Consider the following 112,457-nt stretch of genomic DNA (forward strand, 5'->3'; position numbering starts at 1 on the left):
AGAATGTGACCCTCTGTCCAATCTTTACCACATGGTTATATCTATTTCTTGATAACCATAAAAACGTTTCTAAAATGGGTCTATCCATCCCTTCCCTGACGGAAGGGAACTTTCATCCCCTTAACCCCCATTAGAGTTAAAATTGTGCAATCTTAGGGTTAGGGGAATACCAGTTTAGATATTGCACTGACAGAAGTTGTGTTTATCCGGGTGAACCGGTTATACAAGAGTTTGCACCCGTAGGGGCACACACCAAGTATAGTTTTAGGCGAACCAACCGGCAAACCAGGAGGCCGGTCCTTGGCACTGGCCTCCCGCCTGTCCAAGGGGATGAAGAGGAAACTCTCGGTGGCGATTGCGATGTCACAGGACCCGGACATCATGGTACTTGACGAGACTTTCGACGGCGTGGATCAGACATCGAGCGAGGAGATCGTCTCCATGATAAGATCCATTAAGGAACAGGGCAAATCCGTAATACTCTCATCGCACAGCATCTCTTACATATACGAGGTGGCGGATGAGGTCATTGTGATGGACAGCGGGCGGATAGTGAGGAGGATCCACCTGCCGCTAAAATATGTCAGTGTGGTGAGGTTCGCACAGGGATACGGAGAGGTGGAGCAAAAGCTCAAATCCCTTGGGCTGGACTACGATATGTCCCGTTTTCCACTTGTCAGGATCAGCCACGGGAATGAAGGGGAAGACGTGAACTCTTTACTCGTTAATAATGGCCTCACCGTTCTTGAGTTCAGGAAGGTGACTGTAGCGGAGCTCTACGGAGATGTGTTGAATGAGCTTGGAGTCGCAGTTCAGGGCTGAGATCAGGAAGCAGTTCATCCTGATGAAGCAATCCACAGCAGCACCACTGGTGGCCCTAGCCACATTCCTGCTCGCAATGGTCTCGGCCGCCGAACTCGCATGGAATACTTCCAAATACAGGAGCATGCCCCTGCAGTTCTCACTGGCTACCTTTTCCGGTTCGTTCGCTACGTTCTTCGTCCTCTTCATGATATACCCGTCCCTGAGCATAGCGGAGGAGAAAGAAAACGGCACTTACGACGTGATAGGGTCCAGCGCACGCGACACAGTGGCCATAAGTACTGCCCGCCTCCTCTTTCATGTTATATTTGCCGGCATACTGACCCTCAGTGCCGTTGCTGGCTTCATGTTCACGCTCCTAATCCGTTACGGCACGCTGTCGAACCATGTGGTAATAATTGTCGACCACCTTACATACACTTACCTCTATGGGTATTCAGGTACGCCGACTGTATTACCGAAGTACACGAAGGCCTATCTCAATAAGTGGTTCAGCCCAAGCCTATTCCTGACTGACATTGCCATCCTCTTTGCCTCAATGATCCCCCTGTCCTGCTGGGGCTCCTCTTCTCCAGGATATCTAGGAAAAGGGCCACATCAGTGATAGTGAGTATCATCTCCTTCCTGGTGATATTCAACGTATATCCCTATCTCGTATCCATCAAAGGCTCGGTGGTATTGAGGTACCTCTGCGCCGACATCGCCACGCTGTTTCCCAGGGTTTCTGTTGGCCTGTCCAGCGGGTACATCGGTTTCAGTTCTGTAATTACAAAGGGAGGGTACTTCTTTTCAGTCCCGGCCCCTTACTTCTCGATCTGGGTCACAGGCGCCCTCCTGTCCTATGTGATCATAATCCTCCTCTTACTGTATTTCATGCCAGAAAATGGGGGTGTTAGGAATTGGATAAGACGGTAAAAGCCCTTCTTGCTGTACTGCTGGTCCTCGTCATCATTGTGGTCATTGTGCAGGATGTCGATGCGAATGGGAACCACCAGGCCAGTGGCGGTGGGAAGGGGCCAGGTCTCACCATAAACACAGGCTCCGCCGGTGGCGATGTTGTGTTCAACGGCACACTGCCGCTAACCGCTGACCAGGTATACAGGTACAATTTCACTCTCAACCCTTCCTCAGACAAGATCGTTATGGCCCTTGAGGACAACTCCACAGCAAGCGTCTACTGCAGACTGTTCTATCCTAACAACACAGTGCGTGATTCGTTCACCGTGAGTCCAGGCATAAGCATAGACAGTGTATTTCCTTATGGCCAGTCGTTCACATCAGGAGTGTGGTACATCAAGCTGATAACCAACCAGGGCCTGGAGCTGAGGTTCAAATTGACAGTTTTCTATAGCTGATAACCTCTTTCAGCAGAACCTTCCATCAGGGCCATTCTGCTCGGGTTCCTTCGATTACCCGAATGGGATCAACCTCGAGGAGCTCTCTAGGGGGCCCAACTTATCATATCCGGCCCTGGCCTATATACTCCGGAGAGCCGAGAAAGCATATAATATCCTCATACTTCAGGCGCCAGGAACGACGGTTCGGGGGCGTCTGCTAGGCACTCCCGCGGTATGCAGTTCTGGTGGAAATGCCCGTCTCGACACTTACTAATACAGTCCAGCGATCATAATGGGGATGGAAGGGGATGCCATTCTGGTCGGTGTGGACATAGGTGGGACATTCACCGATATCGTCGCCTTCGACCTCAGGGACAGATCAATACGGTTTCTGAAGGTACCGAGCACTCCCTCGGGCCCGGAGGTGGCCGTGATAGACGGCCTGAGGTCAATGGACCTGGATAGGGCAAGGGTGAGGATGGTCAACCATGCAAGCACGGTAGCAACCAACGCCCTGCTCACCAGGACCGGCCTGACACCTTCTGCCCTGATAACCAACAGGGGCTTCATAGACATTCTCGAGATCGGGAGGCAGAGGAGGGCCGAGCTCTATGACCTTGACTTCCAGAGACCGGAGCCCCTGATACCCAGGGAACGCAGGTTCGGGATCTCGGGCCGCATTGACGCCTCCGGGACGGTAATCGAGGATCTCGATGATGAGGAGATAAGGAGGGTGAGGAGAAAGATCGAGAGGATGAAGGTCAGGGGTGTGGCAATATCGCTGCTCAACTCCTACGTTAACCCGGAGCACGAGAGGAGGGTCAAGGAGGCCTTCGAAGGCTTTGACGGCTTCGTCTTCGCCTCCCATGAGGTCGACCCGCAGTACAGGGAGTACGAGAGAACGAGCACAACTGTGGTCAACACAGTCCTGTCAGGCCTGGTGACATTATACCTGAGGAGGTTGAGGGAGGGCATCAGGAACTCCGGGCTGTCTGCACCTGTATACATAATGGGTTCCCACGGAGGTCTCGGCACGATAGAATATGCGGAGAGGATGCCGATCTCTGTCATAGAATCCGGCCCCTCGGCAGGCGTCATTGCTTCAGCGAACTTCAGCCGCCTGATGGGCGATGAGAGGGTCATAACGTTCGATATGGGCGGGACAACCGCAAAGGCAGGTGTCGTGGTCTCCGGCACCCCGGATCTGGCATACGAGTTCGAGGCGGCCGGGAGAACACACAGCGGGAGGTCAATTAAGGGGAGCGGCTATGCTGTGCGCTTTCCCTTCATAGACCTCGCAGAGGTGAGTGCAGGGGGCGGCACAATTGCCTGGGTGGATGAAGCAGGGTCACTCAGGCTGGGTCCGAAGAGTGCCGGATCCGAACCCGGGCCAGCCGCATACGGCCGGGGCGGCACAGATCCCACAGTGACGGACGCCAACATAGTGCTCGGGAGGCTTAACCCCGACTTCCTTCTTGACGGTGACATGCGCATCTTCAGGCACCTTTCAGAGAGTGCCATAAGGGAGAAGCTGTGCAGGCCCCTCGGTATCGGCACTGTTGAGGCTGCCCAGGGTATTGTCAGGCTGATCAACAGCGCCATGTCAAGGGCCATATCCATCGTGAGCTTGGAGCGCGGCCGTGATCCCAGGGATTTTGTGATGTATGCCTACGGTGGGGCTGGCCCTGTGCACGCCGCTGAACTCGCCTCAGAGCTCGGCATCAAAGCGGTCTTCGTGCCTGCACACCCGGGCCTCTTCTCAGCCTACGGCCTCCTCTCAGTGGACATGGTGCGCGACAGGACCGCCGGAGCAGTGGGTGTGTCTGATGTAAAGGACATCTTGACCAGGCTGGAGGCCCAGGCAAGGGCGGAGAGCGAGGCTGAGGGCTTCACCGACCCTGAGGTGGCATATTTCCTCGACATGAGGTATGTTGGGCAGTCTTACGAGATAACGGTGCCCTACAGCGACAGGTACGAGGAGGCCTTCAGGGAGGAGTACAGGAGGAGGTACGGCTATGCCTCGAACGATCCTGTGGAAATCGTTAACGCAAGGGTGAGGCTCACCTTCAGGATGCCCAAGATAGGCCTGATCGAAGAGCGGAAAGGCGGGCACATGGAGGCCTCTGAGAGGCCGGTATACTTTTCCGGGTCTTTCATAGATACCCCGGTGATCAGGTGGGCCTCCGCTCCGGATGGTTTTGGTGGCGAGGGGCCATGCATTGTTGAGGGCTACGATTCTACAGTCGTCATTCCTCCGGGCTGGAGGTTCAGGTTCGATAGGTACCTCAACGTGAGGATGGTGAGGCCATGACGGACAGGTTCACCAAGCAGGTCATAGCCAGTTCCCTCTACTACGCCAGCGAGGAGATGGGGATCGCACTGAGGAACTCCGCTTACTCGCCAAACATAAAGGAGAGGATGGACCACTCAGCGGCCATCTTCGACGCTAATGGGATCCTCCTGGCCCAGGCGGAGCACATTCCGGTCCACCTAGGCTCACTCCCCTGGGGCCTGAGGAACACTCTTGACTACCTCTCGAAGGAGGGTATAGAGCTCCGGAGGGGTGACGAGATCGTTGTAAACAACCCATACATATCAGGCACGCACCTGAACGATGTTACGGTCATCAGGCCCATTTTCCACAATGACAGAATAGTGGCCTATGCTGCCAACAAGGCCCACCACTCGGATGTTGGCGGCAAGGTGCCGGGCAGCATAAACTCAGACGGGAAAACGATATACGAGGAGGGCCTGATTTTGGACCCCGTTTTCCTCATGAGGGGCGACGAGTTCAACAGTGACTTCCTCTCGGTATTCTCTTCAAATTCCAGGAACCCCTACGAGAGGATCGGCGATATCAGGGCCCAGGTGGCCGCAAACTACACGGGCGAGCGGAGGGTGCTGGACATCATTGAGAAGCACGGCCTGGATGCCTTCACAGAGTCCCGGGACTACTACGTTTCCTATGCAGAAGAGATGGCGAGGAACAGGATATCCAGGATACCTCACGGGACTTATGGCTGGGTGGACTACCTCGAGGGCCCGGATGGGCGTGACATAAGGCTTCAGGTGGCCCTGAGGGTATCAGAGGATGGAGTGCATGTGGATTACACGGGCACAGAGAGGCAGGTCGATGTGCCGCTCAACGCAGTGCTGGGCGTGACGCTCTCTGGGGTCTACTACGTGTTCCGGACCGTGATGGGCGCTGATGTACCTGTGAACGGCGGCACCTTCAGGTTCCTGCACGTGAGTGTGCCGGAGGGCACTGTGCTGAACCCCACCTTCCCTGCCCCGGTCTCCGGCGGGAACGTTGAAACGAGCCAAAGGAACGCTGACCTCATCTTCGGCGCGCTGAGCCAGGCCATCCCTGAAGCTGTCCCGGCCGCCTCAGGTGGGTCGATGAACAACATAATGATGGGCGGGCTCCACAGGGGCCGCTCGTGGGCGTTCTACGAGACCATAGGCGTGGGGCTGGGGGGCAAGCTGGGTAAAGACGGTACAGACGGCATACAGGCTAACATGACGAACACAATGAACACGCCCATAGAGGAGATAGAGAGGACCTTGCCTGTACTGGTGAAGAGGTACGAGTTCAGGCCCAACAGCGCGGGCCTCGGGAAGTACAGGGGCGGGAGCGGCATAGTCAGGGCCTTCATGGTAAGGGAGGGGACAGTCACGCTGACAGTCCTTGCGGAGAGGGAGAGGCACAGGCCATGGGGGCTCATGGGTGGCCTTCCCGGTGCGCCGACAGAGGTGCGGTTGGTGCAGGACGGGAGGCAGAGGAAAGGCCACACGAAGGCAACCTATGTCCTGCACGAGGGCGACATATTCGAGATACGCACAGCAGGGGGAGGGGGCTACGGAAGGTTTGAGGACAGGGAGCCGGAGAAAGTCGAGAGAGACACGAGGTCTGGCCTGATAACGAGGGGTTACGCGAGGGCTGGAAGAGGCGAGAGAGCTGGAGAATAGGGGCCCTCCTCATGGACTGGGCGAATGTGGCCACAGGTGCATCCAGGCGCAGTGAAAGGGTGCATACTCTGGTGGGTTCCCGGTAAAATACTTTTACCCACACCTCATGTTCATTGCGTGGAAGCCGCAAGAGAGAGAAGGACAAACAACAGGCGCGAAATCCTAGCAGCCTCCATGGTGGGAACCATCATCGAATGGTACGGCATCTTCATCTTCTCAAGCGGTGCCATATACATAGCCTCTGCCTTTTACCCCACCGTGTCCAGGGCGGAGTCCCTCCTCCTGACCCTCCTGACCTTTGCCCTCGGATTCGTCACAAGGCCAGTGGGTGCCTTCGTGTTCGGCCACTTCGGGGACAGGATGGGCAGGAAGAACGTCCTATTGATCACCCTCCTGCTCTCGGGCATCTCAACGGGCCTCACGGGAGTGGTGCCAGGGTATGCAAGCATAGGCATATGGGCCGTGGTGCTCCTCGTCATACTGAGGCTGATACTGGGCTTCGGGCTCGGAGGTGAGTGGGGAGGGGCCATGCTCCTCACCCTAGAGAACTTCAGGGAGAGGAGGGGCTTCTGGTCATCGTTCGTGCAGTCCACGGTGGGCATAGGGCTCATCATTGGCACTGCCATCTTCCTGTTACTGGAATTTGTCCTGCCCAGCAAGGCCATGTATGCGTACGGATGGCGCATACCGTTCCTGCTCGCCTTCGCCATACTCGCCATAGGCTTCCTGATCAGGTACAGGCTGGCAGAGACCCCGATCTTTGAGGCAGCAAAGGCGGAGAAAAAGATACTGGGCCTGCCCGCAGGGCAGCTGTTCAGGCACCACTGGCATGAGGTACTGGCAGGTACACTGCTGGCTGGCTCCAGCGGCAACTTCTTCTATTTTGCCATATCCCTCCTACCTGCAGTGTTCGAGGTCAGGGGCATAATATCTGTGACCACTGGCCTCATAGCCGTTACGGTCTTTGCCATAATGGACATAGTCTTCGTGTTCATAGGCGGAATACTCTCGGACAGGCATGGGAGGCGCATTCTCCTCTTCTCAGCCAACCTCATTGCCCTGGTTATACTCTACCCCTCCATATATTACTACAACCCGTACGCCTTCACGGCCTTCCTCGCGGTCTTCGGGATCGCTCACGGGTTGAGTTACTCCCCACTGGGCGCACTCATCTCTGAGGTGTTCCCGGCCAACGTAAGGTACTCGGGGAACTCGTTCAGCTACCAGTTCGGCAACTCCTTCATAGGTGGCCCGGCGCCCTACGCTTCCGATGCACTTGGGCTCATCTCCTACCCACTCTACCCTGTGTTCACCCTCGTGTTCATCCTGGTGGCCTTCGTGACCATAGCCAGGATAAGGGAGTCCAGGGGAAGTGACCTCGGCGTCCTGGGTGAGGCAGGTTCCTAGCCACCCGGCCTTACCGGGTGGTGTTGACATCCTGCAGGCACACCAGGCCATCACCTGTTTCGTACCGTCTCCCTCTTTTTGCCTTCGAGGGTACCGCGACTCGAACTTCTTCGCTACCGGGTGCAACTGAGGAAAATGGAAGGGCCGCCAGGGGGTATCACGCAGCCTGGAAAGAGGGCCCAGCTGCAAGACCTAAGACATAAATAGCTTTCAAATATCTGAACTGTGTGAGAAACTGGAGTGGTCACATCTACTTCAAGGAGCGCTTTGAATGGAAGTCACTGGAAAAGTCGTTCCCGGAGATATGGGAGAGGGTCGCCAGCGAGACGAAGCAGAACCAGGAGGAAGCACAGTATGATCAGGTGGCCCTGGAACTCAACATGAACGAGATCAGGAAGAACAAGAAACCCATAGGCTACTTCAAGGAGGGAGCGAAGTACAGGATGGTCTTCCCCTCTGGAAGGAAGGAGCTCATAATATACAGGGGCATGGTATCGGAGGAGATAAAGGACATAACCGAGGATGTGGCCAAGATACTGAAGTCCCACAAGGTCCAGTTTTCCGTGGATTATGACAAGATGCTCCTCTACGAGATCAAAAAGAGGAAGAAGTGAAGTACTGGCAGGGCCCCCTCCGTTCATGTATGTATAGTATGTTAATATAAAAATCTAAACTCAAAAACCGTTATATTTTTTTAAGGCATCACGGTTCATAATGATCAGCAGGATTAAGGTCGTGAACGACGTTGGTGAACTCGTGTCCATATTCCATGCTGCGGACACCGATGTTAAGAGGAGGCTCCTGCTCGACCTATCGACCAGCTGGATAACGATGCCTATGATCGAGGAGAAGTACGGGCAGGAGGGCAAGAGGGCGCTCCTCTACCTCGACAAGATCAAACTCATTGAGAGCCAGTGGATAACCGGGCAGAACGGACCGGAGAAGGCATACCACACATACTACACCAGTGTGCAGATCAACCTCCTGGGCAACCTCAGCGACCTTGCCGACATAATATATGCGACCACAATGCCGGAGGAGGAGCTGGCCAAGTTCGAGAAGAAGGTGGAGAGCATGATAGGCAACAGTGATGGCGTCTTCATCGGCGATGCTGCGGAGGCCCTCTCCATGTCACAGACACTCATACGTGGCCTTGTCAGGAGGTCAAGCGTGCTCCAGATCAAGGGCTACAAGATAACCACGATCAATGGCGCATGAACGTAACAGTGCTCAGGATAAACCACAGGCCCACCAGGGACAAGAGGATAACCACACACGTGGCCCTGACAGCAAGGGCGTTCGGCGCCTCCACCATACTTGTTGACCAGAGGGACGAGGAGCTGGAGGACACCATCAGGGACACTGTTTACAGGTTCGGTGGCGATTTCAGGATCGAGAGCGGCGTCGACCCGCACAGGGTCATGAGGGAGTTTTCCGGCGTCAAGGTGCACCTGACAATGTACGGTATACCTGTTGACCAGGCTGTGGGCAGGATAAGGGAGGCAGCGGGGGACCGTGGAGTGCTGGTCGTGGTGGGGGCATCCAAGGTACCGAGGGAATACTATGAGGCCTCTGACTTCAACGTCGCGGTGACTAACCAGCCCATAAGCGAGGTCTCGGCCCTGGCCATATTCCTTGACAGGCTCTTTGAGGGAAGGGAGATGAATGCGGAGTTCGAGGCCAGGATGAGGGTGATACCGTCGGAGAGGGGGAAGCGCGTTGTGATGCTGCCGGATGAGGCTGACTGCATGAACATTCTGCGTGACGAGGGCGCGGATGAGCGCATAATCAGGCACGTGAGGAAGGTCCGCGACCTTGCGGTGGCCATAGGCAGGGCCGCAGGGGCCAACCTGCGCCTCGTGGAGGCTGGTGCACTACTCCACGACATAGGGCGCACGAAGACCAACGGCATTGACCACGCCTACGCTGGTGCCCAGATACTGCGCCGGAGGAACATAGACGAGAGGGTAGTGAGGATAGTGGAGAGGCACACAGGTGCCGGGATACTGCCGGAGGAGGCGAGGAAACTCGGCCTGCCTGAGGGCAACTACGTGCCTGAAACACTGGAGGAGAAGATCGTGGCCCAGGCGGACAACCTGGTCTCAGGAGACCGTTACATAGGCCTGTCCACCGTGCTTGAGATGTACAGGAAGAAGGGCCTCCAGGAGCCTGCAGAGAGGATCGAGCGCCTCCACAGGGAGCTGTCTGAGAAGGCTGGCACCGATCTGGAGGCATTCTTCCAGGAGGACCAGTGAGCCATCGTATGCTATAAATACAACGGAACACTTACAGAATCCTGTGCCGCTGTAGCTTAGCTGGTAGAGCACTCGGCTGTTAACCGAGCGGTCGTCGGTTCGAATCCGACCGGCGGCGTCACAACAATGAAAAGGATCCGGAGGCGGCGTTTACCTTTTAGTCATTGATTTGCATGACCAGTCATGCACCCCAGCCTGAGGAGGTACATCTGGGTGTTGGGCATAGTCGTGCTTTTAATAGGCCTGTTCCTCCTGTCCTACTCTCTCACAGTGGTTAGGGGGCAGAGCTATGTGACGATAGAGAGGCCCACGTTCACCAGAGAGGGTGGGCTTTACGAGTACCCGATACCAGGGGGCCTCACGGGAACCATGAGCACGGACATATCGCTCAACATCAGCAACAGCCTGCGGCCCTACTTCGCCATAGTGCCCGCTTCGAGCCTTGGCAACGTATCCGCATCTGACTACATGAACTTCTCCGCCGTGAGGGCCAACACGAGCCTATCCGGGTACCTCATCTACGACCTCGTGCCCCCGGGCCAGTACTGCCTGGTGGCCAGCATCCCTGTGGGAAACTTCACCCCACCTGCCTACATAACGGTCTCCTACCCCGTGGTGGCTAACTACGAGGACAGCCTGATGCTGGATGGCCTTTACGTAGGCGTCTTCGGTGCAATAGTGGTGGCCATCGGCATGGGCCTCAGGGGGAGCAGGGGCAGGGGTGAGTGAGACAAAATAATATACCCTTGTTGTATCACACACACGAAGCCCCGTGGTGTAGCGGCCAAGCATTACTGGCTCTGGACCAGTCGACGGCAGTTCGAATCTGCCCGGGGCTATTTATTTATCTTTGTTGGGAATTGTAAATTATGGATGAGATCAACCCTGGCTTCGGGTACTGCGAACTGATCGATAAGAGCCTGCCCTTTGACCACCCCTTCTTCCTCTTCACCTTCGAGATGCGCCAGGCCATGGCAGACCTGGCCCAGGCAGTGTCCACAGGCATCTCCAGCCAGCAGGTGAGGGAGATAGTGGAGATGCTCGACACCCTGTGGGAGGGTCTCAAGGACCCGGACGTGAGGCTCCCGGATGCGCAGAGGAAGTCTCTGAACCATGAGAAGGAGGTATGGCTGGACGTTAAGGAGAAGGTAATGGAGGGCAACACAAGGGCATCCTCGCTCCTCTCAGCGTCGACCCACATGATGAGGGCCGTGATGTATCTGAAGAGGCTGAGGGAGGACGAAGAGTTCAGAGACGTCGTGAGCGATTACACTGTAAGGTACCTGCACCAGCTCTCATTGAGGACGTACAGGGAAGCCATGGGCCACGTCCTCCTCTAGCCCTTCAGGGTCTGTGAAAGGTAGTCCAGGTATCCCGTGTACTTATCAAGGTACCTGGTCAGGTACGTGTTCTCCCTCTGGAAGTCCATCGTCAGGTACTCTGCCATCTCCTCGGTGACCAGGCCGTTCTCCACCATTGTGCGCTTCAGTTTGGCAACGGCCCTCGGACTGTCCTTTCCCTTGGCTGGCTTCAGGCCCCTGATCTCCCTGTACTTGTTGACCGCGTCCAGTAGCGATACCTTCTGCGTGGAGGATACGTCGACGGCACCCCTGAGGTCTGACGCCCTGGTTATCACCTGGGCCAGGTCGCCTATGAACACGGGCGCCAGGTTACCCACGCCCGGGAGCTTGGTCATGCCAGACTCCGCGATCTTCTTTATTATTTCAGTGAACCAGTCCCCATCCCCGAATATGAAAGAACTCCTCACTATCAGGTGGTTCTTCACTAGGGACGCGTTGTCCTCGCCTGTCCTCCTGGTCCTGAGGAATTCGGTGGTGCCATAGGTCACGTTTATGCTCGACATGAAGATGAGCCTCTGGTCCCTGTCGTACTTCCTGACCGCTGCAACGACGTTCTTGACGCCTGTTATGTTGGCGTCGAAGTTGGACATCTGGTTGGTGTTCTTTGTCCTCACGGCATAGAGGAGCGTGTCGAAGTCACGGCACGCCTCCATGACCTTCCCCGCATCCATGACGCTGCCCTCTATCCACGATGCACCCAGGCTGTCCAGCGTTTCATCCTTCCTTGGTGAGAAGTAAGCTGCAGCCTCCGGCTTCATGTACTTGACCATGCCCCTTGCGACGTAGCCTGAGCCAAAGACAAGGAGTTTCATGCGGAGTCCCAATGCTCATGCGTATTAAAATCTCTCTCGGCTGCCACAGGGACGCTGTGCGGTGGTGTCACGGAATCTAATTATTAGGAGAGCAGATCTTCAGCCATGGCCCGGGATGTATACATGGTCACAGGAGGCGTCTCTAAGTTCGCCAAGGCCCACACATCCAGGGATTCCAGGTACCTGGTGAAGGAGGCCCTGGACTATGCTCTCAGCGATGTGGGCATGGACGTATCGGACATAGACGGCTCCGTGGGCGCTTACTTCTCAGAGCACTTCCAGAGGCAGCTCCTCGGTACTGCCATGGTGCACGACTACCTTGGTCTTAACCCGAAGCCGCACAAGAGGGTGGAGGGTGGCGGTGCAACGGGGGGCCTGGCCTTCCAGGCAGCTTACGAGGAGGTGGCCTCTGGCAGGATGGACGTCTGCCTGGTCTTCGGCTTCGAGAACATGTCCCACGTGAGCACATGGAAGGGAAACGAGTTCATAGCCATGGCAAGCGACATGAACTTTGACTATCCTGTGGGAGGTTTCTACACCGCCTACTACGCCATGATGGCGGTGAGGCACATGCACCAGTTCGGCACAACGGTTGAGCAGATGGCGAAGGTCTCTGTAAAGAACCACGGGAACGCGAGGTACAACAGGTACGCCCAGAGCCCCATGGAGATCACTGTGGAGGACGTGAGGAGGGCGCCAATGATATCCTATCCTTTCACGAGGCTCGATGTGTGCACGATGTCGGACGGTGCTGCAGTTGCCATCCTGGCCTCGGAGGACAGGGCCTTCCAGTACACGGACAGGCCAACAAGGATAGAGGCCATAGGTTCAGGCAGCGATACAATGAGGCTCTCTGACAGGCCGAGGGGAAAGGTTCCCCTGCTCCCACACGAGGAGGCTGAATGGTACAGGGACCTGGACTACCCAGGACTGCACAACTTCAGGGCCGCAAGGGTGGCGGCCATAGAGGCCTACAAAAAGGCTGGCATAGAGGATCCAGCGGAACAGGTCGACTTCATGGAGGTACACGATGCCTACACGTCTCTGGAACTGCAGCTATACGAGGACCTGGGCCTGGCAAGGATAGGCCACGGGGGAGAGCTCCTGGATTCCGGCTTCACGGAGATGGGCGGAAAGGTCCCGGTGAACCCATCCGGCGGCCTCCTGGGCTGCGGCCATGCCATAGGTGCAACGGGCATAATGCTCTCTGTCTTCACACACTGGCAGCTGCAGCACAGCGTGGAGAAGCACCTCGGGTCCGGGAGGCTGCAGGTCCCAAATGCAAAGAGGGGGCTCGTCCTTGACCTGGCCGGGACTGGCACACTTATAACTGTTACAGTCATGGGGGCGTCCAGATGATCGACAGGAACGCGAAGCTGCCCGAGGACGACAGGGGTGCCACGGTGTTCTCCGTCGACCCCCTGATAGTGAAGGAGCACTACGAAGCCGATTACTACCACAGCTACGCCCAGGACTCAGAGTTCTTCAGGGCCCTTGGCAGGGGAGTCCTCCTGGGCTCCGAGTGCAAGAGGTGCCGGGTGAGGTACGCCACGCCCAGGGCCCACTGCATGCGCTGCGGTGGAAGGACCGAGTGGTTCCAGCTGCCACCGAGAGGGAGGGTACACACCTTCACGACATGCTACTTCGGCAGCGAGGAGTTCCTCAACGAGACGCCCTACAACCTCGTCATGGTCGAGTTCGATGGCGTCGATACCCTGTTCCTCGGCAGGCTCGTGGGCGCCTCCACGGAGGACATTTATGTCGGCATGCCTGTCAGGGCCAGGTTCAGGAGGCTGCAGAGGTTCAGGGTCACGGACGTTTACTTTGTTCCGGAATAGTGGGCGCAATGGGCGATCCTTTCTCCAACACTGACAGGGACGTGTTCCTCATAAAGGTTGAGAGGCAGATTGACAGGGGTGCCCTGCTCTCCCGGTACAGCAGGGCGTCCGCCCTTGACATAAGGGAGGTCTACAGGAAGGAGTTCGAGAACGACCCGGAGAGGGGCCCAGACTTCTACAGGCGGGTCTTCATGGAATATGGGGACGAGTCCGTGTCAGAGCTGGTCACAGTCCAGATGGCAGTGCAGAATGTGAGCAACGTGGTATCGAAGTTCATCGAGGAGCAGAGGATCGGCCTCTCGTACCTGGAGAAGTCCACGAGGTATGTCAGGTACAGCGTGAAGAGGGACGGGAGGTACCTTTATGCCGATCCGGACAGGGCTGGCATACAGCAGTCACTCTCCGGGGACTACGAGCAGGCCTGCGACCTCCTCTTCGAGACTTATTCCGACCTTGAGGAGCCCCTTTACAGGCTGGCCGGGGCCAGGTACCCGCTGGAGGAACAGGTATTCCAGGTGGGCACAGAGACAATGAATGTGGATGCCATGTCCGAGGGGGAGAGGAAGGCCGCGAGGAGGGCCTACGAGCGCGCCCTCAGGGCCAGGGTGCTGGACGACATAAGGTTCCTGCTGCCAGCGTCAACGCTTACCAACGTGGGGATAAGTGGGAACGGGAGGGCACTGACCTACCTGATACAGAGGCTGAGGTCTTCGGCCCTCAGGGAAGCTCGGGAACTGGCGTCCTCAATATACGGGGAACTTAAGGGCGAGCTCCCCAACCTGATCGATGCCGCCGTCAACAGGCACGGGGAGAGGCTGACGAAATACATATCAGGCATATCCTCAATGATGGAGCCCGTGGCCCCCGGGGCCGGGGAAGATGTGAGGCTCCTATCATGCCCGGACGAGGCCGCGTTCGGCAGGCACCTGTTCAGTGCGATGAAGTCGGCAGGCCTTGTCCCCAGGGGCGCCCGTGACCTGCCGGAGCTGGCTGAAAGGATCTCATCAATGCGCATGGACCGGAGGGACAAGCTCCCGAGGCCCTTCGAGCTGGCCAGGTACGATTTCACGATGAACATCAGCTTCGGGGCGTTCAGGGACGTCCAGAGGCACAGGTTCCTGACGCTCCTGAGGGGATACCTGAACACAGATTGCGGTTACGTCGTGCCTGAACTAATAGCATCGGATGAGCAGGCCCGCCTGAGGTTCGTGGAGGCAATGGAAACAGCTGCATCTGTGCACAGGAAGATACGGGATGTCCAGGGCCCGCAGGTGGCCCAGTACTGTGTGCCATTCGCCTTCAGGTACCCGGTCTTCATATCCACAAACCTCAGGGAGCTTTGCTTCTTCATGGAGCTCAGGACATCCGAGCAGACGCATTATGAGATAAGGAGGGCCCTGAGGGAACTCTACAGGCAGGTGAGTGAAAGAACGCCAATCCTTGCTTCCATGATGAAGTTCGTCGACACCCGGGAGCATGGCCTCGGAAGGCTCAGGGCGGAGATGAGGAAGGAGGCCAACTCCGGTAACTAGTGGCCCACTCGCAAACTTTATATTGAAGAACATATTTATCCGACCATCAGAGGTGTAACGGATGCTATCTGGACAGATGCCGATTCTGATACTTAAGGAAGGCACGCAGAGGGAACAGGGGAAGAGCGCCCAGAAGGCTAACATTGAGGCTGCGAAGGCCATTGCTGACGCTGTCAGGACAACGCTGGGCCCAAAGGGAATGGACAAGATGCTCGTGGACTCGATTGGCGACATCATAATATCGAACGACGGTGCCACCATACTCAAGGAGATGGACGTTGAGCACCCCACCGCGAAGATGATAGTGGAGGTCGCCAAGTCGCAGGACACGGCTGTTGGAGATGGCACAACCACGGCAGTCATACTCTCAGGGGAGCTGCTGAAGCAGGCCGAGGAGCTCCTCGACCAGGGTGTGCACCCGACCGTGATAACGAACGGCTTCAGGATAGCGGTCAACGAGGCGAAGAAGCTCCTTGAGAGCATAGCCATGGACGCCAAGGACGACGCCACCCTCAAGAGGATCGCGATGACGGCTCTGTCCGGGAAGAACACTGGCCTCTCAAAGGAGTTCCTCGCGGACCTTGTGGTGAAGGCTGTCAACGCGGTGGCAGAGGAGAGGAACGGGAGGATCGTTGTGGACCCGGCCAACATCAAGGTGGACAAGAAGGCCGGCGGCAGCATAACGGACACGCAGTACATCAACGGCATCGTCATCGACAAGGAGAAGGTGCACGCGAAGATGCCGTCTGTGGTCAAGGACGCCAGGATAGCGCTCATCGATTCGGCGCTGGAGATAAAGAAGACTGAGATAGAGGCAAAGGTGCAGATCACAGACCCCTCGAAGATACAGGACTTCCTGGCCCAGGAATCTGACACTTTCAAGCAGATGGTTGAGAAGATAAAGAAGAGCGGAGCGAACGTTGTCTTCTGCCAGAAGGGCATAGACGACATTGCGCAGCACTACCTGGCAAAGGAGGGCATATACGCTGTCAGGAGGGTCAAGAAGAGCGACATGGAGAAGCTGGCCAAGGCCACTGGCGGCAGGATAGTGACGAACCTGGACGACCTCACGCCGGACGTGCTCGGCAAGGCAGAGAAGGTCGAGGAGCAGAAGATCAGCGATGACAGGATGACCTTCGTCACCGGCTGTGCCAACCCGAAGGCGGTCAGCATACTCATAAGGGGAGGCACTGAGCACGTGGTGGCGGAAATAGAGAGGGCCCTGAACGACGCCATAAGGGTTGTCTCGATAACAAAGGAGGACGGGAGATTCGTCCCCGGCGGCGGAGCAGTGGAGGCCGAGATATCCACGAAGCTCAGGCACTTCGCCACAAGCGTGGGCGGCAGGGAGCAGCTTGCCGTTGAGGCCTTTGCCAGGGCAATGGAAGTGATACCGAGGACACTGGCCGAGAACGCTGGCCTTGACCCGATAAACACGCTCATACAGCTCAGGGCAGAGCACGAGAAGGGGCACACCACATACGGCATAGACTTCACGCAGAACAAGGTCGGTGACATGACGAAGGTCGGCGTCTTTGACCCACTCAGGGTGAAGAAGCACGCCCTGGAGAGCGCAGTGGAAGTTGCGACTATGATACTGAGGATCGATGACGTGATAGCCAGCAAGAAGACGAGCTCCTCCGAGTCGCCCAAGTCAGAGAACAACCCATCCGGGATGGGCAGTGGGGCTCCGTCCTTCTGAAAGACCACCAAACCTTTTTTAGGCCATTATCAGGTAGAGGTATCTCACTTTTTTAAGGGTTAATGCATTCACAATCCATGGAGTTCAACCTTTCCCTGGGGAGCGCAGAGGAGGAGAAGAGGGACTACGACGTTGTCATAATAGGTTCTGGGGCTGCCGGCCTCTCCGCAGCAATATACTGCGCCAGGAGCGGGCTCTCCGCGGTTGTCCTAGACAAGACCACCCCTGGAGGCCTCACGGCCGAGGCACCCTGGGTTGAGAACTACCTGGGGTACAAGGCAATCTCTGGCGTAGATCTGGCCAAGAAGTTCGTGGAGCACGCCAGTGACTACGTTACCATAAGGCAGGACAGGGAAGTAACGGGCATCACAAGGAACAAGGACGGCTATGAGGTCCAGACCAGGGAGGGCGTCTCCTACAGCTGCAAGGGTATCATAGTTGCAACTGGCACGACACACAGGCACCTCAACGTACCTGGTGAGGACAAGTACTACGGCAAGGGAGTCTCTTACTGCTCGACCTGCGATGGCTACCTCTTCAGGAACAAGAGGGTCACCGTTATAGGTGGTGGCAACTCTGGCGCCATTGCCGCAATAACCATGAGCGAGTACACATCATCCACTGAGGTCATAGAGTTCATGCCCAGGTACATGTGCGAGGACGCCTATGTGAGGGCCATAGAGAGGAGAAAGATACCTTACTTGAAGAACAAGCAGGTCACTGAGATAAAGGGTGATGGCAAGAAGGTCACCGGTCTCGTCATGAAGGACAGGCAGACAGGAGAGGTCAGTGAGGTGGAGACAGACGGCGTCTTCATCTACGTGGGCCTGATACCGCAGACCTCCTTCCTCAGGGAGGCAGGCGTGAAGCTGGACGAGAGGGGTTACATCATAACTAACGCCAAGGGAAAGACGAACCTGGACATGGTCTACGCTGCCGGTGACTGCGTTGCTGGAAACGAGGCACAGATAGCCACTGCAGTGGGTGACGGCTGCAGGGCTGCCATAAACCTGTACAGGGACATGGTGAACAGCGGGAGATGATGCAACACTGATATTGAAAACACTGCCTTTCGGACCCGGTAGCACCTCTTCCTGACACGCCGGGGAGGTGCCAGTTACCATGTGGGGTTGTGGCTCTCCATGGGGCCACACAAGACCACTCCAGCACTGCCGGCCAGGAAAAGCACACCATGGAGCGCCATTTGCTTCCTGCGGAAACTTATTTAGCTTTATGGCAATTTAAGGCCGGTGGTCATTTGAACCTCTACGAATACATGGGCAAGGCCATCTTCAGGTCTTACGGCATACCGGTGCCAGACGGGTATGTGGTTGAAAAGGAATCCGATATCAGGCCTTTCACAAAGCCTGTCGCTGTGAAGTCACAGATCCTCCTTGGGGGAAGGGGGAAGAGCGGCGGCATAAAGTTCGCGAAGAATGAGAATGAACTGAGGGAGGCCGTGAAGGCCCTGCTGAACTCGAAGGTAAGGGGCCTCACAGTGACCAAAGTCCTGGTCGAAGACATGATCAACATAGACAGGGAACTCTACGTGAGCATAGCTCTTGACAGGTCACAGAGGGCCCCTGTGCTCATAGCGAGCGCGGAGGGCGGCGTAGAGATAGAGAGCGTACCCAAGGAGAAGATATTCACCAGGCGTATCGATCCCCTGATAGGTTATTCAGACTACATAGGCAGGGAGGCCACGGCCTTCATGGGCCTGCAGGGCGACGTCGCGTCTCAGTTCAGGGATATCCTCTCGAAACTGTACAGGGTCTTCAACGGCGAGGACTGTGAGCTGGTGGAGATAAACCCCCTCGTCGTGACAAAGGAGGGGAAACTTGTGGCAGCAGACTCAAAGGTCGTTGTGGACAGCGATGCCGTGTACAGGCACAAGGAGCTCAGCGTTACGGACCCGGAAAAGACCCCGCTGGAGCTCGAGGCCCAGTCCAAGGGGTACGCCTTTGTCGAGTTAGATGGGGATATAGGCGTTATAGCAAACGGCGCTGGCCTCACGATGGCCACTCTGGACGCGCTCACGCTTCATAAGGGGAAGCCGAGGAACTTCCTCGACCTGGGCGGCACTGACAACGTGGACATAGTGGTGAACGCCTTTGACCTCGTGCTCAAGGCGAAGCCCAAGGCCATACTCGTGAACATTTTCGGGGGCGTGACGAAATGCGACACCGTTGCCAACGGCATAGTGGCAGCGAAGCAGAAGTATGGCATAAAGCAGCCCATAGTCGTGAGGCTGAGCGGTGTCCACGAGGACGAGGGAAGGGAGATACTGAGGAAGAACGGCATAGATTCGTATCCAACGATGATGGAGGCAATAGAGAGGGTAGTGAAGCTCGCTGGAGGTGCGTGAGATGTCGGTCATAGTTGATGAGAACACAAGGGTGATCGTGCAGGGCATTACCGGCCACCAGGGTTCTTTCCACACGGGCGAGATGCTCAAGTTCGGCACGAAGGTTGTTGCCGGCGTGGCCCCCGGGAAGGGTGGCCAGAAGTTCATGGACAGGGTGCCCATAGTGAACAGCGTCCAGGACTCGCTCCAGTACGAGCCCAACGCCACTATGATAGCCGTGCCAGCACCATATGTCAGGGACGCCGCAATGGAGGCCATAGACGCAGGCCTCAGGGTCATATACATCCTCACAGAGCACGTGCCTTTCCATGACACAATGGAGATAGTTCACCAGGCCAAGCTCAGGGGAGCAACAGTCCTGGGCCCAAACGGGCCAGGGATAACCGCGGTCGGGAAGTGCAAGATAGGCATAATGCCTAACCAGATATTCAGGAAGGGCAACGTTGCTGTTGCATCCAGGAGCGGGACGCTCACATACGAGATCGTGGACGCAATAACAAGGAGCGGCATGGGAGAGAGCACGGTCATAGGGCTTGGAGGCGACCCGGTTGTGGGCCTCACTTTCATAGACGTGCTGGAGATGTTCAACAGGGATCCGGAGACGGAGAAGATAGTACTGGTAGGCGAGATAGGGGGCAGCAACGAGGAGAGGGCAGCGGAGTACATAAAGAAAAATGTGAAGAAGCAGGTCGTGGCGTACATCGCGGGGAGGAGCGCACCTCCGGGAAAGAGGATGGGCCACGCCGGGGCCATCATAGAGAAGGGCGTGGGGACCGCTGAATCAAAGATAAGGGCCTTCAACGAGGCTGGCGTCAAGGTGGCAGAATACCCTGTGGACGTCCCAAAGCTGCTGAGGTGATGCATTGGTAAAGAGGGACATACTGTCCGTTCTGGACATGCGGAACGACCTGGAGAGGATCGTTGACCTCGGCCTACAGTTCAAGAGGTCCAGATACTCAGAGATCCCCTCCATGAAGAACAGGGTGCTCGGCATGATATTTGAAAAGCCTAGCACCAGGACCAGGATATCTCTGGAGACCGCCATGGTGCAGATGGGCGGTCACGCCATATACCTGAACCCAAACGACATGCAGATGGGCAGGGGAGAGACCATCGAGGACACCGCCAGGGTCCTTTCCGGCTTCCTGGACGCCATATCTTACAGGGCCTTCAGCCACCAGAACGTCGCAAGGCTAGCCAGGTATGCGAAGGTCCCAGTGATCAATGCGCTTGACGACGAGGAGCACCCGCTGCAGATAGTGGCTGACCTCATGACAATCAAGGAGCACTTCGGCTATCTCAGGGGCCTGAACTTCACATATGTGGGCGATGGCAACAACATGGCGAACTCCCTCCTCCTGGGCATGGCCATAACGGGCGTGAACATCACCGTAGCAACGCCCAAGGGTTATGAGCCAGGGGAGTTCTATGTGAAGAAGGCAACAGAGATCTCCCACGAAACCGGCTCCAGGGTCTCCATAACCAACGACCCTGTCTCGGCAGTGAAGGACGCCGATGTGGTGTACACAGACGTGTGGGTATCCATGGGCCAGGAAAAGGAGAGGGAGGAGAAGGAGGCCAAGTTCAGGGAATTCCAGGTCAACGAGAAGCTTGTGTCCAACGCCAGGAGGGACTTCATATTCATGCACTGCCTGCCCGCCCACAGGGGGCTTGAGGTCACCGACGGCGTCGCAGACAGCATCAACAGCGTGATCTTCCAGCAGGCAGAGAACAGGCTTCACAGTGCGAAGGCCGTCCTTTACACGCTGATTGGGTTCTGAAAGGAACAGGCGGTAAGGTCTACGGATACCAGACCTTCCACATTTATGGATTGTTGCAAGTATGTGACACAATGTACCGCAACCTTAATTACTTGAGAGGCAATCCATCGATCGTTCCCTATGGTCAGGAGAGACGACATCAACAGCATTATAGAGAGGCGCAGGGAAAAGGAGAACCTCAGGGAAATACCGAGCGTTCTTGTGCCGGTCTGGCAGATAAAGATCATGGAGAGGTTCGGGATAAACGTGGACAGGGAGGTCGCAGAGTACATAGTCCTGGCAGCACACGAGAAGGGGACATGGAAGAGGCAGAGGGCCATAAGGAAGCTCGAGAGGATCTTCCAGGCAAGGGGAGACAGCAGGGAAGAATCAGCGAGGAAGGCCGAGGAGGTCATAAGGCTTGCAGTGGGGGACATGAACAAGGAGTAGATGGCAAGGTCCCTGAAGTCCATAGAGATAGAGCTGCAGAACAGGCTGCCCAGGATTGGCCTTGATGTCTCGCTGGAGCAGTACATCACCGATCCTGGCCTCGTGTCCAGGATAGTCTTTCTGGCATACTCTAACGGTCACATTGAGGGGAAGAGCGTTGTCGACCTCGGTTCCGGTTACGGGCACTTCGCCTATGCTTCCAGGCTCATGGGTTCTGCAAGGACCACTGCTGTCGAGATAGACAGCAGGTTGATCCGTGCCACCGAGAGGACACTCAGGGAGGCGGGAATCGAGGTCCTCAACATGGATGTCAGGGACCTTCAGGGCCACTGGGACACCGCCATAATGAACCCTCCCTTCGGTTCCGTGAACCCAGGCGCCGACAGGCCATTCATGCAGAAGGCCGTGGAGGTGGCCGATTACATATATGCGGTGCACAACTCCAAGTCTGCTGAGTTCACGGACAGGTTCTACTCCTCTCACGGGACGGTCATCTCCAGGCACCTGTTGCAGATAACCGTGCCCAGGATGTACAGGCACCACAGGGAGGAAAAGGCATACGTCCGATCTATCCTCTACTGCGTCCGGGTCTCCAGGTAGGCCCACAAAAGCATTTTTAAGTGCAGTACGTTATCCAGAGGTCTTGTGTTGGCCGGGGTGGGGTAGTGGCAATCCTCGGGGACTGTGGATCCCTGGACCCGGGTTCAATTCCCGGACCCGGCCTATCCTCACAATGTTTCTCATGCAGTGCTGGAACCTGCCCGGGCCGTGAGATTGCCTGTTGGTACGGCCTGGAACGGTTGCCATTTACAGGTCCCCGGGCATGCACCCGCAGTTCATAACAGTTACAGGCATGCCGCTCATGTGGGGTCCATCCTCTCCCTGTTCCACGTGCCGTTCCACCGTCCATGGGGCTTAGACCACTGGACATGTTTAAGCCGCCCCGATCCATGGGGCCATCCATGGAGTACAGGGATATTCAGGTCGAAGTCGAAGGCCGGGCCATGACCATCCGCCTGAACAGGCCGGACAGGCTCAACGCCCTCGGCTCAAGGATGAGGCAGGAACTCATTGATGCTCTTGGCCAGAGGGCACCAGGGGATGGGATCAGGGCCGTGATACTGACAGGGTCGGGAAACGCATTCTCCAGCGGTGCAGACATAAGGGAGAACACGGGAAAGCCAACAAGGGACATCATCGTGAAAGACCTCAGGGATTCATTCCACGTGATAGCGAAACTGATAAGGGACAGCGACAGGATATTCATAAGCGCAGTCAACGGTGTTGCAGCTGGGGCAGGCATAAGCATAGCTCTACTGTGCGACATGGTATTCGCCTCTCCCTCGGCAAGGTTTGTGACCGCCTTCCAGGACATAGGCCTGGCACCAGATACAGGCCTGAGCTACATACTGTCCAGGGCCTCAGGCAGGAGGTTCGCAGGCCAGCTGATAATCGGCGGGGAGTTCTCCGCAGCAGAGGCGCAGGAAGCAGGCCTGCTCAGGGTAGTGAACGACCCTGTGGCTGCTGCCAGGGAGGCGGCCAGGAAGGTATCTGAGGGGCCCTTCCTTGCATATGTAAAGGCGAAGAGGCTAGTCAACAGATCGCTCTTCTGGGACTTCGAGGAATTCCTGACGTACGAGGCCCAGCAACAGGCAGACCTGGCTGAAACCCATGACTTCCTGGAGGGCGTGACTGCTTTCAGGGAAAAAAGGAAGGCTGTGTTCAGTGGGACCTGAATCCACAGTCACTACTTTGGCACGATCCTTACCACGTTGCTTCCCCTGATGACAACGGTGCCTAGCTTCCTCGTGACGTTCTCACCGCTCTCCTCCACGTCCTCGAGCACCATGTTCATGTGCTCGTCATAACCAGTCAGCGTGCCCTCAAGCACCCTGTTGTCCTTCAGGAGCAGTGAAACCTGCCTGTTGAGGCTCTCCTCAAGCATCTTCATCGGCATTATCATTGCGATCCCTCAGTTATACTCATCATCATCTAAATTTTCCTCACGGCTCATGATCACCTGTATGAGTCCCCTCAGGACCTCCTTCACATCATCCAGCTCCTTCCTCATGCTGGAGAGCTCGTTGGACAGCCTCTCCATCTCCTTCTCCCTCTGAGAGGTGTTTCCCTTCATCACACATCACCAAACTTAAGGACGTTTCCATAGTCGTCCGCCACTTTCCTCATCTCCACCCTCTCACAGTTCTCACAGTAGAGCACTGAATTCTTCATTACCAGGGGATTCCTGCACCTGCTGCAAAGAGACCTTATCACTCCATATCTCTTCCCGTATATTGATATTTCGATTTCATGGTTGCTCCTTATCACCTTCCCCCTGACCAGGTCGCCTATGAGGAAGGGTGCGCCCGTGGTGTCCGGCTGCCTTCCATGTGGCTGGAGTATCCTGATGACCCCCTCCGCCGATACAGGCACGAGGCCAAGGTCGTTCCTGTAGACACCCACTATCCTGACATCCGCGAACCTCTGCTCCACCTTGACTATCTGTCCGTAGACTACGTCACCGTTCCTGATCTTTACGTTCACCTTCTTCGGTATCACGCTGACTGTCAGTGACTTCTCGTCCCTGTGCACCGTACCGCTCACAAGGGCAGTGATCAACCCGTTGTTCTCCACAGTGTTCTCACCCGGCAGGTACTCCTCCGCAGTGCATATCACATCGCCGGGCAGAACAACGGTGCCCTCAGCATCACTCTTAACGCTCTCCATCAGCACTCTTTCTCCGATACCTGCAGGTGATCTCAATTCAAATTTATTAAATTTTGAGTCGGCCTGCACGGGCAAATGGCAAAGTAAGTATCCAGCCTCGCGTTGCACCAGCGTGGGCTGATGTTCCAGGACGACGCATTCTTCGGGTACGCCAGGGCAGGCAGCATAGACGGGCACACACAGTACCCTGTGGTCCTCGATACAGAGAGAGATGTGAAGGTCACCGGCGATACCATCGAAGTCTTAGGGGAGAGGTTCAGGGTAAGCTTCAACGCACCGCTCGCATCCACGCTGTCTGCAGGCTACCAGGTCTCAGGCGACATAGTCCTCCTATACTCTGGTTACGAGGGCCTCCAGAGGCCCGGCAGGCTCATGAGGGTCCTCAGGGAAATAAGGTCGAAATACGGCTTTTCCAAGCTCGTGTACCTGCAGGGCCCGGTAGACCCCTACACCGCCCCGGTGCTCACATACCTCGGCATATCGATATTCGACGACTTCAACGCAAGGCTGGAGGGCATGAATGGAGTGAGGTACACGCAGCTGGGCAGGCTCGAGGTGGGTGAGGATGTGTCGGAGTGGAACTCAAAGTACCTTAAGGAGACAGTTGGCCTGCTCAGGGGTGCAATAATAAGGGGCACACTGAGGGAGGCCGTGGAGAAGGTGGCAGCATCCTCAAGGGGACTAGAACTCCTCAGGCGCTCTGACGCAGCCTACGGTGAATTCGAGCAGGTCTTTCCCAGGAGGACTAAATACATCCTGTCCAACTCACTGGAAGCACTCTACAGGCCTGACCTAGTTCGCTACAGGGAATACATCAGGTCCTCTTACGTGAGGCCACAGGGATGGGACGTGGCGCTCCTCATACCATGCTCTGCTAGGAAGCCGTACTCTTCGTCGTCCACCCACCGTAGGATAGAGGAGTTCATAGGTGATATAGACCGCGGTCTGCACAGGGTCGTCATAACTTCTCCGGTCGGTGTGGTGCCCATAGAGCTGGAGGAAACATACCCTCCGAGGTTCTATGACATCCCGGTCATCGGCCACTGGTATGAGGACGAGAAGATGATGATAAGGGACACCCTGGTGGACTTCCTCTCACGCAACCAGTACAGGGCGGTTGTGGTGTTCGTGGATGAGGACCTGGCCTTCCTCTCAGACTACGTGCCCAGGGGCTCAGAGATCATAATAGGGGACATCAGGGACGAGAGGAACCTCAGGGCGCTGAGGGAGAGGCTCCTTTCCCTGCTTCCAGGCAAGGGAGAGAGCATTGAGAGGGAGACCAGGGAAAAGTACCAGTCCATCATGCGGTACCAGTTCGGCGACTGGATCCTGCCATACCTCAGGGAAGCAAGGGTCGTGAGGCAGTTCAACCAGGACATGCTCGTGGTGAACGGGAAGCCCTACCTGGTCTACAACAAGGATATGGGCAAATTCACGGTACACAGGAATGCGGCCAGCATCTTCGTGGAGAACTCAAAATTCCTGGTCGGCATAGATGATTTCAAGCCCACCGCCAACGTGTACGCCGTCGGTGTAAGGTCTGCAACCGAGGACATCAGGCAGGAGGACGAGGTCGTCATACACCATGAGGGTGAGGTCAGGGGAGTGGGCATAGCCAAGATGCCGTACCAGGCCATGGTGCAGCTGAAGAAGGGGATCGCTGTCAAGGTGCGCAACTGATCGAGAGGAGGGAGCGCAATAAAAAATTTATATAGATGCCTGTTAGCTTCGCCACGTTCACCAAGAAAGCCATGGCAATGTTTGCTGTTGGCCTGGTCCTAGCTGCAGGTGCGGTCATTCTGGCGCACATAGAGTATCCCGAAAGGACAAACCTCCCCCTGATAAACGGCCAGCCACCGCAGCTCAGGCGGTACTTTGAAAACCAGACGCTTGATGCCGGGGGCCTGGGCCAGGATTCCACATCGTTCAACGTTGCCAGCAATGGCACTGTTTACATCCAGGGGTACATCACCAACTCGTCCGACGGTGCGCCGATCACCGACACTGTGGTCTACGCCGCTATCTTCCCCTACCTCGGGTCTTCGCCCGTCAATTCCCACGGTTTCTACAGGATCGTGATGACAGTCATCGGCTCCGGCAAGATAGCCTTCAAGGTGCCGTTCTTCCAGCCTAGGTACGAGATCGTATCCTCTGTTATGGACAGCACGGTGTGGCTCAACATGTCCATGGAGCCGGAGCCCAGGTACCCTATAACCGGGACCACGGTGAACTCCCAGGGCCAGTATGTGCCCAATGTGACCATAGACTTCGTGAACCAGTACCAGCAGGTGAACACGCAGAGCAATCCAGCGGGGGCTTTTTCAGTGGGCGTACCGGTGGGGAACTACACGATCATAGTGCTCAAGAGGGGGTTCTCAACGGTGCCCAGCCCGGAGTACCTGAACGTTTCAAGCTCGGCCATGAGGGTCACGATCAGGATGTCAGCTGACAGGGCCCCGGTGTTCAACGTGACCGGTTTCGTGCTGAGCCAGAACGGGACACCATTACAGGGTGCAACCGTCCTCGATACAGTTACCGGCTCATCCTCTTACAGTTCTGTGAATGGCTATTACAGCGTTGGGGCTTCATACGGGGAAAATTCAATAGTGGCCTATAAGCCAGGTTATGGTGAGGGAGCTGCACCTCCGCTATTCGTCACATCCAACATGACGGATGTGAACATAACCCTGTACCCGGGGAACCCGTTCTACGGAAGCGCCACCGGGTCTGGAAGCGGCTGGGCAGCCTTCTCCGGCTCCAACGCCTCCCAGGCGGGAAACGTCTCCTCATACCTCTCGGGCCACCAGTCGGATGTCTCTGCCGGGGACTTCATAAACGCCACGCTCTATGGGTACATAAAGGACACCAACAACTCCATGCCCGTGGGCTACACGAACCTCTCCTTCGTGGCCGAAATAGCGGGAAAGACATACTTCGAGGATGTGGAGACGAACAGCACCGGCTTCTATGCCATAGGGATATCTGAGATGGGCAACTACACCATTGCTGTGGTGAACCGCTCATACGCCCAGGAGTTTGTCAATGTGGATATGAGGGGAAACCTTGAGCTGAACCTCTCCCTGACTCCCTACAACCAGTTCGTCCAGAGTTTCACCGTGAAGGTCTACAACGGGGTGGACAGGCTCCCAGTGTCGCCGGTAAACGCATCGTTCTCGTACGAGCCTTACAGCCCCTTCAAGTCTGTCCCTGTGAATTATACCTCCCCGTCCTTCAGGTTCTACGCTGTTCCGGGCCAGTACACCGTCAGGGTGTGGTCACCGGGCTACCAGGCAGATTACGTGAACGTGACAACGGGCCACTCGTACACGGTCTACCTGGAGCCTGCATCCTCCATAGCAGCGTCGTCGTTCATCTGGAACGGGAGCTATACAGGCGTGCCGGGCATATACCCGGTCCAGGTCAGTGACAATGCATCCAGCCAGTCTCCGGCCTCCTCCCCGGGGAACTCGACGGTATACATCCGCCTATACAACGCTTCCAGCGGGCAGGCGCTTGCTAACACGCCCTTCATCCTTTTCCTGGGCACTTCCGGGGAGATATACCAGCTGAACGGCAACACAAACTCCTCGGGTGAGTTCCCGATACACTTCTACTACTCTGGCACCTTCAGGGCCTACGCACTTTCCCTGGATTACGTATCGGCGGGGTTCAGCATAAGCTCGCCTTCCGGCGTAGTGCAGGTACCTATGTACCCGAGGACCCTGCACACACTGTATGTGGACGTGTACAACAACTACCCTGTGAAGTACAGTGGTGACGGGATCCCGGTCGATTACCTGAACGAGACCTACTACAGCTACCTACACATCACCTGGTCGGGTGCTTCCATGGATGGCAACAGCACCCTCTTCGATTTCACCCTCCCGTCTGGGAACTACTCCTTCGAATACAGCAACATCAACTTCACAACAGGATACCTGAATATCTCGCTTTCAGGCAGCACTGAGGGAAAGATCGGTGTCTCACCTTACCTGATCGTTGTGAACTACTCCTCCATGTACTCGTGGCATATGTACTATGGTCTGCACTCAGAATCCTTTGCTGGGGGCAACGGCACCGCCTATGAGGAGACACAGGCAGGCGTGGAGTACGTGAGCATTTACAGCAACTCTACTGAGGTTTTTGGCCACTACTTCGACCTCACTCCCTCGGCGAGTATCCTGGGCCTGCACTTCACCCTAGTTAACAGCACCCTCGAACTGGGCATGAACAGGACCTTCAGCCTGAACGGGACTTACTATGAATCCGTGTTCAATTTCGCACTGAACCAAACGCAGGTCCGTTATATAACGTCAATATGGTTCCCATCTGATAGCGTGACAAGTATATACGTGGGGAATTCCAGCGTGGGCTTCGCAAAGGTCAGGACGGTGCAGCCGTACGACATGACACTCTACAGCCTCTATAACGCTGCAAGGGTGAGCGGGGGCGACACGATGAGGGTGGTGAGCACATACCCTGAATACCCGGAGATGGAAGCCGGAGTATTCCAGGTGAACGTTTCGTACAGCCTTCAGGTGGTGAGCTAATGGCTCCGTTCTTCAGGAGGAATAGGGAAGAGAAGGAGCGCAGCGTGGAGAGGGTTGTCGAGGTCAAAACTGTCGGCGACATCCCTCCGGTTGTGGAGACCAGGAAATTGACGGGCGACGGGGAGCTAAAAGAGGCCTCCGTGAAGGCATACAAGTATGCCAGGGACGATTTCTGCAGGTACTTCGGTGTATCAATGCAGAGGGGCGAGGGCAACAGGCACTTCTTCATTCGCCTCCTCAGGGATATCGGGGTGGATGTGCCGGAGGAGGCACTTGTAGACTCGAAGGCACTCACCACTGCCATAGCCGAATCGCAGGACAGGGTGGACGAGAAGTCAAGGCCCAGGTACAACGCCGTGAGGAAACTCGTCTCCATATACCTGGACTTCTACGAAACATCCAGGTTCTCCAGCGGGGAGCAGATCAGCGGGGAGCAGCTGGTCGAGAGGCTCATGGACTTCTACAACTACCTCGATATCATGAAACTGTACTTCCCGGACACCGGGACGGGGAGGGGTGGCGGATGAGCAGTATCCTGGCCTCTGCATGGGCTACGTTCCTGAACAACATGCGCGTTGATCCGTACATTTCACTCCGCTTCCTTTTACCTGTAGCCCTGGTCACCATTGTTGTTGTTGCCCTCAGGCTCAGGGGTGCGGTTACCAGGCCAGATGCCTCCCCGGGCACCGGCCAGAGGGAGGAGGTATTCGCCGTGCCGGGGGACTACCTTACAGTGAACCTGAAGCAAGCGGTTTCTGGCAACTACGAGTTCTTTATCAGGAGGATGTCCGGAGACATAGAGGCCGTGAGGTCACTGGTGGCCCAGTTCCAGGAGTGTGCCAGGAACTACAGCAGGTTCAAGGCCATGTCGTCTTCTCCCTTCAGGAGGAGGCGGGAGAGGGGCAAGGAGGGGATGGCCAGGGAGTTTGAGAGGATGATGGATACGTACAGGGCCATCATGGGCAGGAGGTTCACAGTTATAGAGGTGGGGCACGGGGCTGGTGATGAACGTGTCGGTTGAGAGTGAGGAGATAAGACCTGAGAGACTGAGGGACACTGTGCATGAAACGATAGAGGGCATATCGAAGAAGGTCATAGGTTCACGCAGGGTGGCAAGGTTCATGTTCATAGCACTGCTAAGCGGCAACCACATCCTCCTCGAGGGTGTGCCTGGCCTTGCGAAGACCATGCTGGCCAGCGAGTTCGCGCGCAGGCTGTGCATGGACTTCAAGAGGATCCAGTTCACCCCCGACATGCTCCCGTCGGACATAACGGGCTCGCTGGTCTTCAACCTTGAGGCCAGGCAGATGGAGTTCAGGAAGGGACCCGTGTTTGCAAACGTGCTCCTTGCAGACGAGATCAACAGGACACCCCCTAAGGTGCAGTCTGCCCTGCTGGAGGCTATGGAGGAGAAGCATGTGTCCGTTGGTGGCCAGATACACCCTGTGCCGGAACCGTTCTTCGTGATAGCGACACAGAACCCCATAGAGCAGGAGGGCACTTTCCCGCTTGCGGAGGCGCTCCTTGACCGTTTCCTCTTCCGGTATATCCTTACCTACCCGTCAAGGGAGGAGGAGGTCCAGATACTGAGGAGTCTGACCCTGCAGGAGGAGGACGAGGCAGGCCTGGACGCACAGAAGATACTGGCAATAAGGTCCATGGTGAAGGGAGTTTATGCCTCAGAGGAGATCATGAACTACATAGTGGACATAATTAGGGCGACGAGGAGCCATGAAATGGTCTTTGTGGGTGCATCACCCAGGACCACTGCAAAGTACCTGATGGCTGCCAAGGCAAACGCCATGCTCAGCGGCAGGGAATACGTTATACCCGAAGACGTCAGGTTCATGGCGAAGGAGATGCTCAACCACAGGATAGTGCTGAAGCCAGAGGTCCTGGTGGACAGCGATAGCGACCCTTATGCGCCTGTAATGAGGACTATTGAAAGCATAATATCGGGAGTAGAATCGCCAGTATGATCAGGAAGTCAGGCCTGGTCCTTCTGTCAGCGCTAGCCTTCGAGCTCCTCGAATCCCTCTTCCTCGGGTACGGGTACTACATAATAGTTGCCGCGGTGCTCTTCTTCGTCGTATCATCGGAGGTCCTCATATACAACGTGTCCTACTCCAGGGACCTCTGGAGGCTCAACGTCACCAGGACCGTGTCGGGCAGGCTCAGGAAGAACAGGAGCTGCAGCGTGACGCTCTCTTTCACAAACCCTACCACCAGGCACCTGCGCTTCTCCTTCTCGGAGTCTCTGCCGGACGTGTTTTATGTTGAGGGTGACAGCAGCGGTTCCTACACGATCCCTCCCGGAGGGCATGTGGAGTTCACTTACAGGCTGAGGCCGATGGCCATAGGCCTCTACTCCATTGGCCCAACCGTTGTCCAGACCCAGGACGCCTTCGGCCTGTGCCTGGACGTGAGGGATATCCGGAACACGCAGGAGGTCAAGGTGGCCCCCTCCATTGCAGACGTCCACTCGCAGAGGAGCGAGCTGATGAGCAACATAGTCTTCACCATGGGGGTCCACTACTCAAGGAAGGTTGGCCAGGGCTACGACTTTTACGGGATAAGGGAGTACCAGGAGACGGACGACTACAGGTACGTGGCGTGGTCGAGGTTCGGGATGGTTAACGGTGAAGACATATACATAAAGCAGATGGAGGAAGAGAGGCAGCTGGACGTTGTCTTTGTCCTTGACTATTCGGATGCTGCCAACATAGGTGCAAGGGACAGGAAGGTATTTGACAGGATGGTGTCCTCGGTGATAAACTGTGCTTACTCCATTGTCAGGAACAGGGATGGTGTCGGCTTCCTGCTGTTCCATGGGGGCAGGAAGGTGCTAATAGAGCCGAGGCGCTCCAGGGAGCCCATTGAGGAGCTGGAAAGGCTAGTGTCCGGGATCAGGCCGGCAGGCTCCTTTAATTTAGAACAGGCAATAGAGGAGGCGCAGGACATGGTGAAGAAGGACGCACTCCTCTTCCTCATTAGCCCGCTGGCACACGCTGAATCGCTTAACTTCAAGCAGAGGATAAAGCACAGGAGCGGGAAGAGGGTCTTCGTGTTCATCATCGACCCATCTGCGTCCGTTGAGATCCCGGGTTCAGGGCCAGAGAGGAGGCTTGCGCTCGGCGTGCTTATGAAGCACAGGAAGGATCTCGAGGCCATCAGGCAGTTCCTGGCCGGCAATGGGGTCAGGGCCAGGGTGGTGGACATGAACCACCTTCTCCTGGCGATGTCATCGGAGTACAGGTACGGGAAGATATCCGTGCCGGGGTGATGGATATGGACAGAGTGCGCCTTGTGAACTTCCTGGTCTTCATGCCCGCCTATGTGATGATCGTTTACGTGTGGCGCTATGCCTTTTCCTCATCCCAGGAAATAATGACCGCTTCCATCATGGCACTTCCATTCCTCTCGTACATTTCAGGCAGCAGGTACAGGGGCCGGGTTTACCTGGCCTACGCGCTTGCACTCTCGCTCCTGGTACTCAACACAGTGGTCATGGAGGTGAGCCCTTACAGCGTGAAACCGTTTTCCAGCCTTGTGATACCCCTGGACACACAGGATCTGGTGAGCATCTCCCTGGGCGCCTCCTGGGTATTCGTTGTTGAGGGCGTCCTTTCAGTCCGCCTGGCCAGGACGGTAACGCTGTTCACGCTGGCCGTTGGAGACCTGCTGGAACAGAGCGTGGCCGTTGCACTGATGGCCTCGATGGGCTCCAGCTACCTCTACGCTTACGCAACAGCGTCTGTGGAGGAGGCCCTCTCTATATATTCGCTCATAGTGCAGGGGGGACAGCAGCTTCTCCCGCTTGCCAACGTGCACCTGCCGGTGACGGGGTACCTCCTCCCCGCATTCATAGTCTCAATAGGTGCGCTGGCGTTCCTCTTCTACTCGCACTCAGACAGGAGCGAGAGGTCCGCCCTGATGACAGGCAAGGCCTTCCTCTACGGCTCTGCGGTAGCAGTCATCACGTTCCTGGCTTACGATTACATGGAGAGGTACGGCTACCAGTTCATGGCACTTGGCACGGCAGTCCTTATCATTTTTGTCCTCCTCACCGTGACCTCCAGGAGAAAGGCAGAGTTCAATTAGTGCAAAACGTTGCACCAGGTATGTCCATAGCCATCAGAGACGCCATCATAGTCACACAGAACCGGGACAGGGAAGTCCTCAGGGGAGACATACTTGTGGAGGGCGACAGGATAGCGCAGGTTGGGGGTAGGGTTAGGGACAGCGTGGACATGGAGGTCAGGGTGGACGGGGCCATTGCCATGCCCGGCCTCATAAACACGCACACACATGTGGCCATGGCACACCTGCGTGGCATGCTTGACGACATACCACTTGACACATTCCTTGAGAGGACATTCAGGCTGGACGCTGAGAGGACGGAGCGGGGCCTCTACAACTCGGCCATGCTTGGCATCTACGAGATGCTGTCTTCAGGAACGACCACCTTTGTGGACCTTTACTATTCCGAGGATGTGATAGAGAGGGCTGTGGAGAAGTCAGGTATCAGGGCAGTCCTCTCCTGGGTGACCCTTGACCCGGACAAGACGACGCAGAGGGGTGACCCGGTGAAGAATGCCGAGCGCTTCCTCTCCGCAGTGCACGGGGATAGGGTGAAGGCCTCGGTGGGTGTGCAGGGCATATATGTCGCGTCCGACGAGGTCTATATGAAGTCCAGGGAACTTGCGGAGAGGTTCGGCACGGTTGTGCACACTCACCTGGCGGAGACCAGGAAGGAGGTCTACGACTTCGTGAAGAAGACAAACGGGGAGAGGCCAATAGAGCACCTGCACAGGATAGGATTTCTGAGCAACCGCACACTGGCGGCGCACTGTGTATGGGCCACGCTCAGGGAGGTGAAGATGCTGGCCAGTGCGGGCGTCACTGTCTCCTGGAACTCCGTGAGCAACTTCAAGCTCGGCGTCGGTGGAGTGCCCCCTGTGCCCGAGATGCTGCAGAACGGCGCAAGGGTCACCATAGGCACAGACAGTAACGGCAGCAACAACTCACTTGACATGTTCGCTGCAATGAAGCACTCCTCTCTTGCGGTGAAGAACGAGAGGTGGGACCCCTCTCTCCTTACGGCACAGCAGATACTGGACATGGCCACTGTGGTGGCCGCGGAGTCCCTGGGCCTCAGTGAAGTGGGGAGCATTTCAGTTGGGAAGAAGGCCGACATAGTGGTACTGAGGGGCAGAGACCCGAACCTCTTCCCCACCGTGACGGAGAATGCAGTGAGCAACATCGTCTACTCCGCCAACCCCGGCAACGTGGACACTGTTATGGTGGGCGGGCAGCTGCTGAAGTCCGGTGGCAGGCTCCTCAGGGTCGACGAGGAAGTCTTCAGTGGCCCCTTTGTGTGAGTATCTGTATCCTGAGGCGCCAGTGTGGAAAGTATTTTAACACTATATCAATAGGGTGCAGGAAAAGTTATGAGCTGGCAGGAAGCTGAGGTAAGGGAACTCAAGGTCGGAAAGTACATGTTAATTGATGACGCTCCATGCAGGATAGTGGAGATCACGATGTCCAAGCCAGGGAAGCACGGGGAGGCCAAGGGAAGGATCGTTGCCATAGGCGTCTTTGACAACCAGAAGAGGAGCGTCGTTTACCCGGTGAAACACAAGGTAAAGGTGCCGATAATAGAGAAGAAGACGGCACAGGTGCTCTCTGTGGCAAACAACGAGGCACAGCTCATGGACACAGAGACCTTTGAGACGTTCGTTCTGCCCATAGAGCCGGAGGATGCCGACAAGATCAAGCCTGGCATGGAGGTGCCCTATTGGGAAGCAATGGGCAAAAGGAAGATCATGCTTCAGAGCTAGCCGGCCTCTTCTCGCTCAGGAAACTCCCGGATGCCCAGTCGGACTATGCATCAGCCAGGTACGTTGTGCTGGGCGTCCCATTCGACAACACATCCAGTTACAGGAGGGGCTCCAGGTTCGCTCCTGACGCCATAAGGAACGCGTACTGGAACCTGGAGTCCTTCGAGTTCCACTACGGCGTGAACATACCTGACGCCATGATATACGATGCGGGAAACCTGTTCGAGAGCGAGGACGTCGAGGAAGTGATCGATTCTGTGGAGACCGCTGTCCGCTATGTATCTGCGGACGGCAAGGTGCCGATCCTCCTGGGTGGGGAGCACTCCATTACTGTGGGTGCACTGCGCAACTTCAGGGACTGCGGCATGATAATAGTGGACGCACACTCCGACTTCAGGGACAGCTATATGGGTTCCAGGTTCAACCACGCGTGCGTTACCAGGAGGGCCCTGGAGCTCCTCGGGCCTGGGAGGATAGTGTCAGTTGGCACCAGGTCCGTCTCAAGGGAGGAGTTCGAGAGCGAAGAGTGGAAGGACGTCAGGTTCATCACGGCTGACGAGGTCAGGGAGAGGGGCATAAGGGACGTCATAGGGGAAATAAGGTCCATGGGCTTCAGGAGGGTCTACTTCTCCATAGACATGGACGGCATCGATCCCGCATACGCACCTGGCGTAGGAACGCCTGAACCGTTCGGCCTCACTGACCGCGATGTCAGGGAGCTAATAGGCGCGTTCGCAGGTATAACGGTGGCGTTCGACATAGTCGAGATAACGCCGGTCTACGACAACGGCAACACTTCGGTCCTTGCTGCAAAGTTCATCCAGGAGTTCATAGGGCAGAGGGAAAGGAAGGCCAGCAAAAAACCATGATTTTAGAGGCCCAGCCTGCCCGCGAGATCCCTTCCCTTTGTTATCTCGATCCTGCACGGCGTTGGCAGTTTTATGGATGCCTTGTGGAGTGCCTCCTTCAGGGCCTTTGCCTGTGCCGCGTTTGTCCTAGCCACCATGATGACCTGGTTCGCGTGGACCCTGGCTGCCGTGCCCACGGGCCTGCCAAAGGCCGCTCTCATTCCGCTCGATATACGGTCAGCACCGGCCCCGGTGGCCATCTTGTGCTCCCTCAGCACGTGGTGCGGGTAAGGCTTGATCTGCAGGTAGTAGTTGTCGTTGCCCGCGGCCTCGAGCATCCTCCTGTTGACGCTGATCCTTGCCGCCTCCAGGGCCGTGTGCCTGATCTGGCATGATTCCTTTGCGATCAGTACCATCTCGATATCGAAGTCCTTCTTCTGGTTTCCCTGTATGAAAGTTGTTATCTTCGGGTAAGGCACGCCGCCCATGAACTCCTTCCTCGTGTAGGCGGGCCCGGTGATCTTTGTGTACATTCTCGCTGGCTTTGTTACCATCGGTATCATCTGGGGAATACCAGAGACTATAAAAATTGAACGGAGGCAGTGCATTATAATATGCCCTATCTATCTGCTGGCTGCAGCGGTGGTAACCTGTCACGCTTGGCACCCACGGGCAGCTCTGTCAGGCTTGTCCTCTCAAGCCTTTTCTTCGGGATAGGCTGGTTCGCACTCAGCTTTACCTTCCCACTTCAGGCCGTCAGGTTCGGGTTCAACTATTCGTTCACAGGCCTCGTGGGGCTGATAGGCTCGCTGCCCTTCGTAATAGCAGCCACCATTTACCTCAGGTCCACTGACCGCATGATCGCCACAGGCATAAGGGCTCCACCCTTGATACTCTTCACCCTTTCGATAGTTTTCCAGTTCCTGGACAGGGCAAACTTCATACCTCTCGTGGTCGTTTCAAGCGTTGCGCAGGCTTTCTGGTGGGTATCTATCGAGGTCTCCCTCGGTAGCATGGAGGCCTCAGGGTCTGCAGAGAAGTACTCGGCAGCCTGGGGTGTGCCCAACGCTGCCGTGCCGCTGGTGGCCGGCTACATCATACAGTACACGGGCTTCAGGTACATGTACCTGGCGGGCACAGCCGCATTCCTCGTGTCATTCCTGACACTGCCCAGGCCCGCACATGTACCTCCAGGGCGCTCGAAATCGAACCCAAAGGCCAGGTACATAGTGCCACTGGCCTTCGCAGGCCTGGCCTCTGGCTTCCTGTACTATGTCTTCGTGCCCTACCTCAGGCTATCGCACTTCTCATACGGCACGATAGGGCTCCTGGTAGGCATCTACGGCATCTCCTCTGCTACCGGCTACGTCGCCCTGGTCTTCGTCAGGGGGAGCAGCGAGAGGGCCTACGCCGCATTATCCTCGGCCCTCGTGAGCTCTGTATCTGTCCTCTTTGCCACCAGGGACGTATTTGCCATCTTGCTTGCTCTTATAATTACCGGCTTCGGTGCCTCGTTTGCCATGTCAAAGATACTGGCATACATCTCGGAGAGGACAACACCGAGGCTCGGTGTATTCTACTACGAGACCTTCTTCGGGATAGGCTTCGTCACGGGAGCATTCGGCATGGGCTCCATGCTCCAGTTCGCTGGAATACTCCCCGTGGTCCTTTCGCTGCTCTCTCCATTAATTTACGTGGTGCTGTTATTCGCACTCTCGTGACTCAGGGGCGGCGCTGCCTCTCTATGAAGAACTGGTCAACGTTCGGGACCACCATCTCACTGCCGTCCACCACGTTACCGCATGACACGCAGACCAGGTTCATTTCCTGGTCCACATGGTATTCGAAGCTTCCGCACTGCGGGCAAGAGCTCCTCACCCAGGCCATCTCCACAGGGTTGCCCTGTGCTGCCCTGGGCCTCTCAGCCATCCTGGCCTCACTGGCCTTCTCTTCCTTCACCTGCGCCCTGGCGTGGCCACGGCTGGCAAGTGAAAAGAGGGCGAAGAGCCCGATGAAGGCCCAGAGGAGAATGAAGAAGCTGGAGAGGAATGCGAAAACAGGCGACCTCTCGATGAAGATGTCAAAGGTGTTTATGGCTGTTATTGTGAAGTTAACGGCGAAGGACCTGATCATCCCGTACCTCAGGTATATGTAGTCGAGTATCAGGAACGTTATGAACCCCAGGAGTGCCGAGTACACCCCCGGGTACGAAAAGTATGCCGGTACCAGTGCTGCTATGGAGGAGAGGGCGATGGCGCCCCAGAAGCTCAGCCTTGGGTTTAGGAGGGCCTCTGAGACCTTCTCCCTCCTCGCAAGGGCATAGACAACCATGATCACTGTTACCGGGACCGCCTGCAGGAGCAGGGTCTCCACCAGTGTGGTGGAAGCGTCATAGAATACCTGCGCCGGGGTTATGAAGCCGTCTATTGGTGAATACCCCAGGGAGGGGTCATCGAACCTTATGATGACGCTCACAACCAGCTGCAGGAGGACGAAGGCCGCAAAGACAGAATAGAAGCTGCTCTGTGCCGGGCCGTCAAAAGACCTCACCTTCATCCTTCCAGGCATGAAGTTTGACAGGAGGAACAGGAGCAGGAGCGCAACGCAAAGTGCCACCACAAGCGAGACAGTGAAGGGGTCTGTGGGGAATGGTATTATTATGTACAGTGACGGGTCTGTGCTCGCTATGTACTGCCACGAATATACGGCAGCGGGTGCCTCGGCCAGGAAGAAGAGGAGCGCTATGAAGAAGGCCAGGAGCCCGAAGGCCTCCGAGACCCTCTCCATCAGCGGTACGCCCTCAGCCAGATCGCTCCCTCCTACTCCACATATAGTGTCAGTCTCTTGTTAAGCTTCCCCTTCACCAGGGAGGTCTTGAACCTGATGCTCTTAAGCTCGTCGGTTGACCTCACCACTGTCCCGTATTCAACCTGTTCCGGTAGGTCACCGATCCTCACAAGCCTGATCTTTTCTCCCTCTGGCGGCCTGTTCCTCACCTGTGACATCAGCTCCTGATCTGCTATGAACTCCTCCCTGCTCTTCCATACGTACTCTGTTTTGAGCCCCTTTGATATGATCTCGTTGCACTCTGCCTCAAGTGCCTTCACGAAGCTGTCGTCAAGGGCGTCGCTCTCAATGTCTATCCAGGCCTCGGTGTCGTAGGTCTGGTTGATCCTCGTCGTGGCCCTCAGGTCCCTGAATGCTATGGCGCTCACGATCCTCAGCGCGGTCCTGAACTTCATGTGGCCGTACCTCACATCCCAGTCAATCTCCTGGTAAACGGGCTTTCCCTTAATGTTGTCTGGGAACGTGTCATGGGACATCAGGTGCACATTTGTCCCATCGAACCATGCATCCACTATACCGTACTCCTTTCCGTCGATCACAACCTTGCCCCTGTCATTGGGCTGCCCGTGGCCGGTGGGGAAGAAGACCGTCTGGTCAACGACGAGGTCAGTGAACTCGTTGAATATGACCTTTCCCTCACACTTGGTTGAGTAAGCATCGTCCAGGTACAGTAGTTTTGTCTCCTGCATACTGTAACGTAAAGGCAAAGGAGGTAAAAATAGATAGGGTAGAAAAATTAATCATAGCCAAGGGCATCGGCCAGGCGCTTGAGGGACGAAAACCTGGAGTTTCTGTACGGCCTAACAAGGGAAGGCGTGAAACTTGACCTTGAGGTGATGCGGGCATTCGACGACATGCTGGGCAACCCTCACAGGGCATACAGGACGATCCACATAACCGGGAGCAACGGCAAGGGATCCGTATCCGCGCTCCTCTACAACATAATGATGCAGAGGTTTCCTTCAGGCCTCTACACCTCCCCGCACCTGATCGAGTTCAACGAGAGGATACTCTTCAACGACCGCTTCATACCTGATGAATACATAGTTTCCTTCATAGGGAAGTACAGGCCAGTGATTGAGGAACTGGCGAGGGAGAAGCGGAACCCTACCTTCTTCGAGACGACCACCGGGATGGCATTCAAGTACTTCAGCGACGCTGGCGCCAGGTTCGCGTCCATTGAGGTGGGCCTCGGCGGCAGGCTCGACTCAACAAACATAATAGAACCGGAGGTGAGCGTGATAACGAGTGTTGGTTACGAGCACGCGGACAAGCTCGGCTGCTCACTCACCTCTATATCCTATGAGAAGGGTGGGATAATAAAGCCTGGCAGGCCCGTTGTCCTGGGGGACAGGAAGGCTGAGGTCGTCGACACTGTCAGGCGCATATCGCAGGTGAGGAAGTCCAGGCTCTACCTGACGTGGAGGGATGTGAAGGTGAGCGATGTGCACCTCTCCCTGCAGGGCACAAGCTTCAGGGCCGAGACTGAGGGCGAGACCTACGATGTTGAGTCCCCGCTTGTCGGCACATTCCAGGTAACCAACATAGGCACAGCGATACTGGCAGCGGAAGCGTCAGGGCAGTTCGACAGGCGCCAGATAGAGCAGGGCATCAGGGAGACCTTGTGGCCAGCGAGGCTGCAGAGGGTAAGGGACGAGCCCCCGGTGGTTGTCGACTGCGCACACAACCCTCCTGCGGCCAACGCCCTGGTGCAGGCTTTCAGGCAGGTATCGCCCGATACCAGGCCAGTGCTGGTTGTGGGCATGCTGAAGGACAAGGACCACTTCTCATACATATCATCGCTCCGCTCCCTGTCAGACAGGATAATAGTGACTACTCCCTACGAGGAGAACAGGGCGGAGGACCCAGAGCACATAGCTTCCCTGGCAAGGCGGATTTACAGGGAAGTGAGGGTCATAAGGGACGCCCGGGAGGCATACGATTATGCACTTTCCCTGGGCACCCCAGTGCTTGTGACGGGCTCCATATACCTGGTTGGGCACGTGATGGCCTGGGAGGGCGTGGACGTCAGACCATTCACCAGGAAAAAGGTGAAGCTGCTGGAATGAGACGGAAAAAAAGTATTTTGTACTGAACTGACGATTTCAACAATTACTTATGTCTCCCAATCCATTCCTTAAATACTCTGCCGAGAACTCCATAGTCCTGGGCGACCTCGGCTCACTGTCCAGCTCCTTTGTCCCGGAGAGCTTCCCGCATAGGGAAGGCCAGATTGATGCGATAGTGAAGGTGCTGAGCAGCATAATGAGGAACACCAGGCCCTCAAACATAATATTATACGGCAAGACTGGCACAGGCAAGACATCAGCTGCAAACCATGTGACAAGGATGCTGAAGGAGGCCGCAGGGGACAGGGTGGAGACGCTCTACTTCAACTGCCAGATATACGATTCGCCCTATTCCATCCTGGTCGCACTGGCCAACTCAATACAGGACAGCACATCGGGCTCCGTGCCCCAGCTGGGCTGGCCCCTGGACAGGATCTTTCAGGAGACCATGGCGAGGCTGAACAGGGCAAGGAGGTTCTTCGTTCTTGTGCTTGACGAGATCGATAAGATAGTGACAAAGAACGGTGGCGATTCCCTGTACGTCCTCCTGAAGCTCATAGACGAATCAGGTGAATCGAAGCTGTCGCTGATAGGCATAACGAACGACACGGGCTTCCTGGAGTTCCTCGATTCCAGGGTGCGCAGCAGGCTGAACCAGGAGAGCATATTTTTCCCTCCATACAACGCCACGGAACTCATAGACATAATATCGTTCAGGATTAAGGGAGTGGTGAGGCCGGGTAGCGTTGAGGACAGCGCAATAAACCTGTGCGCGGCCATTGGGGCACAGGAGCACGGTGACGCCAGGAAGGCCCTGGACCTCATGAGGATAGCCATAGACATAGCGGTCAGGGAGGGCAAGCAGAAGGTAACTGAGAAGGAGGTCTACAAGGCCAGGGACAAGCTCGAGATGGACGTCATAAAGGAGGCCATATACACGCTGCCGTTACAGAGCAAGATCGTCATGCTGAGTGCTGTGGTGACACAGGAACAGGACACTGCCATGATGACGACCGGCCAGATATACGAGAACTACAGGAACATATGCGAGGAGATAGGGTACCCTGCGCTCACATCGAGGAGGGTGAGCGACCTCATTTCGGAGCTGGAGGACTTCGGTCTCCTCAGCGCGATGACGAAGAGCATGGGCAGGTACGGCCGGACGAGGCTCATCAGGGTTGTGGGCGACCACACTGTCATAAAGAACCACCTCCTTGAGGACGAGAACCTGGCCCATTTCAAGGGGTCAAAGATACCGAAGCAGTCAAAGTTCGAGAACCTGGTGGAAGAAAATAGGAAGATATCGAGCCTGGACGACCTCTTCGGCGCCGAGCCCGATAAAAACTGATTCTCACGTCAATTCTGCCCTGCTGAACTCCCTCGTCTCCTCAACACCCATTATCACGACCCTTGTGCCGTTCTTCTCGGCCTCCACCTTGAACTTCTGCGGGTCCTGCTTGATCGCATCGAAGGTGTTGTAATGCATGGGTATGGTTACCTTGCTTCTGAGCATCTTCACTGCGTAGGCGGCCTCCCTGGGCGACATGGTGTAGAAGCCCCCTATGGGTAGCATGGATATCTGCGGCCTGTATAGCTCGCCTATGAGTTCCATGTCCTTGAAAACCCCGGTGTCTCCGGCGTGGTAGAGCGTGAAGCCGTTGTGTTCTATCACGAAGCCAGAGGCGGCACCGCCGTACTTCCCGTTGTAGCCTGTTGAGTGGTAAGCGGGCACTGCTGTGAACCTGATCCCGTTCACCTCCGTGGATCCGCTCAGGTTTATCCCTATCACCTGGACGTCCTTGTTCTCCTCGCCAAGTATCCATGCCAGCTCCACCATGGTCACTATGGGCGCTTTGTTCTTCCTTGCTATGTACACAGCGTCCCCAACGTGGTCAAAGTGTCCGTGTGAAATCACCACGGCGTCCGCCTTTATGTCGTCCTTCTTTACCTTCGCCACGGGGTTACCCTCTATGAAGGGGTCCACAACTACCTTCTTGCCAGTATCTATGGTAAAGCATGCGTGTCCGTGCCATGTCAGCCTCAGCTTGTCATCCATGTTCTTCAACATGTGCCTGAGCTTTAAAGGGTTTTTGCTGGGCCGCAGAGCGGTGGAATCAGTGTCCTGACCGCATTAGTCACTCCTGAAATGCGGGGAGAAATGATCACCCTTTCATCACTTTCGTGATACCGATTCAAAAACCTAATTATGCGGGGCAGCTGATAAGGTGCCATTGATAACTCCGTACCTTGTGCTCTTCGGTGTGGTGCTCGGGGTGTCCCTCGCCGCGCCTCCGGGCCCTATAAACGCCATGATAATATCTGAGGCCAGGCGCAGCGTCCTCAGGGCTGTACTGATAGGCTTCGGTGCCATGACAGCGGACCTAATATTCCTGATCATCGTCTTCCTCTTCGGCTCTGCCCTGGACCTGTCAAGGTACGATCCGTATATCTACACAATAGGTGGGTCGGCGTTCATAGTGCTGGCCTACCTCACACTCAGGAGCGGGGAGACCGAAAGTGGGGTTAGGGGCATCGGATACCTGAAGGGCCTGGGCGTCGGCATCGGCAACCCTGCCCAGATAGGCTGGTGGCTCAGCGCTGGCCTTAGCACTCTTGAAAGGTTCGGGATATTCCCATTCTATTTCCTCTTTGTCGGCACGACGGTCTGGGTCGTCTCCCTCAGCTACCTGATAAGGCTGGGAGAGCTGAGGTACGGTTCAAGGATGCAGATAGCGGTCAAGGTCTTCAGCACGGCCGTTTTCGCCATATTTGGGGCTGTATTCCTCTATCTCGGTGTCTCCTTACTTCTCTCCGGTATGAGGTAGGAGTGAGCTCCGTGCAGAGCGACGGTAAATGGCCACGGACCTAAAGGCCTCTTGAAAAATGCATTGGCGGCACACGGTGTATTCAGGAGACTAGAAGGCTTGGCGCACCATCTTTACCTCGGGTCTCCATGACTTCGTTGGGGTCTCACTCATACTCCGGGAGGTCGCTGAAGGCCTTGTCCCCATGTTCCCTAACCCATTCGTCCCTGCTGTACTTTCCCAGAGGTCTTACAGGGTCAAAGGCCTTGCTCCCGCATAGGGGGCACTGGAACAGGAGCTCGTTGAACACATGCGGTCTCAGGATATCCGATGCCCTGAAGACGTGCTCGAACTTCCCATGGCAGTGGTTGCACTCCACCTCCCAGACATGTACGTATTTCGCCATCCCAGACCATACCTGTGCCACACATAAAACATTTCCGACTTGTGTTCCTTGGTGGACAGGCCCTTGAATGCCCCCGCGTATCGGTCTGACAGTTGAGGACAAGTCCGCATGGCCAGAAATGGCCGGAAACAAGGAGAGGGAAGAAAATGGGGGACAGAAAAGTTAGAGGCCGGTGGCCCGGTCAGTGTGCTATGATCTTGTCCGCAAAGGTCAGGTCCGGGTCAACCGGGGTGTAGCCCTCTGCGTCGAGTATCCTCTGCTTTGCGGGAGGTACCTCAAGGTAGTTCGGCACGAACTCGTTGAGCCTCTTCGTGAAAGGCGGTATGGTCCTGTTATCGTAGAATATGCCCGTCGGTATCCTGTCTCCCCACTCGAGGCTCTTCCTGTAAGCCCTCTCGAACTTCGCCTGTGCCTCCGGGTCGTCGGGCGACGCTATCACCGGGTCCCAGCTCTTGTCGTCCTCCAGCTTGTAAACCCTCTTCCTGTACCACTCCATGGTGTTGATGTTGTTGTATGTGGGGCATGGCTGCAGGACATCAATGAGTGCGGAGCCCTCGTGATTTATTGCAGTCTTTATTATTTCCTTGAGCTGCTTCATGTCAAACGAGAATCCCCTGGCAACGAAGGAGTACCCTGCGCTCAGGGCCAGAGTAAGCGGGTTGATCTTGCCGAATATGTTCGCCCTCGTGAGCGACTTTGTCTTCTCACCCATCTCCATCGTCGGTGCTGCCTGGCCCTTTGTGAGGCCGTAGACGGCATTGTCGAAGAGTATCACGGTGAGGCCCGTGTTTCTCCTACCTTCCGCCACGAAGTGGCCGGCGCCGATGCCCAGGAGGTCACCGTCGCCACCCATGACCAGGACCTTGAGGTCAGGGTTCGCGAGCTTGACGCCCGTGGCATAGGGTATGGCCCTCCCGTGGAGGGTGTGGACGCCTGCTATGTTCAGGTAGTGTGGCGTCTTTCCGGAGCACCCTATTCCTGAGACAGAGACCACACTCTTAGGGTCCATGTCCAGTTCCGTCAGTGCCTGGATGACAGAGGTCAGGATACCAAAGTCCCCGCACCCAGGGCACCAGTCAACCGTTATGTCATTCTTGAAGTTATGCACCATTCACAAGCACCTCCTCAACCTTCTCCTCCTTACCAAATATGATCTCCTTCGCCGCCCTGTATATTTCGTCCTCCGTCATGTGCCTTCCGTTGTACTTCAGTATATGCTTCTTTATCTCTATGCCGGTGTTCATCCTTATTACCCTTGCCGCCTGTGCCAGCATGTTGCTCTCCACGTTTATTACGAGCTTTGCCTTTTTGAGCACGCTGGAGACGAACTCGGACGGGAACGGGGAGAACATCTTCAGGTAAAGCAGGTTTGCGGTCACACCGTCATTCTTAAGGTCTTCGATCACATCGAGTATCGGGCCCTTCTGGCTGCCCCATGTGACGAAGGTCACATCCGCACTGGATGGGCCCATGAGCTGGGCCTTGTCCTCCAGGGGTATCTCCCTGTCAGCAGTGACGAGCTTCTGGAACCTCTTCCTCATCATGGCGTCCCTGATCACCGGGTCCTCCGTCACGTGCCCGAGCTCGTCATGTTCGTCCCCGGTCATCCAGAAGATGTCGCGGCCGAATATGCCGAAACCTGAAATGCCTGTGTCCGTGTCCAGGTCGTACCTCTTGAACGGTTCCTTTTCAACCCTCACCGGGGGCACTATCTTGACCCTCTTCCTGTCTATTTCAGGTATGAGGTCCATGGTGTTTGCCAGGTTCTTGTCGATCATGTGTATCACGGGCATCTGGTACCTCTGCGCATAGTTCAGTGCCTTCATGGCGTCGTATATGCACTCCTCCACATCACCGGAGGAGAAGACGATCCTCGGGAACTCACCGTGGCCAGTGTTAAGCGCGAACAGGAGGTCTGACTGGCCATTCCTCGTCGGCAGACCAGTGCTAGGGCCCCCCCTCTGGTAGAGTGTGACCACAAGGGGCACCTCATCCATGCCAGCGAAGCCAATGCCCTCGGCCATAAGTGAAAAGCCAGGGCCGCTGGTTGCGGTTGCGGACCTCACGCCTGTGAGCGCCGCACCTGACGCCATTGTGACAGCAGATATCTCGTCCTCCGTCTGCACAACGACTACTCCCGCTTCCTTGAGCTTCTCCGTCTCCTTCTGTATCCATTTCAGCGCCTCGTGCTCCTCGAGTATGGTGCTCTCATCGCTTGCTGGAGTTATCGGGTAATATGTCTGGAACCTGAGGCCACCCAGAACCTTGCCTATTGCTGAACCATCGTTGCCTGTGAGCAGGAACCTCTTCCCCACCTTCAGTTCCGGAAGCTCCTTCCCTGCAAGCCCCTTATTCATGCAGAACTCGTAGGCGGCCTGCACTACCGCCACGTTCAGCTTCACGACCTGCTCCTTGTTCGCGAAGACTGCCTTGACACCCTCTATGGTGTGCTCCACCTTCAGGCCCGCAATACCGAGGGTTATGGCGGCACCGAGCGTGTTGAAGTACCTCGATGCAGGGCCCTCCTTAACAGCGGAGTTCACAAGGTCGTCAAAGGGCACACCGATGAGCCTCGCCCCCCTGTCCTCCATGAGCTTCAGGGCGCCCTTGACGTTCCTCTCGTATCCCCCCTCCTCCAGGGTCTTCCTTATCCTCTCCGCCGTGTCCCTCATTATCATTCTTGCAGAGGCCAGGTCGCTCCTCTCGAAGGAGAGGTCATAGATCACCTTTGTTCCCTGGGAGACGTCCTCTAAGTGCTCGAATATGGTGTCCGCGTCCAGTGCCACCAGGTAGTCCACCGGGTACCTCAGGGACCTGGGCTGTTTCTCCTTGATCCTGAGGTGTATGTAGCTGTGCCTCCCCTTGATGTTGGAGTGATACTCTCTCACCCCAAAGACCCCGTAGCCAGAAGATGCAAAAGCCCTGCTTATCATGTTGGCAGAAGTGTCTATTCCTCCCCCCTGAGGGCCTCCTACAGCGAGACTTATGTCAAGTTCAGACATTGTTCTCATGATTTCAATGGAATTAAAATAGTTTGTTAAAAATCTAAGAGGGACACAGAAATATTGCTATCCAGCGTGTATCTTTGGGGGTCAGAAGTAGTCTATGGTATTGTATACCGGTATATCACATAGATGCCTGACATGTGAGGGCGAACGGTGTACGCCCCAGGAGACACCCCTTCGGGCTACAAAACAATAATACCATACAAAAAATAGGGGCACTATGTACAGGGTACTGAAACTGTCAGGCGAAAACAGGAAACTGAAGGACGCAATAGTTTCTGATGACATCGTCGGGAGGCAGACGTTGGTGCTGAAGGCAGGGGAGAGCGTTGGGGAAGAGCCCGGATCAGTTATAATCATCGTGGAAGGTGGCAGCGAGGCCCTTGCTGCAGTGGACAGGTTCGTATCCTCCGGCGCTGAGGAGCTGAGGGACGAGGCTGCCCAGAGGGTGTACTCGAAGGTGAAGGAAGAGGAAGACTCCGCAGAAGGTGGCATGGGCTTCATTTTCGGGTGAAATCTCTTGATAGTCGTAACCGGCATGCCCGGGGCCGGAAAGGATGAGTTCATAGCGGTTGCCAGGTCCGTGGGCTTCATGGACGTGCACATGGGGGAGAGTGTCAGGCACTACGCCAGGCTGCGCGGGATACCCTTCACTGACGGCGATATAGGCAGGTTCGCAGCATCGGAGAGAGAGAAGTACGGCATGGACATCTGGGCCAGGCGGACAGCGGAGATGATAAGGGATCCAGAAAGGACGGTGGTGGACGGCGTCAGGAACATGGAAGAGGTCGATGCATTCCGGGAAAGGGACAGGAACCTGATAGTTATAGCGATTTTTGCCAACAGGGAGGAGCGCTTCAGGCGCATACTGGGCAGGCAGAGGCCAGACGATGTCAGGAGCATGGCGGAACTCGTTCTGAGGGACAAGAGGGAACTGAGCTTCGGCATAGGCTCTGTGATAGCTCTGGCCGACGTAATGATAGTGAACGATGGCACGCTGGAGGAGTTCAGGGAGAAGAGCCGGAAGGTCCTCCAGTCCCTCCCAAGGCCGTGACGCCCACACTACTTCCTTATGGCGTACCTTACAATGGCGTCAAAGAATGTTTTTCCAGGGCCATATATTGAGGCCCTCTCCGCCCCGGCCATCTGGAAGCCGTAGTAAGCCCTCTCCGGGTGTGGCATTAGGCCTATCACATTACCTTCCCTGTTTGATATCCCAGCGATGTTCATTGCTGACCCATTGGGGTTCCAGGGATACCCGGCATCGGTCCCGCCCGGGCTGCAGTATGTGAAGAGCACCTGGCCCCCTTCCTGGAGGCGCTCCAGGACCTGTTCCCGAGATGCTGTGAACCTGCCCTCCGCGTGGGCAACTGGTACCTGGAACACCGTGCCCGCTGGCATAAGGTCCCCGATCACCCTGTTCCTTGACATAACTTTGACGTAAGTGTGCCTGCACTCGAACCTGTTCGACCTGTTGAACGACAGTGAAATGACCCTCTCCTCATATCCAAGATCCGGGAGGAGGTTGGCCTCTGCCAGTACCTGGTAGCCGTTGCACACACCGATCACGGGCCTGCCTTCATCCACAAATCTCTTTACTTGGTTCCCGGCAGCCGCCATAAGCCTGCTTGCGAATATGACGCCTGCCCTTATGTAGTCGCCTGCTGAGAAACCCCCGGGTATGAAGAGGATGTCGAAATCTCCTATCCTGACCTTGCCAGTTTCCACCTGTTTCACGTGCACGTACTGCGGAGATGCGCCGCTCCTCAGGAATGAAAGGTACGCCTCCTCCTCGCAGTTAGTACCCTCCATCCTCAGGACTGCGACCTTCGGGCCATCAGGCATTTAAGTTACTGTCCTCCCCTTCTCTCTTTCGCCTTGGGCCTAAGGCCCTTGTAACCGCACTTGCGGCACCTCTCTGCCTTCGGTGGGTTCCTTGCGTTACACCTCATGCATATCATTTTGTTGAGCCTTCTCTCAACGGCTTCAGGAAATGCCATTGCATTCACCCTTGTGAGATTGACCTCACCGGTTCCCGGGTTAATGGCATCTCTTGTTTTAAACCCTTCTCTAGGCCTATATTATGTGCGGTACTATGATCTCCCAGAGGAGCAGGAATAGCACCAGAACGCCGAGGGCATTGGTGACGTTGCCAGCGACCTTCGGCCTCTTGAATGCCCCAAGCATCCTGTGCCTCCCCGCTATCACTATTGTATCTTTCAGGAACTGGGCACCGTCAAGGATGGACAGTGGCAGCGCGTTTGTAATGCCGAGGAGGAAGTTGATCCAGAACATCCAGTAGAGGACGTTCAGGGCCCCCCAGAAGAACGTTGGGTTCACGGGCACCGAAAACATGGATGCAAGGTAGGAGGGCACCGGGGAGAGGCCGGAGAACGGGAGCCCTATGAACTCTATGAACCCGTCCCAGGGGGAGGAGAGCATTGCTGTGCCGAACACCTCGGTCTTCATGTCTGCCAGGGGCACGTACCCTATACCTGCATAATCTATCTCCACCCCAATGAAGCTCTCGTTCTTATAGGCGGGTTTATTGGCCAGTGGATCGTACTTCTCGTAGTAGGAATAGACAGAGACCGTCTTTACATCGTAGTACTTTAGCCCGGGGCTGTTGCCGTACGGAACGAAAACGGTTAGGTTCACAGTACTGCCGGGTGGGATTGCATCCAGAACCTGTGCTAGCCCGGTCTCGTTGTATATGACAGCACTGTTGATCTTGACTATTATGGAGTTAGCCGGTACACCGGCACTGGCTGCAGGGAAGCCATCTATGGTGTCGACAATTGCCACCCCCGCGTAACCCTTCACAGTGTGCACCTCGCCCTTGTAGTAGACCGAGGCGTTGTACTCCCTGCCTGGCATCAAGGTACTGTTGTAAACAAGGTTGCTGAGGGTGCTCCCAGAGTACGGGCCGAACGATATCAGCTCAGAACCAGAAGGCACTGACGGTGCCAGGGCGCCGTCAGAACTTTCCACAACAACGCCAGGGTGGTGCGGTACCGCCGCTGGAGCGAACGCAAAGAGGATCAGGAGGAGGCAGACTATCGCTATGATTATGTTGGTGCCGGGCCCGCTGGCGTAGATCCTCCTCCTAACGACAGGCTCAGCGTTCTGTAGTTCCTCTTCCTTTGGTTCCACAAACGCCCCTACGGGCACTATGAAGAAGAGACCGCCCACCGATTTGACCTCAAGCTTGTGGCCCTCAGACACGATGCCGTGCATTATTTCATGTACAAATACTCCAACCATGAGTGCAACGATCCCGTAAGAAATGGGTATGACGGGGTTTATGCCAGGGAGTGCCAGTATGAGGCTCAGTGACGGTGCCTGGGAAGGCCTTATGAAAGAGGCAAGGTATGCCCCGTACGCGAGGAAGCCTATGGCGAAGAAGAACGAGAGCAGGACAATCACCACAGAGACCTTCGAATAGGTCCTCCACGGAAAATGGTTGCTGATCGCCTTCAGGATGCCCCTCCTCTTTATTGCCTTAACCATGAGTGCTGGGCCCAAGAGGTCTAGGTGCTTGCTCTCCCTTATCCTGGGGGCCAGGTAGAGGATCAGCATGATCCAGAACATTATGACTATCAGTGCTATTTCGAGTCCGCTGATCATTACGTACCACAAAAGAGAAAAGGCATTTATAACATTTGAGCAGTTGCCCATTCTCATCTTTTTCGACAGATAACGGAACTGAGTCTTAACGAAAGACAGAATTTGCATACACCTGTGCGTAAATGACGTATTGAGGAATTAAAATAATAAGCTATGTGACGTATAGAACGTTGAATCATGTCAACATTTTTATACTATATGATTGATATGTAATGTATGAAGGTAACAATTTCGCACATAAAAGCGGATATAGGGAGCCTGCCCGGTCACTCAACGGTATTCAAGCCTGTCGTGGACGAAGTCGAGGGCTATGTGAAGGAGCACGGGAGCAGCTTGTTGAAGTCCTACTATATCTCTCACGTCGGTGATGACATTCAAATAACTATGATTCACACACGGGGGACGGATGACGAGGAGGTCCACAGGCTAGCCTGGGAAGCCTTCAAGGCGGGCACCGTTGTTGCCAAGAAGTATGGCCTGTACGGGGCGGGCCAGGACCTGCTGAAGGACTCTTTCTCAGGGAACGTGAAGGGCATGGGCCCTGGAGTTGCGGAGATGGAGATAAATGCGAGACCCTCAGAGCCTTTCATTGTCTTCATGATGGATAAGACCGAGCCCGGTGCCTTCAACCTGCCCATCTTCAGGATGTTTGGAGACCCGTTCAACACACCTGGCCTTGTGATCGACCCGAACATGCACGAGGGTTTCATTTTCGAGATATGGGACATAATAGAGGGAAAGAAGATCAAGCTGGCTACGCCGGAGAACACCTATGACATCCTGGGGCTGATAGGTTCGAAGAGCAGGTATGTGATAAAGAGGGTATACACCAAGAAGACCCATGAGAAGCTGCCGGACGAGAACGTTGCTGTCATTTCCACAGACAAACTCTCCCTCATAGCCGGGGAATATGTTGGTAAGGACGACCCTGCTGGCGTCGTGAGGATACAGTCCGGTCTACCGGCTGCCGGCGAGGTTCTCGAGGCCTTTGCGCACCCCTACCTTGTATCAGGGTGGATGCGCGGCTCATTCAACGGCCCACTGATGCCTGTGGGCATGAAGGATGCGAAGATGACCAGATTTGACGGCCCGCCGAGGGTTGTGGCCCTGGGTTTTGTCTACAAGGACGGTGCACTAAGTGGGCCCGTGGATATGTTCGATGACCCCGCATTCGATGGTGCAAGGAGGACCGCAGTCGAGATTGCTGACTACCTGCGGAGGATGGGCCCATTCGAGCCACACAGGCTGCCTGAGGATGACATGGAGTATACATCGCTTCCGAGGGTGCTCGAAAGGCATAAGTCCAAGTTCGAGCCAATAGAAGATACGCCCAAGGGCAAGAAGGTGAAGGTAGCCACCACAGACGTGGACTGAAGTTCAGGTCCACACCAACATTTTCCATATCCTGAACCTGAATATATTTGATCGTTCACAGATAGGAAGTTCCGGGGACGGTGGTGCGATATATTTAAATACAATTTGTTAAGAAAGGAACGGCCATGTTCTATGGAATCAACAAAATAGGCTTCCGCCTGCGTCTCGCTAAAAAATTTTAAATACAGTCTTTCAATACTAACCCTATGACACACGGTGCCAGAATGGTCACCATGTTTCTCATTATTTCAGTGGTCATAGGGATTGCAGCCACATTCATTCTGTACCACCTCTTCGGTATATTCTTTGGAGGTGATCCGGGACAGCAGGTAGCAGTATTCGCTGCACCCTTCATGGGCACTGGCATCGCCTGTGGTGCTGTTACTCTGATGCTCCTGTACTATCCAGTGGTCAAGAAGGGGGTCAAGGTCACTGACGTGGGGGAGGATTTCAGATGAACGATAAACTGAAAAAGGAACTGATGTGGGCCATTGCGGTTGTTGTGGTTCTTGTCGGCTCCGCTACTGTTAACTACGTCTACGTAGTTGGCCACGAGTATGATATCGCGAGGCCGGCGAATAGCCCAATACCGCCTAACTCAACGGTTATCCAGGTCATAGGGGCACAGTGGTCATGGACATTTGTCTATCCAAATGGCACAAAGAGTGTTGATGCACTGACACTGCAGGTCAATCACACCTACACCCTGATGGTAAGTTCTCAAGACGTCATACACGACCTACTGATCCCGCAGATGGGAGTACAGGTTTACGCGGTACCCGGCCACAACAACACGGTATCCTTTGAACCAACGAAGGTCGGTACGTACTACTTCGAGTGTGTTGAATACTGTGGGGAGGATCACTATTTGATGCGTGGATTCCTGACGGTGGTGAGCTGATGGGTCAACTCGTAACTCTGCTCAGTGCGGTAATATCTCTATCCGTGGTTGGGGTTCTCCTCTTCTACCTCTACTACTACGTTAACACAAAGAAAATCGCGCTCGAAGAGGAAGCCACTAGGGCGGGATATGAAGATATAGGTACTTATGGAAGGGATAAGAACCTTGGAAAACTGAGGGCACTCGATGGATCCATATTCTTCTTTGACGACTCAAAGAGCATAGGCCTTAGGTTCCTGATAACAAGCCTCCTGTTCATGTTCATAGCAGGGGCCTTCGGAGTTATAATGAGGGTCTCACTTGTCTACTACAACCCGATTATAACGCCGCCGATAATATACAACATACTGACAACAGAGCACGCAACCCTCATGATCTACATGTTCGCGCTTGGTTCAGCAACCGGTCTCTCCTTTTACCTCGTTCCAACCATGCTCAAAATCAAGAGAGACAACATGGGCCCATGGTCTTCAGCTGCTTACTGGATCTGGCTGCTTGGCGGCGTCTTCATACTTATCTCGAGAACTTCCACCAGGTGGTACTTCTATCCGCCGCTCGCCTTGCAGCTGGCTCCGTACGGTGCAGGGCCCGATAACTGGCTGGCTGTCATAGGCCTAGAGCTTATATTCGTGGGCATATCCATAGCATCCGCAGTACTACTCAAGATAATATTCCTAGACAGGTCGGAGAGTGTGCCCCTGAGCAGGATGCCTGTATTTGTCTGGGGAGTGGTGTTCACCGTCATAATGATTCTCTCCTCTGCGCCCCCGCTAATGGTGGGTCTGGGCATGCTTTTCTACGATTTCTTCAACCCAATATTCTTCACCGCTTCCACGCACTCAGTCCTGCTCTTCGCAGTGCTCTTCTGGTTCTGGGGGCACCCGATAGTTTACATCGCTGTGATTCCCTTCTTCGGCCTCTTCTATGAGGTCATTTCCAGATTCACAGATGCCAAGGTTTACAGCTACACTTCAGCAGTTTTCGCCCTTGGGCTCCTCATGGTTCTGAGCGAGCTAGTCTGGGGCCACCACCTCTTTAACTCAGGCCTTGGCATAACGTGGGACCTCTTCTTCAGCACCACATCTTTCCTTGTGGTTATTCCTTCGGCGCTCACGGTCTTCAACTGGATCGCAACACTCTGGACTGCTAATCGCATAAGGCTCACGACACCTATGCTCTTCGTCATAAACGGAATAATGGACTTCGTCATCGGCGGCATAACAGGCGTGATGCAGTCTAACGTAGGAGTTAACGAGATAGTGCACGGCACCTACTGGGTCACAGGCCACTTCCACTTCATATTCATCGGTGTCACGATGGGTGGCACCTTTGCGGCTTTCTACATCCTCTTCCCGACACTCTCGGCCGGGAGGGTGTACGATGAGAGGCTCGCCAGGTGGCACTTCTACCTCACCGCAATAGGCTCTTTCCTGATGTCCATATCATGGACAATCGGTGGCTTCCTGGGTATGCCGAGGTACGTTGCGGGTTACTTCCCGTTCTTCATGCCATTCCAGGACGGTGCAGTTACAGGCGGAGTAATCATTGGCATCGGCCAGCTGATCTTCCTCTACAACATAGCGAAGAGCTGGGTCAAGCAGCCCACGACAGATATTTCAAATGCCTTGGAATCTAGAATTGAGTTGCCGAGCCCAGAGGCAGGAGGAGGTGAGTGATTTGGCAAAGCCAGGTTTGGTGTTTGCAGTAACCGTTGTGGTTGTTGTAGCCCTGGCCATATCGTTCATAGCCACAGCCCCTCAGGCCGGCGGCAGGCCTTTCAATCCAAACGACTACAAGTACACGGTGGACGTTACGATCTGGGCAGACGCTGCGGGTTGGAACTACAACCACGGTGTGGTAAACCCCACACTGTACTTTAAGCCAGGCACAAAGGTTGTGTTCACTGTGATCGAGGAGGACGGCCTTCCGCACACACTGACAATTAACCCTGGCAAGACAGAGAACAGGGGTAATGCCTACACCGTGCTTTCAATAGCACAGATCACACAGACAATAGGCCATAAGTCAACGGGTATATACGTGTTTGACAAGACGGGTTACTACACCTACTGGTGCACAGTGCACCCGACAACCATGGTGGCACTGATAGTGATAACGGACAACCCACCATACATAGGCCTCCCACCAAGCAACAACACAACGAGCTCAAGTGTGGTGACGGACTATTCAATAGTGAACTCTTCCAATTCAATTAACTGTGGGTGCTCCTACACACAGGACATGATTACCTCAGACATTGTCCACCTCGTATCCAGGACATAGACCGGTGATTTCATTTGAAGGCTAGGGAATTCCTCGGTATTTTTAAGGTTGAGATAACAGTCCTTATAGATATTGTTGCGGTCTCGGCCTTCCTTAGCGTCCCTGGCAGCACACTTAGGCTTGCCCTCCTCGCACCGCTCCTAGTTTCAGGGTCCCTGGCCTCATTCTCTTCTGCCCTCTTCAACAATATCTACGACCAGGATATCGACGGGAGGATGAAGAGGACAGAGTACAGGACTAAACTGATCAACTGGAAAACAAGGAACCTCTACATCGCTGTGGCAACCCTTATGATTGCCCTCTCCATGGCTATCTCACAGATATACCTGAATACTCTGACATCGCTCTTCATATTCGGTGGGTTCCTGAGCTACTTTGTGCTCTATACCGTGATCCTGAAGAGGCGGACAATATGGAATATAGTAATAGGTGGCATTGCAGGCAGCTTCCCGGCTCTTGCAGGCTGGTCCTCCTTAACCGGGTCAGTGTCCTCAACAAGTCTGTTCCTGGCCTTCCTGGTCTTCCTCTGGACACCATCGCACTTCTGGTCCCTGGCATCGAGCAGGGTTGAGGACTACATCCAAGCGGATGTACCTATGCTGCCGGTGGTCAAGGGGGTTAAGGCAAGCACTAGGTGGATATTCACCAACACGGTCGTCCTGGTTGCATACACACTCATCCCGTTCTTCGTGCATATGGACCTGGGCCGGGCCTATTTCCCAATAGCAATAGCCTCTGATGTGGCGTTCCTCTACCTAACGGGCAGGTTGCTTGTTTCCAGCGATACGCCGTCCCTGAAGAGGGCATTCCACTTTTCCAACCTGTACCTACTGCTGATCCTCGTTTCGGTGTGGCTGGTGGCTGTCGGGTGGTAGATTGAGGACACACACCCTGACAGACCTCCTAATATCCTATGCTTCCCTGGCGGCCTTTCTTGCCTTCGGTACACTGGAGAGGATCGTGATAATATATCCTGACGTAACACTGCAGTTCTACATATCGCTGGCAGTCGCCATCACTCTTCTCTCCTGGCCAGCCTGGAAGCGGTACAGCAGGATCTCTTCCTATTTCGCAGGACTGTCAATGTCCATGTTCATACTTCTGGCCTCGGCCTCTGTGCTCTATCCCCAGCTCATGGTCTTCCCAGTGGTGGGCTTTGCAATCAACGTGAGGGAGTACCTGAAGGACGTACACGGCGTTTACGAGAGGGCCAGGCCGTTTGCCTTCATGGCCATTTACTCCTTCATGTACCTGATAGGTGGTGTAGTCCGCCTGACATACAGCCCTGCAGATATTGGTGTCTCCCTGGCATCCATATACGACGATGTATCTCCTAAAGGTGTCACCGCCTTCTACCAGTGGGGAGTTGTCCTGTTCACCAGGCGGTACACACTCACATCCAGCTTGCAGACCTTCATTCTGTTCACCTTCCTCTCCGCTGTGCTCACGGACAACTACCTCTCGATAATATCGTACCTGAGGGGCTCCAGGCTCTACGGCATAGGTGGGACTTTCTCCAGTTTCGCATCTGCACTGAGCTGCCAGTGTGAGAGCATAGTGGCCTCCTTTCCCAGCCTGGTCGTCCTGCTTATAAGCGTATTCGTGTTCCCACTGATCATTGAAAGCGCGGCCTTCGTGTCAGCCACGAACTACCTCATCACCTCCAGGTACTCCATGGGTATCGATGTCTTCTCCGGCAGGCTCAGGTTCACGGGCATGAGGAGGTATACGCTGGTCTCAGGGATCCTCCTTGTCCTCTGCATGGCCGCCATTTCCATCGGGGTATCACTTGGTCTCCAGAGAAGCGTCTATTTCTTCTTCGGTTCGGACATGTCACTGTTTGCGCTCTCCCTCCTGTTCTTTGTGAACGGCATGAAGGGCTTCAGGGTGCGGATGGGCAGGGGAACAACATACACGCTTGCGGTCGCTGCCGCCATCTTGATGATCCTGTGGTTTGTTCCACCATTCACTTACAATGCGTACACGTCGCCCGTGTACTTCAGCCTCATGGGTATCAGTGCCTTCCTCTCAGCATTTCTGACCTCCCTGAGTTACCTCTCGCTGGATGAGCAGGCAAGGCACGTATACATGGAGTTTGTCGCCATGATGTTCAGCATGGTCGCACTGGTCGTATTTTACGTGACAGTTGTAGGAGGTAGGGTCGTGTGGGGGGTGTTCCCGGACGTCCAGCAGGTCGAGTTCTCACTGTACCTGTGGGCACTGACGATTCCCGTAATGTGGCTTGCCACAAACTTCGTCCTGTCCAGGTATTCAAGGGGTCCTGGAGTTGCCAGGCAGCAGGTTGCGTGATCCGCTCATCTTCGCCTCCACAGAGGCTGTGCAGGTCTCGCTCTTCTACCTGCTACTCGGCAGGCCCAGCGAGCTAACGTACCTACTTTACCTGCTCATAACGCCGCTCTTCTTCGTCCTGTGCTTCATCTACGTGAGGGATGTGAGGGAAAACCTCAGGGGAGCCTTCCTGAACAACTGGATATGGTTGCTCGTGGCTGTCATAATCGTGTTCGTATTTGCCTACATAGCGGACAGGCAGCCGGTCTCCTTCATCTTCTCCACCGCATACTATCCGGTGCTGATAGAGGACCTGAACTTCCGTTACATCTTTCCTGTGTACCTAGGCAGGAGGGTGGGCATGGGCAGGGCAATCGTGATACAGTCCATAGTGTACACAGTCTTCTACCTCAGCGCTGTGGTGATGCAGCCAGGGGCCTATCCGGGTGCCTATTCAGTGCTCTTCGTCCTCGACATGTTCGCGACCGGCATCTTCTACGGAGGCCTCTACTACCTGAAGAGGAACCCGTACCCCGCAATATGCGCGCACCTGGCCCTGTACCTTATGATACCATTTGTGCCTGCCTCGGGTGGCTGGTTCCCCTATGTGGTCGTGCCGATGTGACCTTCACGCAGCAGGGCCCTGAGTGCGTCCGGAACCCTGGCCTTCTGGCCATTCTCCCTGTAAACCAGGACTGCCCTGGCCCTTGCACACACCTCCGTTCCGTCCCTGTAAAGCGTGTGGCGGAAGGTGAGACTCGTGTTCCCGATGGTTTCCAGCTCTGTCTCCAGTGTTATCCTGTCCCCGAGGTGCACCGGCCTGATATAGTCAACCTCCATGTGCGCCACCACGAAGCTGTGCCTATCGCTCTCATGGGGAAAACCCGCACTTTCCAGGAACATGATCCTCCCCATTTCGAAGTAGTTCTGGTAGACGGAGTTGTTCACGTGGCCCAGGGTATCGAGGTCAGAGTACCTGACCTGTATCTCCATGACCGACTTCCTCGAGGACACGGGTCAGGAAATTGTTCACGTGAGTAAAAATCTGCTCCATGGCCTTTCCCGAGAGTCCATTCGTGTATGCTATCTCTGACCCCTCTATGAGGTCGTGGAACCTCTGGCACTTCACAGTCTCGCTCACTGTACTATGCCTACCGCACAGGATCAGTGCCGGCGACCTGACCAGGTAGAGCCTCCTGAAAAGTGGCTCAGGTCCCCTGGGCTCCAGCATAATGAGGATCGAGCCGTCGGAAATCGCCCTCTCCACCTCGGACTGGCACTGCTCACCCTGGCACATGCGCACTTTACCTGTGAGCTTTGGGTGCTGCTCAACAGCCCTCATGACGCTCCTCATGGCCTCTTCGCCGGACTGCTCCACACAAACCAGAATGGTCTGCTGCTCTTAACGTTAGCTCATCCTAGTGCAAAAACATATATGAATTAGGGATAGAGGTGGGTGGTGCTCGGTTTGGAAGGTCTTGAGAGCAACTGCGGATGGTCAACCGATTCGCTCTTCCCACAGGCATACTTCACACCTCTGGTGAGGCTGCAGGATGGCCTTCATGTGAAGATGGAGAACTGCCTGCCAGGCAACAACGCCGTGTCGAGGGCGCTGCAGGCCATATACGAGAAAAGGGAAAGGAGGGGTGAGGCCAGGAGCGGAATGAGTGTCAGGGCCGATATACATGAGGATGAGGTACTCTCATTCCTCTCCTTCTGCTTCTGGCACGGCTTAAGGCCGGTCATCGCACCGGAAATGCATGTGCCAGGGGGCCTGGAGGGCGCGGTGATGCGTGGCAGGGATGCGGAACTGTTCCTTGACCTCAACGGAGATGAGGAGGGTGCAAGGGCTTATTACAGGTACACCGGCGTGGAGCTGTGGTCCCAGGCTGGTGGGGAAATAACGGACATCGTTGTGCCCGTGAGGGATGGCAGGATCATATCTGGCCTCGGGGCCTTCTTCCGGGAGAGGAACGAGAACATAAGGATCGTTGCGGTCCTCCAGGGGGAGAGGACGGAGGAGCGCTTCGGTGGCATAAGGAGGCATGTGGAGAGCCTCCCTCCGGCTCTGAACCCGTCCGTGATTGACAGGTCATTCACCGTGTCTCCGCAGGATGCGGAGAGAAGCAGGGTGGACCTGTTCAAGTCAAGGGGCCTGATTTCAGGCCCCAGGGGGGCAGCTGCGGTGCACGTGGCGAAGATGATACTCAGGGAGGACCCATCTGCATCAGTAATTGCTGTCGTGCCTGACTACCTGTGCCCGGTGTAGGGGAGTGGAAATGAAGGACAAGGCCTCCTCGCTTGACTTCTATGCTTTCCTGCACGCCAACAGGGAAGCCCTGGCCGGCTCGTTCATCAAGAAGGTCTACCAGGTATCCCCGGACAGCTTCCTGTTCCAGCTCCATTCCCCGGTCTCCTCCAGGCTCATGCTCTTCATAGCGCTTAGAAAGGGGATATTCCTGAAGGATGTGGAGAGGCCGGAAGAGCCAACATCACTGGCGATGATGCTGCGCAAGATGCTCGGTGACAGGAAGATACTGGAGGTGCAGCAGGTTAACTTCGACAGGGTCATGCGCTTCTCCCTGTCGGGAAACGGTGAGGTGGTATTCGAGATGTTCAGGGAGGGGAACCTCATCGTGGTACAGGACGGCAGGATAGAGTATGCCCTCAACCCCAGGGAGTGGAGGAACAGGAAGATACTCCGCGGTGAGCCATATGTGCCACCTTCGCTATCGGACCCATCTGCCTTTGGCGCACAGGAGATTTCTTCCATGCTTGCATCCAGCAGTGCAAGCCTCGTGCAGACCGTAGCCACCAGGATGAACCTCGGTGGAGAGTTCGCAGAGGAGCTGATACACAGGATAGGCGCTGACAAGTCGGCGCCTGCGGCCCAGAGCCTTGGCCTTTCGGAATCCATTCTAAGGGGCTTCAGGGACCTACTCGATGAAGCATCGAGGGGCAGGGCATACCTCTACTCCGGCGAGGGCATACTATCCCCTGTCCTCCTGAGCCACCTGGGAAGGGAGCCAGACCGGGTATATGAGGACCTGAACCTGGCATACTCCGAGTTCCTTGACACCACATCCGTAGCGGATGAGGAATCGCCCCTCAGGAGGCGTATCGAGTCCCAGAGAAGGAGCATAGAGGAGTTCAGGAAGAGGGAAGAGGAGTTCAGGAGACTTGGCTCCGTGGCCATGTCCCACCTGAAGGATCTCGATGCGATAATCAGGCACCTGAGGGAAGGCGATCTCGTCGAAGCGGGGCAGTGCAGGGCGGTATCCCTTGACAAGGCCAGCAGGACTGCTGTTGTCTCCTGCGAGGGAATGGAATTCAGTGTGGATATCCGGAAGAGCGCAGGTGAGAACGCAAGCGCGCTCTTCGGCCAGGCCAAGGAGATGAAGCAGAAGGCAGAGGGGGCAGCAAAGGCGCTTGAGGAGACGCTGAGGCTCGAGGAGGCATCGAGGAAGCGCGAGAACCGGCCCAGGAGGCAGCAGAAGTACTGGTTCGAGGCATACAGGTGGTTCTTCACCTCTGAGGGCTTCCTTGTTGTGGCGGGCAGGGATGCCAGGAGCAATGAGAAACTGGTGAAGAAACACATGACCGACAGGGACCTCTACGTGCATGCGGACCTGTACGGCGCGCCTAGCACCCTGATAAAGGTTGAGGGTGACAAGCAGCCGGGCGAGGCGACAATAAGGGAGGCCTGCGCCTTTGCTGTCTCGTTCTCCAGGGCCTGGCCAGCGGGCGTAAGCTCAGGTTCTGCATACTGGGTTTACCCGCAGCAGGTCAGCAAGACCCCCGAATCCGGTGAGTATGTGGCGACAGGCTCATGGATAGTGAGGGGTAAGCGTAACTACCTCTTCGACCTGCCGCTGGACCTGGACATAGGGATGTACAGTTACCGCGGCGAGGAACTGGTGATGGCATTCCCTCACAGGGAGAAGTGGGAAGGGAAGAGGGTCAGAATCGTGCCCGGCGATGTGAGGAGAAAGGAGGTGGTCGCAAGGGTATCGGAGTTCCTCGGGGTGGACAGAGACGAGGTCGAGAGGGTACTCCCACCGGGGAGCTCGAGGATCCTCTCCATGGAGGGGGCTGCAAAGGAATCAGAGGAGCCTGCCCTTTAGTTCCTCTATTACGGACACGTCTCTCGGGTCCACCTTCCTCTCATGTGCAACCCTGAGGCTTAGGAGGTCACCGTAGTAGATGAGCTCGAATAGCCTGGAGACCCTGTCCACTGAGATTGCCTCTATCCTCTGGAACCTCGATCCTGTTACCTGTTCAGTGACTTCTATCCTCTTCCCTATCCTCGGGTCCTCGGGGGGCCAGAAAACGAGGAACTTGAACTCTTCCTTCCTGTAAGTGCCCTTCAGCGGGACAGTGTCATTGTGGTTCAGCTCCGGGAAGTAGTTGCTGTAGGCCATTATCTTGGCATTCTCGTTGAACTGAGTCTTCCACCTGTACGCCACGGCCCTGAATGGGGAGAAGCCGTATATGACCGGGATCAGCCTTCCAGACACGATCTCTTTGGCCAGGCCACCGATCTCTTCCTGCCTGCCCTCCACGGACCTCATGGCCTCGACCACACGCTCCTTCCTGAACTCCCTGCCGATGAATGTCTCCAGTACTGGTGTGAGCATGTAGCCCAGGGCTGCCCTAGGTTGCAGGCCACCAGGCACCTTCACCACCTTCCTCACCATACTGGACAGCCTGCCCCCGGAGGTTATAGCCACGACATCCATCCCACGCTCCAGGGCCATCTGGGTGACGCTTATGGTCTCCTCCGTGTTTCCCGAGTAGCTTATGGATATCAGGAGGTCTTCCTTGCCAACGTACTCCGGCAGGCTGTAGTCGTCCACCAGCACCACTGGCACGCTCAGGAACTCAGAGGCTATCCTGCCGACCACTCCGGAGCCACCCATGCCAGAGAATACAATGTGCCTGTATCCGCGTTCCAGCTCAAACGGTGCTGAGGAGAGCACCTGCGCGGGCAGGCTCATGACCTCGTCCGTGTAGTCCATGGCTGGGTAATGACAGATACCTAATTTTAGTTCCGCTCCACAGGGGAGGAGAAAGACACAGGCGAGAAAAAAAATCAGAAGGGCCTAATCACAACAGCAAAACCAAAGGCGGCGGTAACAACGGACGCAACTATTATGGCCAGTTCTATTTTCCTCTCAGTGCTCATCGCCACGATATTTCCTGGATGAATATATTTTTTCTACCGGCAAAAGTGAACTAAATGACACACGGAAACGCAAAACGTCCTGCAGAGTGGAACGGTGCGGATCTATGCTTCTCCCCTCACTGTTCAACTGCAGTGGAGGCAAGCATCATGCCGAAGTAGTGGGCCACGTACCCGTAGATGTAGTGGATGCGAAGCCCCAGTTCCTTGAGGAGGCCATGGAGCACAAGGAGCTCCCAGTAGCTGTCGGGCTTTGCCCCCTGCACGGTCTCCTCATCTATGTCAAGGAGATGGGCCAGGTCCCCTGAAATGAAGGCCCTCCTGACAGCCTCCTCATAAATGCTGGCCTCCGGTGAGTATCCATAGGGACCATCTGCCGCATGGGTGTGGGCCTGGTCGGCAGAGAAGATAACAGAGTACGCGCCGTCAGCCCCATCAAGCAACCTCCCCATGTTCTGCCCGAACATGACCAGGCTCTCCCTCGGAAGGTCCCTGGCCTGGGTCAGCACGACTATTTTCCTTGCAGGCATGAAACGTAGGGGTATCATAGAGCCGAAGTCGAGCGGGAATATGCTCTTCTCCCCCCTCTCGGTCATGAATGTGATGGAGCATGCGTCCGGCAGGCCAGATATGGAACGGGCGAGTCCAGTGTCTATCCGCCGGGACATCCGGATCCTCCTCCTGCCCGTTGAATAGGACCCTGTGGCCCTCTCGTTGAGGGATACACCTATCCGTCCTGAGAGGCGGAAGGAGTGGGGTGACATCACCAGGGCGGTACCTGCGCTGTCCCTGGCGAGAACCCTAGCCACATGTGAGCTCATGGCCCTGGCGTTCGCGTCAGGGAGGTCGATGAGCTCGTCGCCATGCGGTACGACATGAACGGCGCTTATCACGGCACCTGCAGGCTGGGCTGGCATAAATTGTTTTTGCATACCCATCAGGATACGGCAGGTTGGGGATCGCAGTGCTTATAAGCTGAGCGGCGTTACCCATTCCGGGGTTTTCGATAAAGAAAATCCTTATATGCGAAAGAAATGTAGAAAAGGACATCAGGTGAAAGTTTATGGCACAGCAGAAACCACACATAAATCTGGTCACGATAGGGCACGTGGACCACGGCAAGTCGACACTGGTAGGTCGCCTGCTCTACGAGCACGGAGAGATACCGGCGCACATAATTGAGGAGTACAGGAAGCAGGCAGAGGAGAAGGGTAAGGCGACGTTCGAGTTCGCGTGGGTCATGGACAGGTACAAGGAGGAGAGGGAGAGAGGCGTTACCATTGACCTGGCGCACAGGAAGTTCGAGACAGACAAGTACTACTTCACAATCATCGATGCCCCTGGCCACAGGGACTTCGTCAAGAACATGATCACAGGTGCAAGCCAGGCAGACGCTGCAGTCCTGGTTGTGTCCGCAAGGGACGGCGAGGGAGTGATGGCACAGACCAGGGAGCACGCATTCCTTGCCAAGACACTTGGCGTGCAGCAGCTCATTGCCGTGGTCAATAAGATGGACGCCACGCAGCCGCCGTACAGCCAGAAGAGGTTCGAGGAGGTAAAGCAGCAGATCGAGAAGCTGCTCACACCCATCGGGTACAGGAATGTGCCCATCATCCCGATAAGCGGTTACAAGGGAGACAACATAACGAAGCCCTCGGAGAACCTGAAGTGGTGGAACGGGCCAACGCTCCTCCAGGCCCTGGACAACCTGAAGGTGCCGGAGAAGCCCATAGACAAGCCGCTCAGGCTTCCGGTCCAGGACGTCTACTCGATCACCGGCATAGGCACTGTGCCAGTGGGCAGGGTGGAGACCGGCGTGCTCAAGGTGGGCGACAAGGTCGTTTTCCAGCCTGCGGACAAGCAGGGCGAGGTCAAGTCCATTGAGATGCACCACGAGCCTCTGCAGCAGGCCGAGCCAGGTGACAACGTCGGTTTCAACGTCAGGGGCATAGCCAAGAACGACATAAAGAGGGGCGATGTCTGCGGCCACGTCACATCGCCGCCCACAGTAGTGAGGGCGTTCACGGCCCAGATAGTGGTGCTCAACCACCCGAGCGCGATAGCAGTTGGCTACAAGCCGGTGTTCCACGTGCACACAGCGCAGGTGGCCTGCAGGTTCGAGCAGATAATTAAGACAGTGAACCCCAAGGACGGCACCACGCTGAAGGAGAACCCGGACTACATAAAGACCGGGGACATAGCCGTGGTCAAGATCGTCCCGGACAGGCCCTTCGTCATAGAGAAGGTGTCGGACATCCCGCAGCTCGGGAGGTTCGCCATCAGGGACATGGGCCAGACGGTTGCCGCTGGCCAGTGCATAGACGTAGAAGCCAAGTAAGGGTGATCCTGTGGTCTCATACAAGGCAAGGATATCACTGAGCGGCACCGAACACAAGGTAGTGGACATGGTCTGCAACGAGATAAAGGGCATAGCCAACAGGACCGGTGTGGAGATACACGGTCCTGTCCCACTCCCCACAAAGCGCCTTGTGGTGCCGGTGAGGAAGAGCCCGGACGGCGAGGGCTCCGGCACCTGGGACAGGTGGGAGATGAGGATACACAAGAGGCTCATCGACGTCGATGCAGACGAGAGGACACTGAGGCAGCTCATGAGGGTGCCCATCCCTGACGGCGTCCAGATCGAGATCCAGATAAGGAGCTGAATTTTTTCAAAAACACCCCAATGGAATTTTCAATTCTGCCGGGCTGAAACGGATACACTTCTCACCCTTCATCGTTTTCCTGAGGGACACATACCCGGCGCATTCCATCCTCAAGCTTTGGCACAGAGCTTCTCTGTGATCCTTTCCCCTGAATTCATGGCCATTGATCCAACCGTGCCAAGGCTTTCACCTGGCCATGGGTGGGACTCCTCCGTGCGGGCAGCCGGATCGTGGCTCCAAGGGTTGAACCGTTCTCCCAGGTGTGAGTGTGAGGGCCACTGTGGTATGCAGTACCTGTCCAGCGGAACATCCAGTTCAGGCCGCCAATCTCATTGGGGACGGTTGTGTGCCTGGTCATGCTCGGGCGGATCTGGGGGGCAGGAGGCGCCACTGGGCCGGTGCCATGGGAAAGGGCATTAGCCCCAATCGCCCCTCCACGGGGCATTCACATTATTGTGTATGTGTGCGGAATCCAATGCACTTTCAGAGACTGAGGGCAACTCTGCACTATTAATATAAGGGTAACAGATATGGGTCTGTAACCTTCAAGGGTGTACTTATGGGTAGAAAGGAGGACAACATCCAGAAAGCGCAGTCACTGATTGAAAACCCTGAGAGGATCAGGAACATGGGCATTGCTGCCCACATTGACCATGGCAAGACCACGTTAAGTGACAACCTTATTGCCGGGGCAGGCATGATGAGTGAGGACCTGGCCGGAAAGCAGCTGATGCTTGACTATGATGAGCAGGAACAGGCCAGGGGCATCACGATCAATGCGGCCGTGGCATCCATGGTCCATGAGTTTGAGGGCAACTCATACCTGATTAACCTGATCGACACGCCCGGGCATGTGGACTTCGGCGGCGACGTGACCAGGGCCATGAGGGCCGTGGACGGGGTCATAATCGTTGTGGACTCTGTGGAGGGCGTTATGCCACAGACAGAGACCGTGATAAGGCAGGCTCTCAAGGAGAAGGTCAAGCCGGTACTGTTCATAAACAAGGTGGACAGGCTCATCAACGAGCTGAAGCTCAACGCCGACGAGATGCAGAGGCGCTTCGCGAAGATCATCACTGACGTGAACAGGCTACTTGCCAAGTACTCCCCACCGGAGTTCAAGCAGGCATGGCAGGTCAACGTGCAAGAGGGAAAGGTGGCATTCGGCTCTGCCTTCAACAACTGGGCAACATCCGTTCCTGCCATGAACAGGACGAAGATAACGTTCAAGGAGATATATGAGTACGTGAGGGACGGGAGGCAGAAGGAACTGGCCAAGAAGACACCACTGCACCAGACAGTCCTCAACATGGTCATAAGGCACCTGCCGAACCCAAGGGAGGCACAGAAGTACAGGATACCGCAGATCTGGAAGGGGGACATTGATTCGGAGATAGGCAAGGCAATGCTGAACTGCGACCACGATGGCCCTGTCAGCATGATGATAACGAAGATGATCATCGACCCACACGCGGGCGAGATCGCTGTGGGACGGGTCTTCAGCGGCAGGCTGCGCAAGGGGAGCGAGCTCTACGTATCCACGGCTGGGTCACAGAAGAGCAAGGTCCAGGTGCTCTCAATGATGGTGGGGCCGGACAGGATACCGGTGGAGGAGATCGCTGCTGGAAACATAGCCGCAATAGTCGGCCTGAAGAATGCACAGGCAGGTGCCACGGTATCGTCAGTGCAGATGGAGCCGTTCGAGCCCATGGTGCACTACAGCGAGCCCGTCGTCACGCTCGCCATAGAGGCAAAGCACACAGCGGACCTGCCGAAGCTTATCGATGTGCTGAGGAACATATCCAAGGCTGACCCATCAATACAGGTGGATATCAACCAGGAGACGGGCGAGCACCTCATTTCGGGAATGGGTGAGCTTCACCTGGAGGTCACGCTGTACAGGATAAGGAACGACTACAAGGTGGACGTCCAGACCTCCGAGCCGATAGTCGTGTACAGGGAAACAGTGGACCACAGGGGCGGCCCGTTCGAGGGGAAGTCCCCGAACAAGCACAATAGGTTCTACTTCGTGGTTGAGCCCCTCGAACAGGGTGTCATAGACCTCATAAAGGACAACAAGATACCACAGGGTTCGAAGTTCAAGGACAAGAAGAGCATAGTGGACTTGCTGCAGCAGGCGGGCATGGACAGGGAGCAGGCCAGGGGCCTGGTTGCGGTTGAGGGCATGAACGTCCTGGTCGATGTTACGAAGGGTATTCAGTACCTTGACGAGACCATGGAGCTGCTCATCGAGGCCTTCACGGAGGTCATGAGGAGGGGGCCGCTGGCCAACGAGAGGGTGTACGGTGTGAAGTGCTTGCTCGTTGATGCGAAGCTGCACGAGGACAGCATACACAGGGGCCCGGCACAGGTGATCCCTGCAGGCAGGAACTCCATATACGGTGCAATGTGCCAGGCGAAGAGGGTGCTCCTGGAGCCCATACAGAAGGTCTTCATCAACTGCCCCATGGAAGTCATGGGGGCGGTCACCAACGAGATACAGCAGAGGAGGGGCGTGGTGGAAGAAATGAACCAGGAGGGAGATGAGATGGTCATAGTGGCCAGGGTGCCTGTCGCAGGGATGTTCGGCTTCGCCTCCGCCATCAGGGGTGCCACCGGAGGCAAAGTGCTGTGGAGCTCCGAGAACTACGGGTACCAGAGGGTGCCGCCCGAGCTTCAGGACGAGGTGGTAGCCAAGATAAGGACCAGGAAGGGCCTGAAGCCGGAACCATACGATGAAGAGTATTACGCACAGCTCTGACCACACCCATTTTTATTTTTCTTAACCATTGTGGTGCATGGAGTGCAGGGTCTTTTGCCTGGGCTGCGGCAGGGAGAGGCACGGGTTGGAGGCAAGGTGCAGCCACTGCGGCTCGCCATTCGATATTGAGGTCAGTGGCAAGTACTCGGACAGGCTGCAGGACAACTTTCCATACGTCTCAAGGTGGATAAGCCTAGGTGAGGTGCAGACACCCATCGTCAGTGCCGGCGGGGCAGACTTCAAGCTCGATTATCTCTCGCCAACATTCTCCTACAAGGACAGGGGAGCAAGGGCCCTCGTCTCATTCCTCAGGGGCAGGATGGACCACGGCACAATAAATGAGGACTCCAGCGGGAACGCCGGTGCAGCCATTGCAGCCTACGGTTCGGCCGCAGGGTTTAGGGTCAGGATATTCACGGGCTCCAGGGCAAGGGAGGAGAAGATCAGGCAGATAGAGAGCTACGGGGCCGAGGTGGTGAGGGTGGAGGGCTCAAGGGAAGACGTCCAGAGGGCTGCCATGGGGGCGGATGGGGTCTATGCAAGCCATGTCCTCATGCCGGAGTTCAGGGATGGCATAAGGACGCTGGCTTATGAGGTATTCCAGCAGTACAGTGGCTCCATGCCTGACCGCATATTTGTGCCTGTATCCGCAGGCACGCTCCTGCTGGGCCTGCACAGGGGCCTCAGGCACCTCCTGGAGAGCGGAGAGATCGGCAGCATGCCGGAGATCGTGGGCGTGCAGCCGGAAAAGGTGTCGCCGATATGCCACATCCTTGAGGGCAGGCCGTACGAACCGCCTGTTGATGGCCAGTCCGTCGCAGACGCACTTGTCACGCAGAAACCGGTACTCGGGGTGCAGGTGGCTGAGGCAGTGAGGCAGACCGGCGGGACATGCGTGATGGTCTCCGATGAGGAGATAATGTCGGCCCATGCCGAACTCTCAAGGGCTGGCCTATTCTGCGAGGTGAGCAGTGCCACCGTTTACGCTGCATATAAAAAGAGGAAATGGCAGGGGAGGTCGCTCCTCGTGCTCACAGGGGCTGGCCTAAAGACCGTTATGGGTTACTGACCTCGGGGCTTATGCTCCCTTCCAGGGGCGCCTTCTCCCTCTCTGCAATTACCTTGCCGTTGACGGTGAGGGAGTATGTGACCCTTGTACCTCCCCTCTTCGCGAGTATGGATACGCTGCAGTACTTGGATAGAGATAGGTTGATCGCCCTCAGTGCCTTCTCCGGTTCAACTTCCCCTTCGATGATGTAGTGTATGTTAGCGCTCTTCAGTACCTTTGGGATGGATTCCTCCCTCTCCCCGTCAACAACGCACCTGTAGGTCCTGACATTCTGCCTCATCTTGCCCAGCATGCTAAGGACATCGTCGCTGGTGCAGCCTCCCATGGCCAGCATGAGCAGCTCCGTGGGGGAATGGTCCTGCAGGTTGTTTGAAACCGAGTTCTTGATGTGTATCTGCTCCTTCCCTTCTGTTGTGGTCAGGAACCCCCTCTCTGTCGCTGTGAAAGAGACCCTCATTCTGGCTCCTGCGGCACCTTCCTCAGAGCCGCCCCTATCTCCCTAAGGGCCGCGATAACAGCGGTGAAGCCGGCAGCCACATCGGGATCCCTGAGTATGGCCATCAGCCTCAGCATGCCTATATTGATCGGGTTCTTGGCCCCGGAGACCATGGCATCCCATATGTTCTCGGAGTTGTAAGCTATCGTCTTTATTGAATCTCCCACGGTCTCGTTGGAAAGGGCGTGCAGGAGGCTCATCAGGACATTTGCACCCTTGATCAGTGCGGTTGAGAACTCCTTGGAGCTGAAGAACCTCACTATGAACTCTATGTCGGTGGGCAGGTAGTCTTCGGAGAGGCCCTCCATCATGTCCAGAACCCCAGCCTTCTTCAGCTTTGCAAAGAAGTTCAGCATGGACTCGATCGCGTCCCTGTTTTCAATGAGCCCCCTTATCAGCGGCTCAATGTCGTCGTTCGCTTCGGTGTTTTGAACCATCTCTTCCTCACTCATTCGAACCACCTCATATGAGACCTCTCACCACACTGGAGAAGTAGGTGCTGGAGTAGGTCCACTTGATCAGGAAGTCAGACATGCTCTCGAAGGTGGCCTTCGGGGAGCTGCTGTAGGATGAGTAGAAGGTCATGCCCCTCCCCACCGAGGTTGCGGCGTTGAATGCGTTCTCGCCCATGTAGGTAGACGGAGTGTAGTTGCCGCCAACCTCCATTGCTATGCGGTTCGCGATGTAGGTTGCCTGGAAGTGCGCAGCACTGCCCGTCTTGTCGATGGGCAGCTTAGCAGCGTCCCCGGCAACGAACACCTCCGGGTGCTCCTTCAGGTTGAGTGTGTTCCTGTCAACCTCTATGAAGCCCATGTCGTCCCCGAGGGACGAATCCTTGACGAACCTCTGGCCCCTGTGCGGTGGGACTGCAACGAGGAGGCTGTAGTTTAGCTTCTCCCCCTTGACTGAGATGACCTCCTTGTTCTTCGGGTTAACCGTATTGACCTCGAACTCCTTGTGAACCTCTATGCCCTTGGAGCCGAGCAGTGAGGCGATCTTGCCTGCAGTCGAGCTGTCAGAATAGATGCCTAAGCTGGGCATCAGGAAGTGTATCTTGGACTTCTGGAGCAGCCCCTTGGATTCCAGGTAGTCCCTGGCCATGAGGGCGAACTCGAAGGTTGAGGATGGATAGGATATGGGGCCTGCGCACTGCCCGATGACGAGGTTGCCGCCCTGGAAGCTGTCCATGTACTCCTGCAGTTCCATGGCCCTCTGCAGCGTGTAGAAGTGTCTCGCCTCGCCCTCAAAGCCCGGGACCTCCTCAGGTGCCAGCCTGGCGCCACTGGCTATTACGAGATAATCGTAGGACAGTGTCCTCCCGGACCTCAGGGTGACGAGCCTCTGGTCCACGTTAACCCTCACCACCTCCTCTTTCACGTAATCGATCCCGGCGTTGAAGAGGAACTCAGGAGGCTTGTAGCACTCCTTGTAGTCCTTGAGCTTCAATGGGATGAACATGAAGTCTCCCTTGTAGTAGTGCCTCTGTGAGTTGCCAACCACCCTGACCTCAGCCCTCTTGCCAGCTAAGAACTTTAGTTTGTTTGCCACAACGGTTCCAGCAGTCCCATCACCTATTATGAGAACACTAGCCAGGCTTGCCATAGACTTAACACCTACCTCACTTTTTCCACTATGATCTCCCTGTATCCATCGCCATGTGCCACCCCAAGAACCCTGTTACCCGTCTTGATGCTCCAAGACCTTATATCGATCTCGGCACCCGGGTCCGTCACGAGTGCGCTTACCACAGTACCTGCAGGCAAAGGTGTGACCCTCCTCACAAATTCCCTGAGGGGGGCAGGACATTCCATACCTCGGAGGTCCAGCACATGGGACACAGACGGGTACTCCATTGAACAGAGATTACATACATGTTATTAAGAAGTTCCCATCAGGTGCATTCCCCCAGAGGGCGCAAGGGCAGCCACTGCCCCGGCCACTTCAAAGTGGCGCTCACCTTACCGTGCTCACCCAGCCGGGATCCGGGTGGTCTTGTGGGTGCCATTACGGGGTGGGGAGACCAGTGCGTACATACGACGTTTATCCACTCCTTCCAGCCGGGCGCACGGTTATGCAAGATCAAGATTGGGTCTCCGGAGGTGCTGTGACCACCACAAGGCAAGGCTGTGCCGGGAGCAACCCGCACTGGTGGGATGACGGGTGGCAGATTCAAGCTCATGGCCCTGGCAGAGGTTCCGGAAATGACGTTGTACCGCTGGTGGAAACACTGTGGGTCCATGCTGGTTAAAGGCGGCGGCCCAGCCCATATGGCCAGGTCAAAGTTCTGCCGCGGCCGGGGAAGTGAATATTATTTATATCCGGAACAAATCAGCGCCTATGGAAGCCAGGTTCACGGTTGTGTCCAAGGAGAAGGACACAATTGTGCTTGAGATGGTCAATTACGATAACACCCTCCTGAGGCCACTCATGGAGGAGCTCCTTCACGACGAGAACGTCGAGGAATCGAGATACTACATCAAGCACCCCCTCATCGATAACCCACAGATAACCGTGAAGGTGAAGAGCGGCAAGCCACAGGCCGCAGTGAAGAGGTCCATAAGGCGGCTCATAAAGGTATACGAGGGCATGCACCAGGACCTCCAGAAGGAGCTGAAAAGGCTCTCGGCAGAGCCGCAGAAGGGGGAAGCCATAGAGAGCAGGAGCCAGTGAAAATCATCTGATGGACACCTTTATCGTGGAGTTTTCCGGAGAGCTGAACGGTGCCCCTGGGGCCGAGCTCAGGGCCCTGCAGGACACATCCGGTGAGTTTAAGGTGGAGAGGGAGGGTGAGAGGTTCGCCCTCATAAGTGGCTTCTCGGACTACCTGAGGGACGCTGCCTTCATCAACCACGTGAGCAGGCTCATGGTGACGGCTGATGACTACACTGCCCTGAAGGGGGCCAGCATCCCGGAAGGGCGCTTCTACGTCAGGGTCTCAGACATGAGGGGCTGCCATGACAGCTCCTTTGAGAGGGTTATAGGAGATGTGCTTGGTGCAAGGGGCAGGGTGTCATTCGAGCACCCGGACTTTGTGCTGAGGGCCATACACTCGGACCGTTGGTACCTGGGCCTGGCAGTACACTCCAGGGACCCGAAGCAGTTCGAGGGCAGGAGGGCCCCGCTGAGGCCATTCTTCTCGCCTGTATCGCTCCACCCCAGGTACGCCAGGCTACTCGTCCACATGTCAAGGTGCAGGAAGGGTGAGACGCTCCTTGACCCCTTCTGCGGCACGGGAGGGATCCTCATAGAGGCAGGCCTCACGGGGCGCAGGGTCATTGGCAACGATGTATCCCTCAACATGGCCTACGGTGCCAGGCTCAACCTCAAGTACTTCAGGATCGACGGGACGATCCTGAACACCGACATTTCAAAGCTTGATGTTGACGGCGTTGACGCGATTGCCACCGACATGCCATACGGTAGGAACGCGTCCATAAGAGGGCACAGCAGGGGTGACTTCTACAAGGTGTCGTTTGAGAGGATGCGCTCCCTCCTGAGGAACGGCAGGTACGCATCTGTGATAGTGTCAGACTTGAGCGTCCTGGAAATGGCGGATGGCTTCCGGCTCGTCGACTGCGTGGCCGTGAGGCAGCACAGATCGCTGACCAGGTACTTCTGCTCCCTCCGTGCGGAATAGTTAAGTTAATATAGAAGTGTAAAAATACGTGAGAGGTGCGGATGAATTCGGCCTCACGCAGGATAGCCTCACCCATAGAGACAGAGATGCGCAACTCCCAGCTCAGGAACATGGAGAGGAACAGCAACTCAGTCAGGCAGATGAATGAGGAGATCTCAAGGCTAAGGCAGAGGGAGAGCGAACTGGTTCAGTACGTGGCGAGGCAGAGAGCAGACTTGGAGAACTTCATCAAGGCCAAGGAGAGAGAGGTCAGCATGCAGGTCAGGAACGCCGGCCGGGAGGTCATAAAGGCGCTCCTCCCTTTCCTCGACAGCCTGGAGGCGGCACAGCGCTCCGACCAGACCGGACAGATGAAGGCACTTTACGACCAGGTGATCAACATATTATCTTCGTTTGGATTCAGGGTCATAGAGGCTAAGGGGAAGAAGTTCAACCCGTACGTGCATGAGGCCATCGCTGTTACCTCGTCCGATGAGGACGGCAACGTGCTTGAAGAGGTACAGAGGGGTTACATGCTCAACGACGAAGTCCTCAGGACCTCAAAGGTAGTGGTTGGGAAGAGGTGATGTGAGATGGGAAAGATAATCGGTATTGACCTGGGCACGAGCAACTCGGCTGCCGCCGTTGTTATCTCTGGCAAGCCTGTTGTTATACCAAGCGCAGAGGGTGTCTCCATAGGTGGAAAGTCGTTCCCGAGCTATGTGGCCTTCACCAAGGAGGGGGACCTGCTGGTTGGCGAGCCTGCTAGGAGGCAGGCACTCCTGAACCCTGAGGGTACCGTGTTCGGTGCCAAGAGGAAGATGGGCACAGACTACAAGTACAAGATATTCGGGAAGGAGTACACCCCGCAGCAGATATCAGCCTTCATACTCCAGAAGATCAAGAGGGATGCCGAGGCCTTCCTCGGAGAGCCCGTGACTGAGGCCGTCATAACAGTCCCTGCCTACTTCAACGACAACCAGAGGCAGGCCACAAAGGACGCGGGCGAGATAGCCGGCCTAACTGTCAGGAGGATAATCAACGAGCCCACGGCTGCGTCCCTGGCCTACGGCATTGACAAGCTGAACGAGAACCTCAAGATCCTCGTGTACGACCTGGGTGGAGGTACGCTGGATGTGACCATAATGGACTTCGGCGACGGCGTCTTCCAGGTTCTCTCCACTTCGGGTGATACTCAGCTGGGTGGCCAGGACATGGACGAGGCCATCATAAGGTTCCTCGCTGAGGACTTCAAGAAGAAGGAGGGCATAGACCTCCTGCAGGACAGGAACGCATATATCAGGCTCAAGGACGCAGCAGAGAAGGCGAAGATAGAGCTGTCGTCCACACTGCAGGCGGAGATCGACCTGCCATACATAACCGCCACTCCGCAGGGGCCCAAGCACCTTAGGTACACGCTCACAAGGGCGAAGCTGGAGGAGCTTGTTAGGCCCATAATAGAGAGGTCAAAGGGCCCGCTGGACAAGGCGCTGGAGGCGGCCAAGCTCACGAAGAACGACATCAACAAGATAATCCTCGTCGGGGGTCCAACCAGGATGCCCATAGTCAGGAAGTACGTGGAGGACTACTTCGGAAGGAAAGCCGAGGGTGGCGTGGATCCCATGGAGTGCGTGGCCATAGGGGCTGCCATACAGGGCGCGGTGCTGGCCGGGGAGATAAAGGACATAGTCCTACTGGACGTCACGCCCCTGACCCTGGGCATAGAGACCCTGGGCGGTGTAATGACGCCCATAATACCGGCAAACACCACAATACCCACGAGGAGGTCGCAGATCTTCACCACCGCTGCGGACAACCAGACGGCAGTGACCATCCACGTGCTCCAGGGAGAGAGGCCGATGGCTGCCGACAACGTATCACTGGGCATGTTCAACCTCGTCGGCATACCCCCAGCCCCGAGGGGAATACCGCAGATAGAGGTCACATTTGACATAGACGCCAACGGCATCCTGCACGTCTCAGCTGTGGACAAGGGATCGGGCAAGCAGCAGAGCATAGTGATAAACGCAAAGAACAAGCTCACGAAGGAAGAGATAGAGAGGATGAAGAGGGAGGCAGAGCAGTTCGCGGAGCAGGACAGGAAGAAGAAGGAGCTCGTGGAACTGATAAACAACGCGGAGAGCCTCATATACACATCGGAGAAGACGCTGGACGAGCTGGGCAGCAAGGTTGACGATGAGACGAAGAACAAGGTCAGGAACACCATAAAGGAGCTGAGGGAGGCTATTGAAAGCAAGGACGAGGCCAAGATCAGGCCCATCTACGACAGGCTGAGCAAGGAGATACAGGAGGTCGGCATGAAGGTATACCAGCAGGCCTCCGCAGGCCAGGCTGGCCAGCAGGAGCAGCAGTCGGGGCAGTCCAGCCAGGGCGGGCAGGGTACCAGCGGCGAAAAGGTCGTCGACGCCGACTACAAGGAGAAGTGAAGGAATAGCAGATGGCAAAGGACTACTACAAGATACTGGGTGTAGACAGGAACGCAACGAAGGAAGAGATCCAGAGGGCGTTCAGGCAGCTTGCCAAGAAGTACCACCCTGACGCCAACCCGGACAACCGGAAGGAGGCGGAGGAAAAGTTCAAGGAGATCAGCGAGGCCTACGAGGTGCTCTCCGATGACAACAAGAGGCGCATGTACGACCAGACAGGCACAGTGGACTTCGGTGGCGGCAGGCAGGACTTCACCTGGCAGGACTTCACGCACTTCGATGACTTCTCCGACCTCCGTGACATATTCGAGAACATATTCGGCTCATTCGGCTCCAGCACATTCTTCGGGGGCTTCAGGAACACAGGCCCAAACTTGGACATGGCCATAGAGGTGCCGGTTACCCTCAGGGACGTATACACCGGTTCGAAGAAGGAGGTCAGGTACAGGAGGAACGCCACCTGTGAAGCCTGCCACGGCACGGGCTCCGCCACAGGGCGTCTCGTGACCTGCAGCAGGTGCAACGGTACGGGCCAGGAGAGGATAGTGCAGGGGCAGGGCTTCTTCAGGATGGTCTCAGTTACCGTGTGCAGGGACTGCGGCGGTAGGGGCCAGGTGCCCGAGAAGGTCTGCACCAGGTGCGGTGGCTCCGGGGCAGTGCCCCAGACCGAGACGCTGGAGGTCTCCATACCGAGGGGTGCGCCCGATGGGCTGAGGCTCAGGGTAAGGTCAAAGGGCCAGTCATACCAGGGGAGGACGGGCGACCTCTACATAGTCCTCAGGGTATCGGAGGATGGCTCTGTGAAGCGCGTTGGGGACGACCTTTACGTGGACCTGGAGGTATCGTTCCCAGAGGCGGCCCTCGGCGCGGAGAAGGAGGTCGACGTCTTCGGCCAGAAGGTGCAGGTGAAGATCCCTCCGGGGACGCAGCCCAACGAGAACATTAGGCTGAAGGGCCTCGGCATGCCACACCTGAACTCAAGGGGCTCTGGGGACCTCTATGTAACCGTGAGGCTAACCGTGCCCAAACACCTGACCCAGAGGCAGAGGGAGCTGCTGGAGGAGTTCATGGGGGAGCAACCCCACAAGAAGCACTCCTGGATAAGGGGCTGAAACTTACAAAGAAAAATATAAATTTTACCTCAAGCATGGGAAAGACGGATGAAGATACTGATAGCGTTCGACAACTCCAGCGCCTCTAGGCAGGCACTGCTTTTTTCACTTAAGTTCAGGCCTGTGGTCGAGGAGTACATCGTGGCCTACGTGATGCCCCAGATCGTCGGGGCGGCACCGACCTTCGATGCGTACGTCCCGGCAACGGTCTACGAGAGGCAGGAGCAGAACGCAGAGACGATCCTGGATTCAGCCCGGGAACTCGTGAAGGACAGCGGCATAAACCTCACACTTGTGAAGATCGATGCGGCTGGTGACCAGGTCGCAAGGGCACTTTACAGGAATGCGCTTGAGAGGGGCGCGGACCTGATAATAACAGGTACAAGGAAGCTCACGGGCCTGAGCAGGGTCCTACTGGGCTCTGTGAGCTCTGAGCTGATAAAGGTGAGCAGGATACCTGTGCTTGTTGTACCTCCGCCGCCGGAATAGGTCCCATCCATCATGTGGGGCACTGGCAGGGAAGTTGTTTTATGCACAAACTCAATACCCCTATGGATCAAGGGTAAAGAGTGAAGGGGATCACAGGCGCATGGCCCCGGCAGCCTTCCCGCTGCAGAGGCCTCAGGGAGGGCATTCCCAGGGGCCAGTCCAAGGATCACCTGGCAAACGGAGGATGTGTATGGGAAGCATCAGGCCATCAAACATAAAGAGGATCGCTGAGGATCTGGTGGAGAAGAACCCCGGTTACTTCACCGAGGACTTCTATAAGAACAGAGAGATGCTTAAGGGAGTGATAACGGGGGTCAGCAAGAGGACCGAGAACCTCATAGCGGGCTACGTGACCCGCTACGTCCTGAAGAAGAAGGCCAGGCAGAAGAAGGAAGAGGAGGAGGGCCTGGCCTCCTGACCTGGCACTTTGTTCCAAAACGGTTCTATATTGGTCTCCAGATCTGGCACTGATGGCTCTATACATCAGTGCGGCCTTGGGGACACTACTCATCCTAGTAGTTGACCTCGTGCTCGAATCTCTCTGCATATACGCGGCAGCAAGGATAGTGGCTGGGGAAAGGGCCACATTTGGCAGGTCTGTGGTGGCAGCCATTGTGGCGCCTGCCGTCCTACTCTTCCTCCTGGGAGCGTTAGGCCTCGCTTCCGCTGTGGTGCCATTCTTCGTCATAGTCCTGCCCATAGCCCTGATTGTCCTGATAGTTGTGCTGAGCTGGGTCTACGCGGAGATATTCCGTACTGGCCTTGTGGGCGGATTCGTCATAGGCCTGCTCGCAACGGTGTTCACTTTCCTCACGGTTTTCATAGTCTCTGCGTTCCTGGTGTCTGTGCCATATGTCCACATACCGGTGGTGCACCCGAGGCCAATGGGAGATATTATGTATACAATATTATCTTTTTAACATAACAAATATTAATATACCGTCATTGGGATCTCAGGTTATGGAAAAACAGGTCTCCGGTTTCTACGGCGAGATGTACTCGTTTGTCAAGAAGCACGCTGCAACCGATAACGACTTCATCAACAGGTTCGCAGAGGGAAGGGTATCGGAGAGCGAGTTCCTGAGGTTCGCTGTTGAGTTCTACCATTTCACGAGGGAGTGGCCGGCAATATTATCCACCCTCCTTGTGAACACGCCTGATGAGAACGATGCTGCGTCCCTCACAACGATACTCGTCTCCGAACTCGGTGACACAGACCCGTGGAAGAGGCATGAGCTCCTGTACAGGAAGTTCCTGAGGAGCATAGGCCTCGAGCCCAGGGAGCTGGTTGGCCAGCGCAAGCTGCCCACCACCCAGGCATGGCTGGACGGCATGAGGAACTACTTCTCTGGCGACCACTTTGAGGCGCTGGGAGCGGAGTTCGGCCTTGAGAACATGGCGATTCCGATGTGGGACAAGCTCCTCCCCGGCCTGAGGAAGTGGAAGGAGAGGGGAGGCAGGTACGCGAACATGGACATAGAGTACTTCACGTTCCACAGGGAGCTGGAGGAGCACCACGAGGAGGCAATGGAGAACGTGCTGGGCCAGCATGTGAACGATCCAGTGGCCAGGGCAAAGTTCAGGGCCGGTGCGGACGGCATCCTGAAGCTAGAGGAGGCATTCTGGCTGGGCCTTGCGGACAGGAAGTAACTGTTTTTAAGAATCCTTTATTCAAGTGTCCGTGAAGCTGATACTCCTGAGGCACGGCCAGACGGACCAGAACAGGAGTGACAGGTGGCAGGGTGTCCAGGATCCCGATCTGAATGAGGTGGGCCTCAGGCAAGCGGAGCTGGCCTCAGCTGCACTGAGGAAGTACGGCATCTCCAGGATATTATCGAGCCCTCTCAAGAGGGCGAAGCAGACAGCGGCAATAGTGGCCAGGGAAGCGGGGCTCACTGTCCGGGAAGACCCAAGGCTGGTTGAGAGGAACCTGGGGCCCTTTGAGGGCCTGACAACGCATGAGATCCTGAGAATCACGGGCCTCAGGAGCTTCTCGATAACCTCAAGGGAGATCGACGCCTACGCTGGGGTTGAGAAGTGGTCCCAGGTCGTCGAGAGGTCGCGCTCCTTCATAGGATCTGTCTCGGTCCTCGATGGCGTTACCCTAGCTGTTACCCATGGTGGCTTCATGCAGGCTGCCGTGGACATACTCCTGGGCGATGGCCACTCCCCTGTCAGGTTCGGGAACTGCGGGTACCTTTACGTGCACACTGTGGACAGCCTGGTCCTTGAGCATGAGGTGGTGAGGCTTGAGGAATACGTGCACTGACAGTGCTGGCTGGAAGAGCATTGACGAGATGAACTCCGAGCTAATTGAGTGCGTGGCCTGCCCCAGGCTGGTGAAGTTCAGGGAAGAGGTAGCGCAGAGGTACAAGAGGTACAGGGAGAGGTTCTGGTCAAGGCCAGTGCCCGGTTTCGGCGACATCTCAGGGCGTATCCTCATACTCGGCCTGGCCCCGGCGCCTGCCGGGGGCAACAGGACAGGCAGGGTATTCACAGGCGACAGGAGTTCCGACTTCCTTGTCTCGTGCCTCCATGAGGTCGGCATTACAAACAAGCCGACATCGGAGAGCAGGGATGACGGCCTACAGTACAGGGACGCATACATAACCGCGGCAGTGAAGTGCGTCCCTCCGGACAACAGGCCAGAGAGGGAGGAGATGGAGAGGTGCTCAAGGTACCTTGACTACGAGATCTGCAGCATGGGGAACCTGAAGGCTGTAGTTGCTCTCGGCTCCATAGCGTTCAGCGCTTTCAAGTCGTACGCGAAGAGGAGGGGTGCCGATACCAGGGGAATGAGGTTTGAGCACGGCAAGTCATACAGTGTGCTGGGGGTTAGGCTCTTCTGCCTGTACCACCCCAGCCCGAGGAACGTCAACACGGGAAAACTCACCAGGGACGCATTCATAAGGGGCCTCAAGGAGGTGCTTCAGTACGTCTCAGCCCAGGACAAGTGACGCAGCCTCCTCCGCCAGTTGCCTGATTGACCTGTAACTGAGGGGAGACCCCATGGGCACGCTTACTGTGAAGGTGAAGCCGCCGTGGTCGAACCTGTACAGCACGGGGGTCATCTCTCCGGAGAGCAGGGCCATACCATCTCTCACTCCCAACCGGAGGAAGTTACCGTCCCTGAAGGCATACAGGGAATGGCTGATGGCAGTGCTGTCTGTGAAGTCTATCCAGCCCTCCGCGCTGCCCTGCCTGTAAACTGCTATGCAGTGGGAGGCCTGGCCCTCCCTGTACACGCCGAAGGAATCGAGCACCAGGGCACCATCACCCAGCTCGATCTCCCTCCCTATGGGCCTCCAGAGCATCCTCGATACCCTCTCCTCCTCGAACCATCCGGTGCCCGCATGCCTGGCCAGAAAGGACCTCTCCACAAAAGTCTCCGGGACCGGGTTCCCTATACCGTAGAGGCCCTGGACTATGGCTCGGAGAACGCCGGTGCCACCCCTGTACCTTATCTCTGCATGGGTGTAGCCTGCCTGCAGGGACGCTGCCTGCTCACCCCTGTAGTCCCTGCCTGTGTGCACAGTAATCGTTCCGACTGAAAATGCCACGACATTGCTGTAAGAGTCAACGAACGATGACATGAGGTTCTTAGGAAAACCCGGGTAGAACCAGTCCAGGTAGAACTCCTTGACCGTGAAGGGGTGGCCAAGGGCAACGCCCTCGATCCTTAGAGATGCCCACCTCTCGCCCTCCGGCCTTAAGGTCAACTCACCTGCAGAGGCATGTCCCAGTGCCGGGAAAGGCAGCCTCATCCTCCTTATGGAGGATTCATCCACCTGCTTTACCTGCATCAGTGCTGTATCTCTTCCACCTCATTTGTCCCTTTCTTCCTCTTTGTGCCGGCCTTCTTCTGCGTGGCGGGCTGGGCCATGCTCATGACCTTCTCGCTTATCTCGCTGAACATGCCCCTGACCTCAACAAGGGTCCTGGCCATCTCCTCCCTGACCTCCTCAACCTCATGGCTGAAGTCCGGGAGTTCCTGCTTCTGGCTGAGCGCACTCTGGATCTGGCCCCTGAGGCCCTCTATCTCCTCCCTCTCCTTTGCAAGCATCTCCATTATACGATCCAGCTTAGCGGTCACATCCGCCTTGAAGGACATGCAATGTAACAACAACAGGATAAATATAAATGTATGCTAATTGTCCGACGCCACCCTGGATGGGATTGCGTTGCTGAAAGTTTTTAATTGCCGGTGGCTTATGAAAACGATGCTCTTCTCCGAAGCTACAGAGGTCTTTGAGAAAATGTCCAGGACCACGAAGAGGCTCGAGCTCACCTCACTCCTCTCCGAGCTTTTGAAGCGGGCAGGAGACGACCTTGAATACCTTGTATACCTGGTGCAGGGAAAGCTCCTTCCTGACTACAGGGGCGTTGAGCTGGGCATGGCGGAGCAGCTCATCCTCCGTGCACTGTCGGAGGTCTCCTCGCTGGACGGCGAGGAAATAGAGGAGATGTACAGGAAGACAGGTGACCTTGGCGAGCTCGCAGGCCAGGTTGTCTCCTCAAGGGCCCAGGGCACCCTTTTCAGGCAGGAGCTCACCGTCAAATATGTGTACGATTCGCTCATGAAGGTCGCGACGTCGAGCGGGCAGGGCAGCATCAGGGTAAAGATGTCGATATACAAGGACCTCATAATGAACTCCGACCCAAGGGATGCGGTTTACATAACAAGGATAATAAACGGGAAGCTGAGGCTCGGCGTTTCCGATGCGACCATACTTGATGCCCTCACGCTCTCCTTCGCGGAGCCGGGCCTGAGGGATGGGGTATCTGAAGCCTATAACTTCTACCCGGACCTTGCATATATAGCGCGGCTCCTGAGGGAGGGTAGGATAGATGATGTACTGAAAATAGGCCCGCAGCCAGGTGTCCCGGTGAAGGTAATGCTGGCGGAGAGGCTGAGCAGCGTCCATGAGATCATGGAGAAGATGGGCGGGAGGGCCGCATTCGAGTTCAAGTATGACGGCATAAGGGTGCAGGTGCACGTCTTCGGTGGGCAGGTCCGCATATTCTCCAGGGGCCTGGAGGAGACCACCGGCCAGTTCCCGGACATCGTCAGGGCCGTAAAGGAGGAGGTGAAGGTGGAGAGCGCCATACTTGACGGCGAAGCAGTGCCAGTTAACCCTGAGACGGGTGAGATCTACCCTTTCCAGGTGGTTTCACAGAGGCGCGGGAGGAAACATGACCTGGAGAGGGTGAGCGAGGAGGTACCGATAGTGGTCTTCTTCTTCGACATCATATACCTGAACGGTAGGCAGCTCCACAGGGAGGCCTATGGGGAGAGGAGGAGGCTCCTCAGGGAAACGGTCAGGGAGAGCGAGAGGCTCAGGATAGCGAGGACACTTGTTTCCTCAGACGAGGGGGAGGTGGAGAGGTTCTTCAACGAGAGCATAGAGTACGGATGCGAGGGCCTCGTGGCGAAGAGCCTCTCCGAAAACTCAATTTACAGGGCAGGAGCCAGGGGGTGGCTCTGGATCAAGCTGAAACGGGACTATGAGGCGGAGATGAGCGACTCGCTTGACCTGGTGGTTGTGGGCGCATTTAGTGGCCACGGCCGCAGGGGAGGCACGTACGGGGCACTCCTCATGGCCGCTTACGACCAGGAGAAGGACGAGTTTGTGACCGTCTGCAAGCTGGGCTCTGGCTTCAACGACGAGATGCTCTTCTCCCTCCCGAAGATGTTCCAGCAGCTGGTCACAAAGGAAAAGCCGGCAAGGGTGAACTCGATCATGGAACCGGACTTCTGGATCTACCCCTCAGTGGTGCTGGAGGTCAGGGGGGCAGAGATCACGCTCAGCCCGGTGCACACCTGCGCCATGGGCACGGTCGCTAGGGACTCCGGCCTGGCGCTGAGGTTCCCACGCTTTACCGGAAAGATCAGAAACGATAAGAAGCCTGAAGACGCAACCAGCGTAATGGAGATCCTGGAAATGTTCAGGAGCCAGAAAAAGAAATCAGTGGGCGAGTAGTTCACTCGTCCTCGTTGTCGTAGTTCCTTCTGTCGAAGGAGCCGTTTCTCCTCCCCTCGAACCTCCTCGGGCCGCTCCTGTAGTGGCCGCCGTTCCTGAACTGGGGCTCGTACTCCTTCTCGCTCATGTCGAGTTCCTCGTTCACTTCATCGACGGCCTCCGGGCCCTCCTTTATGGAGCCGTACTTGCCCACATTGAGCCTCATGTGGCCCTTGACCAGGGTTATGTAGCCGTTGTCGATGTATATGGTCTGTCCCTGGGAAGCCTGACTTGCCTGGTCACCCCAGAGCGACAGCGTTATCTTCCCCGTGTCGTCTGCGATCACGACTTCGGTCACGGACTTTTCCTCGCCGAACCTGGTCTGGATCACCTTTGGCTCACCGACGTTCAAAACCTTCCCCAAAACATTGACCCTTCTGGATGAAGGGCTCAGGTCCTTTATCTTGGTCACACCTTCCATTCCTATTCTTCCTCTGTTTGGTTTTTATAATTCAACCATGTATGTGCAGTGACTATTTAACCTTATGGTATCTCTCCCTTCTGCGCATCCGGACTGGCATGGCTGGCCACCATGGAGCTGGTACGGCAGCGTACACTAGATCCCATCCAGGCCCTCGATCCTCTTCCTGATGCCAAGCAGCCATGGAATCGCATCAGTTATGAACGAGGGCCCGTGGTGCGCAAGGAAGTCCAGCTTCCCGGGAGTTATGAAGACGTTCCCCTTCCTGAAGGCCCTGGTCTGTGCCAGCCCCCTCCTCCTCATCTCGGCCTCGAACTCCTCTCGCTTGAAGTTCGAGAACATCTTCGGCTCGTATATTATGACCTCCGGGTCGATGGCAGCGGTCTCCGCATCGTCTGGCTTCAGCCACTCGCTGTCCCTCCTGCCGTAGACGGACTCAAAGCCGCAAAGGTGCAGGGCATCAGTTATGTAGCTGCCTATGCCGAAGGAGACCGGGCCCCCCAGGTCGATCTCCACGTACGCGGGAATGCGCTCGCCATCGTACGGATCGGGCATGCTGCCCTCAAGCCTGCACATGAGGTCCATGGCCTGCACAGGGCAGCCCAGGACGGCACCGACCCTCTTCACCATGTCGAGGATTCCGGGAACGCTAGAGGGCAGTTCCAGGGTGAAGGTGGTGAACTCCCTGGAGACCTCCTCCATGGACCTTGCCTGGTAGCCTGAAACCGCGAGTATCAGGTCAGGCCTCACCTCCCTGAGGACCTCTGGCCTGGCATGCGAGTAACTCCCGACCCTCCTTACCCTCTTTGCTTCTTCCGGCCTCTGGCAGAAGGCCGATACGCCGACAAGCCTCGAGCCCTGCCCCAGCATAAATACCGTCTCCGTTATTGCAGGACTCAGGCTAACTATCCTCTCAGGGTGCTCGGGCAGTTCCCTTGGCCTGAACACCGGCTCATAGAACACAGGCACATGACGGGATGAAAACGTGGGAGAAAAAGATCGTTGTCCAGGATTGCAGCAATTTGGCCATCCTAGAACGTCATGACAGCGTATCCCTGCTTGATGTAGTTGGCGATGACAGGGCCCACGGGCTCCATGGGTATACTCTTCTGCAGGAGCAGGTCCTTTATCCCATTGTTTTCAGCGACCCTGGAACATGCAAGGACGTTTATGCCGGCATCCCTCAGGTTCTTGACCCCGGCCTCGAACTCCTTGTCCCCTGAGGCAATGGCCTTCTCGCTCGGGCCGAAGAATATGACCTTCACGTCGCTGAACAGGCCCCCCTTCTTCGTGTTCGCTGCGAAGTTCATGCCCGATATGGCCTTCTCCTTGCCCTCCATGCCGGAGGATATTATGACGAGAACCTTGTCCGTCATATGTGTGCATTGGAGGCCACTAGATAAACTTATACCGTCATCCGGGTAGCAGGGTCTCAGAGCCTGCCAGGTGATGGGAAAAAAGGTTAAGGTGGAACCCATGACAATCACCATGGTGGAGATCGACGAGGTCAGGATAGATTTCCCGCAGGGCTGCAACGTGATACTGGGGTACTCGCACTTCATCAAGACCGTGGAAGACCTCTACGAGATAGTGTCATCATCCGTTCCAGGAGCAAAGTTTGGCCTGGCCTTCTCCGAGGCATCCGGAGACAGGCTGATCAGGTACGAGGGCACCGACCAGGAACTCATCAACGTTGCAGTGGAGAACCTGAAGCGGGTGTCGGCGGGCCACACCTTCATGGTAGTGCTGAGGAATGCATATCCAATCAACGTGCTGAACGCAGTCAAGATGTGCCAGGAGGTGGGATCAGTGTTCGCGGCCACTGCGAACCCACTGAGCGTGATAGTGGCAAGGACTGAGCGCGGCAACGGAGTCCTCGGAGTCGTTGACGGCTACTCGCCCCTTGGCGTCGAGGGAGAGGAGCACAGGAGAAAGAGAAAAGAATTGCTTAGGAATATAGGTTACAAGCTCTGACGGGGCTCGTGGTGTAACGGATCATCATTTAGGCCTCCGGAGCCTACGATCCGGGTTCGAATCCCGGCGAGCCCGTCTCCATTTTTGGAATAGAGAGGAGAATGCGGAAGGTGCAGGCACGCACTGGGGAAGGTATAGCCTTTCACTTTCTGGATTCCCCTGTACCCTGGTTTTTTTATCCACGCCTTGCGTTACCAGTGCGATGATATTCAGGGGCAGAGTCTTCGATGGGGAGACCGTGCTGGAAAGGGCGGAGGTATCCGTGAACGAGGCAAGCGGCGAGATCGAGTACGTTGATGAGACCAGGCAGGGCACGAACCAGGTGAACGGTAAGGCCATTGACAGGGACATCACGGTACTGCCGGGACTCATAGATACGCACATACACTTCTTCGGGACCGCATCGCATGACCTCGCTGACTGGGTTCTGGAGCCTGTGGAGGTACTGGTCGTGAACAGCGTCAACGATGCCAGGCACCTCATACGCGCTGGGTTCACCACTGTCAGGACGCTGGGTGATAAGGTTTCGCTGGGCCTGAGCAGGGCGGAGAAGGTCGGATCGCTGTACGGCCCCAGGATAGTCTCCGCAGGCTTTTCCATAGCGGAGACCGGTGGGGACGACGACCCCAAGTTCCTCCCTTACGAGGTGGCGAAGGCCCTCTCATATTCCTATTACTGCGATGGCCCGTGGGAGTGCAGGAAGGCCGTCAGGCTCAACATTCGTAACGGGGCGGAGGCCATCAAGGCCTATGCCTCCAGGAGCTTTGTGGGTGGTGGGCAGATAAAGCCGGAGCTGACTGTGGAGGAGCTGTCGGCCATAGCGGAGGAGGCGCACAGGGCCCACCTAAAAGCGGCCGCACACGCCTACGGCGAGGAGGCCATCAGGAACACGGTGGATGCCGGCTTTGACAGTGTTGAGCATGGCCTGGGCCTGACGGAGGACCTCGCGGAGGAGATACGGAAACGGGGCATGTTTTACACTCCCACGCTCTCTGCATACATGAGGGAGCGCAGAGACAGGGTCCCATACAGGGACGAGATGATCGAGAGGCACATCTCCAGGGAGATGGAGATCGCAACAGGGGTGGGCCTCAGGATAGCCTGCGGTACAGACTACGTGGGCACAAGGACGGAACCACACGGTATGAACTACCGCGAAGTCCTGTACCTGCAGAGGTATCTCGGGCCAGTTGGCGCTCTGAGGGCCGCCACGTCCACAGCTGCCGACTGCATAGGCAGGCCAGACCTGGGCCGCCTGGCCAGGGGCAAGAGGGGAGACATCGTTGTGGTGAGCGGCGACCCCACAAAGGACGCATCGAACCTGGAGCCAGACAGGATCCTCTTTGTGGCAAAGTCCGGGAAGACAATGTTGGAACGCGGTGCCTGATGCCCTTCTGCCCATTCCCGGTGCATTTTCCAGGGGCCCGGTACCCCTGGAATACCGGTATCAGTGCCCACGTGGAAGGCAACGTGGCCCACGGAGGGCGGGTGCATGTCCCTGTGCACTCACTCCACACAGCATGACATCCTGGATATATCACGTGCAAACGCCTGCGCTGCCAGTTTTATGCCCTCAGAGATAGAGGGGAATATGTGGGCCGTGGAGATGATGTCGTCCGTTGTGTAGCCGTACTTCACCGCATAGGCTCCCTCCGTGATTATGTCCGTGGCGTTCGGTGCCAGCGCATGGACCCCAACAATCCTGCCGCTGTTCGGGTCAATGACGATCTTGATCATTCCACCACCCTCTCCCATTATTGTCGCCTTCGTGAGCTGTGACAGGGGCAGGACCCTGCAGGAACAGGCGCCTGCCATTTTCGAGTACTCCTCCTCCGTAACACCGACACCGGCGACCTGCGGGTAGGTGAAGACGGCCCATGGGGTGGAACTGTAGTCTATCCTCATGTCATCGCCGAACATGTTGCTCACCGCAACCACACCTTCCCTTGCTGCCAGGGTCTCGAGGTACATCTTCTTGGAGACGCAGTCACCCGCAGCGTATATACCCTCTCTGGACGTCCTCATGTCCGTTCCAGTCATAATGTATCCAGCCCTGTCAGTCTTGACACCGGCAGCCTCCAGGTTGAGTGCATCTGTGTTCGGGACCCTGCCTGTGGCAACCAGTACCTCATCCACCTCTATTTCCTCGGTGCCCCTGTGTGTCAGCACCTTCACAGCCTTCCTCTCTCCCTTCTTACTCACACTCATGACCCTGGCCTTGAGGTAGAACCTCATGCCCTCCTCTTCCAGCCTCTTCAGTACAGCATCTCCTATCTCGGGTTCCGTCTGCGGGAGGAGCCTTTCCATGGCCTCAACCACAGTGACCTCGGAACCAAGGTGGGCAAGGGCCTGCCCGATCTCGAGGCCTATGGCACCGCCTCCTATTACGAGGAACGAGGCCGGTAGGCGGTCCAGGTCCCACACGGTATCGCTTGTCAGGAATCCGGACTCGCGCAAACCATCTATGCTGGGCACTGAGGGCCGTGAGCCGGTGGCTATGAGTATGTTGGGCGCAGATGCCCTGGCCTTGACACTGCCACTGGCGTCATAGATCTCAACAGTCCTGCCATCTAGGAACCTGGCCTTCCCCTCTATTGCTGTGACGTTATCGTATGCCTCGATGACATTCACATATTTCTTTTCCCTCGCTTCCCTGACGTAGGACCTGAGGCCATCCATGATCCTACTGAAGTCGTAGTTCACCTGCGAGGGCACTATGCCCTCAATCCTGGGGTGCTGCGGGTAGTACACTGAATGGGATGCTTCCAGGAGGTACTTTGAGGGGACGCAGCCCACATTTACGCATGTCCCTCCTATTTTCCCGTAACCCACCATGCCTATGCTCATCTGCCCGCCGCTGAGCTCCGAGGCCTTTATCGCTGCTGAGAAGGAGGCCGCCCCCCACCCGATGATGAGTAGGTCGAAGTTCTCTTCCTTAACCATCCCGGGTCACCTCACCTCTCCGTCACAATCGCACGGTACCTGTACGGCTGCCGGAACACCCTGGCCCTCAGTATTTCCTCAGGCCTCACCATATCTGGATCGATGTAGACCTGAGCCTTCCCGTCCTTCAGCAATACATCTGCCCTGACTACTCCGGGTACCTCCTCTATGCCCTTCCTCACCGTCAAAACACACTCATCGCAGGTCATTCCGAAGATCCTTATCTCGACCCTCCTGGGTTCCATAACTGGTCATTACACTTGCCTTAATATAGGGGAAAGTAAAGATTCCTTTACCTGTAGCCTGACCTCTGGCACCTGGCCATTGAACCACACACCACAGCAGGCGTTGGGTTCAAGGCGCCACTGCGCAGCCCCGGTCTTCCACGTCTACTGTGACTGGGTCAAGGCCAATATGGAGGGCGATCGGGCCCTCACGGGAAAAAGGCCGTACTGTGCGGGTAGACAATAAGGGCCGTGAGGGTCTAGATACAGGGCAGGGATGAAAACCAGATTGCGGGTGCCGGGATTTGGACCCGGGGCACGAGCTTGGCAAGCTCGCGTGTTACCAGGCTACACCACACCCGCTCAGCAGTCTGATAGCTAAGATCAAATTAATTTTATGCTAACACGCCAGCATGGCCCGGGGTTCGGGAAAGCTGTGCGGCATTACCCTGGGGTAAGGGTAGCGCAGTGAATGGTTGTCCGAAGTGAGGTTGGCTTCAGAGGCACGCCCTCTGGACTGAACGAGCGCCATAAACAGGGGCCACATGTCAACGGGTTCCGACCGGAACATTGTGCATGTTCTTAGTGAGATTAGCTACAACTCCCATGCTATGGTTGTAGCAAAGCGGTGCCAACCTTATAAATCAATATATAAATATTGTGCAGGCCACATTTGTTAAGATCCCGTCTAGAATAGGTTCCATGGATGATCATCATTATTCCAGTGAGTTTGTGGTGGTTGTCAACCAACGCACTAAAACAATCTGAGAATATTTCGCTGAATAGCATACAAAAATATTTTAATACTCTTAGTTTTCATAGTTAAAGGAAACAGGTGATTCCTGAGATGATGGTATCTGAAGAGAGAGTGAAGCATCCCGAAGTCAGATTCGCTGATGACTTCGAGATCAGTAAAAATGCGCCGTTCAAGACTGTCGATGAGTTCTTGGACAGCATGGGACACCTAATCACCCCTGATATGCTCCTCATAAGGGTCACGATGAGCCTATGCCCCATCTGCGTCGACGACGAGAAGTTCGACCAGATGAGGATACCTGCAATCGTATATGAGCAGGCCGGTGAGGTCAGGCTCATAAAGGAGTGCGCGGAGCACGGCATAACGAAGGAGAAGTACTGGGAAGACTATGAGATGTACAAGGAGGCAAAGAAGTGGCAGGACGGCGGTGTGAGGATACTTAACCCGCACGTTGCCTATCTCGAATCGAAGATAGTGTGCCCGACGCACTGCGGGCTGTGCATAAAGCACAAGTCACACACCGGCCTTGGAAACGTAGTTGTGACCAACAGGTGCGACCTCTCCTGCTGGTACTGCTTCTTCTACGCAAAGGAGAACGAGCCCATATACGAGCCCACGCAGGACCAGATAAGGATGATGCTCCGCAGGATGAGGAACGAGAAGCCTGTGGGTGCCAATGCAGTCCAGATAACCGGTGGGGAGCCAACAATACGTGATGACATAATAGACATAATCAAGATAGCCAGGGAGGAGGGTTACGAGCACATACAGCTGAACACGAACAGCATAAGGGCTGCATTTGACCCCGACTTCCCGAAGAGGATAAGGGCAGCAGGATCAAACGTCATATACACAAGCTTTGATGGCCCGACACCCAGATCGAACCCGAAGAACTTCTGGGAGATACCTGCTGCACTGGAGAACTACAGGAAGGCGCCGCTCGGCGTTGTCCTCGTCCCGACGGTTATTGGTGGCATCAACGACATGTACCTGGGGGACATAATACGCTTCGGCCTCTCCAACATAGACGTAGTGAGGGCGGTTAACTTCCAGCCGGTAAGCCTGGTCGGCAGGATGCCTGACAGGATGAGGGAGAAGCAGAGGGTGACCATACCTGGCTGCATAAAGAAGATCGAGCAGCAGACGGACGGGCTGATAGGCAGGGAGGACTTCTTCACCGTTCCGTCCACAACGAAGGTCTCGAACTTCGTGGAGCAGCTGAAGGGCCAGGAGACATACAAGCTCTCCATCCACTTCGCGTGCGGCATGGGCACCTACATCTTCAAGGACGGTGACAGGATCATACCGGTGACCAGGTTCATAGACGTCAAGGGAATGTTCGAGTACATAGGTGAGCTAGCAGACGAGATAAAGGGCTCCAACTTCAAGACACTCAGCAAGGCCATGACAACGACTAAGCTGCTGATGAAGCTGAAGAAGTTCGTTGACTACGAGAAGGCGCCCAGGGACTTCAAGCTCAAGGACATGGTCTACAACGCGTTCACGGAGGGCGACTACCATGGCCTCAAGGCGTTCCACTACAAGACGATGTTCATAGGCTTCATGCACTTCATGGACCCGTACACATACGATGTGGACCGTGTGGAGAGGTGCGACATCCACTACGCCATGCCTGACGGCCGTGTGGTGCCTTTCTGCGCCTTCAACGTGATACCCGAGCTCTACAGGGATGCCACCCAGAGGAAGTACTCGATACCTGCGAAGGTGTACGAGGAGAGGACAGGGAGGAAGATAAAGCAGGACAAGTACTTCAGGGACTACACGCTGGAGGAGAAGAAGCAGATCATAGCCTTCTACGAGAGGAGCATAGGCAGGAAGCTCAGGGACGACGAGATAGGCATGAACCTTGAGGACCCCGTTCCTGTGATATCCTCAACCAAGCCTGAGTGAGTGGGCCACACTCCAATTTCTTTCATTCCCATTCATTTCAGGCAGCAGGTAACTCCACCTTTAATTTCGTGTTTTCAGATGCGTTCTCACAGCTGCAGGAACCGGGACTTTACATGCTATCCTGTCGGTGTGAAGGGACATCCAGCAGAAACTCCGCCTGCAGGCTACACGTCAAAAACCAGGAAGGCGTATCCCTTCTCTGGCGATATCTCGATCATATGGTACGTGGGGGCCTTAAGTGCATACCTGACCTCTGCCCCCTCGGGCAGCGGGGATCCAGAAAGCTCAAGGGATGCGCTCCAGCCCTCCTTGAGGTAGAGCACGTCGCAACCGAAGTAGAGGACCGAAGTGGTCTCGAAGAGGTATATCACCCTTGATAGGGCCTCAACGAACACGTCCTCAACGCTGTGTCCCTCCACGTCCACTATGGTGCTGGATACGGGATAAAGGTTTGCCGTGTCGTAGAAGAGGTCGGCTGCCGCATACACTGAGTTGGCAAGCAGCTCCTCGTACGTGTTCCCGAAGACCCTCACGGCCACGTCAGCGGTGTGATCGACTATCTCGTACCTCAACAGGATTTGCATACGGCTAAATTATAAAAATTTATTGTGTTACCATCAGAGCAAAAGGCCGGCCGGCGCGTTTCCAGTCCACGCGGGTCCAACGGTGTGCCTGCAGGCCCCCATCCCTTGATCAGGGCCCATCCTGCCATCCCCGTCCAGGGCGCCCACTGGCCTTAACTGGTCTCCTGTGTCCTGAAATCATTGACAGCAGTTTTACTGTCACGCCGTGTGCAGGCATGCTCGGATCCTAGCCCCCGCCACTCACCGCAAAAGGGAGACCTCCATCACGAAAAACTTAACCTATAAGCACATTCAGGTGCAGATGAATGACTTTGTCCCGAAAAAGGTCTTCTTCACAAGGGGCGTGGGAAGGAGCAGCAGCCAGCTGCAATCCTTCGAGGAGGCCCTGAGGGATGCGGGAATAGCACAGTTCAACCTGGTGAGCATAAGCTCAATCTTCCCTCCTTATGCCGAGGTTGTGCCTCGGGAGGAGGGCCTGAAGATGCTCAGCCCTGGGCAGATAATATTCACCGTCCTGGCCAGGAACTCATCCGACGAACTGAACAGGATGGTCTCCTCGGCCATAGGGCTCGCCATACCCAGGGACAGGAGCAGGTGGGGATACCTCAGCGAGCACCACAGCTTCGGTGAGACGGAGAACATGGCTGGCAGGTACGCGGAGAAGCTAGCTGCTGAAATGCTGGCCAGCACCATGGGCATGAAGGACAAGCTGGTGTGGGATGAGGAGAAGGAGGAGTACTCCCTGGAGGACAAGATACTCAAGACGAGCCACATTGCTTCTAATGCCGTGGTGCTCCGCAATGGCGAGTGGACGACCACAGTAGCTGCGGCTGTGCTCATAGTGTGATGCGTATGGACCCGGAGATTGAGAGGAAGTGGCAGAGGAAGTGGGCCGAGGCCAGGCTGTTCGAGCCACATGTGGATGCCAGCAGGCCGAAGTTCCTGATAACCGTCCCGTGGCCATACACCAATGGCTCGCTCCATGTCGGCCACGGCAGGACATACACTCTGGCAGACATAATCGCGAGGTACAAGAGGACCAGGGGTTTCAACGTGCTTTTCCCCATGGCGTTCCACCAGAGCGGGACGCCCATAATCGCATTCTCAGAGCGGCTAAGGAACAGGGAGAAGAAGATCGAGGAGCAGTACATATCATACCTGAGGGAGTACGAGGATGAGGGAAGGATACCTGAACTGCTCGAGAAATTCCAGGACCCGAAGGCCATAGCGGACTATTTCTCTAACGCGATAGTGAACGACTTCTCCGCCCTCGGCTACTCCATCGACTGGACAAGGCGCTTCACGTCAGCGGACGAGGTTTACCAGGACTTTGTCAAGTGGCAGTTCGAGAAGCTCAACTCCATGGGCTACATAAAGCAGGGGAGCCACCCGGTACTTTACAGCGTCAGGGACGAGAACGCGGTGGGCGAAGACGACATAGCGGACGGTGATGTGGACAAGGTAACGATAGAGGAGTTCACAGGAGTGATATTCAGTGGCAGGGACTTCGACATCGTTGCCGCTTCGCTCAGGCCGGAGACGATATTCGGGATAACGAACCTCTGGATCTCGCCCTCAGCGCAGTACGTGCTGATGGAACTTGAAGGCAGAAGGGTCGTGGTCTCCAGGGAGGCCTCGGAGAAGCTGGGCTACCAGTACAGGGGTGCCAGGGTGATCAGGCCTGTGGAGAAGGCCGAGGTCATGGGTGCGAGCTTCAGGGTACCCATCACGGGCAGGGAGGTCCCGGTGCTTGAATCTGCCTTCGTTGACCCCGACAACGGCACTGGCATTGTTTACTCGGTGCCTGGCCACTCCATATGGGACCACGTTGCGCTCAGGGAGTCCGGGGCTGACATGGGCCCGATCAAGATCATATCGGTGCCGGAGGGAAGCGCCACTGTGGAATCACTGGAAACGGAGATGCACGTTACGGGCATATCCGAGGCCGACAAGCTGAGGGAGGCCACACAGCGCCTGTACAGGGACGAGTTCTACAACGGTAAGATGCTAGAAAACTGCGGCGAGTTCTCCGGGCTCCCGGTGAAAGAGGCAAGGGAAAGGGTCAGGGAGAGGCTTCTCTCATCTGGCTCCGCAATAATCGTTTACGAGACGTCAAGGAAGGCCGAGACAAGGTCAGGGTCCAAGGTCGTCGTGGCAGTGCTCCAGGACCAGTGGTTCATAGACTACTCTGTCCCGGAGTGGAAGGAGGCGTCCCACAGGCTCATAGACTCGATGCTGTACGTCCCGGAATACTATGCGAAGCTCATGCACGAGGCCGTGGACTGGCTCCGGGAGAGGCCGTGCGCCAGGAGGCGTGGCCTGGGCACCAGGTTGCCGTTCGATGAGAGGTGGGTCATTGAATCTCTCTCCGATTCCACCATATACCCGATAGTCTACACGAACATCAGGGAACTGGTTCAGATAAGGGAGATCCTGGGCTCCGTGCCGTACGACCTCATGGACTACATCTATGGCTATTCCGGCATAGATGGGAGCAGGTATGATAGCAGGGTCATCGAGCTGGCGAGGAGGGCCAGGGAGCAGCGCGAGTACTGGTACGGTGTGGACATAAGGCTAACAGCCTTCCCGCACCTCTCCAACCACCTGGCATTCTACATCATGAACCACTCTGCGCTCTTCAGGGGCAGGGACCTGCCGAAGGGCCTGATAATAACGGGCCTTGTCGTCTCTAACGGTGCCAAGATATCGAAGAGCAAGGGGAACGTGGTCTCCCTCCTTACAATCTCCAGGAAGTACTCTGCGGACATCTACAGGCTTTACGTGGCCGTCAACGCGGACATATCCACGAACCTGGACTGGAACGAGACTGATGTATCCGCGCTGAGGAAGAAGTACGAGATGTTCGTGGACCTCATGGAGAACTTCAGGCCCACGGAGGGGGAGGAGGACATAGACAGGTGGTTCGTTTCGAGGTTTTACATGCACATGAGGGCCTTCATAGATAGCATGGAACAGTACTCGATCAGGAACGCGTATGTCCAGATATTCTACGAGGTTCTGAACGACATAAGGCGCTACCAGACCAGGGGCGGGGACGTGAACAGGGGCCTCGGCAAGGTGCTGAGAGACTGGCTCATCTGCATGATGCCTGCCATACCGCATACCTGCGAGGAGTACTGGCACAGGCTCGTTAAGGACTCCTTTGTGAGCACTGAGAGGATCGATGTGGAAATAGACGGCAGGATAGACTGGGGCACAATAGAATCTGAGGATTACCTTGACAGGGTTGTGGAGGACATACGCTCCATACTGAAGGCAACATCCCTTAAACCCAAGAGGATAGTGATAGGCTGCCACTCACAGAGGGCCAGGAGGATAGCGGAGATGATCCTCTCAGGAAGGCAGAACGAGCTGGACAGGGAGGAAAGGTCTTTCATTCCAGACTTCATGAAGAACAGGAAGAACATATCGCTCCTCTCAATAGACGAGGCGGCTGTGCTTGAGAGGAACAGGAAGTACCTGGAGGGCCTCTTCAGCACTGAGGTTGTGGTAACGGTAAGGGACCTGAGTCCCAGGGGCAAGAACCCGTGGCCAGGGAGGCCGGCCATAGTGCTAGAGGAATGATCTCATTTTTAAGAGGCGGAGGGATACTGCGGCATGCAGTCAAAGTGGTCTCCCAGGCAGTTCAGGGACGAGATGGAAGCGAGGGTCTACACCTCCAGGCTCATAGGTTCTGATCCGGATCTCGTGCTGCACGGGGGCGGCAACACATCCCTGAAGAGGTATGAGGTCGACCACGCTGGCAGGGAGGTCTATGTGCTCAGGGTGAAGGGGAGCGGTTCCGACCTGGCGTCCATAGAAGAGAGTGGCTTCACAGGCCTCAGGATGGAAGACCTCCTCCTTGCCAGGAAGAGGGAATCGATGACCGATGAGGAGATGATGGACTACCTGAGGAAGAGCATGCTCGATCCCTCTGAGCCGTCCCCGTCTGTGGAGACGTTCCTCCATGCCTTCATACCGCACAGGTTCGTAGACCACTCCCACGCCGACGCGATACTGTCAATAACGAACACGAACCTCAGCGAAAGGGATGTGGAGGGCATATTCAGTAACGTCCTAGTGGTTCCTTACATACCGCCGGGCTTCAGGCTCGCCAGGGCCCTGCTGCCACTGGTCGAGAACATGTCGAGTTCCGTCAGGGGCATCATACTCTCCAGGCATGGCCTCTTCACCTTCGGCTCCACTGCGGAGGAGAGCTACAGGAGGCACATTGAGATTGTGGACGAGGCGGAGAAGTACCTGGAGGAAAGGGTGGGCAAAGACCCCCTCGAAGTAGTGCACGGGGAGGCTGACCCGCAGCCGTTCCTGGCAGCACTACCCACCCTGAGGGGCTCCCTTTCCAGGTCCAGCAAGAAGGTCCTGTTCGTTGACAGGTCGGAAGAGGCGGTGAGGATCTCAAGGAGCAGGCAGGCAGAGGCCTTCGAGCACTCGGGCCCGGCGACCCCGGACATGCTCATAAGGACCAAGTACGACTACCTGTACATCAGGGATCCCGGTGAGATCCCGGGCTCGGTGGATGCATTCGCCTCCAGGTACAGGGAGGAGTGGCAGAGGTACGTGAAGGGGTATCCCATGCACGATCCGTACCCGACTGCCATTGTTGTGCGCGGGTTCGGCATAATCACCGCAGGTACGAGCCTGAAGGAGGCCAGGATAGTGAGGGACCAGGTGGTGCACAGCATACTGGTGAACTCGAGGGCAGAGAAGCTGGCGGGGCACAGGTTCATCAGCAGGGAGGAGGCGTACGCCATGGAGTACTGGCCCCTGGAGGAGGCAAAGCTCAGGAAGTACAGGCCGAAGATGCTCCAGGGATCGGTTGCGTTAGTCACAGGTGCCGCCAGTGGCATTGGCCTTGAGGCCGCCAGGAAGCTAGCCGGGGCGGGTGCCCTTGTGGTGGCCTGCGACCTGGACAGCAGCATTGACGATGTGGCCAGGAATCTTTCGGCTGAGACACAGGGCTATGTGGTGCCCTACAGGGTCGACCTCTCGAAGCCCCAGGAGATAGAGGAGATGTTCAGGTTCATCGTTTCGAACTACGGGGGCATAGACGCGGTGTTCAACAACGCTGGCATACTGAAGAGCGCACCCATAGATGAGATAACGGTGGAGGACATGGACAGGCACTACCAGGTCAACGCCAGGGCCATGTTCCTAGTTGCAAGGGAGGCCTTCAAGGTCATGAAGCAGCAGGGCATTGGCGGTAACATAGTGTTCAACATAACCAAGAACCTCACACACCCGGGCCCAGGTATGGCGGCATACGGCTCAACAAAGGCCTTCGCGGCCCACATATGCCACTATGTGGCCAGGGAAGGCGGCAGGTACGGCATCAGGGCCAACATAATAAACCCGGACAAGGTCTTCAGGGGCTCGAAGATCTGGGAGAACGGCGTGTTAGAGGCCAGGGCAAAGGCCAAGGGCCAGACCGTGGAGGAGTACAAGACGCAGAACCTGCTCCACAGGGAGGTGCTCCCAGAGCATGTGGCGAACGTCCTCCTCGCCCTCCTGGACGAGAGTACCTTCGGGGTCACCACAGACGCGATGATACCGGTGGACGGCGGGGTCATGTGAGTGCGAGGGAGAGGAGCATGCGGAGTGCACTCACCCCTATGCCAAAGTGCACCAGGTCTTCCTTTGCTGCCCTGAGGTAGAGGACGTCCCTCACACTCGGTTTCGATGCAAAGTCCCGCTGCAGCCTGCTCAGCTTAACGTACCTCAAGAAGTGCCCCTCTACCCTTTTCCTGTAAGCCATGAGGGCCTCATCCCCATCGTACCTCTTCAGGCACTGCACCAGGATCTCGGCGCTCTCCAGTGCGGGCAGTATGCCCTCGCCGGTGATGGGTGAAACGAGCCCTGCGGCCTCGCCAACTGCCACTATGGTGCCGCTCACAATCTCCCTGAAGAGCGGCCTGAGCCTGATCGCCCTGCCAACCTTTCTCATGACATGGCCACTGAAAGTGGAGAGGGACTGCCTCAGCAAAACAGGGTCTGAGGTGCCCGAGCCCACATGGAAGTGCCTGCCCAGCGGGAACGACCAGAGGTAGCCCGATGCACGGGGGAAGTAGTGGAAGAGGAAGGCATCCGAGAGGCCGCTGTCCGCCAGGTACTCAAGGGTCTGCATGCGGAAGTCGTCCCTGGCATGGCCGATGATGGACCGTGAGATGCCTGTGGCGTCCACCGTGACCTCGTCCCCAGCCTTAGCCCTCTCCCTGTGCACCCTCAGGCCCTCCACCAGGTCCCTCTCGAAGCTGTTCTTCTCTATGGTGCTAAGGCCCACGTTCCTGAACTCCATCGAGAGGCCGGAGGAGTTCTCCATGACAACCCTCCGGCCAGATGAAAGCAGGTAGTTGTCAGGCTCTAGCCCGGCCATACGGCAGTAGTCCCTGAAGAGGTTGAAATTAACGGCGTAACCGCAGGGTATGTAGTATCCCGGCGGCTTGGGGTCGTATCCCTCAGCACTGAACCCCTCCATGTGGAGGCGCCTGAGGAGGTAAGAACCTGCCACACCAAGCCCGGCTACAGTTATCACGCTTGGAGTTAAGCGCAACTGGCTTTTTATCCTATCTCCAGATCCCGGTCAGGTGGACATCCCCAACTACCTCATCAAGTTCGCCTACGACGCTTCGGGATACACCGGCTTCCAGAGGGGTAACGGGGATAGGAGCATTGAGGGGACAATAGAGAAGCACCTGGCCGAGCTGGGAGTGTTCCAGAGGATCAGGAGTGCGGCCAGGACCGACAGGCTCGTCTCTGCACTGGGGAACGCCTTCACAGTATCGAGCGAAAGGGACCCGGAGGACATCCTCTCTTACCTGAACGCTTCGATAGAGGACATGCTCTTCTATGCCTACGCCCGGGTGGCCGAGGGCTTCAACCCAAGGCACTGCAAAATGAAGCAGTACAGGTACCACATCACAGGAAATAATATTAATGCGGAGAGGCTGGAGAGGATACTGTCTATGTTCCAGGGCACCCATGACTTCCGGAACTTTGCCAAGGCTGACCGCCGGAACACAGTGAGGAGGATCGACAGGATAGAGGTCATGAGCGATGGAGACACTGTCACTGTGGACTTCTATGCCCAGAGCTTCATATGGCACCAGATAAGGTCAATAATGGGCTTCGCTCTGCATTACGTCGAAAGCGAAGAAGTGCCGGAACCGTTCAGCCTCCAGGGCAGGAACCGCTTCCTGGCTGAGCCTGAATACCTTGTCCTGGTGGACATAGAGTACGAGGGTGTGCAGTTCAGGCACACCGTGAAGCGCTCCAAGCTCGAGGGCGCACTGGAGAGTTACAGGAAGCACAGCGTGAGGGCCTCGCTGTGGAAGGGCATGGCTGACAGGGCGGTCGGTGGGCAATGAGGGCGTCCCTCAGGGCCGCGGCCATCCACACCGCAAGGGCAGTGTACGCTCTTAACTGGTTCGATATATCTCCTGCACTCATTTACATATCCAGGCAGCTGGACCTGAGCATACCGCAGCTTGGCCTTATGACAACGGGCTTCTACATTGGCCTTGCGACCTTCCAGCTCCTGGGCGGTATCCTGGCATCCAGGCTGGGGAACAGGCTCACTGCCACCCTGGGCATAAGCATACTTGGCCTGGCATCAATAGTCACGGGCCTATCGCAGGACCTCCCCGAACTCTTCGCATCCAGGTTCTTTGCGGGCATGGGCTCTGCATTCTTCTTCTCCCCGGCACTGGGCTCGCTCTCTGAGATAGTCCCCAGAGACAGGTACACTGTTCATGTGGGGATTTACAACGGGGCCTTCAACATCGGTGCTGGCACCGGGGTACTGGGCTGGGCATACCTGGACAGGATCATGAGCTGGAGGATCACAATGTCCCTGGGCGGAGCGCTGGCACTGGCACTGGGGGCGGTGAGCTATGTGGCCCTCATGGGCGTCAGTGAGCACAGGTCAGTTGGAAGGGCGCTCTCGTCGAACCTGAAGAGGGTGGTGGCCTCAAGGTACCTTTGGATAGTGCCTGTGGCCGGGATAGCCCCGATGGTGGCCGAGACGATCACGGGGCAGTTCATGGTGTACTACCTGGAGACCGGGCTGCACTCAGGAACCGCCACCGCAGGCACCGTGAGTTCACTCTTCCTCTTCCTGGGCTTCATAGGTGGCCTGGTGGGGGGCATGCAGTTCCAGAGGACCAGGAGGAAGATGGGCACATTCATAGCGGTACTTGTCCTGACCGGCGCGCTCCTCGTGGCTGTGGCCCTTCTAAGGAACATATACGCAGTGTCGCTCTCCCTGGTCGCCATGGGCATGCTCACCGTGGACGGCTTCTCCATCCTCTATGCAATAGCTGCTTTCTTCGTTCATGACAGGTCCATGGTCTCATTCTCTCTGGCCTTCGTGAACTTCATGCAGCAGGTCCTGAGCATTGCCTTCCCCTTCGCGTTCACATACGTGGATGCCCTGTCCGGCTACACACCGGCATGGCTCTCCATGGCGGCCATATCCTTTGCGGCCCTGCCTCTCCTTGCCCTGGTGGGGAAGGGTGAGCTCAGGCGCCTGGGCCAGTGGAGGCGGGCGGAGGGAGGATAGGGTGATACCAACGGCACCCCGGTCGTTCAGTGGCCGGCCGCGCTCTCCTTCCCGATCCCGTGGTTGCCGTACGCATAGACCGCAACAAGGAAGATGGCGAACGCAGGGAGGAGGAAGAGGTCGCTGGTGGGCCTGAAGCTCTCCGTGTACCAGAAGGCGGAGAAGGAGAGAAGGAGAGCAGAAACCACGGACTTCATGGCGGCCTGCTTCATTTTCCTGACCTGGGACTTTAGGATGTAGGCACCGACCAGCGTGGCAGCCACCCCAGCAAGCATGCCGTAAAGTGTTGACACGATGCCCTGGGGTGCCAGCGCAACAAGGACTATCGCAGCCTCGAACGCCTCCACCAGGCCCACCGAATATGATGCGGCCCACAGGCCCGCTGTCTTCTCCTCATCCTTCTGCGGGAAACCCTTTCTCTGGTATATGATTGACCTCCTTGCACTCCTGGCGAGCCTTATGCCGAAGTAGAGGAGGAGGGTTGCGGAGAACAGGCGCACGTAGAGCAGTGGCAGCCTCGATATGTAGGAGCCGATGAGGAACGTGGGCACCATGACTGTGATTACACCGAGCGCCGTGCCCGCATAGGGCCTTTTATCCCCAGATTCCGAGGACATGATCACGGATACCGCGGCGGCCTCAGACATTTCCAGCACCGTTATCCCGAGGGCGCCCAGGAATATGGCGGTGTCCATACCTATCCCTGCTGTTTCACTCTGTGGTGGGCTTCTGCCTGCTGACCAGGGTGGAGTAGAAGCCCTTCAGCACCTCCGCGAACCTCTCAGGTGCGTCCAGGTATGAGGGGTGTCCTGCACCCTGGATGACCTCAAGTTTGCAGCCCTTTATCCTCCTGCTGTATGCCACACCGTCCTGCAGTGGGACAACGCTGTCCGCGGACCCCCATATGAGGAGTACGGGACACTGTATGCGTTCCATCTCCCTTTCCCTGTCCTTGACCCATGCAGGCGCGGCCGCAACCACGGACAAGACCTCATGGGGATGCATGAGCGCGGTGAGAAGGGCCATGCCACCCCCCATGGACGCACCTAGCAGGTGGTACCTTTCAAGGCCTAGAGCGTCTGAGAACTCCTCAATGAAGGCCCCGGACGCTTTCAGGTCTCCCCGCTCTACCTTGAACTCCTGGATTTCCTCAGATTCTCCGAAGCCCGGGTAGTCAGGCGCCACAGCCCCCAGGCCCACAGAGTTCAGGGCGGAGAAGACACCGGAACCATCCCATATGGCGGAGTTGAAGGAATACCCGTGAAGCAGCACCACTATTCCCCTATTGGCTGCCGGCTGCGAGGCCCTGTAGACGACCTTCCTGCCGTGAAGCCTGATCTCCTTCTTCTCTACAACTGTTCCTGACATCCCTGACAGTATGCTTTCATGGTTTATCCTTTTCCTCACCCTTATATCGTGCCCTGTCATCCATAGCAGTGGACCTTTACTCCGTCTTCTATGACCTCGTCTCACAGGTGCCCAGGGGCATGGTGACGACTTACGGTGCCCTGGCAGAGGCACTGGGGGACATGGCGGCTGCGAGGGCAGTAGGGTACATGCTCTCTGTCAACCCCGACCCTGAGAATGTGCCGTGCTACAGGGTTGTGCACTCCGACGGCAAGGTTGGCAAATACACGCACCCGCTCGGCACGCAGGAGAAGGTGAGGAGGCTTGAAAACGATGGCATAAGGGTGGAGGGGGAGAGGATAGTCGGGTTCGAGAATGTCCTCTTCACTGACTTCCATACAGACCACCCGCTCCGGAGGCTCAGGGAGGAGCAGAAAAGGAAAAGGGCCATGCTCTCCCTTGAAACAGATATAACCGGGAACGACGTGGCCGCTGTGGACGTCTCATACCACGGGGATGAGGCGTTCGCCGCAGCGGTTGTCCAGAGGGGCAGCGAGGTGCATGTGAGGACAGCGGTGGCTAGGGTGCGTTTTCCCTACATACCCGGCTACCTCTTCTACCGCGAGTTCCCGGCCATCAGGGAGGTCGTAAGGGATATCGACGGCGTCCTCCTGATAGACGGGAACGGTGTGCTCCACCCCTCCGGGTTCGGCTTCGCAAGCCAGGCAGGGGTAGAACTAGGTATACCGACAATTGGTGTGGCCAAGTCCCTCCTCATGGGCCAGGTGGAGGGCCAGAACGTGATTGTGGGTGGGAGGCCAGTGGCCAGGGTCCTGGGCAGGCACTGCATAGTGAGCCCTGGCCACAGGGTATCACTGGAGGACGCTGTTGGTATAGTGAGATTACTTCCGAACAGGCACCTCTACCCCATGCTCCTCACCATGGCGCACAGGGAAGCGAACTCCCTTAGGCTTTCTGAACTTGCCCATGGCGGAGGAGAGCGCCATCTTCGTGAGGGCAAGGAGCAGGGAGAGCAGGAGGGCCAGGGGAACGCGCACTGACTGTTTTCCCAGAGCAGGGTCAGGGGAAACCTGCAGGGAGCAGTCGGTCTTCACAGCACCACCGGGCAGAGGGGGTCTTCGCCGAAATAGTCTCCGGTCTCAGTGAGCGCCCTTGCCCTTGACCCGCCGCAGAGATACCTGAAGCGGCAGGACGCACACCTACCCCTGAGGTGGGACGAAACCTCGGGCGGCAGGTACATTTCCGACCTGCTTACCACGGTGCCGAGGTCCTCTTCCATGACACTGCCTAGCCTGACCCTGGCGAGGCCTGAAGGGTAAACATCGCCGCTGTGTGATATGAAGAGCGTCCCACCATGCGGGTGTGTGCCCACCTGCCCTGGGCTGGGGCCAATCTCTATGCCAAGTGCAGCCGACGTCTCACGGAGGTGGCGATAGGTCTTCCCTGCCATCCGCCTGAATGCATCCCTGTTCGCCTTGACAGCCCTGTAGAGAGGGCCCTCCACGGTTCTGACCAGGGGTCTCCCAACCTCCGAGAGCCACAGCACTGTGTCCAGGTACTCTTCCATGCTTATCTGCGGGACACCTGTGCCCCTACCTGTCCTGATGAGGAAGAAGACCTCCCACACGTCCACGCCTTTCTCCCTTAGGACCTGTAGAACGAGGGGCAGTTCTGCCACGTTGCCCCCATGGACGACCGTGTTCACCTGGACCCTCATACCTGCATCCTTTGCAAGTTCGATATACCTGAGGGTGGAAGTGAAGCTCCCCTTCATGTTCCGGAGCCAGTCGTGGGTTGCGGGCCTGCCGCCATCGAGGCTCAGGGAGAGTGACGAAACGCCCAGGGAAACGAGCGTGTTCAGGGCCGGTTCAAGAAGCCGGGATGCCGGGGGGCTCACGGCAACCCTCAGCCCCTCGTGCCTGCAGGCACCTATGACGCTTTCGAACGAGTCTGCCATTAGGAAGTTGCCTCCCGTGATGACAACGGCCATGCCTGTGCCGAATGTTCTCCTTATGTCCCTGGCCAGCCACTCGAACTTCTCGTGCCCCATGGTATCTGGAGACGGACTCAGGGTGGCGGAGGCCCTGCAGTGCCTGCAGGAGTAGTCGCAGGCATCGGTGAGTTCCAGGAAAATGACAGACGGGGAGAACACAGGACTGCATGGAGTGTACCAACTTCTAGCATTCCCCTAACATGTTAGGCACACCGCCGGAGTAATTCTTAATAAACTGTTAACTATTGCAGGACTGGAGCGGAGGTTGTCGAGCCAGGTTAAAGGCGATGGATTCAGGGTCCATTCCCGTAGGGGTTCGCCGGTTCAAATCCGGCCCTCCGCATGGTTCTTTGGTGTGTGGTATGTGAGTAACTGTAGCATCTCGCTACAGCATCCCGAAAGCGCGAAATACAGCCCCTCCTCACACACCGCATGCCTACATTTAATTGTGGAACCAGTAATTTCTGACCTTTCCACACCACCGCTTTAAAATGTTAGGTCAGAGGGAGCAGGCTTTCCAGTCTCTGACCCGCCCATTCCTGTTTCTCCGACCGGGTGTGCACTGCGCAGGGAAGAGTTCACAATGGGGCACTCCTCCTGAGGAGACGCGGAAATGTGACTGATACATCTTTGACCTGCACCAGTGCCTCCAGGTGAAGCGGGCCTGGAGAATCTCATCTTGGGGGGAGCGAGGCCTTGATCGGATGCTGTCTTTGGTGAACAAATTTAATAAAAAATCCTTCCTTCCTCTAGGTGAAGTTTATAAAAAGATTAACTTTTCTGGTTGTAGCACTTGTAATCATAGGGATAGTGATTAACCTAATCCCCGTATCAACATACACTTTCGGTACCTATATGCACAAGGAGTACAGAGATACCTTCTCTCCAGGCGTATCTCTGGAGTACTACGGTACCTTCGGGCTGGTGTTCGGGGGTAACAGCACACCTTACTCCTATGGAGTTACACTGAATGTGACGGTCATGGGGAAAGGTTACTACCATGTCGATTCCAAGCCGTACGAGATCCTATCCCCTCCAGGAGCAAAATCAGGCTTCAATGGCAACCTGCTTCCCGGTGTCCCGTTCTATGGACCCAGCATTGTGCAGGTCTCTGAATATTCAGGCAATCTTACTGCGGCCCAGTACCCCATTATCGGCCTACTCTTCCCGAGAGGAAACCAGGTGAACAGCACAATCACAAATTTCTCACTGTCCACCTCTCCACAGAATATGGCCCCAGGCGGTTACCTGGGATTTCCGGACTACTACTTCGGCAACGTGAGCTATTCGCTCCTCGAGATAAGCTATGTGCACTTCGGACACCAGATGGTCATTTCGTACCTCCTGGCCTCACTGGGCCCGCCCACGGTGAACTCGAGCATAAACCTCCTTGCGTCCGTGTTCCCGGACTTTGGCTTCAACAGTAGTGCCATGCAGAGGGCTGTCATGCTGATCCTGAACATCGGGTACGGAAATGCAGTCCCGGCACAGGACTGGCCCGGCTGGATACTATAAGGTTTCAACTTTGTATTCCCACTCACGTCATACTGCTGCTCTCCGTGGCTGTCCTTGGGATCTACATATACAGGAGGGTGGCCTGACCCTTGGCCTTCTCCGTCAGGGCCAGACGCCTGACGAAGTCATTCGACGGTAAAAGGAAGGCCCTTGACAGCCTGGACATCGATGTTACTGCAGAGCGACTCTGCTTCCTGGGCCACAACGGCAGCGGAAAGACCACCGCACTGTCCATAATAGCCGGCCTCCTGAGGCCAACCAGCGGGTCCCTGGAGATCAACGGCTTCGAGCCGTACAGGGAAAGGGAGAAGGCACTCAGGTCCTTTTCATTCATCTTTGAGAAGCCCAGGCTATCTTAAAGGATGAAGGTGAGGGAATTCGTGGATTTCACAAGGGGCATGAAAGATGTAGCCCCTGACCTGGATGAAGTCATGGGCATCCTAGGCCTCGAAGAGTTCTACGAGGAGAGCCTCTATGGCCTCTCGTCTGGCCAGGAACAGCTTGTTATGCTCCTGGCCGCACTCTCCCGGGACATGGGGCTCGTGATAGCTGACGAGGCCTTCACGCACATCGACATATCGAGGAGCGGAAGGATAATAAGCTACATGCAGCGTATAAAAAGGGACCTTATATTCTCAACGCATGTGCCTGAGGAAGCGGAGACACTGGCTGACTACATAGTGATACTCGACAGCGGGAGGACGGTATGGAGTGGCACGGTCACGGACCTCTTCGCATCGGACATATTCGAGGTCTACCTGAGCAGCGCAGAGAGTGTCCAGATGGAATGCCTCTTCAGGTACGGTGGCATATGCCTTGTCAGGTCAAGCCCTGAGTACCTTTCAGCCCTCATGAGTGAGGGCAAGATACTTGGCTTCAGGAAGTCGGGGGCGAGGAGGATATATGGTCAGTCTGGGCGCCTCAGTTAGGTGGTACCTGAAGGGCCTCTTCCCACCCCCGGTATACGTGCCCGTGGTGTCCCTGGCGGTGCTAGCACAGGCCTACGCACTGGCATACCTGAAGGATGCTGGGGAGTTCTCCGTGCCTTCGCAGATGCTACTCATCCCCTTCGTTGTGCTTATAGTGGGATCCCAACTGAGCCGGAACATGCTCACAACTGTCTTTGAGATATCTCTTCTGAGGAGCTGGAGGCGCACCGCCCTATCGAAGCTCGTGGCCCTCTGTACTGGCCTTATCCCCTTCACTGTGGCTGAGGCAATACTCCTCATAGCAACGAAAAACACCCCACTGTTTGTCCCTGTAGGAGCATCGATCATGGTGTGCGCCTCCTTCTCCATCCTGGCATTGCTATCCGGCTCACAGCTGACCGCGTTTGTGGTAAGCATGTTCTTAGTCCTGTTCGTGCCCATAGCCGCGGTGGTCCTGATAGAGAACTATGCCAGCCTTGGAATATCTTCTGGGGTGCCGATGGGCATGGTGCTCTACTCCCTCGCCCCACTGGCAAGCTTACAGTACCACAGGGTGGGTGCAGTGAGCGTTGGGCCCCTGGCAGGCCTCCTGACAGCATTCGCCCTTGCGGTGGTGATGCTTGCCGCTTACTTTTTCGCATTCCAGCGCCAGGAGTTCAAGCCCTAGGGCACAACAAAGGGACTGGACTGAATGCCACCTACCTCCTCTGGCGCATGGGTCGATGACCGCTACAGGGCCACCTGCACACCTCACCTCCCGGCCCCTCCTGCGGGAGAGTTTAGCATTGCCCGGGCGTCCGCATGGACGTGTATGCGTTTGGCCGCACACATGGGCTCAGTCCTGTGTCACCCTCATGGGCTCTTCCGTCCAGAGAGTTCGTGCGAGAGCAGTTCGTCGAGCAGTCCGATGACCGCACGCGCGACCGCCATGCCCACCTCTGTGGAAGGCCCCAGGAAGGTCTCTTCCCTCCCCTCCGATACGCCAACTGCCGTGGCATCGCTTGCGGTACCGGTTAGGCCGAAACGCATCAGGTATGAGCACTTTGCTTCCGTTACTGTCCTGACCATGTCCACCATGGCATTGAGCCTGGCCCTCATCCTCAGCATCACAGCAATGTTTACCGTCCTCCCCGCGTGTTCACCGCTCCTCCCTATGCCCGCGCTCATGAAGAGAAGGAAGTCCCCGAAGTCCCTCATACAGTACTTCCTCGCCGCGGTCATGAAGACCAGTGACCTGGAACAGTCGCACACGGACATTACATCCTCCAGTGGCGTCAAGCTGTCGTAGTCCTCATTCACAAGCGCCAGCACTATCCTGTCAACATTAGCCACTCCGTCCGGGTAGAGGGCGGAGGACAGCACGGTGTATGTCCGGTCCAGTGAGAAGTGCACGAGGTGCATGCTGGGAGAGCCACAGGCACCTTAAAATGTTCAGCCTCCGGAATACTGGGACATCCTCCAGACCACTGTCTGTCAAGGTAATCCCTCTCCCACCACCCTATATCTAAAACCTCTGGTCTTTGCGGCCAGGATAAAAATGTTGGTTTTTAAAGAACTGGGGGCGCCCTCAGTCGGCGCTCTCCGTCAGGCTGATGCCCCTTTCGATGGCAGCCTTTGTCTCCTCCTGTGGCACCGCTGAGTAGTAAGCCCAGAAGAACAGGCCTATGGCAACAACGATCTCTGCGACCCAGTCCCACGGCAGCTTCAGGTAGTTCCTCTGGTACTCGCCAACGTACAGGAGGACTATGTTGAACAGGAGCAGGACTATGACCCATGCGCCTGACTTTATGTCCCTGCTGAAGTTCTTGTCCTTTGCGTAACCGTATAGGAGGAAGCCAGCCAGGATTATGATGAGCAGTATGTACCCGCCATACGGGTCACTGCTCGATATCAGGCCACCTGCGCCCCAGTATATCATGAGGGCGGAAACGATGAAGGCCACCAGCGAGAGGGCGAATCCACCTGGAAGGACGAAGGGCCTCTTTAGGTCCTTGTGGGCCCTCCTGAATATGACCAGCGCCACGGGCCCGATTATGTATGAGAACACGCCTGTGGTGGTCACTATGGAGGTCAGGGCTGACCACGCACCGCCTACGCTCGATACTAGGTACCCGATTGCCGCTATGACCAGGAGCACTATGGTCACTATGAAAGTCGTTATTATGCCGACCACAGGCACCCTGTACTTGGGGTGGACCCTGAAGAATGAGCTCCCCAGGTAGCCCTCTTTGGCGGTCCCGTACATGACCCTTGAGGTGGACCCCATGTACTGGCTCAGCGTCCCCGTGGGGCTAACAACGCCGTCTATGACCAGGACTATGCCCAGGGCGCCCAGGCCGAGACCCACAGCCTCATAGAAGAACGGGAACGTGTACATGGGCAGGCTTGTGGTGAGGCCGGACCACTGGCCGACTCCAACGCCGGACGTACCGAAGGTACTGCTGTTCCAGGCGAAGCCGCCCAGGAATGCTACCTCGAGGAGCGTGTATATGGCTATGCCGGTCAGTGTGACACCGACAAGGGCCCTCCATATGTCCCTACCGGGCGATTTCGCCTCAGCGGCCATCTCCACAGGCTGCCTGAAGCCGAGGTAAGCGAATATAACGCCAGTCGTTGGCAGGGCTGTGAAGATCGGGCCGTATCCGAAAGGAGCGAAGGAAGGCGTTGACAGGTTCGCCGTGAAGCCGTGTGAGAAGCCCACAACCAGTATGGCTATGACCGCAGCGGGTGGCACAATCAGCTTCCATATCGTCATTGCAAAGTTTGTCTTTATCAGCCCGGTCAGGCCTATGTAGTTGACATAGAAGAAGGCCAGGGAGAACACTCCAGCGATCAGGACGCCGTATGCTGAAGGAAGGCCTGCGCTGTTCACGAGAACGAAGGTAGAGGTAGGTGCGTAGTATGAGATCGCTCCCTGGAGTATCTGTATCACTGCCACGGCCTCAACCGCGGGCACCGCTATGTAAGTCAGTATTGTGCTCCATGCTATTATGGAAGCTGCGATCCCCCCGTGGGTATAGTTGGCATACCTGGCAGCACCACCTGCAATCGGCACCGACGTGGATATCTCCGACCATGTCAGTGCGATGATCAGGATGAAGATACCGCCTATTATCCACGAGATTATGGACGCCGGTCCAGCCACGGAAGCGGTCTCGAAGCTCCCGAAGAGCCACCCGGAACCTATCACGGCAGTGAGGCCCGCAAAATAGAGGTCACGCAGCCTCATGCCCCTCTTCAGCTTGTTCTGCTCAAGTAACCTGTCCCTATCACTCGTTACGGAGGCATCTGTCAATCAGACAACACCCAAGGCAGCAATACGTAGTGTGAGTATTTAAGGATTTCCTTAAAAATTATTCATTAGCTTATACACTACGGTGGATCAAATGCATGTTGTGGCTATCATGCCTTGTCGGGAAAGCGGATGCTGGCATGTCAGCGCTGTTCAGGATAATTGATAACGCCTATCACGTTAAGGTGGTCATTGAATTTTGGTCTCTAAATTAAATAGAAATAGAGGAATATGGCTAGGCCCCCTGGAAATAAGCACGCTTTAGGCTCATCTATCGCTAGGGGACGAGAGAAACTTTGGCCTCTCCTCGATGTTGCTCCTCGTCACGCTCCTTGTGAACAGCACCACTATTAAGGCTATCAGTGTTGGTATGACAACGCTCACGGTAGAGGCGAGCCTGAAGTGGTTGCTGCCCAGGAGGGCACCGTACAGGGGGCCTCCAATTATCGTGCCGACGTTGAATATGAAGAACAGGAACCCTGTCACAGCACCTACTACCGTGTCGCTGACAGAGTCCTGGCCCAGGGCGACGAGGATGTCAACGTAAACACCCCAGCCGGCGCCAAAGATGAACGTGGAGGCTATGAGGCCGGAGTAGCTGGTTGTGAGAAGGAACATGCCAGCAGAACCGGCGGCTACCAGGGCGGATGTGAGTACCACCATGTACTTCCTCCCGACCCTGTCGGCCACGAAGCCGATGGGGAAGGCGCATATGAAGCCGCCAAGGCCCGCAGAAGAGGCAATGACGGCAGCTGAAGAGTGCGTGAAGTGGAGCCCGTTTATCAGGTAGTCTGAGAAGTAACCTATGTAGCCGGCAAAGAGGGCTATGCCGAAGAAGAATATGGATACAGAAAGGAGGACCACGTTCCTGTTGAATATCCCTCTGAACCCTGTGCCACTGGCCCTCTCTACCTTCTTGAATGTTGCTGGGATGAAGAGGTAGATCAGTGCAAGGATTATGACGGCAAGGACTCCAGAGATCTCGAAGGGCACCCTGAAGGCCGGGAGGAAGGGAGAGATTGTATACGGGCTGGTAAAGAGGCCCACTCCGAAAAACGTCGCCCACACTGAGACGGCTTTTCCCCTGGTCTCGAAGAAGAGGTCGCCAAGCAGTGAGACACCCGCGGGCTGGAACATGCCAACGCCTATCCCGACAACGAACCTGGAGGCGAAGAGTTCAGGCGTGTTGGTTACGAACCCGGTCGCGAACGTGGCAGCTGAAAAGACCGCAACGGAAATCAATATGGTGCTCTTCACAGAGAACCTGTCAAAGGCGAAGCCTCCCACAAGGCTGAAGACAGCAATGCCCACCGCATATCCAGTCACTATCAGCCCTATGGTGAGGAATGGTGGCCCCGTCAGGGATGGCACAATGTATGTGGACCCGAAGGAGTAGATCTCGCTGTCAAATGCCTCCAGGAAAGCTGGAAGGCCAGCAATTATCGAGATCAGGACAAACTTCCTCAGGCTCTCTCCTGCCGCCTGCCTGACCGTTTCAGCCCTCTGGAGGCCCAGAAGGACCCTGTTCTCCATGTCAGACCATATCACATATAATGTTAAAAAGTTTCACACTTTCCGGGAAGATACTCAAATAAAGTAAATGAAAGAGCGAGGACCTTAAAAAAAATATTCTAAATGGAACACAAATCCTAATGTGTAACTGGCATCACTTCACTCCCTGGTTGGTCTGTACGGTGGCAGCAGCAGGTCTGGTTAGCGGTACCCTCTTCGGTGGCCTCAGTATGACGCCGAGGATTCCAGCGCAGAAGGCCATTATTGAAGCTATCGTAAGCGGGATCAGGTCTACGAAGGGGTGTGTTCCTGGATACCTAAGGAGTATGAGGGAGAAGACGTAGCCTGCGAATATGCCTCCGAGGGCCTTGGCTGTGTAGGTGAAGCCGTAGTTTGCACCCGAGTTCCTTGTGCCGAAGTAGTCACCGACAGTTGGAGGGAAGAGTGCGAATAACGGTCCCCAGCCGAATGCTGCAAGCATGATGAGGACTATGTAGAGTGCACCGTACGGTGCCCCTGGAATGAGGGCAGCCCCCAGCATGGCGAAACCAGAGATAAAGAAGAACACCATCATGGACAGTGGCCTTCCAAGGTAATCCGACACTGTCCCGGAAATAAACCGACCGAAGCCGTTCGCGAAGGGGAATAGGAACACCGCCAGTACCGCCGCAAACGTGAAGCCCTTTGCCTCCCCTATCGGTATGAGGTGGCTAATCACGGCAAGCCCCTCACCCACGATCAGGAAGAAAGAGACGTAGATGACCGCCCACTGCCATGTCCTGGTCATCTGTCCCACGGTGAAGTCACCCGGGCCCTTCGGTACCCTCTTTCTGACCTTTTCCGCTGCGGGCTCATCGGGAGACCTGAACCCTGCTGGTGGGTATATGAAGAAGTAGCCCATTACCGGGATTATGATTATCTGCGCAATACCCAGGTAGAGGAAACCGTCCCTGAAGTTGGAAGTGACGGAGATGATGTACTTGATCAGTGGTGACAGTGCAAAGGAACCGCCTCCGAAGCCAAGGTCTATGAGGCCCACCATCATGCCCCTCTTCTTGCCCGTGTACCACCTGAGCGCTGAGCTGATAGAAGTTGCGTATATTATGCCCACACCTATGCTCCCGAAGCCGTAGGTCAGGTAGAGGACAGGGATGCTGGGCGCGAAGGCGCTGCCTATGTAGCCTATACCCGTTATCAGGCCCCCTAGTATGGATATCATCCTGGGCCCGTGCCTGTCAGAGTACCTGCCAAAGAGCCACATTGAGATGGCTTGCACAACCACATAGACAGAGAAGATCCCTCCTATGACCGCAGCGTTCGGTGTTGAGTAATGGAAGGCCTTCGCGATGCCTGGTGTGTAAAGAGTCCAGGAGTACTCATAGACGCTTACGAAGACCATGGCGAAGAGCGCGGCCACTACCCTA

Annotated in this window: 117 protein-coding genes and 6 tRNA genes (1 of these 123 running past the window's edge); 84 read left to right on the forward strand and 39 right to left on the reverse strand. The window is 56.2% G+C overall.

Annotated features, from left to right (window positions below; genetic code table 11):
- Positions 1-300: 300 nt before the first annotated feature.
- The 15 genes from IEW66_RS07380 (at position 301) to IEW66_RS07450 (ending at position 11,130) form a co-directional block, all read left to right on the forward strand.
- A complete protein-coding gene (locus tag IEW66_RS07380; RefSeq protein WP_188681608.1) occupies positions 301-822 on the forward strand; it encodes an ATP-binding cassette domain-containing protein in 522 nt (173 codons plus the stop codon).
- Positions 794-1,426, forward strand: coding sequence for a hypothetical protein (locus tag IEW66_RS07385; RefSeq protein WP_188681609.1), 633 nt, complete (start codon positions 794-796; stop codon positions 1,424-1,426). The genes IEW66_RS07380 and IEW66_RS07385 overlap by 29 nt, the downstream gene beginning before the upstream one ends.
- Positions 1,423-1,737 carry a hypothetical protein gene (locus tag IEW66_RS07390; protein WP_229657564.1) on the forward strand — a complete coding sequence of 105 codons (315 nt, stop codon included), beginning with the start codon at positions 1,423-1,425 and terminating at the stop codon, positions 1,735-1,737. Before IEW66_RS07385 ends, IEW66_RS07390 begins: the two co-directional genes overlap by 4 nt.
- Positions 1,722-2,177 (forward strand): hypothetical protein, encoded by a 456-nt coding sequence (locus IEW66_RS07395; RefSeq protein WP_188681611.1) that lies wholly within the window; start codon positions 1,722-1,724, stop codon positions 2,175-2,177. Before IEW66_RS07390 ends, IEW66_RS07395 begins: the two co-directional genes overlap by 16 nt.
- Complete coding sequence (locus IEW66_RS08770; protein WP_188681799.1) at positions 2,170-2,433, forward strand: helix-turn-helix domain-containing protein; 264 nt, start codon at positions 2,170-2,172, stop codon at positions 2,431-2,433. The genes IEW66_RS07395 and IEW66_RS08770 overlap by 8 nt, the downstream gene beginning before the upstream one ends.
- A gap of 24 nt (positions 2,434-2,457) precedes the next feature.
- On the forward strand, positions 2,458-4,470 hold the full coding sequence (locus IEW66_RS07405; RefSeq protein ID WP_188681612.1) for a hydantoinase/oxoprolinase family protein: 2,013 nt from the start codon (positions 2,458-2,460) through the stop codon (positions 4,468-4,470).
- Positions 4,467-6,128, forward strand: a complete 1,662-nt coding sequence (locus IEW66_RS07410) for a hydantoinase B/oxoprolinase family protein (RefSeq protein WP_188681613.1) — start codon at positions 4,467-4,469, stop codon at positions 6,126-6,128. Before IEW66_RS07405 ends, IEW66_RS07410 begins: the two co-directional genes overlap by 4 nt.
- A 117-nt stretch (positions 6,129-6,245) precedes the next feature.
- On the forward strand, positions 6,246-7,535 hold the full coding sequence (locus IEW66_RS07415; RefSeq protein ID WP_229657565.1) for an MFS transporter: 1,290 nt from the start codon (positions 6,246-6,248) through the stop codon (positions 7,533-7,535).
- A 227-nt stretch (positions 7,536-7,762) separates the two neighbouring features.
- A complete protein-coding gene (locus IEW66_RS07420) occupies positions 7,763-8,149 on the forward strand; it encodes a hypothetical protein (RefSeq protein WP_188681614.1) in 387 nt (128 codons plus the stop codon).
- 100 nt (positions 8,150-8,249) lie between these two features.
- On the forward strand, positions 8,250-8,753 hold the full coding sequence (locus tag IEW66_RS07425) for an ArsR family transcriptional regulator (RefSeq protein ID WP_188681615.1): 504 nt from the start codon (positions 8,250-8,252) through the stop codon (positions 8,751-8,753).
- Positions 8,750-9,790 (forward strand): tRNA (cytidine(56)-2'-O)-methyltransferase, encoded by a 1,041-nt coding sequence (locus IEW66_RS07430; RefSeq protein ID WP_188681616.1) that lies wholly within the window; start codon positions 8,750-8,752, stop codon positions 9,788-9,790. Before IEW66_RS07425 ends, IEW66_RS07430 begins: the two co-directional genes overlap by 4 nt.
- Positions 9,791-9,835: 45 nt before the next feature.
- Positions 9,836-9,908, forward strand: a tRNA-Asn gene (locus tag IEW66_RS07435).
- A 65-nt stretch (positions 9,909-9,973) separates the two neighbouring features.
- On the forward strand, positions 9,974-10,519 hold the full coding sequence (locus IEW66_RS07440) for a hypothetical protein (RefSeq protein ID WP_188681617.1): 546 nt from the start codon (positions 9,974-9,976) through the stop codon (positions 10,517-10,519).
- Between the two features lie 37 nt (positions 10,520-10,556).
- Positions 10,557-10,629: transfer RNA gene (locus IEW66_RS07445), tRNA-Gln, on the forward strand.
- 30 nt (positions 10,630-10,659) lie between these two features.
- Positions 10,660-11,130, forward strand: a complete 471-nt coding sequence (locus IEW66_RS07450) for a DUF1940 domain-containing protein (RefSeq protein ID WP_188681618.1) — start codon at positions 10,660-10,662, stop codon at positions 11,128-11,130.
- Here the strand turns inward: IEW66_RS07450 and IEW66_RS07455 are convergent.
- The gene (locus tag IEW66_RS07455) at positions 11,127-11,963 is read right to left on the reverse strand and encodes an NAD-dependent epimerase/dehydratase family protein (protein ID WP_188681619.1); all 837 of its coding nucleotides are present in this window, start codon (positions 11,961-11,963) and stop codon (positions 11,127-11,129) included. The two genes, IEW66_RS07450 and IEW66_RS07455, sit on opposite strands and share 4 nt — an antisense overlap.
- A 105-nt stretch (positions 11,964-12,068) precedes the next feature.
- Here IEW66_RS07455 and IEW66_RS07460 point away from each other — a divergent pair, with 105 nt between their 5' ends.
- The 12 genes from IEW66_RS07460 to IEW66_RS07515 all read left to right on the forward strand — a co-directional run bounded on the left by IEW66_RS07460 (position 12,069) and on the right by IEW66_RS07515 (position 23,346).
- Positions 12,069-13,322, forward strand: coding sequence for a thiolase domain-containing protein (locus IEW66_RS07460; protein ID WP_188681620.1), 1,254 nt, complete (start codon positions 12,069-12,071; stop codon positions 13,320-13,322).
- On the forward strand, positions 13,319-13,801 hold the full coding sequence (locus IEW66_RS07465; RefSeq protein WP_188681621.1) for a Zn-ribbon domain-containing OB-fold protein: 483 nt from the start codon (positions 13,319-13,321) through the stop codon (positions 13,799-13,801). The genes IEW66_RS07460 and IEW66_RS07465 overlap by 4 nt, the downstream gene beginning before the upstream one ends.
- Before the next feature lie 8 nt (positions 13,802-13,809).
- Positions 13,810-15,333: an FAD-dependent thymidylate synthase gene (locus IEW66_RS07470; RefSeq protein WP_188681622.1), complete on the forward strand. Its 1,524-nt coding sequence runs from the start codon at positions 13,810-13,812 to the stop codon at positions 15,331-15,333.
- Between the two features lie 61 nt (positions 15,334-15,394).
- Positions 15,395-17,035, forward strand: coding sequence for a thermosome subunit beta (thsB, locus tag IEW66_RS07475; protein WP_188681623.1), 1,641 nt, complete (start codon positions 15,395-15,397; stop codon positions 17,033-17,035).
- Between the two features lie 77 nt (positions 17,036-17,112).
- Complete coding sequence (locus tag IEW66_RS07480; RefSeq protein WP_188681624.1) at positions 17,113-18,078, forward strand: NAD(P)/FAD-dependent oxidoreductase; 966 nt, start codon at positions 17,113-17,115, stop codon at positions 18,076-18,078.
- A gap of 215 nt (positions 18,079-18,293) precedes the next feature.
- Positions 18,294-19,400, forward strand: coding sequence for an ADP-forming succinate--CoA ligase subunit beta (gene sucC / locus IEW66_RS07485; protein ID WP_188681625.1), 1,107 nt, complete (start codon positions 18,294-18,296; stop codon positions 19,398-19,400).
- Between the two features lies 1 nt (position 19,401).
- The gene (gene sucD / locus IEW66_RS07490; protein WP_188681626.1) at positions 19,402-20,259 is read left to right on the forward strand and encodes a succinate--CoA ligase subunit alpha; all 858 of its coding nucleotides are present in this window, start codon (positions 19,402-19,404) and stop codon (positions 20,257-20,259) included.
- A gap of 4 nt (positions 20,260-20,263) precedes the next feature.
- Positions 20,264-21,181 (forward strand): ornithine carbamoyltransferase, encoded by a 918-nt coding sequence (gene argF / locus IEW66_RS07495; protein ID WP_188681627.1) that lies wholly within the window; start codon positions 20,264-20,266, stop codon positions 21,179-21,181.
- A 120-nt stretch (positions 21,182-21,301) separates the two neighbouring features.
- The gene (locus IEW66_RS07500) at positions 21,302-21,610 is read left to right on the forward strand and encodes a hypothetical protein (protein WP_188681628.1); all 309 of its coding nucleotides are present in this window, start codon (positions 21,302-21,304) and stop codon (positions 21,608-21,610) included.
- Positions 21,611-22,210, forward strand: a complete 600-nt coding sequence (locus IEW66_RS07505; protein ID WP_075057704.1) for an METTL5 family protein — start codon at positions 21,611-21,613, stop codon at positions 22,208-22,210.
- 51 nt (positions 22,211-22,261) lie between these two features.
- Positions 22,262-22,333 (forward strand) — tRNA-His (locus tag IEW66_RS07510).
- Positions 22,334-22,572: 239 nt separating this feature from the next.
- The gene (locus IEW66_RS07515; RefSeq protein ID WP_188681629.1) at positions 22,573-23,346 is read left to right on the forward strand and encodes an enoyl-CoA hydratase-related protein; all 774 of its coding nucleotides are present in this window, start codon (positions 22,573-22,575) and stop codon (positions 23,344-23,346) included.
- A gap of 11 nt (positions 23,347-23,357) precedes the next feature.
- Here IEW66_RS07515 and IEW66_RS07520 read toward each other — a convergent pair whose 3' ends face one another.
- Genes IEW66_RS07520 through IEW66_RS07530 form a run of 3 tightly spaced genes read right to left on the reverse strand, consistent with a single transcriptional unit; the run spans position 23,358 to position 24,337 of the window.
- A complete protein-coding gene (locus IEW66_RS07520; protein ID WP_188681630.1) occupies positions 23,358-23,573 on the reverse strand; it encodes an LSM domain-containing protein in 216 nt (71 codons plus the stop codon).
- Positions 23,574-23,582: 9 nt separating this feature from the next.
- Positions 23,583-23,744 carry a hypothetical protein gene (locus IEW66_RS07525; RefSeq protein WP_171823620.1) on the reverse strand — a complete coding sequence of 54 codons (162 nt, stop codon included), beginning with the start codon at positions 23,742-23,744 and terminating at the stop codon, positions 23,583-23,585.
- Entirely contained in the window at positions 23,744-24,337 is a 594-nt protein-coding gene (locus IEW66_RS07530) for an exosome complex RNA-binding protein Csl4 (protein WP_188681631.1), read from the reverse strand. Before IEW66_RS07530 ends, IEW66_RS07525 begins: the two co-directional genes overlap by 1 nt.
- Positions 24,338-24,457: 120 nt before the next feature.
- Here IEW66_RS07530 and IEW66_RS07535 point away from each other — a divergent pair, with 120 nt between their 5' ends.
- The 10 genes from IEW66_RS07535 (at position 24,458) to speB (ending at position 35,596) form a co-directional block, all read left to right on the forward strand.
- Positions 24,458-26,017, forward strand: coding sequence for a DUF5591 domain-containing protein (locus IEW66_RS07535; protein WP_188681632.1), 1,560 nt, complete (start codon positions 24,458-24,460; stop codon positions 26,015-26,017).
- A gap of 35 nt (positions 26,018-26,052) precedes the next feature.
- Positions 26,053-28,887, forward strand: coding sequence for a carboxypeptidase regulatory-like domain-containing protein (locus tag IEW66_RS07540; protein WP_188681633.1), 2,835 nt, complete (start codon positions 26,053-26,055; stop codon positions 28,885-28,887).
- Positions 28,887-29,414, forward strand: coding sequence for a hypothetical protein (locus IEW66_RS07545; protein ID WP_188681634.1), 528 nt, complete (start codon positions 28,887-28,889; stop codon positions 29,412-29,414). The genes IEW66_RS07540 and IEW66_RS07545 overlap by 1 nt, the downstream gene beginning before the upstream one ends.
- Entirely contained in the window at positions 29,411-29,908 is a 498-nt protein-coding gene (locus IEW66_RS07550; protein ID WP_188681635.1) for a hypothetical protein, read from the forward strand. Before IEW66_RS07545 ends, IEW66_RS07550 begins: the two co-directional genes overlap by 4 nt.
- Positions 29,892-30,866 (forward strand): AAA family ATPase, encoded by a 975-nt coding sequence (locus IEW66_RS07555; RefSeq protein WP_188681636.1) that lies wholly within the window; start codon positions 29,892-29,894, stop codon positions 30,864-30,866. The genes IEW66_RS07550 and IEW66_RS07555 overlap by 17 nt, the downstream gene beginning before the upstream one ends.
- Positions 30,863-32,170, forward strand: a complete 1,308-nt coding sequence (locus IEW66_RS07560) for a DUF58 domain-containing protein (protein ID WP_188681637.1) — start codon at positions 30,863-30,865, stop codon at positions 32,168-32,170. Before IEW66_RS07555 ends, IEW66_RS07560 begins: the two co-directional genes overlap by 4 nt.
- A 5-nt stretch (positions 32,171-32,175) precedes the next feature.
- Positions 32,176-32,988: a hypothetical protein gene (locus IEW66_RS07565; RefSeq protein WP_188681638.1), complete on the forward strand. Its 813-nt coding sequence runs from the start codon at positions 32,176-32,178 to the stop codon at positions 32,986-32,988.
- Between the two features lie 20 nt (positions 32,989-33,008).
- Complete coding sequence (locus tag IEW66_RS07570; protein ID WP_188681639.1) at positions 33,009-34,268, forward strand: amidohydrolase family protein; 1,260 nt, start codon at positions 33,009-33,011, stop codon at positions 34,266-34,268.
- 69 nt (positions 34,269-34,337) lie between these two features.
- Positions 34,338-34,727 (forward strand): translation initiation factor IF-5A, encoded by a 390-nt coding sequence (locus tag IEW66_RS07575; protein ID WP_075057720.1) that lies wholly within the window; start codon positions 34,338-34,340, stop codon positions 34,725-34,727.
- Positions 34,685-35,596, forward strand: coding sequence for an agmatinase (gene speB / locus IEW66_RS07580; protein ID WP_188681640.1), 912 nt, complete (start codon positions 34,685-34,687; stop codon positions 35,594-35,596). The genes IEW66_RS07575 and speB overlap by 43 nt, the downstream gene beginning before the upstream one ends.
- A gap of 2 nt (positions 35,597-35,598) precedes the next feature.
- Here speB and IEW66_RS07585 read toward each other — a convergent pair whose 3' ends face one another.
- The gene (locus IEW66_RS07585; RefSeq protein ID WP_188681641.1) at positions 35,599-36,129 is read right to left on the reverse strand and encodes a 50S ribosomal protein L16; all 531 of its coding nucleotides are present in this window, start codon (positions 36,127-36,129) and stop codon (positions 35,599-35,601) included.
- Positions 36,130-36,189: 60 nt separating this feature from the next.
- Here IEW66_RS07585 and IEW66_RS07590 point away from each other — a divergent pair, with 60 nt between their 5' ends.
- Entirely contained in the window at positions 36,190-37,296 is a 1,107-nt protein-coding gene (locus IEW66_RS07590) for an MFS transporter (protein ID WP_229657567.1), read from the forward strand.
- Between the two features lies 1 nt (position 37,297).
- Here the strand turns inward: IEW66_RS07590 and IEW66_RS07595 are convergent, their stop codons facing one another.
- Both IEW66_RS07595 and IEW66_RS07600 read right to left on the reverse strand, forming a co-directional pair.
- Positions 37,298-38,362 (reverse strand): hypothetical protein, encoded by a 1,065-nt coding sequence (locus IEW66_RS07595; RefSeq protein ID WP_188681643.1) that lies wholly within the window; start codon positions 38,360-38,362, stop codon positions 37,298-37,300.
- 32 nt (positions 38,363-38,394) lie between these two features.
- Complete coding sequence (locus tag IEW66_RS07600) at positions 38,395-39,111, reverse strand: alanyl-tRNA editing protein (RefSeq protein ID WP_188681644.1); 717 nt, start codon at positions 39,109-39,111, stop codon at positions 38,395-38,397.
- A 78-nt stretch (positions 39,112-39,189) separates the two neighbouring features.
- Here IEW66_RS07600 and IEW66_RS07605 point away from each other — a divergent pair, with 78 nt between their 5' ends.
- Together IEW66_RS07605 and IEW66_RS07610 are read left to right on the forward strand one after the other, a co-directional pair.
- A complete protein-coding gene (locus IEW66_RS07605; RefSeq protein WP_229657568.1) occupies positions 39,190-40,491 on the forward strand; it encodes a bifunctional folylpolyglutamate synthase/dihydrofolate synthase in 1,302 nt (433 codons plus the stop codon).
- 49 nt (positions 40,492-40,540) lie between these two features.
- Positions 40,541-41,839 (forward strand): ORC1-type DNA replication protein, encoded by a 1,299-nt coding sequence (locus tag IEW66_RS07610; protein WP_188681645.1) that lies wholly within the window; start codon positions 40,541-40,543, stop codon positions 41,837-41,839.
- A 3-nt stretch (positions 41,840-41,842) separates the two neighbouring features.
- On the opposite strand, the gene IEW66_RS07615 is transcribed toward IEW66_RS07610, so the two are convergent.
- Positions 41,843-42,547, reverse strand: coding sequence for a metal-dependent hydrolase (locus IEW66_RS07615; RefSeq protein ID WP_188681646.1), 705 nt, complete (start codon positions 42,545-42,547; stop codon positions 41,843-41,845).
- A 169-nt stretch (positions 42,548-42,716) separates the two neighbouring features.
- Between IEW66_RS07615 and IEW66_RS07620 the strand changes: the two genes are divergently transcribed.
- Entirely contained in the window at positions 42,717-43,316 is a 600-nt protein-coding gene (locus IEW66_RS07620) for a LysE family transporter (protein WP_188681647.1), read from the forward strand.
- 145 nt (positions 43,317-43,461) lie between these two features.
- Here IEW66_RS07620 and IEW66_RS07625 read toward each other — a convergent pair whose 3' ends face one another.
- The 3 genes from IEW66_RS07625 to IEW66_RS07635 all read right to left on the reverse strand — a co-directional run bounded on the left by IEW66_RS07625 (position 43,462) and on the right by IEW66_RS07635 (position 46,703).
- Complete coding sequence (locus IEW66_RS07625) at positions 43,462-43,701, reverse strand: hypothetical protein (protein WP_188681648.1); 240 nt, start codon at positions 43,699-43,701, stop codon at positions 43,462-43,464.
- A gap of 181 nt (positions 43,702-43,882) precedes the next feature.
- Positions 43,883-44,812, reverse strand: coding sequence for a 2-oxoacid:ferredoxin oxidoreductase subunit beta (locus tag IEW66_RS07630; protein ID WP_188681649.1), 930 nt, complete (start codon positions 44,810-44,812; stop codon positions 43,883-43,885).
- Positions 44,802-46,703, reverse strand: coding sequence for a 2-oxoacid:ferredoxin oxidoreductase subunit alpha (locus tag IEW66_RS07635; RefSeq protein ID WP_188681650.1), 1,902 nt, complete (start codon positions 46,701-46,703; stop codon positions 44,802-44,804). The genes IEW66_RS07630 and IEW66_RS07635 overlap by 11 nt, the downstream gene beginning before the upstream one ends.
- 223 nt (positions 46,704-46,926) lie before the next feature.
- Here IEW66_RS07635 and IEW66_RS07640 point away from each other — a divergent pair, with 223 nt between their 5' ends.
- A complete protein-coding gene (locus IEW66_RS07640) occupies positions 46,927-47,220 on the forward strand; it encodes a hypothetical protein (RefSeq protein WP_188681651.1) in 294 nt (97 codons plus the stop codon).
- 6 nt (positions 47,221-47,226) lie between these two features.
- Complete coding sequence (locus IEW66_RS07645) at positions 47,227-47,760, forward strand: AAA family ATPase (protein WP_188681652.1); 534 nt, start codon at positions 47,227-47,229, stop codon at positions 47,758-47,760.
- An 8-nt stretch (positions 47,761-47,768) separates the two neighbouring features.
- Here the strand turns inward: IEW66_RS07645 and purQ are convergent, their stop codons facing one another.
- From purQ to IEW66_RS07660, 3 genes are all read right to left on the reverse strand, one after another.
- Positions 47,769-48,551: a phosphoribosylformylglycinamidine synthase subunit PurQ gene (purQ, locus tag IEW66_RS07650; RefSeq protein ID WP_188681653.1), complete on the reverse strand. Its 783-nt coding sequence runs from the start codon at positions 48,549-48,551 to the stop codon at positions 47,769-47,771.
- A gap of 5 nt (positions 48,552-48,556) precedes the next feature.
- Positions 48,557-48,706: a 50S ribosomal protein L40e gene (locus tag IEW66_RS07655; protein ID WP_188681654.1), complete on the reverse strand. Its 150-nt coding sequence runs from the start codon at positions 48,704-48,706 to the stop codon at positions 48,557-48,559.
- A gap of 76 nt (positions 48,707-48,782) precedes the next feature.
- A complete protein-coding gene (locus tag IEW66_RS07660) occupies positions 48,783-50,333 on the reverse strand; it encodes a site-2 protease family protein (protein ID WP_229657569.1) in 1,551 nt (516 codons plus the stop codon).
- Positions 50,334-50,549: 216 nt separating this feature from the next.
- On the opposite strand from IEW66_RS07660, the gene fbp reads away from it, so the two are divergent.
- From fbp to IEW66_RS07700, 8 genes are all read left to right on the forward strand, one after another.
- The gene (gene fbp / locus IEW66_RS07665) at positions 50,550-51,707 is read left to right on the forward strand and encodes a fructose-1,6-bisphosphate aldolase/phosphatase (protein ID WP_188681655.1); all 1,158 of its coding nucleotides are present in this window, start codon (positions 50,550-50,552) and stop codon (positions 51,705-51,707) included.
- A gap of 206 nt (positions 51,708-51,913) precedes the next feature.
- Positions 51,914-52,165 (forward strand): hypothetical protein, encoded by a 252-nt coding sequence (locus IEW66_RS07670; RefSeq protein ID WP_188681656.1) that lies wholly within the window; start codon positions 51,914-51,916, stop codon positions 52,163-52,165.
- Complete coding sequence (locus tag IEW66_RS07675; protein WP_188681657.1) at positions 52,162-52,608, forward strand: cytochrome c oxidase subunit II; 447 nt, start codon at positions 52,162-52,164, stop codon at positions 52,606-52,608. The genes IEW66_RS07670 and IEW66_RS07675 overlap by 4 nt, the downstream gene beginning before the upstream one ends.
- Positions 52,608-54,284 (forward strand): cytochrome c oxidase subunit I, encoded by a 1,677-nt coding sequence (locus IEW66_RS07680; RefSeq protein ID WP_188681658.1) that lies wholly within the window; start codon positions 52,608-52,610, stop codon positions 54,282-54,284. The genes IEW66_RS07675 and IEW66_RS07680 overlap by 1 nt, the downstream gene beginning before the upstream one ends.
- A 1-nt stretch (position 54,285) precedes the next feature.
- Entirely contained in the window at positions 54,286-54,891 is a 606-nt protein-coding gene (locus IEW66_RS07685) for a cupredoxin domain-containing protein (protein WP_188681659.1), read from the forward strand.
- A gap of 14 nt (positions 54,892-54,905) precedes the next feature.
- Positions 54,906-55,766: a heme o synthase gene (gene cyoE / locus IEW66_RS07690; RefSeq protein WP_188681660.1), complete on the forward strand. Its 861-nt coding sequence runs from the start codon at positions 54,906-54,908 to the stop codon at positions 55,764-55,766.
- Position 55,767: 1 nt separating this feature from the next.
- Entirely contained in the window at positions 55,768-57,201 is a 1,434-nt protein-coding gene (locus IEW66_RS07695; protein WP_188681661.1) for a hypothetical protein, read from the forward strand.
- Positions 57,179-57,805, forward strand: coding sequence for a CPBP family glutamic-type intramembrane protease (locus IEW66_RS07700; RefSeq protein WP_229657570.1), 627 nt, complete (start codon positions 57,179-57,181; stop codon positions 57,803-57,805). The genes IEW66_RS07695 and IEW66_RS07700 overlap by 23 nt, the downstream gene beginning before the upstream one ends.
- On the opposite strand, the gene IEW66_RS07705 is transcribed toward IEW66_RS07700, so the two are convergent.
- Both IEW66_RS07705 and IEW66_RS07710 read right to left on the reverse strand, forming a co-directional pair.
- Positions 57,784-58,173 carry an acyl-CoA thioesterase gene (locus tag IEW66_RS07705; protein WP_229657571.1) on the reverse strand — a complete coding sequence of 130 codons (390 nt, stop codon included), beginning with the start codon at positions 58,171-58,173 and terminating at the stop codon, positions 57,784-57,786. The genes IEW66_RS07700 and IEW66_RS07705 overlap by 22 nt on opposite strands.
- On the reverse strand, positions 58,148-58,558 hold the full coding sequence (locus tag IEW66_RS07710; protein ID WP_188681664.1) for a hypothetical protein: 411 nt from the start codon (positions 58,556-58,558) through the stop codon (positions 58,148-58,150). Before IEW66_RS07710 ends, IEW66_RS07705 begins: the two co-directional genes overlap by 26 nt.
- Before the next feature lie 90 nt (positions 58,559-58,648).
- Between IEW66_RS07710 and IEW66_RS07715 the strand changes: the two genes are divergently transcribed.
- Both IEW66_RS07715 and rqcH read left to right on the forward strand, forming a co-directional pair.
- The gene (locus IEW66_RS07715; protein WP_188681665.1) at positions 58,649-59,449 is read left to right on the forward strand and encodes a pyridoxal-phosphate dependent enzyme; all 801 of its coding nucleotides are present in this window, start codon (positions 58,649-58,651) and stop codon (positions 59,447-59,449) included.
- 10 nt (positions 59,450-59,459) lie between these two features.
- Positions 59,460-61,304, forward strand: a complete 1,845-nt coding sequence (gene rqcH / locus IEW66_RS07720) for a ribosome rescue protein RqcH (protein WP_188681666.1) — start codon at positions 59,460-59,462, stop codon at positions 61,302-61,304.
- On the opposite strand, the gene IEW66_RS07725 is transcribed toward rqcH, so the two are convergent.
- Both IEW66_RS07725 and IEW66_RS07730 read right to left on the reverse strand, forming a co-directional pair.
- Complete coding sequence (locus IEW66_RS07725; protein ID WP_188681667.1) at positions 61,284-62,198, reverse strand: bifunctional phosphoglucose/phosphomannose isomerase; 915 nt, start codon at positions 62,196-62,198, stop codon at positions 61,284-61,286. The two genes, rqcH and IEW66_RS07725, sit on opposite strands and share 21 nt — an antisense overlap.
- Positions 62,199-62,481: 283 nt before the next feature.
- The gene (locus IEW66_RS07730) at positions 62,482-63,255 is read right to left on the reverse strand and encodes a DODA-type extradiol aromatic ring-opening family dioxygenase (protein WP_188681668.1); all 774 of its coding nucleotides are present in this window, start codon (positions 63,253-63,255) and stop codon (positions 62,482-62,484) included.
- A gap of 170 nt (positions 63,256-63,425) precedes the next feature.
- Here IEW66_RS07730 and tuf point away from each other — a divergent pair, with 170 nt between their 5' ends.
- The 4 genes from tuf to IEW66_RS07750 all read left to right on the forward strand — a co-directional run bounded on the left by tuf (position 63,426) and on the right by IEW66_RS07750 (position 68,855).
- Positions 63,426-64,700 carry a translation elongation factor EF-1 subunit alpha gene (gene tuf / locus IEW66_RS07735; protein WP_188681669.1) on the forward strand — a complete coding sequence of 425 codons (1,275 nt, stop codon included), beginning with the start codon at positions 63,426-63,428 and terminating at the stop codon, positions 64,698-64,700.
- Between the two features lie 10 nt (positions 64,701-64,710).
- On the forward strand, positions 64,711-65,025 hold the full coding sequence (gene rpsJ / locus IEW66_RS07740; RefSeq protein ID WP_188681670.1) for a 30S ribosomal protein S10: 315 nt from the start codon (positions 64,711-64,713) through the stop codon (positions 65,023-65,025).
- A gap of 559 nt (positions 65,026-65,584) precedes the next feature.
- Complete coding sequence (locus IEW66_RS07745; RefSeq protein ID WP_188681671.1) at positions 65,585-67,786, forward strand: elongation factor EF-2; 2,202 nt, start codon at positions 65,585-65,587, stop codon at positions 67,784-67,786.
- Between the two features lie 37 nt (positions 67,787-67,823).
- Positions 67,824-68,855, forward strand: a complete 1,032-nt coding sequence (locus tag IEW66_RS07750; protein WP_188681672.1) for a pyridoxal-phosphate dependent enzyme — start codon at positions 67,824-67,826, stop codon at positions 68,853-68,855.
- Here IEW66_RS07750 and IEW66_RS07755 read toward each other — a convergent pair.
- The 4 genes from IEW66_RS07755 to IEW66_RS07770 are packed head-to-tail and all read right to left on the reverse strand — an operon-like array spanning position 68,842 to position 71,204.
- Positions 68,842-69,312 (reverse strand): OsmC family protein, encoded by a 471-nt coding sequence (locus IEW66_RS07755; protein ID WP_188681673.1) that lies wholly within the window; start codon positions 69,310-69,312, stop codon positions 68,842-68,844. The two genes, IEW66_RS07750 and IEW66_RS07755, sit on opposite strands and share 14 nt — an antisense overlap.
- The gene (locus IEW66_RS07760) at positions 69,309-69,803 is read right to left on the reverse strand and encodes a DUF1641 domain-containing protein (RefSeq protein ID WP_188681674.1); all 495 of its coding nucleotides are present in this window, start codon (positions 69,801-69,803) and stop codon (positions 69,309-69,311) included. The genes IEW66_RS07755 and IEW66_RS07760 overlap by 4 nt, the downstream gene beginning before the upstream one ends.
- Positions 69,804-69,813: 10 nt before the next feature.
- A complete protein-coding gene (locus IEW66_RS07765; protein ID WP_188681675.1) occupies positions 69,814-70,953 on the reverse strand; it encodes an NAD(P)/FAD-dependent oxidoreductase in 1,140 nt (379 codons plus the stop codon).
- A gap of 11 nt (positions 70,954-70,964) precedes the next feature.
- A complete protein-coding gene (locus tag IEW66_RS07770) occupies positions 70,965-71,204 on the reverse strand; it encodes a sulfurtransferase TusA family protein (RefSeq protein WP_075057601.1) in 240 nt (79 codons plus the stop codon).
- Between the two features lie 484 nt (positions 71,205-71,688).
- Here IEW66_RS07770 and IEW66_RS07775 point away from each other — a divergent pair, with 484 nt between their 5' ends.
- The 11 genes from IEW66_RS07775 (at position 71,689) to IEW66_RS07825 (ending at position 79,972) form a co-directional block, all read left to right on the forward strand.
- A complete protein-coding gene (locus IEW66_RS07775) occupies positions 71,689-72,021 on the forward strand; it encodes a DNA-directed RNA polymerase subunit L (RefSeq protein ID WP_188681676.1) in 333 nt (110 codons plus the stop codon).
- Between the two features lie 10 nt (positions 72,022-72,031).
- Positions 72,032-72,988, forward strand: a complete 957-nt coding sequence (locus IEW66_RS07780; RefSeq protein WP_188681677.1) for a hypothetical protein — start codon at positions 72,032-72,034, stop codon at positions 72,986-72,988.
- A gap of 41 nt (positions 72,989-73,029) precedes the next feature.
- Positions 73,030-73,554: a nucleotide exchange factor GrpE gene (locus IEW66_RS07785; protein WP_188681678.1), complete on the forward strand. Its 525-nt coding sequence runs from the start codon at positions 73,030-73,032 to the stop codon at positions 73,552-73,554.
- A 6-nt stretch (positions 73,555-73,560) separates the two neighbouring features.
- Positions 73,561-75,414: a molecular chaperone DnaK gene (gene dnaK / locus IEW66_RS07790; RefSeq protein ID WP_188681679.1), complete on the forward strand. Its 1,854-nt coding sequence runs from the start codon at positions 73,561-73,563 to the stop codon at positions 75,412-75,414.
- A gap of 11 nt (positions 75,415-75,425) precedes the next feature.
- Entirely contained in the window at positions 75,426-76,526 is a 1,101-nt protein-coding gene (gene dnaJ / locus IEW66_RS07795) for a molecular chaperone DnaJ (protein ID WP_188681680.1), read from the forward strand.
- A 48-nt stretch (positions 76,527-76,574) separates the two neighbouring features.
- The gene (locus IEW66_RS07800; RefSeq protein WP_188681681.1) at positions 76,575-77,015 is read left to right on the forward strand and encodes a universal stress protein; all 441 of its coding nucleotides are present in this window, start codon (positions 76,575-76,577) and stop codon (positions 77,013-77,015) included.
- Between the two features lie 190 nt (positions 77,016-77,205).
- Positions 77,206-77,433, forward strand: coding sequence for a 30S ribosomal protein S17e (locus IEW66_RS07805; RefSeq protein ID WP_188681682.1), 228 nt, complete (start codon positions 77,206-77,208; stop codon positions 77,431-77,433).
- A 52-nt stretch (positions 77,434-77,485) separates the two neighbouring features.
- Entirely contained in the window at positions 77,486-77,935 is a 450-nt protein-coding gene (locus tag IEW66_RS07810; protein ID WP_188681683.1) for a hypothetical protein, read from the forward strand.
- A 40-nt stretch (positions 77,936-77,975) separates the two neighbouring features.
- Positions 77,976-78,665, forward strand: coding sequence for a TenA family transcriptional regulator (locus IEW66_RS07815; protein WP_188681684.1), 690 nt, complete (start codon positions 77,976-77,978; stop codon positions 78,663-78,665).
- 31 nt (positions 78,666-78,696) lie between these two features.
- Positions 78,697-79,284 (forward strand): histidine phosphatase family protein, encoded by a 588-nt coding sequence (locus IEW66_RS07820; RefSeq protein WP_188681685.1) that lies wholly within the window; start codon positions 78,697-78,699, stop codon positions 79,282-79,284.
- The gene (locus tag IEW66_RS07825) at positions 79,265-79,972 is read left to right on the forward strand and encodes a uracil-DNA glycosylase (RefSeq protein WP_229657572.1); all 708 of its coding nucleotides are present in this window, start codon (positions 79,265-79,267) and stop codon (positions 79,970-79,972) included. Before IEW66_RS07820 ends, IEW66_RS07825 begins: the two co-directional genes overlap by 20 nt.
- Here IEW66_RS07825 and IEW66_RS07830 read toward each other — a convergent pair.
- Both IEW66_RS07830 and IEW66_RS07835 read right to left on the reverse strand, forming a co-directional pair.
- Entirely contained in the window at positions 79,955-80,818 is an 864-nt protein-coding gene (locus IEW66_RS07830; RefSeq protein ID WP_188681686.1) for a hypothetical protein, read from the reverse strand. The two genes, IEW66_RS07825 and IEW66_RS07830, sit on opposite strands and share 18 nt — an antisense overlap.
- Positions 80,818-81,126, reverse strand: a complete 309-nt coding sequence (locus IEW66_RS07835; RefSeq protein WP_188681687.1) for a hypothetical protein — start codon at positions 81,124-81,126, stop codon at positions 80,818-80,820. Before IEW66_RS07835 ends, IEW66_RS07830 begins: the two co-directional genes overlap by 1 nt.
- A 109-nt stretch (positions 81,127-81,235) precedes the next feature.
- Between IEW66_RS07835 and IEW66_RS07840 the strand changes: the two genes are divergently transcribed.
- On the forward strand, positions 81,236-82,996 hold the full coding sequence (locus IEW66_RS07840; protein ID WP_188681688.1) for an ATP-dependent DNA ligase: 1,761 nt from the start codon (positions 81,236-81,238) through the stop codon (positions 82,994-82,996).
- 1 nt (position 82,997) lies between these two features.
- Here IEW66_RS07840 and IEW66_RS07845 read toward each other — a convergent pair whose 3' ends face one another.
- The 3 genes from IEW66_RS07845 to IEW66_RS07855 form a co-directional block, all read right to left on the reverse strand.
- Complete coding sequence (locus tag IEW66_RS07845; protein WP_188681689.1) at positions 82,998-83,456, reverse strand: single stranded DNA-binding domain-containing protein; 459 nt, start codon at positions 83,454-83,456, stop codon at positions 82,998-83,000.
- 135 nt (positions 83,457-83,591) lie between these two features.
- Complete coding sequence (locus IEW66_RS07850) at positions 83,592-84,425, reverse strand: helical backbone metal receptor (RefSeq protein WP_229657573.1); 834 nt, start codon at positions 84,423-84,425, stop codon at positions 83,592-83,594.
- Between the two features lie 62 nt (positions 84,426-84,487).
- Positions 84,488-84,832, reverse strand: coding sequence for a DsrE family protein (locus IEW66_RS07855; RefSeq protein ID WP_188681690.1), 345 nt, complete (start codon positions 84,830-84,832; stop codon positions 84,488-84,490).
- Positions 84,833-84,944: 112 nt separating this feature from the next.
- Here IEW66_RS07855 and IEW66_RS07860 point away from each other — a divergent pair, with 112 nt between their 5' ends.
- The 3 genes from IEW66_RS07860 (at position 84,945) to IEW66_RS07870 (ending at position 86,817) form a co-directional block, all read left to right on the forward strand.
- On the forward strand, positions 84,945-85,430 hold the full coding sequence (locus IEW66_RS07860) for an adenosine-specific kinase (protein ID WP_188681805.1): 486 nt from the start codon (positions 84,945-84,947) through the stop codon (positions 85,428-85,430).
- A gap of 2 nt (positions 85,431-85,432) precedes the next feature.
- A tRNA-Arg gene (locus IEW66_RS07865) sits at positions 85,433-85,505 on the forward strand.
- Positions 85,506-85,632: 127 nt separating this feature from the next.
- Entirely contained in the window at positions 85,633-86,817 is a 1,185-nt protein-coding gene (locus tag IEW66_RS07870) for a metal-dependent hydrolase family protein (protein WP_188681691.1), read from the forward strand.
- A 119-nt stretch (positions 86,818-86,936) separates the two neighbouring features.
- Here the strand turns inward: IEW66_RS07870 and merA are convergent, their stop codons facing one another.
- The 3 genes from merA to IEW66_RS07885 form a co-directional block, all read right to left on the reverse strand.
- A complete protein-coding gene (gene merA, locus IEW66_RS07875; protein ID WP_188681692.1) occupies positions 86,937-88,373 on the reverse strand; it encodes a mercury(II) reductase in 1,437 nt (478 codons plus the stop codon).
- An 11-nt stretch (positions 88,374-88,384) separates the two neighbouring features.
- Positions 88,385-88,618, reverse strand: coding sequence for a heavy-metal-associated domain-containing protein (locus tag IEW66_RS07880; RefSeq protein WP_075057611.1), 234 nt, complete (start codon positions 88,616-88,618; stop codon positions 88,385-88,387).
- Between the two features lie 269 nt (positions 88,619-88,887).
- Positions 88,888-88,960 (reverse strand) — tRNA-Gly (locus tag IEW66_RS07885).
- A gap of 592 nt (positions 88,961-89,552) precedes the next feature.
- Between IEW66_RS07885 and tes the strand changes: the two genes are divergently transcribed.
- On the forward strand, positions 89,553-91,265 hold the full coding sequence (gene tes, locus IEW66_RS07890) for a tetraether lipid synthase Tes (protein WP_188681806.1): 1,713 nt from the start codon (positions 89,553-89,555) through the stop codon (positions 91,263-91,265).
- A gap of 164 nt (positions 91,266-91,429) precedes the next feature.
- On the opposite strand, the gene IEW66_RS07895 is transcribed toward tes, so the two are convergent.
- Complete coding sequence (locus IEW66_RS07895; protein ID WP_188681693.1) at positions 91,430-91,837, reverse strand: archease; 408 nt, start codon at positions 91,835-91,837, stop codon at positions 91,430-91,432.
- Positions 91,838-92,150: 313 nt separating this feature from the next.
- On the opposite strand from IEW66_RS07895, the gene IEW66_RS07900 reads away from it, so the two are divergent.
- Genes IEW66_RS07900 through IEW66_RS07910 form a run of 3 tightly spaced genes read left to right on the forward strand, consistent with a single transcriptional unit; the run spans position 92,151 to position 97,441 of the window.
- Entirely contained in the window at positions 92,151-92,696 is a 546-nt protein-coding gene (locus IEW66_RS07900; protein WP_188681694.1) for a pyruvoyl-dependent arginine decarboxylase, read from the forward strand.
- A gap of 5 nt (positions 92,697-92,701) precedes the next feature.
- Positions 92,702-95,434 (forward strand): leucine--tRNA ligase, encoded by a 2,733-nt coding sequence (gene leuS, locus IEW66_RS07905; protein WP_188681695.1) that lies wholly within the window; start codon positions 92,702-92,704, stop codon positions 95,432-95,434.
- A 33-nt stretch (positions 95,435-95,467) separates the two neighbouring features.
- Complete coding sequence (locus tag IEW66_RS07910) at positions 95,468-97,441, forward strand: bifunctional aldolase/short-chain dehydrogenase (RefSeq protein ID WP_229657576.1); 1,974 nt, start codon at positions 95,468-95,470, stop codon at positions 97,439-97,441.
- Here the strand turns inward: IEW66_RS07910 and IEW66_RS07915 are convergent.
- On the reverse strand, positions 97,434-98,399 hold the full coding sequence (locus IEW66_RS07915; protein WP_188681696.1) for an NAD(P)/FAD-dependent oxidoreductase: 966 nt from the start codon (positions 98,397-98,399) through the stop codon (positions 97,434-97,436). The genes IEW66_RS07910 and IEW66_RS07915 overlap by 8 nt on opposite strands.
- A 52-nt stretch (positions 98,400-98,451) precedes the next feature.
- Here IEW66_RS07915 and IEW66_RS07920 point away from each other — a divergent pair, with 52 nt between their 5' ends.
- Positions 98,452-99,231, forward strand: a complete 780-nt coding sequence (locus IEW66_RS07920; protein ID WP_188681697.1) for a pseudouridine synthase family protein — start codon at positions 98,452-98,454, stop codon at positions 99,229-99,231.
- Positions 99,228-100,424, forward strand: coding sequence for an MFS transporter (locus IEW66_RS07925; protein WP_188681698.1), 1,197 nt, complete (start codon positions 99,228-99,230; stop codon positions 100,422-100,424). Before IEW66_RS07920 ends, IEW66_RS07925 begins: the two co-directional genes overlap by 4 nt.
- Before the next feature lie 26 nt (positions 100,425-100,450).
- Here the strand turns inward: IEW66_RS07925 and IEW66_RS07930 are convergent, their stop codons facing one another.
- Positions 100,451-101,119: a hypothetical protein gene (locus IEW66_RS07930; RefSeq protein WP_188681699.1), complete on the reverse strand. Its 669-nt coding sequence runs from the start codon at positions 101,117-101,119 to the stop codon at positions 100,451-100,453.
- Positions 101,120-101,135: 16 nt separating this feature from the next.
- Complete coding sequence (locus IEW66_RS07935) at positions 101,136-101,792, reverse strand: alpha/beta fold hydrolase (RefSeq protein WP_188681700.1); 657 nt, start codon at positions 101,790-101,792, stop codon at positions 101,136-101,138.
- 68 nt (positions 101,793-101,860) lie between these two features.
- Here IEW66_RS07935 and IEW66_RS07940 point away from each other — a divergent pair, with 68 nt between their 5' ends.
- The gene (locus IEW66_RS07940) at positions 101,861-102,832 is read left to right on the forward strand and encodes an endonuclease V (RefSeq protein WP_188681701.1); all 972 of its coding nucleotides are present in this window, start codon (positions 101,861-101,863) and stop codon (positions 102,830-102,832) included.
- 50 nt (positions 102,833-102,882) lie between these two features.
- Here IEW66_RS07940 and IEW66_RS07945 read toward each other — a convergent pair whose 3' ends face one another.
- Entirely contained in the window at positions 102,883-103,944 is a 1,062-nt protein-coding gene (locus IEW66_RS07945; protein ID WP_188681702.1) for a radical SAM protein, read from the reverse strand.
- A 99-nt stretch (positions 103,945-104,043) separates the two neighbouring features.
- Between IEW66_RS07945 and IEW66_RS07950 the strand changes: the two genes are divergently transcribed.
- The 5 genes from IEW66_RS07950 to IEW66_RS07970 all read left to right on the forward strand — a co-directional run bounded on the left by IEW66_RS07950 (position 104,044) and on the right by IEW66_RS07970 (position 106,896).
- Positions 104,044-104,128: transfer RNA gene (locus IEW66_RS07950), tRNA-Leu, on the forward strand.
- A gap of 512 nt (positions 104,129-104,640) precedes the next feature.
- The gene (locus IEW66_RS07955) at positions 104,641-105,300 is read left to right on the forward strand and encodes a hypothetical protein (protein ID WP_188681703.1); all 660 of its coding nucleotides are present in this window, start codon (positions 104,641-104,643) and stop codon (positions 105,298-105,300) included.
- An 89-nt stretch (positions 105,301-105,389) separates the two neighbouring features.
- Positions 105,390-105,659: an ATP-binding cassette domain-containing protein gene (locus tag IEW66_RS07960; protein ID WP_162509804.1), complete on the forward strand. Its 270-nt coding sequence runs from the start codon at positions 105,390-105,392 to the stop codon at positions 105,657-105,659.
- A 3-nt stretch (positions 105,660-105,662) separates the two neighbouring features.
- Positions 105,663-106,229, forward strand: coding sequence for an ATP-binding cassette domain-containing protein (locus tag IEW66_RS07965; protein WP_194446417.1), 567 nt, complete (start codon positions 105,663-105,665; stop codon positions 106,227-106,229).
- Positions 106,204-106,896: a hypothetical protein gene (locus IEW66_RS07970; protein ID WP_188681705.1), complete on the forward strand. Its 693-nt coding sequence runs from the start codon at positions 106,204-106,206 to the stop codon at positions 106,894-106,896. Before IEW66_RS07965 ends, IEW66_RS07970 begins: the two co-directional genes overlap by 26 nt.
- A gap of 185 nt (positions 106,897-107,081) precedes the next feature.
- Here the strand turns inward: IEW66_RS07970 and IEW66_RS07975 are convergent, their stop codons facing one another.
- The 4 genes from IEW66_RS07975 to IEW66_RS07990 all read right to left on the reverse strand — a co-directional run.
- The gene (locus IEW66_RS07975) at positions 107,082-107,630 is read right to left on the reverse strand and encodes an adenosylcobinamide amidohydrolase (RefSeq protein WP_188681706.1); all 549 of its coding nucleotides are present in this window, start codon (positions 107,628-107,630) and stop codon (positions 107,082-107,084) included.
- Positions 107,631-107,796: 166 nt separating this feature from the next.
- Positions 107,797-109,524, reverse strand: a complete 1,728-nt coding sequence (locus IEW66_RS07980) for an APC family permease (RefSeq protein WP_188681707.1) — start codon at positions 109,522-109,524, stop codon at positions 107,797-107,799.
- Positions 109,525-109,788: 264 nt separating this feature from the next.
- Entirely contained in the window at positions 109,789-111,054 is a 1,266-nt protein-coding gene (locus tag IEW66_RS07985; RefSeq protein ID WP_188681708.1) for an MFS transporter, read from the reverse strand.
- Between the two features lie 133 nt (positions 111,055-111,187).
- Positions 111,188-112,457, reverse strand: partial view of an MFS transporter gene (locus IEW66_RS07990; RefSeq protein WP_188681709.1) — the 3' portion only. Its footprint extends 62 nt past the window's final position; the window shows 1,270 of its 1,332 coding nt (coding positions 63-1,332); its start codon lies beyond the right edge, outside the window; it ends in the stop codon at positions 111,188-111,190.

Source organism: Thermogymnomonas acidicola (assembly GCF_014646795.1).
Taxonomy (GTDB): domain Archaea; phylum Thermoplasmatota; class Thermoplasmata; order Thermoplasmatales; family Thermoplasmataceae; genus Thermogymnomonas; species Thermogymnomonas acidicola.

What these genes read in the sequence shown, in the direction of transcription:
- IEW66_RS07460 (WP_188681620.1), top strand. Translation starts at nt 12,069, where the DNA reads ATGGCCCGGGATGTATACATGGTCACAGGAGGCGTCTCTAAGTTCGCC.
- IEW66_RS07675 (WP_188681657.1), top strand. Translation starts at nt 52,162, where the DNA reads ATGAACGATAAACTGAAAAAGGAACTGATGTGGGCCATTGCGGTTGTT.
- IEW66_RS07755 (WP_188681673.1), bottom strand. Translation starts at nt 69,312, where the DNA reads ATGAGGGTCTCTTTCACAGCGACAGAGAGGGGGTTCCTGACCACAACA.
- IEW66_RS07910 (WP_229657576.1), top strand. Translation starts at nt 95,468, where the DNA reads ATGCAGTCAAAGTGGTCTCCCAGGCAGTTCAGGGACGAGATGGAAGCG.
- IEW66_RS07775 (WP_188681676.1), top strand. Translation starts at nt 71,689, where the DNA reads ATGGAAGCCAGGTTCACGGTTGTGTCCAAGGAGAAGGACACAATTGTG.
- sucD (WP_188681626.1), top strand. Translation starts at nt 19,402, where the DNA reads ATGTCGGTCATAGTTGATGAGAACACAAGGGTGATCGTGCAGGGCATT.
- IEW66_RS07405 (WP_188681612.1), top strand. Translation starts at nt 2,458, where the DNA reads ATGGAAGGGGATGCCATTCTGGTCGGTGTGGACATAGGTGGGACATTC.
- tes (WP_188681806.1), top strand. Translation starts at nt 89,553, where the DNA reads ATGGGACACCTAATCACCCCTGATATGCTCCTCATAAGGGTCACGATG.
- merA (WP_188681692.1), bottom strand. Translation starts at nt 88,373, where the DNA reads ATGGTTAAGGAAGAGAACTTCGACCTACTCATCATCGGGTGGGGGGCG.
- IEW66_RS07705 (WP_229657571.1), bottom strand. Translation starts at nt 58,173, where the DNA reads ATGGAGATACAGGTCAGGTACTCTGACCTCGATACCCTGGGCCACGTG.
- IEW66_RS07540 (WP_188681633.1), top strand. Translation starts at nt 26,053, where the DNA reads ATGCCTGTTAGCTTCGCCACGTTCACCAAGAAAGCCATGGCAATGTTT.
- IEW66_RS07830 (WP_188681686.1), bottom strand. Translation starts at nt 80,818, where the DNA reads ATGCAGGTAAAGCAGGTGGATGAATCCTCCATAAGGAGGATGAGGCTG.
- IEW66_RS07810 (WP_188681683.1), top strand. Translation starts at nt 77,486, where the DNA reads ATGGCTCTATACATCAGTGCGGCCTTGGGGACACTACTCATCCTAGTA.
- IEW66_RS07640 (WP_188681651.1), top strand. Translation starts at nt 46,927, where the DNA reads ATGTACAGGGTACTGAAACTGTCAGGCGAAAACAGGAAACTGAAGGAC.
- IEW66_RS07545 (WP_188681634.1), top strand. Translation starts at nt 28,887, where the DNA reads ATGGCTCCGTTCTTCAGGAGGAATAGGGAAGAGAAGGAGCGCAGCGTG.
- IEW66_RS07480 (WP_188681624.1), top strand. Translation starts at nt 17,113, where the DNA reads ATGGAGTTCAACCTTTCCCTGGGGAGCGCAGAGGAGGAGAAGAGGGAC.
- IEW66_RS07965 (WP_194446417.1), top strand. Translation starts at nt 105,663, where the DNA reads ATGAAGGTGAGGGAATTCGTGGATTTCACAAGGGGCATGAAAGATGTA.
- IEW66_RS07860 (WP_188681805.1), top strand. Translation starts at nt 84,945, where the DNA reads ATGGTGGAGATCGACGAGGTCAGGATAGATTTCCCGCAGGGCTGCAAC.
- IEW66_RS07770 (WP_075057601.1), bottom strand. Translation starts at nt 71,204, where the DNA reads ATGGAGTACCCGTCTGTGTCCCATGTGCTGGACCTCCGAGGTATGGAA.
- tuf (WP_188681669.1), top strand. Translation starts at nt 63,426, where the DNA reads ATGGCACAGCAGAAACCACACATAAATCTGGTCACGATAGGGCACGTG.
- IEW66_RS07630 (WP_188681649.1), bottom strand. Translation starts at nt 44,812, where the DNA reads ATGGTGCATAACTTCAAGAATGACATAACGGTTGACTGGTGCCCTGGG.
- IEW66_RS07935 (WP_188681700.1), bottom strand. Translation starts at nt 101,792, where the DNA reads ATGTCAGGAACAGTTGTAGAGAAGAAGGAGATCAGGCTTCACGGCAGG.
- IEW66_RS07575 (WP_075057720.1), top strand. Translation starts at nt 34,338, where the DNA reads ATGAGCTGGCAGGAAGCTGAGGTAAGGGAACTCAAGGTCGGAAAGTAC.
- IEW66_RS07525 (WP_171823620.1), bottom strand. Translation starts at nt 23,744, where the DNA reads ATGAAGGGAAACACCTCTCAGAGGGAGAAGGAGATGGAGAGGCTGTCC.
- IEW66_RS07845 (WP_188681689.1), bottom strand. Translation starts at nt 83,456, where the DNA reads ATGGAAGGTGTGACCAAGATAAAGGACCTGAGCCCTTCATCCAGAAGG.
- dnaK (WP_188681679.1), top strand. Translation starts at nt 73,561, where the DNA reads ATGGGAAAGATAATCGGTATTGACCTGGGCACGAGCAACTCGGCTGCC.
- IEW66_RS07985 (WP_188681708.1), bottom strand. Translation starts at nt 111,054, where the DNA reads ATGGAGAACAGGGTCCTTCTGGGCCTCCAGAGGGCTGAAACGGTCAGG.
- thsB (WP_188681623.1), top strand. Translation starts at nt 15,395, where the DNA reads ATGCTATCTGGACAGATGCCGATTCTGATACTTAAGGAAGGCACGCAG.
- IEW66_RS07670 (WP_188681656.1), top strand. Translation starts at nt 51,914, where the DNA reads ATGACACACGGTGCCAGAATGGTCACCATGTTTCTCATTATTTCAGTG.
- IEW66_RS07565 (WP_188681638.1), top strand. Translation starts at nt 32,176, where the DNA reads ATGGACAGAGTGCGCCTTGTGAACTTCCTGGTCTTCATGCCCGCCTAT.
- IEW66_RS07520 (WP_188681630.1), bottom strand. Translation starts at nt 23,573, where the DNA reads ATGATAATGCCGATGAAGATGCTTGAGGAGAGCCTCAACAGGCAGGTT.
- IEW66_RS07925 (WP_188681698.1), top strand. Translation starts at nt 99,228, where the DNA reads ATGAGGGCGTCCCTCAGGGCCGCGGCCATCCACACCGCAAGGGCAGTG.
- IEW66_RS07680 (WP_188681658.1), top strand. Translation starts at nt 52,608, where the DNA reads ATGGGTCAACTCGTAACTCTGCTCAGTGCGGTAATATCTCTATCCGTG.
- IEW66_RS07900 (WP_188681694.1), top strand. Translation starts at nt 92,151, where the DNA reads ATGAATGACTTTGTCCCGAAAAAGGTCTTCTTCACAAGGGGCGTGGGA.
- IEW66_RS07655 (WP_188681654.1), bottom strand. Translation starts at nt 48,706, where the DNA reads ATGGCATTTCCTGAAGCCGTTGAGAGAAGGCTCAACAAAATGATATGC.
- IEW66_RS07590 (WP_229657567.1), top strand. Translation starts at nt 36,190, where the DNA reads ATGCCCTATCTATCTGCTGGCTGCAGCGGTGGTAACCTGTCACGCTTG.
- IEW66_RS07470 (WP_188681622.1), top strand. Translation starts at nt 13,810, where the DNA reads ATGGGCGATCCTTTCTCCAACACTGACAGGGACGTGTTCCTCATAAAG.
- IEW66_RS07555 (WP_188681636.1), top strand. Translation starts at nt 29,892, where the DNA reads ATGAACGTGTCGGTTGAGAGTGAGGAGATAAGACCTGAGAGACTGAGG.
- IEW66_RS07440 (WP_188681617.1), top strand. Translation starts at nt 9,974, where the DNA reads ATGCACCCCAGCCTGAGGAGGTACATCTGGGTGTTGGGCATAGTCGTG.
- IEW66_RS07930 (WP_188681699.1), bottom strand. Translation starts at nt 101,119, where the DNA reads ATGGACACCGCCATATTCCTGGGCGCCCTCGGGATAACGGTGCTGGAA.
- IEW66_RS07855 (WP_188681690.1), bottom strand. Translation starts at nt 84,832, where the DNA reads ATGACGGACAAGGTTCTCGTCATAATATCCTCCGGCATGGAGGGCAAG.
- IEW66_RS07660 (WP_229657569.1), bottom strand. Translation starts at nt 50,333, where the DNA reads ATGATCAGCGGACTCGAAATAGCACTGATAGTCATAATGTTCTGGATC.
- IEW66_RS07615 (WP_188681646.1), bottom strand. Translation starts at nt 42,547, where the DNA reads ATGGATGACAAGCTGAGGCTGACATGGCACGGACACGCATGCTTTACC.
- IEW66_RS07805 (WP_188681682.1), top strand. Translation starts at nt 77,206, where the DNA reads ATGGGAAGCATCAGGCCATCAAACATAAAGAGGATCGCTGAGGATCTG.
- IEW66_RS07465 (WP_188681621.1), top strand. Translation starts at nt 13,319, where the DNA reads ATGATCGACAGGAACGCGAAGCTGCCCGAGGACGACAGGGGTGCCACG.
- IEW66_RS07570 (WP_188681639.1), top strand. Translation starts at nt 33,009, where the DNA reads ATGTCCATAGCCATCAGAGACGCCATCATAGTCACACAGAACCGGGAC.
- fbp (WP_188681655.1), top strand. Translation starts at nt 50,550, where the DNA reads ATGAAGGTAACAATTTCGCACATAAAAGCGGATATAGGGAGCCTGCCC.
- dnaJ (WP_188681680.1), top strand. Translation starts at nt 75,426, where the DNA reads ATGGCAAAGGACTACTACAAGATACTGGGTGTAGACAGGAACGCAACG.
- IEW66_RS07410 (WP_188681613.1), top strand. Translation starts at nt 4,467, where the DNA reads ATGACGGACAGGTTCACCAAGCAGGTCATAGCCAGTTCCCTCTACTAC.
- IEW66_RS07535 (WP_188681632.1), top strand. Translation starts at nt 24,458, where the DNA reads ATGTTCCAGGACGACGCATTCTTCGGGTACGCCAGGGCAGGCAGCATA.
- IEW66_RS07385 (WP_188681609.1), top strand. Translation starts at nt 794, where the DNA reads ATGAGCTTGGAGTCGCAGTTCAGGGCTGAGATCAGGAAGCAGTTCATC.
- IEW66_RS07835 (WP_188681687.1), bottom strand. Translation starts at nt 81,126, where the DNA reads ATGTCCTTCAAGGCGGATGTGACCGCTAAGCTGGATCGTATAATGGAG.
- IEW66_RS07750 (WP_188681672.1), top strand. Translation starts at nt 67,824, where the DNA reads ATGGAGTGCAGGGTCTTTTGCCTGGGCTGCGGCAGGGAGAGGCACGGG.
- IEW66_RS07610 (WP_188681645.1), top strand. Translation starts at nt 40,541, where the DNA reads ATGTCTCCCAATCCATTCCTTAAATACTCTGCCGAGAACTCCATAGTC.
- IEW66_RS07560 (WP_188681637.1), top strand. Translation starts at nt 30,863, where the DNA reads ATGATCAGGAAGTCAGGCCTGGTCCTTCTGTCAGCGCTAGCCTTCGAG.
- IEW66_RS07505 (WP_075057704.1), top strand. Translation starts at nt 21,611, where the DNA reads ATGGCAAGGTCCCTGAAGTCCATAGAGATAGAGCTGCAGAACAGGCTG.
- purQ (WP_188681653.1), bottom strand. Translation starts at nt 48,551, where the DNA reads ATGCCTGATGGCCCGAAGGTCGCAGTCCTGAGGATGGAGGGTACTAAC.
- IEW66_RS07635 (WP_188681650.1), bottom strand. Translation starts at nt 46,703, where the DNA reads ATGTCTGAACTTGACATAAGTCTCGCTGTAGGAGGCCCTCAGGGGGGA.
- IEW66_RS07425 (WP_188681615.1), top strand. Translation starts at nt 8,250, where the DNA reads ATGATCAGCAGGATTAAGGTCGTGAACGACGTTGGTGAACTCGTGTCC.
- IEW66_RS07975 (WP_188681706.1), bottom strand. Translation starts at nt 107,630, where the DNA reads ATGCACCTCGTGCACTTCTCACTGGACCGGACATACACCGTGCTGTCC.
- IEW66_RS07970 (WP_188681705.1), top strand. Translation starts at nt 106,204, where the DNA reads ATGGTCAGTCTGGGCGCCTCAGTTAGGTGGTACCTGAAGGGCCTCTTC.
- IEW66_RS07725 (WP_188681667.1), bottom strand. Translation starts at nt 62,198, where the DNA reads ATGGACTACACGGACGAGGTCATGAGCCTGCCCGCGCAGGTGCTCTCC.
- IEW66_RS07815 (WP_188681684.1), top strand. Translation starts at nt 77,976, where the DNA reads ATGGAAAAACAGGTCTCCGGTTTCTACGGCGAGATGTACTCGTTTGTC.
- IEW66_RS07430 (WP_188681616.1), top strand. Translation starts at nt 8,750, where the DNA reads ATGAACGTAACAGTGCTCAGGATAAACCACAGGCCCACCAGGGACAAG.
- IEW66_RS07760 (WP_188681674.1), bottom strand. Translation starts at nt 69,803, where the DNA reads ATGAGTGAGGAAGAGATGGTTCAAAACACCGAAGCGAACGACGACATT.
- IEW66_RS07600 (WP_188681644.1), bottom strand. Translation starts at nt 39,111, where the DNA reads ATGCAGGAGACAAAACTACTGTACCTGGACGATGCTTACTCAACCAAG.
- IEW66_RS07550 (WP_188681635.1), top strand. Translation starts at nt 29,411, where the DNA reads ATGAGCAGTATCCTGGCCTCTGCATGGGCTACGTTCCTGAACAACATG.
- IEW66_RS07585 (WP_188681641.1), bottom strand. Translation starts at nt 36,129, where the DNA reads ATGGTAACAAAGCCAGCGAGAATGTACACAAAGATCACCGGGCCCGCC.
- IEW66_RS07530 (WP_188681631.1), bottom strand. Translation starts at nt 24,337, where the DNA reads ATGGAGAGCGTTAAGAGTGATGCTGAGGGCACCGTTGTTCTGCCCGGC.
- IEW66_RS07785 (WP_188681678.1), top strand. Translation starts at nt 73,030, where the DNA reads ATGAATTCGGCCTCACGCAGGATAGCCTCACCCATAGAGACAGAGATG.
- IEW66_RS07870 (WP_188681691.1), top strand. Translation starts at nt 85,633, where the DNA reads ATGATATTCAGGGGCAGAGTCTTCGATGGGGAGACCGTGCTGGAAAGG.
- IEW66_RS07880 (WP_075057611.1), bottom strand. Translation starts at nt 88,618, where the DNA reads ATGGAACCCAGGAGGGTCGAGATAAGGATCTTCGGAATGACCTGCGAT.
- IEW66_RS07500 (WP_188681628.1), top strand. Translation starts at nt 21,302, where the DNA reads ATGGTCAGGAGAGACGACATCAACAGCATTATAGAGAGGCGCAGGGAA.
- IEW66_RS07955 (WP_188681703.1), top strand. Translation starts at nt 104,641, where the DNA reads ATGCACAAGGAGTACAGAGATACCTTCTCTCCAGGCGTATCTCTGGAG.
- IEW66_RS07800 (WP_188681681.1), top strand. Translation starts at nt 76,575, where the DNA reads ATGAAGATACTGATAGCGTTCGACAACTCCAGCGCCTCTAGGCAGGCA.
- IEW66_RS07515 (WP_188681629.1), top strand. Translation starts at nt 22,573, where the DNA reads ATGGAGTACAGGGATATTCAGGTCGAAGTCGAAGGCCGGGCCATGACC.
- IEW66_RS07780 (WP_188681677.1), top strand. Translation starts at nt 72,032, where the DNA reads ATGGACACCTTTATCGTGGAGTTTTCCGGAGAGCTGAACGGTGCCCCT.
- IEW66_RS07765 (WP_188681675.1), bottom strand. Translation starts at nt 70,953, where the DNA reads ATGGCAAGCCTGGCTAGTGTTCTCATAATAGGTGATGGGACTGCTGGA.
- leuS (WP_188681695.1), top strand. Translation starts at nt 92,702, where the DNA reads ATGGACCCGGAGATTGAGAGGAAGTGGCAGAGGAAGTGGGCCGAGGCC.
- IEW66_RS07745 (WP_188681671.1), top strand. Translation starts at nt 65,585, where the DNA reads ATGGGTAGAAAGGAGGACAACATCCAGAAAGCGCAGTCACTGATTGAA.
- IEW66_RS07450 (WP_188681618.1), top strand. Translation starts at nt 10,660, where the DNA reads ATGGATGAGATCAACCCTGGCTTCGGGTACTGCGAACTGATCGATAAG.
- rqcH (WP_188681666.1), top strand. Translation starts at nt 59,460, where the DNA reads ATGAAGGACAAGGCCTCCTCGCTTGACTTCTATGCTTTCCTGCACGCC.
- IEW66_RS07595 (WP_188681643.1), bottom strand. Translation starts at nt 38,362, where the DNA reads ATGGAGAGGGTCTCGGAGGCCTTCGGGCTCCTGGCCTTCTTCATAGCG.
- IEW66_RS07625 (WP_188681648.1), bottom strand. Translation starts at nt 43,701, where the DNA reads ATGGCGAAATACGTACATGTCTGGGAGGTGGAGTGCAACCACTGCCAT.
- IEW66_RS07840 (WP_188681688.1), top strand. Translation starts at nt 81,236, where the DNA reads ATGCTCTTCTCCGAAGCTACAGAGGTCTTTGAGAAAATGTCCAGGACC.
- IEW66_RS07455 (WP_188681619.1), bottom strand. Translation starts at nt 11,963, where the DNA reads ATGAAACTCCTTGTCTTTGGCTCAGGCTACGTCGCAAGGGGCATGGTC.